Here is a 115,343-nt window from a genome sequence, read left to right as displayed (position 1 = left end):
CCATGCCGTGCCGAGCCGGAAACTAATCCTCGGCAGCATACCAATACGCACAAGTGCAGGCACCTGTATCGCCAGTTGCAATGCGCCGCCGACAAATACCGCAATCGCTAACGCATAGATGGGTTGATCCAGAAATGGTGCCAGAAACAGCGAGCCAGCAATCGAAGTCAGGTTATACAACACCGGTGTAAATGCCGGCACGCGGAATTCGCGCCAGGTATTCAGAATTCCACCGGCCAGCGCCACCATCGACATAAAGCCGATATAAGGGAACATGATGCGAGTCATGACCACGGTAGCGCTAAACACGTCTGTCTTCCCGACCAGACCATGTGCTGCAAAATATAAAATCAAAGGTGAGCCGACGATACCAAGCACGCACGTCAGTAACAGCGCCCAGGTCAGCAGAGTCGCGACATGGTCCACCAGATCTTTGGTCGCGGCGTCGCCCTGCCGGGTTTTATATTCGGCAAGGATAGGCACAAACGCCTGCGCGAATGCACCTTCGGCGAACAGGCGGCGTAGCAGATTGGGGATACGGAATGCAATGTTGAACGCATCTGTCAGCGCATTCGCGCCGAATTGACTGGCGATTAAAACATCACGGATCAAGCCCGTAATGCGGGACAACATCGTCATGCCACTCACGGCAGCAAGAGTCTTAAGTAAATTCATGGTGCGGCATTATATCTCGCACAGCAGCAATTATTCGTTGGCGTATATTCATCTATGCATTTTCCCGTCCAGCAAGTTGCATGAAAATACCGCTGACCGCTGTACGAAAGGCATGAAAAATCTTAGGACTTACGCAAAACTGCCCCAGCAGCGTTATGGCTCCTTATTGTACGAAGCTCTGTACAAGCACGTACTGCCTTCGTCGCCATGGTGTAGTCGGAAATTCAGACAACATGTTGTCTGCCTACGCAACGGACTCCCCTTGCAAGAGGAGTCTCCTGAGCACCAAATGCTGTTTTGCCTTGCCGGGACAATTTTGCGTAAGTCCTAAATCCGCACGATGCCCGATATTGCGCCGCCTTGATACAGGACTTTAGCGCCGGACTTGCATACAATAACGGCAGTCAATGTGCCTGCTTTTTATCTGGAGAAAATAATGCCCGGTTTTCGTCGCTTTACGCTCAGCCTCACACGCAGTCTGACATTCAGCCTCACACGCAATCTGATCCGCACCCTGAGCATGAGCCTGCTGCTGGCAAGCCAGCATGCCAGCGCTGTCTCGCTGCTGGAGCAAGCGGCTGCCAAGCTCGAAGCCAGTGGATTTCAAGGCGCAGCGATTGCAGCCAAAGGCGATAAAGTCTTACTGGAAAAATCCTTTGGTCAGTTTGGCGATACTAAACGCAGCTTCCGCTTTGCCTCGATTACCAAGCAGATGACCGCGATTCTGATTATGCAGGACGTTGAAGCAGGACGCTTGCAACTGGATCAACCTCTGGGCGCTTACTGGCCTGACTATCCCAATCAGCAAGCGAGAAATATTACCCTGCGCCAACTATTGACACACTATTCGGGCTTATACAATGAAAATGCGATTCCTGATTTTCATATGCTGCATGCCAACCGTGGCGACAATATGCAGACATTTGCCACAGAAATCTGCGCTGGCAAGATGAACAGCGCCCCTGGCAGCACGTTTGACTACAACAATTGCGATTACATGGTACTGGGCGCGTTACTGGAAAAACTACATCAGCAGCCATTTGCGCAGTTATTGCGAGAGCGCATTTTTAAACCTGCTGGCATGACTGCTTCCGGTCTGTATCACGCTGGCATGCAGGATCATCCTCAACATGTTCACGGTACGCTTGGCGGCAAACCAGAACCCGAAGTCAATTACGCCAGTTATGGCGCAGCTGGTTCGTCGTATGGTACCGCCAAGGATTTACTGGCGTTTGATCGTGCGTTCATCAAAGGTACTTATCTGTCGGAGAAAACACGCGCAGAAATGGTCAGGCCGAACAACGTGGGCGGTGCCATTGGTGTCTGGGCTTATCCGTTTAAAGGCGCGAATGAACAACAACCGACCATGATTGTTGAACGCCAGGGCTGGATTGCCGGTGTGCGCATCCTGAACCTGATTGATCTGCAATCAGAAAACGTGCTCATCCTGATCAGCACCAACGGCGATCTGGATTTATCCCAGACCTGGGCAAGTAAAGGGCCGGCCGCCGAGTTGCTGAAAGCCTTATTGCTGACTGGCAAGAAATAAAGATATCGGGTATTGGTCATCCGGCCATCCAGTCATCCCAGGCACGTTAAATGCAAAAAATATACTAGTGGGGAGTATTATTTCTACGCCTTTATTTACGTGGACAATAACTCGATAATGGCAGATACTCCCCTTTTTTATTCATAATACCCACTGAATACTCGTTAAATACTCGTTGAATATTCACTGAATCTTCATTGATTTGTAGTGATACAAACCCGAAGATTGCCAGTGGCAACTATCCCGATGTCCTTGTCGACGCTGATGCAGGCGTGGTGAGCGGCGCCAGAGCTGACGCTGATTCCTTCATTAACGACGTGGCAATCTGATGCGTATCCTTCAAGGTCTGCAACACTATATTCGAACGGATATCCAGTACGCCGGTCGTTTTATATAAACGCTCAAGCACAAAGCTGGAATAGTGTTTCAGGTTGCGGGCTCGCACACGCAGCAGATAATTGGCGTCGCCAGTGATGATGTAAGACCCAATCACTTCCGGCCATTGCTGCAAGGCCTGCGAAAAATTCTCATGCCATTGCTCCACATCGCGCCGCATCGTGACCTGCACAAAGGCATCCACCTCCAGCCCCACTTTTTCGGCATCAATCACCGCGCAGTAATGGTGAATAATGCCTGCCTCTTCCAGCATGCGCACTCGCCGCAGACAGGACGATGGCGACAAAAACACCTGATCAGCCAACTCCTGATTGCTGATGCGCCCATCGTTCTGTAGTTGTTGCAGAATTTTCAGATCCGTAGCATCGAGTTGCATAGGATGACTCCTTTTTAGCATGTTTGCGCAATACAAAATAAACATGACGCAATATATTTTAAAAATCGCATATTTATTCGAATTATATTCTACAAACCATGCTTTTTACGCTGCACTTTGCAAGGATTATTCAGGCAATCCGGCATAAAATCTCTTCCTATCAATCGCTGCCTATTCATCGCTGTCTATTCAAGGAAAGCACGCATGTCCACGTACAGAACCACATCCAGACAATTGTGGGATATCAGCCCTGCCATACAGCAGGGAATTCCGGTCTGGCCCGGTGATAGCGCCTATAGCGCAGAAACCACCTGGCAGATCGCCGATGGCTGTCCAGTCAAGGTCAGCAAGATCACCATGTCCACCCATACCGGCGCACATTGTGATGCACCGTCGCATTACGATGCTGACGGTAAAGCGATTGACGAAGTGGCGCTAGACACCTACATCGGCACCTGTCGCGTCATTCATTGCATCGGTGTAGCGCAAGTTCTGCCGGAACATATCAGCGCATTTCTGACAGACATACCGGCCAGAGTGTTGCTGCGCACTTACCAACAAGCACCGCAAATGCAATGGGATGAGGATTTTCCCAGCGTCGCAGTCGACACGATTACATTACTGGCGCAACACGGTGTCAGGCTGATCGGGATCGATAGTCCTTCGCTTGATCCGCAAGAATCAAAAACTCTCGATGCCCACCTGCAAATGAAAGCGCATCAAATGGCAATTCTGGAAGGCATTGTGCTCGACGAGGTGGTAGCGGGTGATTACGAACTCATTTGCCTGCCGCTGAAATTAAAAGGCCTTGATGCCAGCCCGGTACGCGCTATCTTGCGCGGCATCGACACCCCGTAACCGATACTCCGTAATCGATACCCCGCAACCGACACCCCTCATTCCCACATCACAACAGGAAACATTGAATGAACACACCAATTGACCGCGCTGCCTGTGAGCAGATGGATGCACTCGATTCTCTGGCCCATTTACGCGACGATTTTATCTTGCCGGAGGGCGTGATTTATCTGGATGGTAATTCGCTTGGTGCTCGCCCCAAAGCCTCATTAGAGCGCGCGCAGCAAGTGATCGCGCACGAGTGGGGTAACGACCTGATTACCAGCTGGAATACCGCCGGTTGGTTTGATCTGCCTTCGACTCTGGGTAACCAATTGGCTCCGTTGATCGGTGCGGCAAAGAATGAAGTTGTCGTCACGGATTCTACTTCCATCAATCTGTTCAAAGCGATTGCCGCTGCGCTGGAAATACAATCTGCCGATCCACAACGCAAGATCATCATTACCGAACGCAGCAACTTTCCTACCGACATTTACATGGCCGAGGGCATTACCCGCTGGCTGGATCACGGCTATCAGATTGTCCTGATCGATACACCAGAAGAGCTGGCCAGCGTCGTCAATGAACACACGGCGCTGGTGATGCTGACACATGTCAATTACCGTACTGGTTATCTGCACGATATGGCCGCAGTCACGCGCCTGATTCATGCGCACGGCGCACTCGCCTTATGGGATCTGGCGCATTCAGCGGGTGCAGTCCCGGTCGCGCTGAACGCAGCAGAGGCAGACTTTGCAGTGGGTTGCACGTATAAATATCTGAATGGCGGACCGGGTTCCCCGGCCTTTATCTGGGTACCAGAAAAACACCAGGCACATTTTCACCATCCACTGTCTGGCTGGTGGGGACATACCAGCCCGTTTGCGATGAATCCGGGTTTTACACCGACACCCGGAATACGCCGCGCACTGTGCGGGACCCAGCCGATGGTATCGCTGGCACTGGTCGGCTGTGGTCTGGACACCTTCGGGAAAACCGATATGCCAACCATCCGCCAAAAATCACTGGCGTTGACGGATTTATTCATCCAATTAGTAGAACAACGTTGCGCCAGCCATCCGCTGGAACTGGTGACGCCACGTGACCATGCGCAACGTGGTAGCCAGGTCAGCTTACGCCACCCGCATGCATATGCGGTCATACAAGCATTGATACGTCATGGCGTGATCGGCGATTACCGTGAACCCGCCATCATGCGCTTTGGTTTCACTCCGCTGTATGTCCGCTATACCGACGTCTGGGATGCAGTCGAGTCCTTGCGCACAATTCTCGATACTCAGGATTACGATGCCAACATGCAGCGTAATGCCGTGACCTGAGCGACCAGCATCTGCATGGGATAAGCGTTGAATCTGCGCTGATCACATGCAGAAAAATATCAACAATACTGGCAAACAATATCCAAGGAAGAACATGAGCAATCATCAAGACAATCAACACCATCAGAGCGGTCAAATCGATCAGAACACACAGGACAACAAGGGTAAATGCCCGATGTCGTGGCATGGTGCCAAAATGGATTTTTCGAACGACATGAGTTACGGCGATTATCTGGGCCTCGATCAGATTTTATCGGCACAACATCCGCGCTCGCCGAATCATAATGAAATGCTGTTCATCGTTCAGCACCAGACCAGTGAACTCTGGATCAAACTGATGCTGCATGAACTCCACGCGGTACGCACTCATATCCGACAACAGGATTTGCCACCGGCATTCAAGATGCTGTCGCGCGTAGCGCGTATCATGGATCAATTGGTCCATGCATGGGATGTTTTGTCCACCATGACACCAAGTGAATATACTGCGATCCGGCCCTATCTGGGCGCGTCATCCGGCTTTCAGTCGCATCAGTACCGCGAACTGGAATACCTGCTGGGCAATAAAAACGCCACCATGCTTGCCGTCCATGAGAGTAAGCCGGAAATCCATGCAACCTTGCACAGCGCCTTGTCTACACCGTCGATTTATGATGAAGCCATCATGCTGATGGCACGTCAGGGATTTGCCATTGATGCAGAACGTCTGCAACGCGACTGGACACAACCGACCAGCATCAATGAATCGGTCAAAGCCGCCTGGCTGCAAGTCTATCAGGCACCTGAACAACACTGGTCGCTGTACGAACTGGCTGAAAAACTGGTGGATATGGAAACCGCATTCCGCATCTGGCGATTCCGCCATGTCACCACTGTAGAACGCATCATCGGCTTTAAAACCGGCACCGGCGGTACTGCTGGCGTCAGTTATTTACGCAAAATGCTGGATGTCGTCTTGTTCCCGGAATTGTTTGCTCTGCGTACCGCACTATAAAAATGTAATTACATTGCAGACGGAGATGCTGGCTGCATGCGTTGCAATATCGCTTGCAGCGGCAACCAGCTCTCCGGATCAAGAATACCGTAGCTGCGCAACTGCTCGTTGTTTCTGACAGTGATCATCTGGGTGTTATTACTGCCGTTGCGTGAAAAACTGGCAAGCTCTCCTGTTCTGGCGGGTAACAACATCATCAGTTGCCCAACCAGTATTCCAAGGTGTACGTTATTCACGCAGACAATCAATACCTTGCAGTCATTATTGATCTGCGTTACCTGATTGTTTGTCAGCATACCAAGATCAAGCAACGGTAAGGTGCGTGAGTTCCAGATCAGCGTTCCAAGTTGCCCTGCATATCCTGCGCTGACGGCATCTATCTTCTCTGGCATGGCGATAATCGCTTGCAGCCAATGCAGGCCAATCGCCCAGACCTGCCCTGCTTGTACAACCACATGCGCATGACGGTGTCCGCGCTCTTTTTTACTGCTCACATCAGTCCGGCTCAATACACTCATGGGACAGGCATTGACCCAAACACTGCCATCGGCCAGAAATACTGAGCGCCCATCAGACAATTCCTGAGGCAGCTCCTGAACAGCACGCAAGATCGGATTCACTGGCAGCCCGGCAATGGCGGCCGTTTGGGCTGCAGACGTATCCAGTCGCATGACGGCATGTGCTGCATGCACCGGCAAACCAATACATCGCTCGTCATGCATCAGGATCACCAGCAGCAAGTCTGGAACTGGAGCTGAGTCCGTATCCGGTGCTTTGCGCGCTGTTTCGCCGGGTATATTGACCGGTAATAACGCGCCAGATAACTGTGCCAATCCCAGACTGACCATCGTATCCAGTACAGGAATATCACGCCCACGCCAATGCGTCATGCCCCGCCAACTCGCGTCGCTGCCAAGAACCTTCTGTACGTCTGGCATAGGAACCACACCCGCTACATACTGCGACTCGATACCGATGAGTTTGTCTGCAACGGCAAACAATGCATACGATCCATACAATCCATTCCGTGCAATTGTTGTTTGAGCAGATGCAGCTGGTATCCGCTCACCGTCGGCATCCATAGACTCCATCGCATCTGCCGCCCAGACCTGAGTCAGCTTTGCCAGTGCAGACACATCCAGCAAACCCACGCTGCTCTGCGCACCGTTTTGCTGCTGCAAGCGAATGGCACTATGAAATAATTCTTTTTCATCATCAGCCTGATGCAAGCGCTGTATCTGCGCGTCAGAAATCTTGTGCAGTCCATGAACAGCATCAATCACCATGCCAAATAACATGCCATTCTGCTTTAACACTAATACTTGCGCCGGCACGGCCTGCTGATCACCCGGCCACGGCAACCAACGACGTATATCCAGTAGCGGAAGCACCTGCCCGCGATACGGCAGAATACCCTCCATCGCGCTGTCGCGGCGCGGCATTTGCGTGATATCTGACGGCCGAAGAATTGCCTGCACCACATCCTCCAAAGGTACAGCAAACTGCAACTCATTCAACTGACACAAGATCACGTCAGACGGCAGGCAGCTTGTTGTAACGACAGCCGGAAAACTCATTTCAACTCCGTGGCCTGGTTCAATTGATTGAGCAACATTGCCACATGGCGCGTCGCTTCCGCTTGCTCTGAGGTAGCACTATGAATATTATTAATTGATTGCGTAGTATGTCCCATCGACTCAAGAATTCTGGCAAAAGAACTACCGACCTGCTCAGACAAACGCCCACCTTCATCCACTCTCGTCACGGTCTGCGTAATCAACTTGGCGATTTCGCGTGCGGCCAGGGTAGACTTTTCTGCCAACTTGCGAACCTCATCGGCTACCACAGAAAAACCCATTCCCTGCTCACCCGCACGCGCAGCCTCTATCGCAGCATTAAATGCCAGCAAATTCGTCTGACTCGCAATATCGGCAATGGTATTGATCATTTCGTTGATATCTTGCGAGGACTTCTGTATCGCATGAATGGATTCGCGCGAGCGTTGCAACACGTCATTTCCATCTGCAGCATAACGCTGTGTTTGATCTGCCAAATCACTGGAATGTTTGGAACTTTGAGAAATACTGACGATCGATGTCGATAACTCATCCAGCACGCGGGTAATAGATTCTACTTTCTCGCTGATCAATTGTTCTCGGAGTACCTGATCGCTGATGTCGAGCGCATATTTTACGATCTTGTAAGGCTTGCCATGCAAATCGAGGATAGGATTGTAAGTCGCTTGTATCCACACTTCTGAGTCATGTTTGCCAATACGTTTAAAGCGTCCATTTTTAAATTGTCCATCCGCCAGATCTGCCCAAAAATGACGATACTCTGCAGACTTGAGCAATGATGGCTCACAAAACATTTTATGATGCTGTCCAACGATTTCCTGATTGGTGTAACCCAGTGTACGCAAGAAATTATTATTAGCAGTCAACACATTACCTTGCAGATCAAATTCAATCACTGCCTGCGAACGCGACAACGCTGCCAGTTTCCCTTCAAATTCTGCCTGCTGTAATTTGGCGGCAGTGATGTCTGTGGCAAATTTGACGATACTTCGCGGATGACCATCTTCATCCATCACAGGGTTATACGAAGCCTGCAACCAGATATCTTTGCCGCCTTTGGCATAGCGATGGAATTCACCTGCATGCGTGTTACCCGCTGCCAGCAATCTCCAGAACTGGCTATATTCCATGCTGTCGACATCACTGTCAGCGCAAAATATCCGATGGTGCTGCCCAACGATTTCATCGAGTGCATATCCCATCACTGACAAAAATAACTCGTTGGCATGTAATACGCGTCCCTCCAGATCAAATTCAACCACTGCCTGAACACGGTTCAATGCATTGATCAGAGAGGATTGGAATGCGGCATTCTGTTGCGCTACCGGCTTTATCATTGCTGTTGATTGTTGTGCTGGCGTTCCCATGTTTACTGGCCTTCTTTTAAAATAGTCATCGTCTGGATAAGACGATATTATTAAATTAATACTATTTAACACAAGTTTATTACTCAGTTGAATAGACTTATTTGTTCATTTGCTGATCGATCTGTTTTTAATCTGCTTTCAATCGGTTTTTAACGCTGCATCAAATTTCTTGTCGGCACTCCGTCGGTTGGCTTATCAATTCTTTACATTCCAGTTTCAAAAGCAATTTATCCATTGGCATGCAAAACAGCCAGATGGGTCGTATTCATCGGATCCTGCGTGGCAACGGTATTTTCTATTTCGCTGTCAGTCATTTGACGTGGTACAACCGGTATGTCTGATGATGTTGACTGCAGCGATGCGGCAAATCCCTGCCGGAGTCGTTGCGTCGCGAGACGATTTTTCTGCGCTGTAATGTCCTGATGCACTCCAATGATGCGACGTAGATGTGATTGTTCATCCATGACAGGAATAATGATCGTATCCAGCCAATAGGCTTCTCCTGCAGGTGTGCGGTTGCAAAGCTCATGCCGCCAGGATTTTCCTCGGCGTAAGCTCTGCCACATACCTTCCCATAAGGCTTGGGGATATACGTCCGTACCGACAATGCTGTGCGGTTGACCTATCAACTCAGATTTACGATAACCACTGACGGCAACAAAGGCGTCGTTCACACGAATAATGGTGCCTGAGCTATCCGTTTCCGAAAGAATAGTGTGCTCGGTGAGGGCAGATATGACAGACAGTGTTTCACTCTTCGCGTCACGCTCACGGCGCAAGGCTTCGCGCTCAGCGCTGAGATCATGGATCGCCAACACGATACAAGGTTCTGTAACCATATCTTTGCCAGCTCGCGTCAAAGACACTTTGACGGGGAAAATTTTTCCCTGTTTATCATGCGCCAATAATTCACGTGTTTCAGGCAGTTTTGTCGATGTCATCAATACTCCGGGAACAGCAAACGCTTCATGATTGCCAGACTGGAATGCCTCAGAAAATTCTGACATCAGTATATTCACAGAACACCCGGTTAGCTCACTGCTCTCCCGGCTAAACATTCTCGCTGCTGCACGATTAGCAGAAACAATCACGTACTCCTGATTGAGTATGAACAAACCCTCTGAGCTACTCGACATCAGCAGCTTCATCCGCTCTTGCCCTTCATCAAAAATATGCGACATACGACGATACATCAGCGTGGCATGTGCCATGATGACCAACACGAACAACAGCAACGCACCGATCGCTGTTTCCAACGCAGTATGCAAAGATGCTGGCTGGTAATCCGCTTCCGCCACACCACTCAGCCGTATTGCTGATACTCCCAGATAATCATTACTGACAAACACCAACCCGGCCAACGCACCTGCTGTGACCTGGCGCCATACGTCATGCGATACTTCATGCGGGATAAGCTGAGAAAAAATTGCCGGCGGGGCATATTGCCGTCGCAATAGCCAGACACACGATGCCATAGTCACGATCAGGCAGATGCCCAGCCTCCAGCCATCGAATTGAAGTGTTGCCAGCATCTGCATGCTACTGGCAGCCATATATTGCATGGCTGCGATGCCAGCAGTTGCCAAAAGTCCTGCCAGCATTTCTGTTGGCAATAAGGCTGCCATCGCAACAGGTCTGACGAATTGGTCCATCATCAGCCAGGCGACACACACCGCCATCAACATGGAACCCGCCATCCAGCCTGCATCATATGTCACGCTGATTCCATAGTCGCTCGCCAACAACCCGAGAAATTGTCCACACCACAAACCACAACCAAGCACAAGCACACCACCTCCGTGCGCCACATCCTGATGCCACACATCAGTGACAGTGCGTGCCACCTTCACCAGATACACCACCAGCACGCCGCTGAGCATGGCGATCAGCAAGGACAGCACTACCACCATTGCATGCTGATGCGCAGCAAGCAGTGATATCTGTACATCAGGATGAACAATAAATTCGGTAGGCATAATTTGACGTGGCGATCATTATGTCGCTATTCTGATGGCGAATAATCCGCACGCCTTTGCCAGACCACCACGCGCCTTTGCTGGAAGGAAAAATCATCATTGCTGTTCGTGTTGAAGATCGGAATTACCTGGATAAAAAAATGCCAAATGAACAATTTCAATCAGATGTATTACGAGAACGACGGATTCTGATTGTCGATGATGACGAGGCTGCCCGAAAGTTGTTGGGATCGTACCTGCAACAACTGGGTTGTCGCATCTATCTGGCAAAGGATGGGCAGGACGCACTGCAAAAGGCGATACTCATCTTGCCGGACCTGATACTGATGGATGTCAGCATGCCCGTCTGCGATGGTTTGACTGCTTGCACGTTGCTTCAGCAAGAACCCCGTACGCAACATATCCCGCTGATTTTTCTGACCGCCGCTGTCATGCCCGAAGAACGGGTGCGGGGTTTGCTCGCCGGTGCGATTGATTACGTCAGCAAACCCTTTAATTTTGAAGAAATTCGCCTGCGGCTGACTGTCCATTTGCGGTTATTGCCTTCGACATTACCTCAGACATTGGCACCAATATCAGCCTCTATATCTGCCCCGATACTCAATACAAATAAACAGGCAGATAAAGAGGCGACCCCGATTACCAACAAAAGCCTTGCATCGAATCAATCGCATTTGCTTAATCGTTTGTTTCAAACTGCCAGTCATTACCTGTCAGAACATCTGTCAGATACTCCCGATCTGGAGCAATTGGCGCATCTGTCGGGAACGAATACGCGTCGACTGAACGAGGCATTCAAGCACTGCGTTGGCGTCACAGCATTTGAATATCTGCGTGAAGAACGAATGAAAGAAGCCTGCCGTTTGCTCAATACGACTCAGCAAGAAATCCAAACCATAGGACTGGAACTGGGTTTCACCAGCGGGGCCAATTTTGCGACCGCATTTAAAGAACGTTTTGGCATCTCGCCAACGCAGTTCCGACAAGGGCGCCAGAATGATCGCCTATAGTCGATACAGAAAAATGACTCCATCACTGACGTTCAGACGAGCCACTGCTTTTTTATCTGCTGTGTATTGGTCTTTATTATCGATTGTGCAGAGTTGCTTGCTACTGTTCACATTTTTGTTCGTACTTCTGCTCCCATTATCTGTCCATGCACAAACGCTGGAACTGCATCAGGATGATCAGCGACTGTCTCTGGCTGGTCAAATGGCGTTAGCGCAAACTACGATCAAAATGGGCGATGTTTCTGCAGATATCGCCAAACTATCGTTTCACATCATTCCAGAAAATCTGAATGCCGGTTTTGGGGACTCCGTGCTGTGGCTGAAATTCAGTCTGCATGTCCGCGAACGCGGCGCAGGAGGAACATGGTGGCTGGAGGTGCCTCCCAGCTATATTAATGAACTCAGTCTGTATCAACAAACTGCAACAGGCCTGCGGCTGCTAGGACAAGCAGGAACAGAAATAGCATTCAGCCAACGGCAAATTGCTTTCCGGAATGCCGTCTTTGCAATCGATCTTCCTGACCAGCCGGGTACACACTCTTTTGTATTAAAAATTGTCAGCCAAACCTCCCGCTCGGCCCAACCAGTGCTCTGGCGTCCGGCTGCATTTGTGTCCGCGGTGCAAGCAGATAATCTGGCGCAAGGCATATTTTTCGGTGGTATCGGAATTGTCGTTATTTCCAGTCTGTTTTTCAGTGTCTGGCTAAAAGAACGCAGCTATCTTCTATACGCTGTATATGCTGGCACATCAGGTATCTTGCAATTTTTTGCTCAGGGATTTGCCAAACAATGGTGGATACCGGAGCAGCTGAGCCTTCAGAATATTCTGATGGGCAGTCTGATGTGTATCGTCATCGGGCTAGGTGCAGAAACATTACGTTTCATTCGTATTGATGCGTATTTTCCTATTCTGACTCGCAGATATCGCTGGCTGGCATGGGCAATAAGCTTGCTACTACTACCATTCGCACTCGATGGGCAATACAGAGTCGTAGCCCCTTCAGCACAGCTCAGTTATATTTTCCAAGCGCTGATTTCAACCGGACTGGCTATCGCAGTATGGCGCAAAGGAGAACAAGCAGGAAAATATTATCTGATGGCGTTTATGTCGCATAACATCGCTGTTGTGATGTTTTTACCGAGAAATCTCGGCTGGTTGCCAGTCAATTTCTGGACAGTCAACAGCATGCAAATCAGTACCTTTATTCACATGGTACTCATGCATCTTGCAGTTGCACGCCACATCAGGGAAATGCGCAGTGTTGCAGAGGCACAAAAAACAGCAATGCTGAACGATATTCGGATATCGGCCGCGGAACTGGATAAAAAAGTCATTGAGCGTACCGCCGAAATGCATCAGGCAGTATTAAAAGCCGATGAAGCCAATCGGGCAAAATCAGAATTTCTGGCAAGAGTCAGCCATGATCTGCGTTCACCACTGACATCCATTTTAGGATATGCGCAATTACTGCAAAGTAACGGTGGAAAAACTGCATCACAGGCGAGAATCATCCGCCGCAGCGCCAGTCACATGCTGCATGTCATCAATGATCTGATCGAATATGCACGCGGGTATTCCAGTAACCAGCTAGAACCGGCTCCCGTTTATATTTATGGTGTACTCGATGCGATCGTACAGGAAGCAAAAATTCTCACAGAAAAAAATCATAATCGCTTCTTGCTGGATATCCGCAACGAATTACCAACGGTATTGATTATTGACAGTAAACGCCTGCGCCAGGTTCTGATCAATCTATTACAAAATTCAGCCAAATTTACCAAAAAAGGACTCATTGAATTACTGATTACCTGCCAAGAGGATTCGGCTCATCCACGGCAAATCATACTTAGTTTCAATGTACGGGATACTGGTTGTGGCATTTCAGAAGAAAATCACAAAAACGTTTTCACGCCTTTCTTCAGAGTAAATAAAACAACGCAGTCTGAAGGTACCGGACTAGGTCTGCCAATCGTAGAAACCTGGGTACACAGAATGGGGGGTGATATCACCTTACGCAGCAGCATCAATACTGGAACTGAAATTCAGATCCAGATCCCGGTTGCTGTAGGTTCAGAACATGATATGAGCCATCCACAAATCCTGGATATGAATGATTATCTGACAGAGCTTGATGCAGGCGGCCGGCGTATCTGGGTCATTGAGGACACTGAAGAAATTCGCGAATTGCTGATTGAGGTTTTACTCAGAATGGGGTTTGATGTCGAATCTGCGGCAGACGGATTGGAGTTCATTGACAAGATGAAGCACACCGAAACCGTACCTCCGAGCCTGGTACTGACTGATTATCTGATGCCGGGTGCGAATGGCGATGCGGTATTAAACGCAGTAAGGCAATATTGGCCCGGTGTACCCGTGGTTCTGTTATCTGCCACACAACGAACCATGGAATCAGAAAGCAGCCAAAACCAATTCACATCAGGATTTGATGCCAGCCTGATGAAACCCATCAATCTCTCCACGCTACGCCATACCCTGAACGATTTGTTGAATATCAGCACCAATGAAGTGGATGAGGCAATATTGGCGCCACCAATCAAGCTACCGCCCTCAACAGCAATCGATCAGATGCGTCAACTGCTGGCAATGGGGGCGTTGACTGATCTTGCAGAATGGGCAACACAGCTGACTGCAGAACATCCACAATGTGAAGCCTTCGCCAGACAATTGATCGAATTCGCTGAAGAGGGAGATCTGGATGCCATTCAGAACATGTGTGAAATAGCAGGCGTAGATGAGGTCCAAGGAAATAATTGATTTTTACACATCCCAATACACCTCAAACATGTGACTGTGACATATCAGACATTCATCACGTCGCTGCCCTGTTGCGAAAGAAGTGATATGGCTCAACTCTGTCACAACCCTATCAGTTAAAATACAGAAAACCGCAGCAGGCGATTGACGGAGACAGATGTTCAATAAAATTGATTATTCAATAATAAACACATCGCCTTTGCAATATGAGTTTGTATTCCGCTGATAGCTGGTATTGCTCACTGGCTATCTTCAACAGTATGTCTGACGAAGGAAACCTGTCATGTTCGATGCCAATTCTGTCCCCACATCTTATTCATCATCCACAAAAAATACTGTCGATGCCGCCCGTCTGGACACATTAACTGCCAGACACATTGACACAGGACTGGTTCTGCAAGCCACTCTGGGTACCAGCTGTGCCGTGGAATATCTGAACGGAAATGGCGTACCGCATCAGACTATCGTCCGGGTATTGTCTCAACCTGATCAACATCGGCCAATCGCCAATCCCATGTAAGCAGTATTCCCGATTTGTCCTGTCGGCCCAGATGGTAGTAGGTGAGCAGGTCATTCCTGTGCAGACCTCCCGCTGATGGGTATCACAGGATGAGGGACAAAAGCTCCGCGCCTTACAAACAGCGTAAGTCTTGTGAACGATACGATAATAATCGGAAATGCACGGCTCAGAACTGAACCGGTAATGTGGCTAAAGCTGGCTTGCAGCTATCTGACTGGTCCCGCCGGCGGGAATCGAACCCACATCTTACGCTTAGGAGGCATACGTTCTATCCATTGAACTACGGCGAGACACGGTGCGAAAAATGCAAAGCAGAAGCAAGGCTTTTCTCGACAAGCTCGCCATCTTACCTGAGCGGGACAGAACAATCAATTGAGTACAGTGGAGACTTGACTGGTCTGTCGTACAATACGGGTTTTCTCCAATTTTGTCCTGCCTCTTCCAGAAGCAAGGCTATCACAGGTATTTATGGCAGTTATCTCATTAAGCGATGCCCAGCTGGCATTCGGTCACGTTGCTCTGCTCGATCACGCAGAGTTTTCCCTTGAAACTGGCGAGCGCGTCGGTCTGATCGGCCGTAACGGCACTGGCAAATCTTCTTTACTGAAAATTATCGCCCGTACTTCAAAAATCGATGATGGTCTGCTGGTGCAACAACAAGGTCTGAAAATCGCGTATGTGGAACAAGAGCCGCAATTTGATCAGAGCATCAGCGTGTTTGACGCGGTGGCTTCCGGCCTCGGTGAATTACCTGCGCTGTTGCAAGAATATGAAAGCCTGACCGGCCAATTCGGTGGTGACAATGATGATGCGCTGATGGAGCGTATGCATGATATCCAGGTCAAGCTGGATGCCGCCGACGCCTGGAGCCTCGGCAATAAAGTGGAAACCACGCTGGATAAACTCAATCTCGGTAAAGACGCGATTATGGGTACATTGTCAGGCGGGATGAAAAAACGGGTGGCGCTGGCCTGCGCGCTGGTCAGTGCGCCGGATGTATTGTTGCTCGATGAGCCGACAAACCATCTGGATTTTTCCTCGATTCAATGGCTGGAAGGTTTGCTGAAAGATTTCAAAGGCAGCGTGCTGTTCATCACGCATGACCGTAGTTTCCTCGACAATGTGGCAACCCGCATCGTTGAACTCGATCGCGGCAAGCTGACTTCGTATCCCGGCAACTTCACCACTTATCAGACCCGCAAAGCAGAGCAACTGGAAAATGAAGAAGTCGAAAATGCCAAGTTTGATAAATTTTTAGCGCAGGAAGAAATCTGGATACGCAAAGGCGTGAAAGCCCGCCGCGTGCGCGATGAAGGCCGCGTCAAACGTCTGGAACAATTGCGTCTGGCGCGCAGTGCGCGACGTGAATTGCAAGGCCAGGTCAAGCTCGATGTCACCACGGGCGAGCGTTCCGGCAAGATCGTCGCCGAACTGGAAAACGTCAGCAAATCGTTTGGCGAGAAAGTCATCGTCAGAGATTTTTCCAGCATCATTATGCGTGGCGATAAGATCGGTCTGATCGGTCAGAACGGCGCAGGTAAAACCACCTTGCTGAAACTGATACTTGGTCAGGAAACACCGGATAGCGGCACCATCAAACAAGGCAGTAAATTACAGATCGCGTATTTCGATCAGATGCGGGCGCAGTTAAACGATGAAATGAGTCTGGCAGAAACGATTGCACCGGGCAGTGATTTTGTTGAAATCAACGGTCAGCGCAAACATGTGATGTCGTATCTGGGTGATTTCCTGTTTGCACCGGAACGCGCCCGTTCACCGGTCAAATCTTTGTCCGGCGGCGAACGCAATCGCCTGTTGCTGGCGCGTCTGTTTGCCAAACCAGCGAATGTGCTGGTGCTTGATGAACCGACCAATGACCTCGATATTGACACGCTGGAATTACTCGAAGAATTACTCGAAGAATATACCGGTACCGTGTTCCTGGTCAGCCATGACCGGACTTTCCTCGACAACGTCGTCACGCAGGTGATCGTCTCTGAAGGTGAAGGTCAGTGGCGCGAATATATCGGCGGTTACAGCGACTGGGAACGTTACAGCAATTCCGTCGCCAAATCTGCGGTGAAAGCCGACAACAAACCAGCCGCCAATGTGGCGAATGCAGCCACGACGGCGACTGCCCCAGCCGCTGCGAAAGCCAAAAAACTCAGCTACAAAGAGCAGCGTGAACTGGAAGAATTACCCAAGCTGATCGCGCAATTGGAAGCAGAGCAAGCCGCGATTACCGCGCAACTCGCCGATGCCGACTTGTACAAAAATGGACCGGATGAAGCGAATAAATTGAATACGCGCTTTGCCGAGATCGATGAGGAATTGCTGACAGCGCTGGATAAATGGGAAACCATCGAAGCAAAGTCAACAGTGTAAACACATCAAGCTTGTCCTCTGTCTGAGGAATCCAAAAGAACTCATTGCCGCCTCCGGTTTTTCGGATCGCAATGAGTTTTTTTATTCGCTGAGGATGAAGAAAAATTGTCTCGGTAAGGTATGAAAACGAAGATAGTCGCTGCATGTACCGGGTTTATATCCGGCCTGTACATAGCCTGTACATGGCTTGTACATGACTGGAACAACAAGGAGCAGCAATCCGTTCGGATAGTTTTGCGTCAGCCCTGTCAGTTTTTCAAAATGCTATTCAATAGCTCGCCGTTGATTTTTATTCTTTCGTTATTTTTGCTCGCAGCTACTTTCTACTACTTACTCTGACTTGTTCTTGCTTGTTCTTGCTCGCTATTGCTTGATACTGTCCGTTGTTATCTGTTGCTCGATTCTAAATGTGTTTGCTTTTTTGATTAATAAGCGCCGGAAGGCATCGAAGGCTTTTTGCATAACAACGGACTTATAAGGAAACAGCACAGGACAATCGGTTGCATGTACCCAGGCACCGCTATCAACCTCAAATATCAGTAACTGCCCATCACGGGTTTCTGCGCAATCAATCACCAGATATTCCAGACCAAATCGTCTGGCGATTTCTTGCAACGCTGGCAGATTTTTTTCTGATTCGCCAAGTGCCACGATCAGTACATCATGGTCTGGAATCACGTCTTGCAAGATAGAGTTTTCGGTGACGTACATGATATCGAGCCGGAGATCACTGTTTTCGATTAAAAAATCGACCGGCATATTGTCTGCCATTCCACCTTGACCAGCCATCATCAACAAACGAATAGCTTGGCTGCGGCGGATCGCAGAGACGATATACGCAACGCTGCATCAATGCCTTTTCCTGCATTTCTGCCGCCTGCTCATCTTGTCCCAGTGCAGACAAAATATAAAACAAACGCATCAGCATATTGGCACTATCCGTGTCTGCAACCGCCTCATGAAACAAGGCGGGAATCGCATCAATGTTGGCACGCCCTATAACGCTGGTTGGCGCAATCAATACCAACTCCGCCCCCCCTAACCAGGGAATCTGATCCGAGCTACGGGTAAGTTGCGCTGGGTATTCTTCAATATATGTCACAGACACGATGCTTGTTTGATCGCGATGTGGTCGATATGTGTCGCAATAGAGTCGCTAAATACACACTGTCGTCGTGTAGATGTCAGTACGTCTTTCTGCGGTATTACCCTGATACGCCAAGGAACTTTTTCGACTATGCTTACTCAGATTATATAAATCATTAGCATAAACTCGCTCAGTCAGATCCGATTATGAAAAAACAGCGCTTTAATCCCCTCTTTAATTCATATCTGATCTATATCGGTGTGGCGATTGCTTCTGGTGGTGTGGCGTTATACACGCCGCTGATCGTTTCTGAAACAGGGAAGAACTTTTCAGGTTTCTGGGCTGCCTCTATTTTATTTGGTCTTAATCTGGGACGCGTACTTGGTTCATATGCGGGTAGTCGCTACACAACGCTCGCCAATCATCCACTGGCGATTTCCGGCAATATTCTATTGGAAGGAATCGCACTGTACTGGATGGCGTATTTGCAACAGGCATGGGCGCTAGCAGTATTTGCGCTGCTGGCGGGGCTTGGTAGCGGTTTGTCTTTTCCCGGACTCAAAAATTATTTATTGAAACTCAAAAGTCTGGATCGTGCATCCCTGTTCAGCCGTCTTGCGTTCGCCATCCGTATGGGATTAGTGGGTGGCTATCTGATGGCAAGCTGGGTACCGCATCACAGTCTGAAAATTGTATTTCTGATCGTACTGATTACGTTCATTCTGTATGGTGTCTTCATGCTGATCGCCATGCGTGCGATTTCCCGATATGAAGTCAGGCAAATACAAAATGAAGCAACACAGCCTGACGCCCTCCACAACGATCAGGGTCTCACCGCCCAACATGTCGGCACAAACAACACTGCACCAGCCTCATTACCGTTTATGTTTTATCTGTCGAATGCGATTTTTTGGTGTTTTGCAGTACAGCCAATGATAGGCTTCAGTCTGCATATTCCTAAATACACGCCGGACATTCCTGTCTCGACACCATTCTGGCTGGCAGCGCTGGTCATTATTTTCTTCCAGATCCCGATTTCAAAACGCGCGATACGCACCCGCGACCACTTCCGTTTTTTACAAATCGGATATGGCTGCTTACTGGTCAGCTTTGCATTGATGGTTGTGCAAGGAAAGCATTCCTATGCCGTGATCGGTTCAGCCATCCTTCTCTCATTCGGACAAGTATTTTATGGCCCGTCACTGGACGTACTGACTGCCCGTTTTGCCGATAAAATGTCAGCCGATACCGGCAAACTGATGTCGCAGCAGATGCTGTATCAAAGTATGGGGAGTATGGTGGGCAGTATGGCAGGCGGCGTACTGTTCGATCTCGCGCAATACTGGCACAGGCCGGAGCTCAACTGGCTGTTACTAGCAGCTGCCAGCCTGTGGATGATGATACTGAGCAAAAACAAAATTCCTGATTTGTATCGCAGCGCAAGCGATACTTCAGCTAACTCTGCGGTCAATAAAGTCGGAAACATCAGCAGGTAAGTTTTCACTTTTCTGCTGTTTGATGCGACGTCGCTCACTGGTTCGAATTAGTTATCCAGAGGTTCCAGCGCGCAGCGTAAAAATGCGTGTTCACCATTGCGCATACGCTCAAATAAAGTGCGTATCGTCAGATCATCCAACGCATCGAAACTGAAACCAGACCGGGTATACAAGCCCTGTTCTGATTCTGACCAGACGTAACGAATGCGAAAAGGGACGATAGCCTGCGCGTTACCTGACGGATGATCGTCATCCAGAAAAGTGATTTCGTAATGTTGATCCTCCGGCTGCTCATTCATCGCAGTCAAAACCTGAATACCGGTTTCGCTCATGTTGACGACCAGACCAGCAAGTGTCTGCCCTGGCTTGTTAGAATTAAAAACCCAGACAGGAATAAACTCCTGCTCTTTGGGCAAACGGAAAAATTGCATGCGTTGATAATGGCGGTTTTCAGGCTGTGTCATATTGGTCAGAAGTGACGTCATTCAAGTGTTGTTCAAATTTTTTAAAAATTACTTAACATCAGGTAATGACAATTGGCGATATAAAATAAATCACGCTGACAATATTCGATTTATATGACCAGACCATGACGCCGGTATCACATACCGTCATCCTGCTGTAGAGAGAATCGTCGATCAACGGATCAGAAGGCACTTAATACAGCAACAAAAAAGACTACTGACAAAAACTGACACGACCAGGTTTTAAGATGATTTCCCCGACGCAATCAACAGGAGAATCAACATAATGGAACCGAACTTCATTCTTTTATATGTCAGCAACCCGCAAAGCAGCACACATTTTTATCGCCAGTTATTGCAACGTAGTCCGGTAGAATCTTCACCGACTTTTTCCATGTTCACCTTGCAATCAGGCGTCATGCTGGGGTTATGGGCAAAACACGCGGTATTACCTGTCAGTGAAGTACAAGGTGGTGCCAGCGAACTGGCAATTGCAGTCTCGAATCGTCAGGCGGTTGATGCGTGTTATGCGGACTGGATTAAGCTGAACATACCCATGCTACAGATTCCGACAGAACTGGATTTTGGATATACCTTTGTTGGAGTAGATCCTGACGGACATCGTTTGCGTATATTCGCACCACATTCCTGATATAGGCTGGCAGGACAGCGGATGCCGTCCTGTCCATTTCCCTCTCACGTATTCCCTGTGACCTGCAACATGCAACATGCATGCTACTTAACGAGGCAAGTAAGAAAAACACTGGTTTGTAAAACTGTAATACAGTAGCATCTTCGGTCTTTCAACTTATCACGGCTTCTTCTACCGCATGTTTCTGTCTCAGATTTTTTCAACACGACGCTCTCTGCTGAACACCACTGGTATAGCGACTCTGGGTATCGTGCTCTCGATGCTTCTAAGTTCTTGCAGCTCACCACCCAAAGCCACCTCCACGATTCCACCAGTGATTGGCAGTAGTGCAGTGAATCCTAATGCGCCACTTCCAGGGCAGCCAGTCAGCAAAGACACACCACCCTTACCACGTGAATTTCGTGCAGTCTGGGTTTCTACCGTGGCCAATATTGACTGGCCAAGCCGTCGTGAACTGAACTCAGATAAACAGAAAGCAGAAGCATTAGCGATTCTGGATAATGCGGTGCAAATGAAGCTCAATGCGATTATTTTGCAAGTACGTCCTGCTGCTGATGCGATCTATCCTTCAGAACTGGAACCGTGGTCTGAGTTTCTGACCGGCGAACAAGGCAAACCGCCAGTTCCCTATTACGATCCGCTGCAATTCTGGATAGAACAAGCGCATGCACGCGGACTGGAATTACACGCATGGTTCAATCCGTACCGCGCTAGAACAACCGCATCCCGTCATGGATTGGCACGCAACCATATCAGCAAAACCAACCCTGATGCCGTGCGTCAATATGGTGAACTACTATGGATGGACCCGGGAGAGCCTGCTGCCGTTCAACAAACCCTGAACGTGATCAGTGATGTGACTCGACGCTATGATATCGATGGTATTCATATTGATGATTATTTTTATCCTTATCCTGTCAAGTCAGTGCATGGCTCTGAACTTGAATTCCCGGATGATGCAGCATGGAATACATACCTGCAACGTGGCGGCAAACTGAGTCGTGCAGACTGGCGCAGAGATAATGTCAATCGTATGGTCGAAGCGCTTTATCAGCGTGTACACCAGGAAAAAAGCTGGGTGAAGTTTGGCATCAGCCCGTTTGGTATCGGTCGCCCTGATCGCCTGCCAGCGGGGATTACCGGATTCAGTCAATACGACAAATTGTATGCGGATGTTGAACTATGGCTGACGAATGGCTGGCTGGATTATCTGGCACCACAATTGTACTGGCCGATCAATCAGGCTCCACAAGCATTCAAGGTATTACAAAATTATTGGTTGGAACAAAACAAGGCTGGTCGCCATATCTGGCCTGGCTTATATACCAGTCGGATTGATCAGACTGAAAAATCATGGCAGGCAGATGAGATTTTGAATCAGGTCGATGCCGTTCGCGAACGCGGTGGTAGTGGGCATATCCACTTCAGCATGATACCGCTGACTCAGAACCGTAAAGATATACGCAAGCGTCTGGGAATCGAGAAATATACGTCGCAAGCACTGGTTCCGGCAACACCATGGCTAAGCAGCGGCAACCAGGCAGCGCCGCAATTAGAACTGGCAGAGGACAAAAAATCCCTGCGGGTAAGACTGGCCGATACTCCAAATACACGCCTGCTGGCCATCTGGAAACGTACGGATCAGCAATGGTTGTTTTCGGTACAACCTGCCAGCAAACTCACCATCGACCTCATCAACGATACACCCGCTAATACGGTGAATCAGATCGTGGTATACGCAATCAGTCGTACGGGGCAGGAGAGTGAAAAAGCCAGTTACACCTTACGCTGATCGCTGATCAGTACCGGATCAGTCAGCGCCTTATCAAGGTGCCAGGTTGTAACATCGTGGCAACCCGGCATCGTGTAACACCGTGTGAGCGAGAGGCGCAATCTGGTCCTTATCTGCCCTTTATATGCCCTTTATCTGCACATTAATGATCGATCAGTGAATCAGACTTTCACATATCAGACTCATGCATGCCTGCTGCCAATTGCCTGTATTTCCTGATGAATCGCGTTTCTTTCCAACATTGCTAAGGGCAAATTCACAAACGCGCTGACCCGCCCCATGATTTGACGGAATACTGAGTGGAATACCGCACGTTTTTCTTCATCAGTACCAGTCACGGCAGCAGGATCCTGAAATCCCCAATGCGCAGTCAACGGATGACCCGGCCAGATGGGGCAAACTTCACCAGCGGCATCATCACAGACTGTAATAATAAAGTCCATGACTGGGGCATCGTCAGCGGCAAATTCATCCCAACTTTTGCTGCGCAATAAATCCAGCGGATAATCAGTCGTCTGTACCTGCTCTATTGCCAGTGGATTGACCACGCCACCAGGAAAACTCCCGGCCGAAAATCCTCGGAAACGGCCATGCCCCATACTGGTGATTAACGCTTCCGCCATGATGCTGCGAGAAGAATTCGCTGTACACAGGAACAGTACGTTATAAATTTTGTCAGACATAAAAAAGCTTTCAATAGTTGAATAGTATGGCGAGGCCATTTAAAAGTACGAACACTTTTTCTGGAACAACGGAGTGACGTATCTTATGTCATCCAATTGCCCGATAACGTTATCGAATATCGAATCATCCCTCCGACAACAATAAACCTGAATCTGACAAGTTCAACAGTGACCTACATGATACGGATGTAATGCTGACGCACCAACTCTGGGTCCCCACAATTGAAGTGCCACCACTCACTGTGTATGCCGGCAAAGCCACCATGTAACATCGCTTCACGCAAGATTTTTCTGTGTGCAAGATGTTCCATTGTTAAGCGCCCCTGCTGCAACATTTCCGCTTCCAGCGCTGGATGAGATGTCTCATCGAATGCGTCAAAATCACTCCCCATATCGAGTAACTCACCATCTTCATCCAGCAAACTGACATCAATTGCCAGTCCAAATGAATGTATCGACCCACGTGCCGGGTCAGCCACATACATTTGCAGTGTTGTGCCAGCCAATTGCTGCCATAAGATCTCCTGTATCCGGTGAGGCCGTAATGCGTCCAGAACCGTCAGACGATAAGCAGGATAATGCAGATGCAACCAGCGTACGGCATTTTGCAGGGCATGCGCAGCTTCTTTATGTAACCAAGCACAATCAAGCTCACCATATAAATTCTGCCCGACAAAATTATTTTCTGTCGCATAACGTAAATCAATCACGATCCCGGTCACGCTATCGAGACGACGAAAATCCGGATGTGCCAGTAACTGCTCACATGGCAAATGTGTTTGCTTCTGCCTTGACTGTTCCGACTTAATTAGCATGTTGTTTATTGTCCGTCGCGATATCCAGATAACGCCAGTTCGTCATATCAACCGGATGACGCTGATAATTCAGTAACCAAGGATGCCGTACATCAGCAGACAAAGGATGTATGCGTGGTACCCATGGATTATAGGCATGCATCAGCCATGCCATTTTTTGATACAAGGCTTTGCGCTCTGGTGAATCAGGCAGTGCCAGCGATTGTTCATATAACTGATTAAAGGCAGGTAAATTGAAACGGGAGTAATTCGCACGTCCTGCGTTTTTCCCATACAACAGCTGATAAAAATTTTCACCATCCGGAAAATCAGCAATCCAGTTTGCCTCTGTCATCTGCACTTTACCCAAACGGGCAGCACGCAAAATTTCAGAATGTTTATCACTTTGAAAAACAATCCTGATACCGATGGCATCCATATTCTTACGCCAGACCTCCTCCCTTAAACGTCCCGTTGTACTGGCTAAACTATGCATGACTAACTGCAAGGGCGTACCATCCGGCAACTGCCTGAAATGGTCAGGGCCACGGCGATAGGAATAGCGATCCAGCAACGCATTTGCCAACGCCAAATCATGTCTGAGCGGGCTTTTGAAATCGGGATCATAGCCGAGGACATTCGGTGGCAAAGGCGTGACAGCAGGGATAGCCAGCCCTTTCTCCATAAGGCTGATGTCTTCCTGATTGTCATAGCTCAGCGCGATAGCGCGACGCAGAGCGATTTTATCAGGCGTATAGCCACCGATGACAGGATCTTCCATGTTCATCCAGACGTAATATGTCTGCAGCGGCGAGAAAAAAGAAAGCTGTATGCCTTGCTGTTCGAGTGTGGGTTTTAATTTGCCATGTTGCAGGAGCATATCCGACAGCGGTGGTGGTACTTGTTCCAGATAATCAAATTCCCGATTCAGAAATCCAAGCACTCTTGACTGCTGCTCTTCGACAATTTTAATCACCACACGAGAGACCAGAGGCAAAGTCTTTCCAGCCAGTTGACGGGCGATGCTCTGCGCTTCCGGCTGATTGCCGGGTTCTCCATCAAATACAACCCGACGGTATTGAGGATTCGCCACTAACTCCAGTCTGAAACTACGCTGCCACGCTCCCAGAACAAAGGGCCCGGTACCTACAGGATGATTACCTGCCTGTACACCATAAGCGTCCATCACCTGTCTGGCAACGGCTCCGGTCGCTGTTGTTGCCAGGATGAATAAGAAATTATTATCCGGTGCTGTCAAGCGTATACGCAGCGTATACCGATCCAGCGCCTGCAATCCCGCGACCGGTATCTGTACGTCAAATGCCTTATTTTGTGCCTGATCTGGCACATGATCAGGCTGGCGTAATTTGTCATCATCCAGTATTTTTCCTTCGAACATAAACAACCACGGTGACTTCAACGCTGGATCATACAAACGCTTGATACTGTAAATATAATCTTCGGCAATCAATTCCCTTGGCTGTCCTTTGAATGCTGGGTCTGGCGTAAAAAAAATACCGGGTTGCAATCGCAGCAGATACGTCTTTCCACCGTCGCTGATTTCTGGCATGGCTTTCAGTGTATTCGGTTTGAGTTTGAGCGGACGAGCAAGATAATCGTAGCGCAGCATGGGCTCAAAAATATTTTCATTCACCGCAACGGATGGAACATCAGATGCGACAGCTGGATCAAGGCTGCTCTCCGGTGTAGTCACCAGCACGTGTAATATTTTTTCTGCTGCCTCGGCATTAAGTAAACAAGGTAGCGTGCAAAACAGAGCCATGACGGTGGTGGTGACCATACGCCGCAATACGAGAGAGAAAACGCTGCAACAACGTCCGACAAACGCTCTCATGTTCACAACTGCGCTCCTGCCATTGCGACAGGCGCTGCGTCTTGCAAATGATAGCGAGTCACATAAAACCATTCTTCGTCAGCGCCTGCTGCTTCATCTGGAAAAATAATACGGCCATCCATCTGTGCCCTGACTTCAGTGCCATCATGCCGGATACCGACCAGATCGTTCTGATGCAATACATCAAAACTACGCCAGGCGCGGACAAATCGATCGTCAGCATGTAGCTTATCAACGACGTCGCATATGCGTAAATATTCAAGCCGTGATGTCGGTGCAGCCGTTCCATCAATCATGCCAAAGTGTTTCAGCGTGTTGATGATGGCCTGATATGCGACTTCCGGTGCATCTGCATCTTCATGACCGCCGCACTCCAGCGTCATGCCATATCCGCCGACAGTACGCATATATTCAGTGGTACCGACACCAAATAAAATTTGCGCATCTGCTCTCCGTTTGTTACTGGCCGTTGATGGCAACCTCGCCTGCCTGCGCTGCGCTCCGAGTGCGTAGGTGCTCAGCCATCCATCGACAATTCTATGAACGCCAAGAACCTGTGCCATTGCCAATTCCTGGTCGGCAAACTGAAACGGCTCCAGAGTTCCATCATTATTTTCGGGGCCGGTTAAGACAAAAGGCTCCCCCTCACCCCGGAAAGAATGTAAATCGAGAAGCACCTCATGCTTCGCCAGTAAAGGACAAAGCCAGTTTGCTACGTGATCCTCAAATTCTTGAGGTTGCGCTGTAGGCATCAGCCGACGGTTGAGATTACGTTCGCCGTGTCGACGCTGATGACGATATGCCAGAGGATTACACACAGGAACAAACGTCACGGAACCGGATAAAATTTCCAGCCGGCCTGCCTCAATATCTGCAATCACCCTATGTATTGCTTTGGTTCCGCAGGTTTCATTGCCATGCACCGCACCAGTGATGATTAACCGGGTACCAGAATGTATAGACGTATAACTATTACTATTGAAATGTATTGATGACATGCAGATTTCTTTTCTCTTCTTGGTCGTCCATCGCAATGATTTGTCTTGATTGCCTGTGCTTATTATCTGAGATTATGGCTTGTACTTACCGGTATGCTCTTATCAGTCTGTTTCGTCTGTTTCGTCTGTTTTTTTCCCAAAAGCAGGATCCACCTTAATCAGCGCAGTCACAATAAATGTCGGTATCGCCGCCACACAAATCCAGACAAAAAAGTGTGCATAACCAAGACTGGCTTGTAACCAGCCACTGAACATACCAGGCAGCATCATACTCAGCGCCATGAAACCGGTACAAATCGCATAATGTGCCGTCTTGTGTTCGCCGTCCGCAATCATGATCATATACAGTACATAAGCAGTAAAACCAAAACCGTAGCCCATCTGCTCAATCCCTACCGCAGCACTAATCAGATAAATGTTTTGTGGCTGTATAAATGCGAGATAAACGTAGACCAGATGCGGCAAATTAATCGCCAACGCCATTGGCCAAAGGCAGTCTTTCAGACCAGAACGGGCAATCAGTGCTCCGCCAAGTAATCCGCCTATCGTTAAGGTGATCATTCCCACCGTTCCATAGACGACACCGACAGCCTGGGTCGTCAGGCCAAGCCCGCCTTTATCCAGCGAATCCAGTAAAAATGGCGGGGCCATTTTGACCAGTTGCGCTTCGCCAAAGCGATATAGCAGCATAAATGCGATCCCGAGAACGATATCTTTTTTCTTGATAAACGCCGAAAAAATCTGAAAAAAAGTGGCCATCACATGAGCCGGATCACCCTGAGCATGATCGCTGTCGGGGCGTGGTAATGCCCAGCGATGGTACGCTGACAGGCCAATGAACATCACTGCCAATACCGCAAATACCACGCTCCAGCCAAATGCGACATTCCCCGTCAAATCTTTCAAGGTTCCAGCCAGATAAACCAGCGCCCCCTGCCCGGTTAACATCGAAATACGAAAAAACATGCTGCGCACACCTACAAACGCCGCCTGTTGATGCTGCTCTAACGCCAGCATATAAAAGCCATCAGTGCTGATATCATGCGTCGCAGCACTAAACGCCAAGAGCCAGAACACCAGCAGACTGGTCTGAAAAAAAGCAGGCAATGGCAACGTCAGCGCCACCAGTCCAAACAAAGCACCGATCACCAGTTCGCAGGTCACTATCCAGTAACGTTTTGTCTTTAACATATCGACAAAAGGTGACCAAAAGGGTTTGATTACAAAGGGCAGATATAGCCAGCTTGTATATAAAGCGATATCGGCATTCGACATGCCCATATTTTTGTACATGATGACCGACAAAGTCATCACCGCAACATAGGGAATACCCTGACCGAAATAGAGTGAAGGTATCCAGCGCCACACCGGATCGTGCGCGGTTTGCGCCTCAATAAGTCGGCTGTTTTTATCTACTGTCATGTCTCATCATATAGAGTGAAATTTCAAATATCTGTTTCGTGAATACAACGATAATAAGTGCATACACTACGAATAGATCAAAGCAGCTTGCTGTTAAAGCAAGATTCTGCCAGATAATGCGCGAGCAGCCCGCGAAGCGCTGTATGATAATCCAACACAGCTTTAGCATCGGTATTGATTGAGTACGATTGAGCCGCATTAATTTATGAATTTTCCCGCACAGTCTTCATCTTCCCCTCTTTATCGACCAACTTTGCCCTCGCTTGGGTTGGGAATTGATGCGGGTGGTACACAGACACGCTGGGCATTGGCAACGCATGATGAGCAAATTGTCGCCAGTGGTAATGCGGATGGATTAAGTGCCTTACAGGCGCGCAGCACCTCCGGCATTGAGTGTTTGCAGCATGTGTTTTCCAGTCTGGCAGCGATTGCCAGTTGTCATGGCGTCGTGCATCAAGTGTACGCAGGTATTACAGGCTTTGGCGGTGATCTGCTGACTTTACCTCATATGATGTCGCATCTGTTCCAGTTACCTGAATCCAATATCACAGTCAGCAATGATGTCGAAATCGCTTATCTTGATATTTTCCGGCCCGGTACTGGATATTTGTTATACGCAGGAACAGGCTCTATCGCCGCTTATATTGACGAAGATGGTCATTTTTTGCGTGCGGGTGGTCGCGGTTATCTGCTGGATGATGCCGGTGGTGGTTTTTGGATTGCCAAAGAAGCCATGCGTCATATCTGGCGCGCAGAAGATGAAAATCCCCATAGCTGGCATCACTCGACTATGGCAAAAAATATCTTTGCTAAAATTGGCGGCAGCGACTGGAATCATTCGCGTGATTACATCTACCATTGCTCCCGGGGTGAAATAGGAAAACTAGCGCTGGCTGTCGCGGCAGCGGCAGATAAAGATACTGTCGCAATGGACATCCTGAAAAATGCGGGCAAAGAATTGGCGCGCCTGGGAACGGCACTCTGCCATCGCTATGGTCCCAAACCCATGGCATTAAGTGGGCGTGTACAGGAATTACATCCTGTCATCACAGAAACACTGCGGGCACACCTTCCTCCAGAAGTCAGCCTCCGACGCAGCACGAGCCAGCCACACTTTTCCGCTGCCAGGTTAGCTGCAAGGCAGCTTGCCTTATCTGTTAATACTACCCAATCAGTCTTATGATCATGAAGAAACTTGTTGCGTTTGCTTTCATCGCATTGCTACTCAGTGGCTGTGCCACGACATCAAAAATCGATGCCAGTATCAGTGCCGTGAGCCAGGAAGACCGTATTCAGTTTATTATTTTGCACTACACGGCAATAGACCAGCCAACATCATTGAAAGTCCTGAGTCAGCAAGGTGTAAGCAGCCACTATCTGGTCGGCGATCAGAATCCCGTGCCTGTCTGGCAACTGGTCGATGAACAGCGTATGTCTTACCATGCGGGACTGAGTGAATGGAAAGGATATAGTCGTCTCAATGCCAGCTCCATCGGCATCGAAATCGTTAATCTCGGCTACAAGGACACAGCGACAGGCCGCGAGTATTTCCCATTTCCTCCGGCACAGATAGATCGTGTTATTGCGCTGGTCAAAGATATCTCGGCACGTCACCAGATACGTCCCGAATACATTCTTGGCCATTCTGACATTGCACCACAACGCAAATCTGATCCTGGCCCTTTATTCCCCTGGAAGCGACTGGCAGATGCCGGCTTGATTCCATGGCCGGTATCGGAAGAAGTTATCCAACGTATGAGTGTTTATGAGACTCAATTACCAGAGATTAAATGGTTTCAGGAAAAACTGATGCAATACGGCTATACCGTGCCACAAAACGGTCTGCTGGATACCGCAACCCGCAACGTTCTCATCGCATTTCAGAGTAAATACCGATCAGAAAAATTTGATGGACAGCCCGATGCGCAAACGGCGGCCATTCTGGAATCACTGCTGGGACAAATTAAACCGCGTTAAATTTTAGCTGGCTGTACTGACCGCTCCCGATTGCAAAAATCAGTTGGATATCAGCAGATAATATTAGCTCAATATCAGCCCGCTATCGGTCTGAGGTCAGAGCATTGTTAGCTGAATATCAGTATAAAAAATTTACAACACACCCACCTGTTCATCTTTCCAATTGTGACCTAAAGTAGAAGAGCACCGAGCAGGTGTGGAGGAAACAATCATGAAAATCGTTGAAAATATGGATGGTCTTGTCATTGCCAGCATTGCGCTGGTATTCATTGCCAGCCTGTTACAGCAGCTTTTGATGTAAAGCTTTATGCTGCATGATGAGTTTGAATATGAGCTTGGATTATTGTGTTGATTCTGTGCTGGCCGCTGGTACTGATGGCGTTGCTACTTTACCCATGACTATGGCTGCTGATGCTGCCATTACGCCTGCCAGGCATTGCTGACGATGGTGTTATTACGCTGTATTGCGCCGTCATCCTGCTGCCAGCACTATTATTAAAAATGGCTTTGATACAGTAACGACTGAATTTACCGGGATCGTCTTTATGAATAAGTCAGCTTATCAATCAATTGCAGGCCCGATGTGCCTTCAATTAACCTCATTGAGTTTAGTGTGCTTTATTGAGTAATTCGTGCAACTCTTCAAATAAATCCTCGATCTCATCTGTAGACAAACCCAGGAAATGGCTGGCCAGTAGGCCTCCCTTTTCCCATTCAGTCGAATACTCTTCTCCGTGATAACGAATAATTCCATATTCAGCCAATAACGACAGGGCAATCAGACTACGCACTCGTTCATCGGTGCCACTATCATCCAGAACCGCATAGTCATGATGCAGCAAAATTGCTGTTGTCACTTCTTCCTGCAAGCCCCATGTACGGGACAATAGCGAACCAATCGCCGTATGACTGGTCGCGTGGCGCTCTTGTTCCACGACAGTAAATTTATCAGTCAGACATTGATTTGCCATCTCCAGAGTCTGCGGATAATCAGGAAAACGCTCTAGCAGCAGGGGAATACCAATATCGCAAAACAATCCAAACGTGTGCGCCACGTCAACCGGACAAACCCTCAGACGGCGGGCAAATTGCGACATTGCCTGCGCTCGTTTGGCAGAAAAATCCCAGAATTTCACCAGAGAGATTTTTTCTATCTGTACAGTCTGACGCGCAATAATGCCGGTCAACAATACGCCACATTGTTTCAGTCCCAGTAAATTTACCGCATGATCAACTGACTTGGCTTTCAGACGCAATCCGAAAAATGGGGAATTTGCCAGCTTCAGTAATGATGCAGACATGGCAACATCATGCGCAATCACGCTCGCCAGTCGCTTGGGATCTGGATCATCAAGCGCCAGCTCAGCCTGCACATCGGCCAATAAACTCGGCCTTGGAGGAATACGGATCGTCTTGATCAGCGCGTCAACAGATTGGTCGGTAGCCAGCGGAGGATTGGTTGTTGTCATAATATAAATTATCGCATTTACTGCACGCAACATTGTAGCAAGTTCTTTCCTCATCAAACTGACAAAGATCGCTCAGGCATACAGTATCAGGTCTCGCGCTCCTGATGCAGCAAGCACAAGACCAGCAAACCAATCCTCAAAATCCCCTCACTTCATCGGAATTTGCGTTCCGTGCTCAACGGCAACCGCAGTAATACTGTTTTTGGGCGAACCATCAATCAGTTTGTCGGAATACGTCAGATACACAAGCGCATTACGTTTTTGGTCGACCATACGGACAATTCTGAGTTTTTTAAACAAGACAGACAAACTTTGATTAAAGACCTCCTCTTGTTGACGCAATGGTGCGGCAAAACTGATAGCGCCTACCTGACGGCAAGCAATGGATGCTTCCGCCTTATCTTCAGCCAACCCCAGTCCTCCCGTAATGCCACCGGTTTTGGCACGTGAGACATAACAAGTCACGCCAGCGACCTTGGGGTCATCGTAGGCTTCTACAACAACCTTATGATCTGGGCCTATCAGTTTAAAAGCGGTATCCACACTGCCTACGGTTTCTGCCTGCGCTGCACTGAGCAATAAGCAGGAAGCGAAGCACCATACGAACTTGAATTTCATCATTCACCTTTCTGTCACCACACACCTGGTTGTTTGATACGTTTTCTTACTCTCAGTTGCTCTGAGCCACTTATTTGGGATGCAAATGAGAATGACGCATGCTGTAAAAGAAATAAATCACGATTGAAATCGCCATCCAGATAAAAAATATTCTGAACGTGGCAGGAGATAAATCTTTCAAAATATACAGGCATGCGGCAATGCTCATTCCAGGTATCAGGTAAGGCCCGAATGGCACACGAAAACCTTCGTTATTCAGGCCTATTCCCTGTCTACGGATCACTGGTATTGCAACCGACACCACCATAAACGCCACCAGCGTTCCCATGCTGACCATATCCCAAAGAAAGGTAGCATCCACCAAACCAGCCACAATACCTACCAGCAGACAGACAATAATGGTGTTACTGACGGGAGTACGGGTGCGGACATGCACTTTTTGAAATGAAGCAGGAATCAAACCGTCTTTGCTGATGGCATATAAAATCCGGCTTTGCCCATAAATCGTCACCAGCGTAACGCTGAACACAGAAATGACGGCACCTGCTGACAGAATCAACGCAGGCCAGGTATGACCAGTCACATTTTGCAAAATCACAGACAATCCTGCTTCCTGTCCCTCAAACATACTGGCGGGTTGCGCACCGACTGCAGCTACGGCGACCAACATATAAAACACGGTCACGATCAGAAGCGCCGCCATGATACCCAACGGTACATTGCGCTTAGGATTTTTGACCTCAGAACCTGCGGTAGCAATAGTATCAAGACCAATGAACGAGAAAAACACGGTACCAGCCGCTGCTGTCACACCGGCCATCCCGCCTAAACCTTTACTGTTGTCCGGATTAAAGAAGGGAGTGAAATGTTCTGCATGAAAACCAGAAAATGCAATAACAGAAAAAAACACCAGAATAGCCAGTTTGATCATCACCATGATGGCATTAACCGTCGCGGACTCTTTCGCTCCGCGTAATAACAAAATACAACAGATCGCCACCAGTATCACCGGCGGCAAATTAAACTGACCCGGATGAAACTCCGTACCATGAGCGCCGGAGACGATCATGGGGTTACGCAGCATTTCAGGAATTTGCCAGTGAACCGCATTCATTAAAAAATTATTCAGATAGGCTGACCAGCCAATCGCTGTAGCACTCGCTGCAAGGCCATATTCCAGCAGTAAACAGGCGGCAACGATAAAAGCCGCAAATTCACCCACAGTAGCGTAGGCAAACGAATAAGAGGAGCCAGATGCCGGAATCCTGGAAGACAACTCCGAATAACATAAAGCAGTCAGACCGGCAGTAAAGGCAGCAATTAGAAACGACAAAATGACCGATGGACCAGCCTTCGGCACAGCTTCCACCATTGTAAAGAAAATGCCGGTGCCGATCGTGGCACCAACACCAATCATCGTGAGCGAAAAAACGCCCAAAGAGCGATGTAGCGCATGCGGATGATCGTCGATCACGATATCGTGAGCGTCAATGGACTTTGTCCTTGTCAATTGCTGAACGAGTGTTTGTTGACTCAAGATGATTCCTTATTTTTAACACCGTACCAATGTGAGGTCGGTTCAGATAAATTGTCATTCATATCAATATCGCTTTTTATGCGCGAATATTGGCATTAAAACGCTCATCATAGCCGCAATTAAGCATGCTTTGATCTGGTATAAACTTTATTTCAGCATGCGATATTCCGTTATTTCCACACATAGAACGATGCTACAATCCCGGCCATGCCATTGTTCAGACAATCCCGACGACATTTTCATCACCTGATACGTGCAGTATTGTGCCTATACATACTGACGCTGGGTGTTGCTATGGCATCGCCGATGTTCAAGTCTGAAGCCATGAACCTGATCTGTACCAGCACAGGCTACAAGCTGGTCAGCCAAACCGGGGAAATTGGCAATAAGCCTGGTAACGATAACGGTGATAGCAGCAAATCCATCACACATCTGCTGGATTGCTCACTCTGTTTAGCGACCGGTATTCCTCCTGCATTACCGCAACAAGATGCTTGCGAACCACCGCATGTCTTGTCATACGCATTACGTTCGATTCCTGCCGCCTGTCTGGCAGCGATCGTTGCAGCACCATTACCAGCACGCGGTCCGCCCTCAGTCTGAAATAACTCTCCTTTGCACTGAATTTTGACTGAATCACGCACCAGATCATTGCTGATGCGTTCAGTTCCTTTTGCATTTTTTTATTTCAGACTGAATGAATACTCTTTATCCTTCTGTGCGCCTGCGCGCACTGGTGACTGCTGTCGCCACAACACTGCCTGTTTTTTCCTCAATCGCGTCAGCTCATTCTGTGGCATCCGATGCGACTGATTCACAAGCACAGGTGATTATCAACGGTGGCCGTCCATCTTCATTGCCGATAGAAATTCCTACAACGATAGAAGGTATTAACGCCAAAACCATTGAGCAAACCATCAATGCGATTGATGCCGAAGACGCGCTCAAATATCTGCCCAGTCTGTTGGTTCGCAAACGCTATGTCGGTGACTATAACCACGCGGTACTGGCGACACGCGCATCAGGGACAGGCAACAGTGCCCGCTCGCTCATCTATGCTGATGGCGTATTGCTCTCAAATCTGCTGGGTAATGGAGCAAGCTTTACTCCTCGCTGGGGTATGGTCACGCCGGAAGAAATCGAGCGTGTTGATGTGCTGTATGGGCCATTTTCTGCCGCCTACCCGGGCAACTCGGCTGGCGCAGTCGTTGATTATGTGACCCGCATGCCACAGCAATTTGAAGCGCATGCCAAAATCACCGGTTTTTCTGAACAATTCCAACTCTATGGTACAGATCAAAGTTACAGCGGTAAGCAGCTAAGCGCCAGCCTTGGAAATAAACAAGGTAATCTGTCGTGGTGGGTGAATGTCAATCAGCTCGACAGCGATGGTCATCCGCTGTCATTTGCCAACAAATTATTATCAACCGGCGCCAGTAATGCTGGTGGCACTGTCGTCAGTGGTGCCATTCCGGGTAAAAATCCACAAGGCATGGATTGGTGGATACTCGGAGCAACCGGACAATACAATACCGTTCAAGATCACGCAAAAATCAAGCTGGCGTATGATTTCAGCCCAACACTGCGAGCCAGCTATACCTTGGGCTACTGGCGCAATCACATGCGCAGCAGCGCAGATAGTTATCTTCGCGATGCGGTGGGTAACGCCATATTCAGCGGCGATGTGAATATCGCAGGTAAAAAATATACGCTGGCGGCAACGGACATTGCCAATAGCATTAACCAGCTCGAACACATCACGCATGGCATCAATCTGAAAAGCAATACCCGGGGTGTTTTTGACTGGGAAATTGCCGCCAGCCTGTATGACTACAACAAGGATATCAGCCGGGCGCCAACAGTCGCCATTCCCGCAGCCAATAGCGGTGGTGCCGGCCGCATTACTGATGGCGCAGGAACAGGTTGGAACACCTTCGCAGTCAAAGGTATCTGGCGACCAGATGCAGCGCATACGACAGAATTTGGTTATCAGCGTGAAGCCTATCAGTTACGGAGCAAAGTATCCAATACCAGTGACTGGCAACAGGCAGATGCTGGCAGCCAGGTATCCGCCTTTCAGGGAAATACCCAGCTACAAAGTCTGTATGCACAAGATACATGGCGCATGACTGCGCAATGGAAAGCGACTGTCGGCATGCGCGTTGAGCAATGGGATGCCAACCATGGCATCATCGCCAGCGGCACGACGTCTGTCGGTTTGCCGGACCGACGTGAATCTTATGTATCACCGAAAGCAGCTATCGCTTATCGCGCCAATGAGGACTGGACATATAAAGTCTCAGTGGGTCGCGCAGTCCGTATGCCCACTGTGTCAGAGCTCTATCAGGGAACGGTATCAACGACCAGCATTGTCAATAACGATCCCAATCTGAAACCAGAAAAATCCTGGACAACTGAATGGAGTGCCGAGCGAATCCTCAATGAGGGACAAGGTTTACTCAGGGCAACCGTCTTTGCTGAACGTACCAAAGACGCCTTGTATTCGCAAACCAATACGCTGGTGACGCCCAATATCACCAACATCCAGAACGTCGATGAAATTCACACTCATGGAATAGAAATCGCCTATCAGGAAAGTGATGTATTCACCAAAGGATTGACATTGGCAGCCAGCCTGACGTACGCCGATTCCACGATCACAAAAAATGATCGGTTTGCCGCCAGCGTTGGCAAGAAACAGCCGCGTGTACCAGACTGGCGTGCCAATCTGGTGGTCAGCTATCAGCCTAACGACAGGTGGTCAACCAGTCTGGGCGTTCGCTATAGCGGCAAGCAATATGGCTCTCTGGATAACAGCGATAGCAATGCCTTTACCTACCTTGGCTTCTCCAGCTTTGTGGTCGCCGATGTTCGTGTACGTTATCAGTTAGCACGGCAATGGAGTGCCTCATTGGGCGTTGATAATATCAACAACAAAAAATACTGGGCATTTCATCCCTACACACAACGTAGCGTCGTTGCCGAGTTGAAGTGGGATTTTTGAGCTGAAAAAGAAATGGCCTTACGCTGAATAGCTGAATAGCTGAATGTGTCGAATAAACGGAACCGCTGCCCCTGATCACTCATCCTCCTGCCGGATCAGTCACGATCAGAGTCAGCGGCAATAAGCCATCATCAGCGTATGACTTCGTATAACTCCAGCGGCAAGCCGTCAGGATCAGCAAAAAAGACAAAGCGCCGGTTCGTATATTCATCGGTACGAACCGGTTCCACTGCCACACCTTTTGCCTCCAGCTGCGCCTTGCAGGCAAGAATATCACTGACCGCAAATGCCAGATGACGCAAGCCCTGTGCCTCTGGATACGAGGGGCGTGCCGGTGCGTCCGGAAATGAAAACAATTCGACTTGCGAACCGTCCGGCAATCCCAGATCCAGTTTATAAGACTGTCGCTCCGCACGGTAATGTTCAGCCAGAATCTGCAATCCTAGTATTTGCGTATAAAAGTCTCTGGAAACTGCATAATCAGAACAGATAATTGCTGCGTGATGAATGCCAAGTAATTGCATAATCCAGGTTGAATAATGTCGAATAATATCGAATAGCGTCAGATAATCCGTGCAAAGAAAATGTTCTCTCAGCGTTTAATCTGCGCAAAAGCTTCACCCTTGTTCCAGACTGGCAAACCCGCACTGTTAGCAACCTCCATACCAAGATTCAGAGTGAACTGTGCTTGCTGCACCATTCCACTCAAATCCCAGTTTGCATGGTACTTATCACGTTCAGTGTGATAATCGGCTTTAAATCCGGTCATCTGCTGCTTGAGTGTTTGTTGCGGTTCTCTGGCAAAATGAAAATGTCCGTCGCCGGAAAATACCGCTGACCCAACATTAAATGCCGGTACGCCCGCACGTGCGAAATTGAAATGATCGGCACGGAAATACGCACCACCCAGATCAGGGACTGACGGTGCCAACTGCAAACCCATTTTTTTTGCGACACGGGCAGCGCTCTGATACAAGCTACTACGCTCACTACCAGCCACGCCGATATCGCGCGTAGCTGCGACAAAATTCATACTATCGAGATTCAAATCCGCCGCCGTTTTTGCCAGAGGCCAGGGTGGATTACTGACATACGCAGCACTGCCCAATAAATACTGTTCTTCCGCACATGGCCATAAAAAAATCTGTGTCCGCTTTGCCGGATGCGCTACCGCTGCTTGCGCCATTGCCAGTAGTGCTGCCGAACCAGATGCATTGTCGACTGCACCATTCCAGATGTGCATGCTGCCATCGGCATGTCGCTCGGTTCCCAGATGATCCCAATGCGCCGAGTAAATCACGGCTTCAGATTGCAGTCTGGCATCAGTTCCCGGCACCATTCCCAGTACGTTAAACTGCTCGACCTGACGCACCTGATTATGCACATGCACGCTGGCATCGGCATTTAAAAAGACGGGTTTAAAATCACGACTCTCGGCCTGTGCGCGCAACTCATCCAGATTTTGCCCAGATGCAGCGAACAGCGCTTTTGCCACATCTTCCTGCAACCAGCCTTCCAGCCCATTACCGCTACCAGGAAGACTGAAACGCTCATGACTGAAGCTGGTCTGAGGCACATTCCAGCCATAGCTGGCGGACGGTGTTGTGTGTATCAGCAATACGCCCGCAGCCCCTTGTCGTACCGCTTCTTCGTACTTATAAGTCCAGCGACCATAATAAGTCAGCGCCTTACCACCAAAGCGCTCTGGCTCTGTCTGAGTTGGCTGGGGATCGTTGACCATCATGATCAGTAATTTGCCTTTCAGATCAACACCCTTAAAATCGTCCCAGCGTTCCTCTTCAGCGCGTATGCCATAACCAACAAAGACTACCGGCGCATCAAATGCCACATCGGCTCTGCCGCCAGAAGAGCCAAACACAATCTGCGAACCCCATTGCGGAACAATCTGCTGACCTTTGACATTAAAAATCACGCGGCTATCGGGCAAAGTCTGACTACCTGTGAGTCTGACGATCTGGCGATATCCCTCCACACCTTTAGCATTCAGGGTTTGCAAACCAATCAGCGCAGCCTGTGTTTCCAGATAGCGCACCGCAAGATCACCTCCACGCTGACCTGTCCCGCGCCCTTCCAACAAATCATCCGCCAGAAAAGCCAGATGGGAGCGCAATACCGGCTCGCGCACTTGTGCCTGCTGCGTTCTTTGTGTTTGTTTCTGTGCTTGTTGCTGTATTTGCTGCGCCATCACTTGTTCCGGGGCCAATCCGGCAGTCAGTACCAGGCTTGCGGCTACGCAGCTTGTCGTCAGAGTTTTCATCATCGTCAGGAAAGTTTGTTACGTCGTGAATTAAATCGGTTATTGAATCGATGATCGAATCGATTTTGCAGTCGCCTATGACCTTATCAACAAGGTCACGGCTTAAAACGGGAATGCAATGATCAAATCAGTTATCAACGAAGTTGCCAAAGGAGTTGCCAGTTCAAACATTAGGAGCACTCAAAACAAAAAAAGTTCCGGTCGATAACCAGGCAGTTAATCCATCGCACTCTGTATGAGCTTGTCATGGATTTGTCTGCACTTGTACAACAAGGGAACATCATGCCGCCAGGTCGGTTTTGTAACAATCCTGAATGACTCTGCTCTTGATATCGTTTTATGCCAATGGTGCATCTGTCGCCAGTCTGGAATAACACCGCAGATCGACGTAACGCTCGCCTTTGCGCTCACATTCACGCAAAATGCCCTCCAGCTGAAAACCCAGATTTTCCAACAATCGCCAGCTACCGCGATTATCCGGCTCAACCAGTGCCTGTATCCGGTGCAAGCCCAATTCATGAAAACAGCATTGCAATGCGGCCTGAAGCACTTCCTTCATCACCCCCTGTCGCCAATATTGCGGGAAAAGCCAAAATCCCATTTCAGCACAGTGGTCATCCTGTTCCCAATCACTGATACCGCAACATCCGAGCAATTGCTCAGGCGCAGCCAGATCAGCAATCGCCCACCAGATACCTGTCCGGGTATGATAGATCAGTTCAAACCAGTCCATTTGCGCCTGCGTCGACGACAAAGTCTCGTAGCTGAGGCCATAATATTCAATCACTTGCGGATCAGACATCCCTTTAAAAATGAAAGGCATATCCGCCGCCACAATCTGTCGCAGCAGATAGCGGGAAGTTGTTATTTGTGGAAAATCTTGCATATCTCTTTCACTATTGACGGCGGTATGGTGGCAATACCAAGACAGATAGCAACTCAGCCCTGCACATGAAGACGGTACTTCTCAGCACTGCAGAAACGCGTTCGGCTGTATCTCACAATGTGGCGTAGCGCAGCAAATTCAGCACTGCTTCAGAAAAATCTGCCGGGATTCTGTTGCATAATCGTGCATCTGTTTTTTTAAGGAATTGTTATGAATAATATTGCGCTGATCGTTTTTTTAAAAGCGCTGATCGTTGTCCCCATTACCTTGTTGCCCATTTTAAATCCGATTGCGATAGCGCCGATTTTTTTATCGATGACTGGCCCGCTTGAGACAACACTGGCCAGCAAACTGGCGAAACGTATCGCCTTGAATTGTTTTTTTCTGCTGATGGGTGCGGTGTTTGTCGGTTCTTATGTGTTGGATTTTTTTGGCATTTCACTGCCTATCGTCCGTGTCGCGGGTGGCATTGTGGTCGCGATGGCAGGTTGGAAATTATTGAACGATCAGGGCCAGGACAAATTACGCAATTCTGTTGCGGCATCACATGGCGGCAGTTGGAGCAGCGAAGAATTACGTCGCCGCAGTTTTTATCCTTTCAGTTTCCCATTGACAGTCGGGCCGGGGACGATTGCCGCCTCCATCACATTGGGCACGCAGATGCCACATAAGCCGGTTGACTGGATCATCACCAGTATTGCCTCGGCTCTGGGCGTGCTGCTGACTTCGCTAGTGATTTATCTGTGCTATCGCTTTGCCCGCAACATGGAGCGCTTTCTGGGTGATGTCGGCGCAACGGTACTCATGCGCTTGTCAGCATTCATTTTGCTGTGCATCGGCATCGAAATTGGCTGGGCAGGCATCTCAGCGTTGATTGAAGATCTGCGGTTCCATTAACTCTCTGACGCGGTGGTATGGCAGGCGCAGGCTTCACCATGTGCCGCCGCGACCAGCTCATGCAAGATGCCACATTCCTTGCCCGAATGTGGCTCATGACAACGGGCGCGCAATTGGGTGAGCTGTTTTTCTAACGCCTGCATACTGTTCAGACGTGCGCGGACCCGGGTAATTTGCTGATCAATCAGTTGATTGATATCGCCGCAATCGTCTGCTGGCTGATTGATGAAATCGCTCAAACGGCGAACATCCGCCAAAGAAATGTCCAACGCCCGACAGTGCCTGATAAACGACAAGCGCTCCAGATGATCTGCGGTATAGCTGCGGTAGCCATTCTCTTGTCTGGCAGGCGCTGGCAGCAGTGCCTGTTTTTCGTAATATCGTATGGTTTCTACATCAACGCCAGTCGCCCTGGCCAGTTCACTGATACGCATCGCCTGCTCCTGATGAAATATACTCCCTATGAGTATATATTTTACCCACTGTAAATACCTAGTCTGTAGACAGATTAAATGAAAATGGTAGGGGAGTATCAAAATATTGATGAAAAATAAGAGGCTCTTGTATTTTTCTTGACCCTGTAGCGACTTCAGAGTCTACACTGAGATCATTCTTTCAGCAGTGAGATCAACGAGATTCCAGATGACCGAGAAAATTCCTTGTTGCGGACACACACATCCGCAGCCCGACACCACTCCGCAACATGCGTCTCACGAGCACAGAGGGCAAAGCACGCATGATACGTCCGCTCATGAGCATCATGCACATCATGTACATGGCCACGCTGCGTCGCATACACATGCTCAGGTGGATACATCAGCGTCCCACAATCGTACCGAGCTTCCCGCCAAAGCCCAACATCTGCAATTGCATATCCATAATATGGATTGCCCAACCGAAGAAGCGCTGATACGTAAGGCATTTGCTTCCATCGATAATATCTTCCGTCTGGATTTCGATTTACTGAATCGAATATTGACCGTTCATCACGATGTCCGTGACACGCAGCACATTCACCAGGTACTCAGCAACATTGGTATGCCGGGGGTTGCTGTCACACCAAGCAACAACGAAGCGATCGCCACGCCAACAGCAATGAATAAGGGACAGATCCTGCGCATGGTGATTGGCGGAGTAGCGGCCTTCTCGGCAGAAGCCCTGGCGTGGACAAGCGGGCAAGACCGGTCATTGCCGATTGCTCTGCTGGCGTTGATCACGATCTTCATCAGTGGCATTCCCACATTAAAAAAGGGGTGGATCGCCCTACGCCATTTCACGCTGAATATCCATCTGCTGATGACTGCGGCTGTTCTGGGTGCTACCGCGATTGGACAATGGCCTGAAGCAGCGACGGTCATCTGGCTATTTGCACTGGCAGAAACGATAGAAAATGCAAGCCTGACCCGTGCACGTGACATTATCCGGGGCCTGAAAACCCAGGCGCCGGAAACAGCATTGGTACAACAACAAGACCAGCGCTGGCAGACGCAAGAAACGTCGTCTATACAGATAGGCCAACTGATCCAGATTCGTCCCGGTGACAGAATTGCACTGGATGGCAACGTTGAATATGGTCACTCCAGTGTGCATCAGGCCGCGATTACCGGCGAAAGTATTCCAGTCGAAAAACAGCCCGGTGATACCGTCTACGCAGGCAGCCTGAATCAGTCTGGCGTATTGCATATTCGTGCCACGGCAACCCAAAACACAACCATGCTGGCAAGGATTGCCCAGTCAGTGCAGGACGCGCATAGCCAGCGTGCGCCAACGCAAAGCTTTGTTGACCGCTTTGCCGCCCGCTACACACCCATCGTATTTGCCATCGCTCTGTTAATGGCGATACTTCCGCCACTATTGCTACAACACGGATGGCACGACAGCATTTACCGTGCGCTGGTTCTGCTGGTAATCGCCTGCCCATGCGCATTGGTCATCTCAACGCCGGTCACCGTCGTGAGCGGACTGGCTCTGGCAGCTCGCCGGGGGCTGGTTGTCAAAGGTGGGCTGTATCTTGAACAAGGAAAAACACTCTCTTGCATCGCATTCGATAAAACCGGAACCCTGACCGAAGGCAAACCCCAGCTTCAGCAGATTATCAGCCTGTCAGCTCTGGATGAACAGGAAGTGTTGCGACTGGCCGCAAGTCTGGACGCGCATTCGAATCATCCGCTGGCACATGCGCTGCTCAATGCATGTCAAACCAGCTTGCTGCCAGTTAAAGGACTGCAGCTATGGAATCAGGGTCGTGGGCGTGGAGTGAGCGCCACCATCGCAGGACAACAATATCACCTTGGCAATCGCGCTATGCTCGCTGCGTTACAAGGCGATGTCAGCCTGAGTTCTGCACTCGAATTGCAATTGCAAACATTGGAGCAACAAGGCAACACCGTGTCGTTATTGTGCCAAGAGAATCAGTTAATCGGTATGCTGGCCATCGCAGACCAATTGCGAGCACACAGCGCAGAAGCGATGTCGCAGCTACACGCGCTTGGCGTGCGAACGATCATGTTAACCGGTGACAACCGGCATACGGCACAGGCTATTGCCAGCCAGGCAGGCATCGACCATGTGCAAAGTCAACTATTACCGGATGAAAAACTGACATCGATACAAACGCTGAGCGAGCAAGGACTCGTCGGTATGTGTGGCGACGGCATCAACGACGCACCGGCATTAGCCAGAGCCGATATCGGCTTTGCGATGGCCACCGGTAGTGATACCGCATTGGATACGGCCGATGTCGCCTTGATGCAAAATGATTTGCGCAAGATACCTGAATTCATTCGTATCTCGCGCCAGACCTCAAGATTATTATGGCAAAACATTGCGTTTGCCTTATCCGTCAAAGCCCTGTTTTTTATACTCGCGCTCAGTGGACACGCCAGCTTATGGATGGCGGTATTTGCTGACACCGGCACCAGTTTGCTGGTCGTACTGAATGGCTTACGCCTGCTGCGTTATTCGCCAGTCGAGGAATGAGCTGCCAATGGCTCGTGTAACATCAGCGCGTGTTCGACCTGCGCTGACTCATCACCGATACGGCTTTGCCAGGCACGTAAAAAGTAGTTTTTTTCTGTAGGAGTCGGTGCGACGTACCAGATCACCATCAACGTGCCTTTGTGGTCATGAATTTTAGCGAGTTTGGTAATGCATTCTGCATTGCCATCCACATCTGCCAAAGCAATTGCATATCCATATACACGACTCAGACGCTCAATGCGGTCTGGTTCAGTTTCACTATTTGTGGCAGAAATTTTTGGATGATCCAGATACATAATGCGTTCTCCGTCGAATGTGGTGCCGACGATTCTATCCGATCGGCCTGCAGACGGCTATCGACATTTACAGATGTCCGATAGCAGCAACGTTGGCAGCGGCAAGAAGCGCTGTTTTAGCGGTGGCAATCATTCACAAGCACAGTGTCTAGGCCCTGCCGCGTTTTTCCCACTTGCACTCCTGCCGTTTGAGTACCTGCCCGTCCTGCCCTACGGTTTCCAGATAGACATCAAATCCCCACAAACGCGCCACATGTTTGAGCATTTCGTTGGTCTGTGCATTCAAGGGACGACGCAGATACTGACTATGACGGAGCGTGATCGCACGATCACCTTGCATATCGACTGACCAAACCTGAATATCCGGCTCTCGATTGCCCAGATTGTACTGACCGGCAAGCTGCTGTCGTATCGTTCGGTAGCCAGCATCATCATGTATTGCAGACACGAGCAATTTATCTTTACTATCATCGTCAAGAATCGCAAAAAAATGAAAATCCCGAATTACTTTGGGCGACAGATATTGCGCAATGAAGCTCTCATCCTTGAAGTTTCGCATGGCAAATTGCAAGGTTTTTTGCCAGTCGGTTCCAGCAATATCAGGAAACCATTCACGATCTTCTGGCGTCGGCTGTTCACACATGCGCCGGATATCACGCATCATCGCAAAGCCCAGCGCATAAGGATTAATGCCATTAAAATACTGGCTACTGACGGGTGGCTGATACACGACATTCGTATGGCTTTGTAAAAACTCCATCATGAAGCCATCCCCAACAACACCCTCCTCATACAACTGGTGCAAGATAGTGTAATGCCAGAATGTAGCCCATCCTTCATTCATGACCTGTGTTTGTCTCTGAGGATAAAAGTATTGCGAAATTTTCCTGATAATCCGCACAATTTCACGCTGCCACGGCTGCAACAACGGGGAATATTTTTCAATAAAGTACAGTAAATTTTCTTGGGGTTCTTGTGGAAAACGCTGTATTTCTATGCTTTCCGGCGCTTCAGCGCGGCGCGGCAAAGTTCGCCATAAATCATTGACCTGCGACTGCATATAGCGTTCACGATCTGCCTGCCGCTCACGCTCTTCCGCTAAAGAAATACGTGCTGGCCGCTTGTAACGATCCACTCCATAATTTTGCAATGCATGACAAGAATCAATCACCAGCTCTACCGCTTCTGCACCGTAACGTTGCTCGCAATCGGCAACATAATTTTTGGCGAATACCATGTAATCAATAATGGCATCAGCATCGGTCCAGGTGCGGAACAGATAGTTCCCTTTGAAAAAAGAATTATGTCCATATGCCGCATGGGCGATGACCAGTGCCTGCATCGTCAGACTGTTTTCTTCCATCAGATAAGAAATACAGGGATTGGAGTTAATGACGATTTCATACGCCAACCCCATCTGCCCACGCTTATAGCTTTTTTCTGTCGATAAAAAATGCTTACCAAAAGACCAGTGGTTATAGGAGACCGGCATACCAACTGACGCATAGGCATCCATCATCTGCTCTGCAGTGATAATTTCGAGCTGATTCGGATACGTATCGAGCCCAAAATTGCTGGCGACACGGCGTATTTCTTCATGCGCCTGTTCGATTAACTCAAAGGTCCATTCCGATTGTTCTGGCAGAGCATTCGGATGTTTTTTTCTGGGGCTGACATGGCTGGTATCCATGATGGTCCTCAATTCGTCTGTTTCTTAAACAACTCTCTGAAAACAGGATAAATATCTGAAGGCGTTTCTATCTTTTGTATCGCAAAATGCGGATGACGGGCAGCGACTTTTTCATATTCCAACCATAAATTCTGCGGCTGTCCTTCGGTGATTTCTACGTACGCGTAGTACTGCACCAGCGGCATGATCGTATTACTTAATATCTCACGGCAAGTAGCCGAATCGTTATCCCAGTTATCGCCATCAGAAGCCTGCGCAACGTAGACATTCCAATCGCCAGCACCATAGCGGTCGCGAATAATCTGCGTCAATAAATTCAGTGCCGACGAAACTATCGTTCCACCCGATTCACGCGAGTGAAAAAAAGCATCTTCATCCACCTCCATCGCAGTAGTATGGTGGCGAATAAATACAACTTCAATTTTTTCATAAGCGCGCGTCAGAAACAGATATAGCAAAATAAAAAACCGCTTCGCAATATCTTTTTTCTGCTCGTCCATCGACCCGGAAACATCCAGCAGACAGAACATCACACACTGACTGGCTGGCTTCGGCACTTTCACGCGGTTACTGTAACGCAGATCGAAAGGATCAAGAAAAGGAATCGCCAGCAAGCGGGTTCGCAAGTGGTGGATTTCATGACGTAATGCCTGCACGCGAGTATCCGTCTCTGGTACAGAATCAGCCATCAGCGCAGCCATTTCTGCCTCTGCCTCCTTGAGTCTGCGGGCTGATTTCCCACCGACCGCAATTCTGCGCCCCATAGCTCCGCGCAATGAACGAAGCACATGCAGGCTCGATGCAGTTCCTGAGGTCTTGTAACCTGCACGCTGACTTTTAAAATCTGTCGTGGAAGCCAGCTGTGTTTTGACCATATTCGGCAATTCCAGATCCTCGAAGAAGTAATTCATGAATTCTTCGCGGCTGAGTTGAAAAACAAAATCGTCTTCTGCCGGATCATCGCTATTACCGCCCTGCCCGCTGCCAGAGCCACCACCACCGCCTTTCGGACGTGAGACCTGATCACCTTTCTGATATTGTTCATTGCCAGGATGCACGCCTTCCCAGACACCGCCATGTGAATGCCCAAAGGTAGGTTCACTCACATCTTTTACCGGTATCGAAATACGCTCTCCACCTTCGATATCGGTAATGGAGCGACCTTTGACGGCGCGTGCAACAGCCTCTTTAATCTGTCCTTTATATCGCTTTAAAAAACGTTCACGATTTGGAGCAGATTTATTTTTACCTTGAATACGTCGGTCAATCAGATGAACCAAAATGCTCTCCCGTTTGCCCTCAATCTGCGCTGTCTTTCATACGGCAATATATCGTAACGTCAGGACGATTTTCTGACGCGCAAATACCATTCACACAGCAACCTGACTTGCTTTGCGGTATAACCTTTGGCAACCATACGTTCCACAAATTCCTGATGTTTATTCGAATCGTCAGCACTGGCTTTTGCATTGAAAGAAATCACTGGCAACAATTCTTCCGTATTCGAAAACATTTTTTTCTCAATGACCGTGCGCAATTTTTCATAACTGGTCCACGCTGGATTTTTCCCGGCATTCTGCGCTCTGGCTCTCAAGACAAAATTAACGATTTCATTACGGAAATCCTTAGGATTAGAAATACCTGCCGGTTTTTCTATTTTTTCCAGCTCATTATTGAGTGCATCTCTATCAAAACTTTCACCGGTATCAGGATCACGGAATTCCTGATCCTGTATCCAGAAATCAGCAAATGTGACATAACGATCAAAGATATTCTGACCATATTCAGAATAACTTTCCAGATAGGCGGTCTGAATTTCTTTGCCGATAAATTCGGCATACCGTTGAGCAAGATATTCTTTCAGATACGACACGTATTTCTGCTCTGTTTCTGGTGCAAATTGCTCACGTTCTATCTGCTGCTCCAATACATATAGTAAATGCACAGGATTCGCTGCAATCTCGGTGTTATCGAAATTAAATACCTTCGATAAAATCTTGAACGCAAACCGGGTGGATAAACCATTCATGCCCTCATCCACCCCCGCATAGTCGGCGTACTCCTGCCTCGATTTCGCTTTGGGATCAGTATCCTTCAGATTTTCTCCGTCATAGACCTGCATCTTGCTGTAGATACTGGAATTTTCAGGCTCTTTCAGGCGCGACAGGACAGCAAATTGCGCCATCATTTTCAAGGTTCCCGGTGCGCAAGGTGCATGTGCCAATGATGAAGTACGAACCAGTTTTTCATAAATCTTGATTTCGTCAGTCACCCTCAGGCAATAAGGTACTTTGACAATGTAAATACGATCCAGAAATGCTTCATTGTTTTTATTATTCCTGAAGGCTTTCCATTCTGATTCGTTTGAATGCGCCAGCACAATTCCTTCAAAGGGAATTGCACCAAAGCCTTCGGTTCCTTTAAAGTTTCCTTCCTGAGTTGCTGTCAGTAAGGGATGTAGCACTTTAATCGGTGCCTTGAACATTTCGACAAATTCCATCAACCCCTGATTCGACAGACACAGTCCCCCCGAATAACTGTAAGCATCAGGATCATCTTGCGCATAATCTTCGAGTTTTCGTATATCGACTTTACCTACCAGCGACGAAATATCCTGATTGTTTTCGTCACCTGGCTCTGTTTTCGATACAGCAACTTGTTTCAAGACCGAAGGATAGCGGCGAACGACACGAAACTGATTGATGTCGCCATTAAATTCATGCAGGCGTTTTACTGCCCAAGGGCTTGGAATGGTTTTCAGATAGCGACGAGGAATCCCAAAATCTTCTTCGAGAATCACACCATCTTCTTCCTCGTTAAACAAACCCAGTGGCGATTCATTCACAGGGGAACCCTTGATGCAATAAAAAGGCACCCGCTCCATCAGGGCTTTGAGTTTTTCAGCGATGGATGATTTGCCACCGCCAACAGGGCCAAGTAAATACAATATTTGCTTGCGCTCTTCCAGCCCTTGCGCTGCGTGGCGGAAATAAGAAACCACCTGTTCTATCGCTTCTTCCATTCCATAAAATTCCCGGAACGCAGGGTAAATTTTAATCACTTTATTGGAAAAAATTCGCGATAGGCGTGGGTCGTGTCGGGTATCCAGCAACTCAGGCTCACCGATGGCTGCCAACATTCTTTCCGCAGCAGACGCATAGAGCAGATGATCTTTTTTGCACAATTCCAGATACTCTTGCATTGAGTATTCTTCTTCGCGGGTACGTTCGTAACGCGCGGCGTAGTTGTCGAAGATATTCATCCTGACCTCCTTGGAAAGCAGTGAACTTGCAATACCGAACCGGGCTGAATAAGCGCTAAAAACCTTCGCTGCTCAGCACACTACGACTTTAGTGTAGTTGAAATTTTCAAACTGTGGTGAGAAAAATGTTTCATTTTTCCAACTCATTTTTAACACAAATATTCAAGGTGAAAAATGGTTTACGGCAAGCTTGAATACGGTAAGATAAGAAGATGCCGTGCAAATACAGTATGAAGAAAACGAGTCTGGAATTGTATTGGCGATTTCACGAGTCATCACGATTGTCGGGCGATGAAGGAATTTTATTGAAACGCGCTGTCGGCCTGCGGTGTTGCTACTGCATAGTTGAGCAATTGCGTCGCGGCGATAATGTTATGCCATTGTTATTGTGTTGATGAGTCAGCATGCTCATCGGTATGAAACAGTAATTGTTCCACTGCATCTGGTTCTATTGGCCGATAGTAATAATAGCCCTGAAAATACTCGCAACCAACGTCTTGCAAAAAGGCTTCTTGGCTTTCATTTTCCACACCTTCGGCGACCGTAGTGCAGGAAAGAATATTTGCCAACGACACGATCGCTTTGATAATCATCTCGCTCTTCTGGTTGTAACCAATCTGTGCCACAAATGAACGATCAATCTTGACGCTATGCGCCGGAAAATGACTGAGTTTAGATAACGATGAATAGCCGGTGCCGAAATCATCAATTGCAATGCCAAATCCACGTGCCTTGAGCACATCGAGATGCTCTATCGACAAACTTTCATTGGCAGTGAGGCCTGTTTCAGTGATTTCAAACTCCAGAAAATGAGGCGCGATCTGATAACGCTGGCAATTCCGTTCTATGAGTTGAAGCAAATCTGTTCTCGCAATATCGCTGGCAGACAAATTGATAGCAATCGTCGGGCAGCGACCAAATTGATCAAGCCAGCGCCGAATTTGCGCGCACGTCTGCTCCAGAACAAAATCGCTGATATGCCTGATCAGGCCGGCTCGCTCAGCAATAGGAATGAATTCACTCGGAGGGACATGACCGAGACTGGCCGATTTCCAGCGCAATAAAGCTTCCATGCCTGCGATATCGCCGCAATAATTCACTTTGGGCTGATATAGCAAACGAAATTCATTTTGCTTTAAACCATTCACGATACCGACTTCAATTTCCACACTGCGCCGGATCTGCAATGCATCATCTTCATCAAATAAGGTTACGCTCTGATCGCTGGAACGACGGGCAGTATCAAGCGCTACCTCGCTGCGGCGAATTAAATCATCTGCCAACAAATCCTCTGGTCGGATCAACGCGATACCAGCAGAAAAATGGACCAGGACACTTTCGCCATTAATTTCAATTTCTTTCGGTAATGCCAAACGTATTCTTTCTACCAGTTTGATAATTTCACCTGGTGTACGCGCATGATCGACGACAAATGAAAAAACGATACTACGCAGTCTCGCGCAAAAACAATTTCCTGGTAAGGCGCGCTTCAGTTCTTCTGCAAAACGACGCAACAATACATCACCCATGTAGGTGCCGAACTGCTGATTCGCATGTCGTATACTGTTTAAGCGAAAGGAAACCAGTGCAGTGAGTTTATTATTATCAGGGTCGGAGAGAATGCTTTCCAAATGGGCGCGTAACATGTCGCGGTTGGGTAAATTGGTCAGCGGATCATGACTGCTGAGATAACCTTCGCGCTCAAGACTCAGTTGCAATGCATTGTGCATGGAGTGCAAACCCGATACATCACGTAAAGCAACAATATAATGATCGTTCGACGTCTGGGAAATATTTTCGACCGCCACCATTTTTCCGTCACGATTGCGGTAGGCGGACATGCGCATACTGGCCGATTCGTCAGCGCCACTGGGTTTCAGGCGCACACTATTATCGAGTGACAGCCATTCGAATAAAGTGTGATCATCGTCCGGATTTTTATCTCGCCCCAACAAAATATCTGCCAGATGATTTGCCTGCAAAATCTTACCGGCAGCATCTGTCAACAGAATTGCACTACCGGCATTCTGAAATATCTCCTGATACTGACCATGGCTGATTTCCAGCGCCTGATTTGCCTGCCTGATACGCAGTGCCGCTTTATCAAATGCAGAAAAAACCCAGAACATGGTCAAAGGAACACAGATATTAAAAAACAGGAACATCAGCGTCTGGAGATACAAAGGCTCTGTTACAGAATCAGTGACCATTGCCTGAGGGTGCCACTGGGATTTGCCCGTCAGCAACAATATAAAAAGAATGATATTCAATGAGATCAGTGCAAATGCTGACCGCATCCCCCAGAACAGTCTCGCTATGACAGGGGCAATACCAATGAAGAGAAAACCGAATCTTGCGCTATGGTCTTGAGCGGATAACTGATCAACAGACCAGGCAGCCATATACACACAGAGAATCAGGGTTGCAGCGCTAAAACGCGATTTGACAGAAGAATAATAGACACCTGTCAGCAACAAGGAGCACAACAGAGACATCACCGCTAACACAGGGTAAGCGTTCACTGACCACGCTAATGCTGTGCTATGCAAAGCAATCACCATTTCGAGAAAAAATCCCGACAACAACATGACGCGTAACACATTCAACTTACTATCGGAATGTTCGTCTGCGAAAAAAGCACTTTCTTTTAAAAAAGACCAGCGGCCCATGTCATATGTAAAAAACAATAAATAAATGAAACGACATAGTATCTCTAGTCGGAAATGCTGATTTTCTCATAATTCAGACGCCCTCAACAGTAATTGTTACAAGAATGTTACATTGGGACGATGGGCACTCAGATTGATCCATTTTTAAAAATACTCTTGTTTTCTAGACGACCGGTCTAATATAATCAAACAATGAACAAGACAGAATTAACCAACACATGCCATCAGGATACGCGCGAACGCATACTGGCGATCGGGCAGCAACTGATATTGAGCCGGGGTTTCAGCGCTATTGGACTCAGCGAAATCCTGACTGCGGCGGAAGTGCCAAAAGGATCGTTTTACCATTACTTCCAGTCGAAGGAAGGTTTTGGCGTGGCAATGTTAGAGCGTTATTTCAGTCTGTATTGTGAGCAATCGAAATCGCTGTTTGAACATGATGCATTGTCTGCACGTGAGCGCCTACTGACATATTTTCGACAATGGCAGAAAGCTGCTGCACATAGCAACTGCTACGGAACCTGTCTGGCGGTGAAGTTAGCAGCTGAAGTCGCCGATCTGTCTGAGCCGATGCGCCTTGCTCTTTCTCACGGAATGAGCAGGATTACGTTACAGATAGCCGACTTAATACGACAAGGACAGCAAGAACAAAGCATTGCTACCACCATTGAGCCGCAAACTTTGGCGGAGTCCCTGTACGGCATGTGGGTTGGTGCGTCCTTACTGTCCAAGGTGAATCGCGATTTGCGATCTATGGATCTGGCTTATCGACAGACCGAAATGATGTTACTCATCTGAGTTTGTCAGGACTTACGTGAGCGGCTCGTCATGATCTGCCGCCACGAAATCGATAATCGAAATAAGTAGTTGAATTGAAAATCATTATTTCAACAAAAGAATACAGTAAAGCAGCAATAGCAATAGCAATAGCAATAGCAATAGCAATAGCAATAGCAATCATGCTGACGCTATACAGGAAAACAAGACATGGGCTGCCGCCCATTTTTTTGAAACAAAGACTAGACGACCGGTCTAATTTAATTGAAAGAAACACATGCTGAAACATCTCTTATCCCCTGTTCAAGCCGGCAGCATCAGCCTGAAAAATCGTGTTGTCATGGCACCTTTGACACGTTCCCGCGCTGGCCAACCCGGTGACATTCCACGTGCACTGAACGTTGAATATTATTCTCAACGCGCCAGCGCCGGGTTGATTGTCACAGAAGCCAGCCAGATTTCTCGCCAGGGACAAGGTTATGCCTGGACTCCTGGCATCTACACTGATGCACAGGAAGCAGGATGGAAAAATGTCGTTGATGCAGTACATGAAAAAGGGGGGCGGATCGCCATTCAGCTATGGCATGTCGGCCGCATTTCTCATACTTTATTGCAAGAAAATGGTGCCGCGCCTGTTTCTGCTTCCGCGATCACCGCTGCCAACAGCCAATGTTTTGTCGTGCAGGAAGATGGCACTCCAGCCAATGTACAGACATCTGAACCGCGCGCCTTGTCCATCGAAGAATTACCCGGAATCGTAGAGCAATACCGTCAGGCGACACGTCGTGCAAAACGTGCTGGCTTTGATCTGGTCGAAGTCCATGCCGCCAACGGCTACCTGTTGCAACAATTTATGTCGACCAATAGCAATGTGCGTACTGATGCCTACGGTGGCAGCCTCGAAAACCGTGCCCGTCTGACGATAGAAGTAGTCGATGCTGCGATTGCTGAAATCGGCGCGGATCGCGTTGGTGTGCGCCTGTCACCTAATTTTGTGGCGCATGGTATTGCCGATACTGAGGCCGATGCGATGGCACTGTATCTGGCGAAAGCATTCAATGAACGCGGTATCGCTTACATTCACATCGCAGAACCAGACTGGGCAGGCGGCCCGGAACTGACGCAAGCGTTCCGTGAACAATTGCGCGCGACATTCAAAGGCACGCTGATTTGCTGTGGCGGCTATTCTGCAGCCGAAGCAGAAGAGCTGATTGCCAGTGGTTTGTCTGATAGCGTCGCATTTGGTCGCTCTTATATTGCAAATCCCGATCTGGTGGAGCGCTTTGCAGCAGGCGCGAGTCTGAATAAGGCTGATCGCAACACCTTCTACGGCGGCGAAGAAAAAGGCTATACCGATTATCCGTTCATGTAATTCGTCAATACCGGAAATGCAGACTTGAAACGCCCACGCCACGCTTGGCGTTTATGTGCAATCTATCCGGCAAGTTGATTAGTGATCATGACTACTCATCATGATCACTAATGACTACTATCAAGCCAGCCGGTCTGCCGCGTGGCATACCGCTGGTGCTCCTGACTCCACCTCCTGACCTAATGCTTGAATAATCGGACACTGCACCTGTGTCGATGCCGATTCACAGGCATGAATCAAATGCGACAACATACTCTCCATACGGTGTAAATCCACCAGTTTAGAACGCACCTGCGTCAGACGTTCCTGCGCTACATGCCGTATCGCCTTGCGATCATCACTGTCTTCCAGCAGCAACAGATTGCCAATTTCTTCCAACGTAAATCCCAGTTCCTGCGCCCGTTTGATAAAGCGTATCCGTTCCGTCAGGGCTGCCGGATAGGTACGAAAACCGCTGCTCACCTTCGGCACCGGCAATAATTCGCGTCGTTGGTAGTAGCGTATCGTTTCAATGCCGACACCAGCCGCTTTCGCCAGTTGGCCGATGGTATATTGCCTGTCTTCAGACATGATAAAAATCCTTGACTCTGTTCTTGGGTACAGGGTCTATGATACATAAAACATTACCGTCATCCTTCACCCAGGGAGATTTTCATGACACACGAGCACACAGGTAGTTGCTGTTCAGCGACATCGCAAGCGACTCCTTCGTCGATACCGACAGCCAATAGCGACAAATATAGCGAAAAAAAATACACCGATCCGGTGTGCGGCATGCAGGTGAGCAAGAATGATGAAAAAACTGCGCGCTTTCAGGGTGTGGCATATTATTTTTGCAGCCAGTCCTGCGTGACCAAATTCAATCTTGCGCCACAAAACTATGTACGGGCCAAACCAGTCATCGGCATAGGAAGCATCGCGACAACATCCCAAACCCCGACAGCATCGTCGATAGCCGCAACCACAGCAGCACCGGTGACAACAGCGGTCAAGGAAATCCACCGTAAGCCAACATCACCAGCAGCATCCTGTTGTGGCGGACATGCCGAAACCAGTGCGATGCTGCACGATCCGGCGGGTCAGCATCTGGATCCGGTCTGTGGCATGACCGTCAACGAGACGACACCGCACCAGCATCTGCACAACGGTACACGCTATTATTTCTGCTCTGCCCATTGCGTCAAAAAATTCAGTGCCGATCCCGCTATCTATCTGGAACCAGACAAGCGCCCTGCGCCGCCGCCCGCGGCCAAAGATGCGATCTATACCTGCCCGATGGATCCGCAAATTGAGCAAGTCGGCCCCGGCATTTGCCCGATCTGCGGCATGGCGCTGGAACCAAAAGAAGCATCGATGCATGAAGACAGCAGCGAACTCGATGATATGCTGCGGCGCTTCAAAATCAGCATCGTGCTGAGTCTGCCTTTGTTGCTGATGACCATGGGCGATATGCTGCCAGGTGTATCGCTCCACAATATGCTGGGAATGACAGCGTTTAACTGGTTACAGTTTCTACTGGCAACGCCGGTGGTGTTATGGCTGGGAAGGCCATTTTTCGACCGCGCACTGGCTTCTTTTAAAAGCGGTAATCTGAATATGTTCAGTCTGATCGGCGTCGGCACCGCAGCCGCCTATCTGTTCAGTCTGGTCGCTTTACTGATACCGGACAGCCTTCCGGATGCCTTCAAGATGCACGGCATGGCGCCGCTGTATTTCGAAGCGGCAGCAGTCATCATCAGTCTGGTGCTGCTGGGACAAGTGCTGGAACTGCGCGCGCGCTCCCAAACTAACACCGCAATCAAAGCCCTGCTGTCGCTGACGCCGGCAACGGCAATACGTGTGGCGATTGATGGCGTCGAGCAGGAGGTCGCGCTGGCAAGCGTACAAATGGGCGACATGTTGCGGGTGAAGCCGGGTGCACATATTCCGGTCGATGGGGTATTGGAAGTTGGTAACTCTTATGTCGATGAATCCATGATTACCGGCGAGCCTGTGCCAGTTGCCAAGCAACCGGGTGACCAACTCAGTGCCGGCACCATGAATCAGCAAGGCAGTTTCACCATGCGCGCCGAGCGGATCGGCAGCGATACGCTGCTGGCCAGAATCATCTCGTTGGTGAATCAGGCTAGCCGTTCGCGGGCACCGATTCAGAAACTCGCGGACAAAGTCTCCGGTTGGTTTGTACCCACCGTCATTGGCATCGCCTTTCTTGCCTTTGCGGTCTGGGCGTTGTGGGGACCCACACCGGGACTGGCGAACGGTCTGATGGCAGCAGTATCTGTACTCATCATCGCCTGCCCCTGCGCACTCGGCTTGGCAACACCGATCTCGGTCACCGTCGGTATTGGTCGCGGCGCCCGCGAAGGCGTGCTGATCAAGGACGCAGAAGCATTGGAGCGTTTAGAAAAAATTGATACGCTGGTCATCGATAAAACCGGCACACTGACTGAAGGTAAGCCATCGCTGCAGGAAATGATTCCTGCCGGCGGTGAAGATCGCCTAGCGTTACTCGGACTGGCACTGGCACTGGAACAAAACAGCGAACACCCATTAGCACAGGCAATCGTCAACTATGCACGGCAGCAACAGGCCGTGACAGCCAGCATCAGCAACTTTATCGCCGTCACCGGTAAAGGTGTCTCGGCGCTGAGCCAACAAGGTGAAATTCTGCTACTTGGCAAACCCGGCTTCCTCAGTGAACAAGGCATTGCGCTGACCGAATTTCAGCCTCAGATTCAAGCTCTTCAGCAACGTGGTCATACAGTGATGTTGATGGCTGTCGGACACAAGGCAGTTGCCCTGTTCAGTGTCGCCGACAGCATCAAGGCAGGCACCCAGCAAGCCATACAGCAATTACAGCAGCAAGGCATACGTGTGATCGTCATGACTGGCGACAATGCACAAACTGCTCAGGCGATCGCCAGCCAGCTCGGTGTCGATGAAGTACATGCCGACGTGATGCCTGAAGATAAATTCCGCTTTGTGCAGCAATTGCAAGAACAGGGTCATCAAGTAGCAATGGCTGGCGACGGCATTAACGATGCACCAGCACTGGCGCAAGCGAGTGTCGGTATCGCCATGGGCACAGGTACTGATGTCGCCATGAACAGTGCTCACTTGGTATTGGTCAAGGGCGATTTGCGCGGCATCGCCAAAGCGCGCAGTCTGAGCCAGAATACGATGAAAAATATTCGCCAGAATCTGTTTTTTGCGTTTGTCTATAACTTCATCGGCGTCCCCATCGCCGCTGGTATTCTGTTCCCCTGGTTTGGTATTTTGCTGAGTCCGATGATCGCCAGCGCAGCGATGAGTCTCAGCTCAGTGTCCGTCATCAGTAATGCACTACGGCTGCGCCATACTCAGCTGTAACTCAGTATAAGCGCAGGCATCTGGTCAACAGCTCAACAGCAGGAAGCGTGCAACGCGCTTCCTGCGATGCACTCGACAATAAAGAAGCAGATTCAAGATCTAGTAGTCTTCCTCACATTATCCATCACTGGCACATACGCTCCGCCCTTGTCACATTAACGTCATCTGCCGCTGCTAGCATCACCGGCTAGCATTCGTCTGCCCTACGCTTTGCTCTGATTTTTGTCCTGCTGTTTACCGTGAATATCTTGCTACATTGACGGTTCATTGTGGGCATCTTTGATGACACGGAATTGTTGACAGCTTTTTTACGACATTCATCTTAAGCTGGGGCGATAGCCGCTCCACGCTCTCTCATTCAACCATATCTGACCCATGATGAAAAAAATCCCCCTGTCAGCGCTTATACTCAGCGCTTTGTACGCCCACGGTAGCTATGCCCAGACTGCCACCACCACGCCGATTGAGCATGTGATTGTATTGGTAGGTGAGAACCGGACGTTTGACAATCTGTACGGCGTGTATCAGCCAAAAAAGAAGCAGACCATCTCCAATCTTTGGTCTAAAGGCATCGTCAAGGTCGATGGTTCGCCAGGGCCAAACTACCATCTGGCAGCGCAAAAGACAGCAGAAAATGTCACCGCCTATACCCCGACACCAACTGTCAAAGCCCCTTATGCCAGCCTGCCCCAGCCGTATGCTGCCGGCGCTTTCGGCCAGCGTCATGATGTACCGGATGCGCGTTTTCCGGCAGACATGCCCAATGGGCCCTATCAGATTACCAAGCACGTCAGCTACGGCGCACATACCGGCGATCCGGTGCATCGCTTTTTCCAGATGTGGCAACAGGTTAACGGCGGGAATAATGACCTGTTTGTCTGGGTCGCAGAAATGACGGGGGTTGGCCCAAGCAACGCCCCCATTCCTTTCGCCCCAGGTCGCACCTATCAGGGTGGCATTGCGATGGGCTTTTACAATATGTCCACCGGCGATGCACCGACCTTCAAAAAACTGGCTGATAACTACGCGATTGCCGATAACTATCACCAGCCGATCATGGGCGGCACCACCGTTAACTATTTGGCGCTGGCAACAGGTGACGTGACCTTCTATACCGATCAGGGTAAGCCTGCGGTGCCTCCTGCGAAGATGATCGAGAACCCTGATCCACAGCCGAATACCAATAACTGGTACACCGAAGACGGCTACCGTGGCGGCACCTACATTCAGTGCGCCGATCTGTCGCAACCTGGCGCTGCCGGTATACACGCCTTTCTGAAAAAACTGCCGTATCAGGCATTCAATCAGGGCAATTGCGCGCCGGACACCTACTACATGGTGAATAACATGGACCCGGCCTTCTCGCCGCTGGGCGAACCGCTGGCATTGGGCGCAGATAAATTTTTGCTGCCGCCACAAACCATTCCCCACATCGGCGATGCGCTGACTGCTGCCGGTATTTCCTGGAAATGGTATAGCGGTGGTCGCAATGACGGTAAGAATGTGGACAAAGAGTATTGCGCCATGTGCGATACGCCGTCGTTCTTCACATCAACCATGACCGGGCCGGATAAAAACAAATTACAGGATATGCATCAGTTTTATGTCGATGTGAAAAAAGACGAAAAATCCTTCCCTGCAGTTTCTTACATCGCACCGTATGACAGTCTGTCCGGCCATCCGGGTTATGCCTCGGAATCCAGTTTTGACGAGCTGGCGGCTGACGTGATCGCCCGCGTTAAAGCGAATCCTGAACTATGGAAAAAAACCGCGATCCTGATCACCTTCGATGAAGGCGGTGGCTATTACGATTCCGGTTATGTGCAATTGATTGATTTCTTCGGTGACGGCACGCGTATCCCACTGGTTGCAGTGTCACCGTATGCGAAAAAAGGGCATGTCGATCATACCTATTACGATCACGCATCAATACTGAAATTCATCCAGCGCAACTGGAAGCTGGCACCACTGTCGAAACGCAGCCGCGACAATCTGCCGAACCCCGTCGTGGATAAGAAAAATCCGTATGTGCCGCTGAATCGACCTGCATTGGGCGATCTGATGGGTATGTTTGACTTCAAACAAAAGCCGTAAGTACCACTATCTGCATCGGGCGAATAACAACGCGGACATACGGCAAACGCTGTATGTCCGCTTTTTTTCGATGAAATAATTTTCAGTCAAAAAATAATCTGCAATTTCTCTTTCATTTAACCCTGAACAATATGTCGTCGTGATGACGATATACACATTTTTGTTGCGGAAATGTATCGAGCATATCGTCGGCTCCTGATTCACTTTCCTGTCATATTGGCTGGCTACACTTCGCCGCGTTGACGTTCGGAAACTTCTGCTTTTCATCGCATTAAAAGCACATTGCTTCCGCGTTTCTTCAGAGACGTAATCAGGCTAACTGATAGCACTTCTGCGGATTCGCCCGAAGGCACACAACATCTTCTCATTATTTATACTCGACTCAGGAACCAACTCATGGCACTCACACTCCGTCGCTCACCGCTATATCTGATCTTATTACAGGCTTTTGCTGCTCCCGCATTTGCGGAAGATGCCCCAGCAGACGTTGTCAGCGTCGTTGTTTTCGGCCAAGGCAATACACGTCAGGTACAGGACATTTCCAAAAAAGATCTGGCGCTGGCCTTACCCGGCAGCAGCCCACTGAAAGTCCTAGACAAACTGCCTGGCGTCAGCTTCCAGTCAGCGGATCCGTTCGGTGCCTATGAATGGTCTACCCGTTTCAGCGCACGTGGTTTCAATCAGAGTCAAATGGGCTTCACGCTGGACAATGTACCGCTCGGCGACATGAGCTACGGTAACAACAATGGTCTGCATATCAGCCGTGCGATTTCCTCTGAAAATATTGGTCGTGTGACCTTGTCCCAAGGTGCTGGCGCGGTCGGTACTGCATCGACCAGTAATCTGGGTGGCACAGTACAGTTTTTCTCTTCCGCTCCTACGGATGAATTCGGCGTAACAGGCTCACAGACTTTTGGCAGCGACAAAACGTATCGCACCTTCGCGCGTGTTGATACTGGTTTGCTGTCTTCCGGCACCAAGGCTTATCTGAGCGTGACTCGTCAACGTGCAGAAAAATGGAAAGGTACAGGCGCACAAGATCAGGATATTTTTAACTCCAAGCTGGTGCAAAACCTGGGCAATAGTAAACTGACCGCGTTCTTTAATTATTCAGACCGTAAAGAAGTTGACTATCAGGATTTGTCAATCGAAATGGCTAACCGCCTCGGATACGACTGGGATAACTATGCACCTGACTGGCAGCGCGCAGTGAATGCCGCTAAAGGTAACTACACTGGCAAAGTAAATAGTCTGGATGACGCGTACTACCAAGGCAGCGGCTTGCGTAAAGACAGTCTGCTCGGCGCCACACTGGACAACCGTTTTGGTGACGACGTATTTTTGAAAACAACGGCCTACCATCATAGCAATGAAGGTCAGGGTCACTGGTACACGCCATACACGGCGTCGACGAATGGTCTGCCAATCGCAATCCGTACGACAGAATATTCGATCAGCCGCAACGGTGTGATTGCCGACCTGACAGCAGAATTCGGAAAACACACATTCAATGGCGGCTTCTGGGCAGAGAGCAGCCTGCACACGCTGACACGTAATTTTTATGATGCCACTGGCGGTCAGGATACTAATTATTTCCTGACAAACCCAACCTCAACTGGTTTCAAACAAAACTTCACGACCACTACCACTCAGTTTTATGCACAAGATACCGTGTCCCTGATGGCAGATCGGCTGAAGCTGAATGTTGGTTTCAAATCGCCGAACGTTAAAATCAATGCTGTCAACGTAATCGGTACTCGCGCTGCCGGTGATCTGACTGCGTCGAAGAGTTTTCTGCCACAACTGGGTCTGAACTACGCTTTGACCAAATCGGATGAGTTGTTCCTGAGTTTTTCGGAAAATATGCGCGCCTATCAACCAGGCGTGAGCGGACCATTCTCCCAGACACAAACGGCATTTAACCTGAGCGCTGGTACTATCAAGCCAGAAACCTCCAAAACTGTCGACGCCGGGTATCGCTTCAAGACTAATAATCTGGTGGGTTCTGTTGCCGCTTACTTCACACGCTTTGATGACCGTCTGATGGCGGTAGCAACTTGCGCTGGTATCGTTGGCTGCCCAAGCACATTTGTGAACGTTGGCCAGGTTGAGACAAAAGGCATCGAAACAGCGGCGATGTGGACATTGGCCAAAGACTGGTCATTGTTTAATTCTCTGACCTATAACGATTCTCAGTATAAATCCAACTATAAAGATGGAAATACGCTGGTTGCTATTTCTGGAAAACAGGTTGTAGACTCACCAAAACTGATGTTCAAGACCGAATTATCATATGAAACAGCAGAGTGGTTTGGCCGCGTCGGTGCGAAATACACAGACAAGCGTTTCTACACTTACACCAATGACGCCAGTGTGCCTGCATACTGGGTAATGAACCTGTCAACTGGTTATAAACAGAAAAATCTGGCTGGTATCAAAGATTTCTCCGTTCAGCTCAACGTAGAAAATCTGCTCAATAAGCAATATTTCAGCACCATCGGCTCTAATGGCTTCCAAACATCTGACCCGACTGGCACTGCTCAAACACTGCTGACTGGCGCACCACGCCAGTTCTTCGTGACATTCAGCGGCAAGATCTGATGCTGGCTTAGCGCTGCTTTTTCTGCTGTAACGCAGAATTCGCTACAAAACACCTCTTATCCCGCAAATTGGTAAGAGGTGTTTTTTTGTGCCTATCGACCGCACTTCGCAGCAGCGCACAGCAGTAAGGATTGAACAGGTAAAATACGCGCTTTATCCTTTTCACTACCGCTGGCCGGTGTCCGGAATTACCTATGCGTTTGCCCCGTTTGTCCTGTTTGTCCCGTTTGTCCTGTTTGTCCCGTTTGTCATTTTCACTGCTGTTGCCACTTGCGTTGTCGTCTGTTATCGCTCATGCAGCAAACCCGACTCCTGGATCAAAAAAAGGAAATCAAAAAAACTCCGTCCGCGCCAGCATCACCATCTATGCAGCTGGGGATATTGCAGACTGCAAGAAAAAACCTGCTGCAGAGAGTATGGCAGCACGTACATCTGACTTGATTTTGAGTCAATTAGCGAATGAGCCGAATGCGCTCGTGATCACATTAGGTGACCACACTTACCCTATAGGCAAGCCCGAAGAATTCAGCAACTGTTACGAACCGACCTGGGGACGCTTTAAAAATAAAACATTGCCTGCTCCTGGCAATCATGAATACGGGATGCCTAAAGCGTTGGGTTATTTTAATTATTTCTCTGACATTGCCGGACCAGAGCGACGCGGTTATTACGCCACTCAGGCAGGCCGCTGGAAAATCATTTCACTCAATAGCAATCTGGATCCGCAATCCATGCAAAAACAGATGGAATGGCTACAGCAGGAACTGGCAGAAAAAAAATCCCGCTGCACGCTGGCGTTCTGGCATCACCCTGTATTCAGTTCTGGTGGACACGGCAACAATCAGCAGATGCAGGTAGCGTGGAAAATGCTGGTAGCAGCAAAAGCCGATCTGGTGTTGGCGGCGCATGATCACGATTACGAACGTTTTGTACCTTTGGATGAAAACGGTGAGCGCGATGACAGAAATGGCATACGCAGTTTCGTGGTAGGAACTGGTGGTGCCAGATTGACACCGATGTTTTTGCCGCGCATGTCGACAGAAATCCGCGACAACTCAACGCACGGTGTACTGAAACTACGGCTGCATGAGCAATCCTACGACTGGGAATTTCTTCCCATTCCGGGACAGCATTTTACAGACAAAGGCAAGGGCACTTGCCATTGACTGACAATGGAACCGGTCGTCATCGTCGAACATTATCGAATCACTGTCGAATCATTACTGAACTTAGTTTGGCAGAGGGTATCCCGCAATTAAGGCATACCCTCTCTCCGGATCAGTTCTACTCCAGCTCGGCCAGTGCTTTGATATGTGCCACCACGCTACGACCCAGCGCTGACAGGTTGTAGCCACCTTCAAGGCAACTGACAATCCGCCCGTGAGCATATTCTTTCGCAATGTCCATCATCTGCCGCGTTATCCAGGCGTAGTCAGCTTCTACCAGTCCCATTTGTCCCATATCGTCTTCACGATGCGCATCAAATCCTGCTGAAATAAAGATCATTTCAGGCTGAAATGCGCGTAAGGCGGGTAACCATTGTTTGGTCACAATCTCGCGTATCACATCCCCAGCGCTATGTGCCGGAACAGGTACGTTGACCATATTCGTTGCTGGCAACTCTGTTCCGCTGTAAGGATAATATGGATGTTGAAAAAAACTCACCATGCATACCCTTGGATCATTCCGGAACGCTTCTTCGGTGCCATTGCCATGATGAACATCAAAATCCACAATCGCCACACGCTTCAATCCACGAACCTCCAGTGCATGCTTAACGGCAATTGCGACATTATTAAACATACAAAATCCCATGGACTCTTTTGGTGTCGCATGATGACCCGGTGGGCGAATGGCGCAAAAAGCGTTTTCCACTTCACCATCAATCACGGCATCTGTTGCTGCAATCGCTGCACCAGCGGCACGCAAAGATGCGCGCCATGTATAAGCATTCAGGGAAGTATCCGCATCCAGAGGAAAATGGCTGTACTCAGAGCGTTCAGAAGGACAGTTTTCACGAATCCGGTAAATGGCATCTGCCGTATGCACTCTGGCAAGGTCTTGTTCCTGCGCCTGCGGCGCTTCACGATGGTCCAGCAAGGGGCTGATTCGGCTGGCAATCAGTTGATCTTCAATTGCCTGTAGGCGCTGCGGTGATTCAGGGTGCCATGATCCCATTTCATGGCGCTTGCAATCTGCATGGGTGTAATACGCGGTAGTCATGTGCGGTCTTTTTTTAGTCTGAACTCCAGTTTCGTCTTATTTGACCAAATTTGCAAATCGCTGACTTCGATTGCCAGCATCTGTTGCCTCTGTTAAATGCAGCGCAACATTATTTGATATTTCCGTTTACACTGGGTGTTGGATTTTTTTTGAGAAGAAACATGTTTTCCAAACTGCACAAAGCCGCTCAGCAAGTCAATCGGATCATCATTGGCAAAGAACTTCAAATACGTCAGGCACTATCCTGCCTGTTGGCCGGTGGTCACTTGCTGATCGAAGACTTGCCTGGCGTAGGGAAAACAACGTTGGCACACGCATTGGCAATTTCCTTAGGATTACGCTTTAATCGCCTGCAATTTACCAGCGATCTGTTACCCGCAGATGTGGTGGGGATTTCTATTTTTGATCGTGAAAAAAATCAGTTTATTTTTCATCCCGGCCCTGTTTTTTCTCAGGTTTTACTGGCAGATGAAATCAATCGTGCCACGCCTAAAACACAATCGTCCCTGCTCGAAGCGATGGAAGAACGACAGGTATCCGTCGAAGGACAAACTCGCAGCCTGCCTGCGCCATTTTTTGTCATCGCGACGCAAAATCCTGCTCATCAGGTAGGTACATTTGCCCTGCCAGAATCACAACTCGATCGCTTTTTGATGTGTTTGTCGCTTGGTTATCCAGATGCCAGTGCGGAGCGTGCATTACTGATGGGTGAGGACCGGCGCAGTCTGTTGACACATTTGCCTGCTGTCATGAAGGCCGAAGAGTTACTGATCGCTCAACAGGCATTGAAACAGATTCATGCATCAAGCTCACTGATTGATTATGTGCAGGCTCTGGCTCAGGCAACACGTCAGGGTGACTTGTTTGCCGAGGGGATGAGTCCACGCGCATCTATTGCCCTGCTGCAAGCCGCACGCGCCTGGGCGGCACTGGAAGGGCGTGATCATGTTTTGCCTGAAGACGTACAGGCCGTTTTGATTCCCGTCGTCAGTCATCGTTTGCGTCCACTAAAGTCATTGGGCGGAAAAGCAGGTGCCAGCGCCGAATTGCTGACACAACTGATGAAACAGGTTCGTGTCTGAACTGATAACGGCATTCACTTATGTTGAAGTCTTTACATACAAAATGGCGCAAGCTGGTTTTTCTTGAACACAAACCGGAAAACGGTGAAGTCTTTCTCAAGCAGCGGCGTGTGTTTACCCTGCCCAGCAAAGCTGGCTGGATGTTCGTATTGTTGTTGATCATCCTGTTTTTATCATCAACGAACTATAGTCTCAGTCTTGGCTTCGCGCTGACGTTTGTATTGACTGCAATTGCCGTGGTGAACGCATTTCTGGGCTTTCGTAATCTGGCCTATCTGCATTTACTGGCAGGCCCGGCTCAGTCTGTGTTTGCAGGTGAAGATACGCAGTACACGCTATTTCTGATTAACCGTAGAGCCCACCAGCGCTATGCCATCTGGATCAGCTTTACTGACAAAGGTGCTGTCAGCAAATCTCTGGATATCGCTCCCATGAGTCAGACATCGGTTCAACTCAGTTATCCGACCAGCAAACGCGGAATGCAAGCGATACCTCGTGTGAAGATAGAAACCTGGTTTCCACTGGGATTATTAAGAGCATGGAGCACGTGGCTACCGGATTCTCAAGCGCTGATTTATCCCAGACCAGAGGAAAACGCTCCTCCTCTGCCGGTCTCCGGAATAGCAAGCAATGACGTACAAGGTCATGCGGGAGACGAAGATTTTGCCGGCGTCCGTGCATATCAGGCTGGCGACCAACTTAAGCATCTGGCATGGAAACAAATTGCCCGTATTGACTTATTAGCAGGTGGGCAACTGGTCACTAAACAATTTGCAGGTGGTTCTGGCAGTGACGTGGTGCTGGATTTTTCAGCGCTGCCCAAATATATGGATCAGGAAGATAAATTATCCCGTATGACAAGCTGGATTATCGAAGCCGAAAGGCTAGCCATTCCTTATGGCTTTCGCCTCGGCGCCACAGAATATGCCCCCTCACAAGGTCCTGCACATCAAGATGCCTGCCTGCGCGCGCTCGCACTCTTTGAAGGTGGATCACGATGAAGCGATTGATATCTCCGGTACTTTCCCGCGACAAAGCCGATACCTTACTGCTATTGACAGCCTGTCTGCTGGTATTGATACCGCATGCAGGACATGTCAGCTGGTGGGTCAATATCGGCTGTGCGATGTTATTGGTATGGCGCGGCTGGCTGACACTGAACGGCAAACGACTACCGCCGTCATGGATTCTTTTACCAGTTTCGACCATCATGATGGGTGGCGTTTATCTGACGCATAAGACCTTTTTTGGCAAAGAAGCAGGCGTCACGATGCTCGTGTTACTGCTGACTTGCAAATTGCTGGAGATGCATGCAAAACGTGATTTATTTGTCGTCATTTTTCTGAGTTTTTTCTTATTGCTGACGAGTTTCTTTTATCAGCAAACCATTGGTGCTGCGATGATGACGCTGCTGGCACTTAGTTTGTTGTTAACTGCGCAGCTCTCATTTCAATACACAAATCTGGTACCCAGTCTGGCACAAAGACTAAAACTCGGCGCGTCCATTTTGGCAATGGCAATTCCGCTGACCATCGTTTCTTTTTTTCTGTTCCCTCGCATACAAGGTCCGCTGTGGGGGCTGCCCGGCGATGCTCAAACCGGACGTACCGGGCTGTCCGACTCAATGACGCCAGGGATGATCGGTGAACTCGCATTATCCGAAGACATTGCTTTTCGGGTCAAGTTTGATCAGCAGACACCTGATAAATCGCAGATGTACTGGCGTGGGCTGATCATGAACCAGTTCGATGGCAGAACATGGACACGAGGCAAACCATCTTCAGCAGCAAAGTCTGATAGTGCCGAATTTACCGGAACTCAATTTCATCAGGAAATCATTCTTGAACCCACTCGACAACGCTGGTTATTTGCGCTCGATCTTGCCACTGCACCACCACTACTCGACAGCAACGGCAAAGCCAGCCTGAATACGCAAATGGAATTGCGCAATACGGAGGTCGTGGATCAACGTCTGCGATATCAGGTCAATTCGGCCCCCGTATATCGCCTGGAGCAACACTTAAGCCTGATGGATGTCAGCGACTCACTGGACATTCCACCCGGCTACAATCCACGCACATTAACGATGGCCGCCGAGCTAAGGCAGCGCTTCCGTGATGATCAGGAACTGATTAATCAGGTATTACAATTTTTCCGCCGTGAGCAGTTCACATACACATTGGAACCACCCGTCCTGGGAGTCAACAGTGTTGATGATTTTCTGTTCCAGTCGCGTGCCGGATTTTGTGAGCATTATGCCAGTGCCTTTGTGATTTTGATGCGCGCAGCAGACATCCCCGCACGCGTTGTCACTGGCTATCAAGGTGGAACTAAAAATACCGTCGACAATCAATGGGAAATACGTCAGTCAGATGCACATGCCTGGGCAGAAGTATGGCTTAAAGGAAAAGGCTGGATCAGAGTCGACCCAACGGCTGCCGTCGCCCCCGAACGTGTTATGCAAAATATTGGAACAGCAATACCAAAACGAGGAATTGCAGGTCTGATGCAACTGGCATTGGGTGAAAATACATGGCTAAAAGCAATACACATGCAATGGAGTGCCATCAATAATCACTGGAACCAGTGGGTGTTGAATTACAACCAGAAAACGCAAAAGAGCCTGCTCGGCTCACTTGGTATACAAGACATCGACTGGGCAAAAATCAGCTTACTGTTTTTTATCTGTGGAGCTACTGTACTCAGCTTGATTGCACTACCTTTAATGCGTAACAAGTTGACGTTTTCACCATTGGATAGAGTATACTTTTCGTTCTGCAAGAAAATGGCAAAACACACCGCAGCCAGAGCCATTGATGAAGGGCCGCATGCGTATATGCAACGCTTAAAAGCGGTCCTACCGGCACATGAATACATAGCGGCACAACAGTTTCTCAGCTTGTACAGTGCGGCGCGTTACGGAAAAACTACAGTCCCGGAAAGTATGCTGGTCCGGCGTTTAAAAACCTTGCTGGCTCAATGCCGCTAATTCTTTTACGTATTTTGATCTCATTGTCACGCCCCCTGCTGTCAGCCATTTGCGCGGCCACATTACTCTCTGCCATCTCGTATCCTGTACATGCTGCCACGCATGTGAAAAAAAAGAAAACACCGATCGTCACAGAACAAAAAAAACAGGATGCTGCGCATTTTAATGAGCGACAAGATGTGCAGGATTTCATTGCACAGATGAGTGTTAAACATGGATTTGACTCCTCAAAACTGAGCCTGCTGTTTGAACAGGTACGATATACAGAGTCAGCCCGTCAATTGATCAAACCTGCACCTCCTGGACGCCCCAAAAATTGGAAAGCCTACCGTGCACGTTTTGTAGAACCATACCGTATCGACGCTGGTCTGGCATTCTGGGATAAATACGCCACCACTCTGGCTCGTGCGGAGCAAACGTATGGCGTGCCTGCGGAGATTATTGTTGGACTGATCGGCGTAGAAACAATTTTTGGTAAAAATACCGGAAATTATCGTGTCATGGATGCACTCACGACGCTCGCTTTTGATTATCCAGAAACGCCAACCAGAGTGGCAAGAATGGATTTTTTCAAAACTGAACTGGAAAATATGTTGCTGATGGCACGGGAATCGAAAGTGGATCCATTTGCATTCAAAGGTTCATATGCCGGTGCAATCGGCTGGCCGCAATTCATGCCCAGCAGCATACGGCAATACGCTGTCGATTTTGATGGTGACGGCGTGATCAACCTGACGGATTCCGCTATTGATGCGATTGGTAGCGTAGCAAACTATCTGGCAGTGCATGGTTGGAAAAAAAATCTTCCCATCGCTTTCCCTGCTACCTTGGTTGCAACGAATGACCAACTTGCGACACTGAATACTGCACTTGGACAAGGTCTGCATGCCACTTATTCTTTGCAAGATATCAGTGCACTGGCAAGTACCGCCAATAGTGAAGCGCCAAACAATATCCTATATGGACTGGCAGATTTGCAAAATGGAAACGACCCCACAGAATACTGGCTGGTGACAGACAATTTTTTTGCGATCACTTACTACAATCGTAGCTATTTTTACGCCATGTCAGTTGTTGATCTTGGCCGGACAATCAGCGCAGCCAGAGGAAAATAAGGAATAGGTGAGCCAGTAAATGTTGCGTTTTGGCTGGTAACACGTGGGGAATGAAGTGATCGTTGCGAATCGAAAAATCTTCGATATCAGCACTATTAACAGTTACATATTGCTAATTATTTTAATTTCAACTAAATTACAGTTGCTATTAAAACATTTACAAAACCTCAAAAATGTTTCAATACATTTAACAATGTTTTGCTATTTTTCTGTCAAGAAACTTATATTTTAACGATACAATATTACCGTTTGATTAATTTTTATTGAAAAAGCTAAATTTAGCAGCAATAAACTAAACAGCGAGGTAATTATGGCAAATCTGACCCAGCTTGAATCTGATGAAATCGACTACGATCCAAACAATCTGTTAGATACTCTGATCAAGCAATTGCATTTAAAAAATGATGCTGCACTTTCCAGAGCACTGGAAGTTGCACCACCAGTTATTAGTAAAATCAGGCATCGTCGCCTGCCAGTTGGCGCATCTTTGTTGATCCGTATGCACGAAATCAGCGATGTCAGCATCAAAGAATTACGCGAGCTGATGGGTGACCGTCGCGCGAAATTCCGTATCAGTGATAAGCAATTCAAACCGAAAGATGCAGCATAATTAATAGACGCTGGAAAACTCGCCAGTTTTTATTAATAGCTTGCATAAAAAATACCGAAGCAGCGTTTTTAACGCCGTTTCGGTATTTTTTTACACTTGGAATACAGACGCAGACATTAAGCCGGAAATACTCCGGTAGATAAATAACGATCACCACGATCGCAAACGATAAAGACGATCGTTGCATTTTCTAGTGTCTGGGAAAGTCTTAATGCAACTTCGCATGCGCCTGCTGCAGAAATACCGCAGAAAATCCCTTCTTCTATCGCCAAGCGACGCGCCATTTGTTCCGCAGAAGACTGGCTGACTGATTCGATTTGATCGACTTTTGCTTTATCGTAAATTTTAGGCAGATAAGCTTCTGGCCATTTACGAATTCCTGGAATCTGAGACCCTTCCTCCGGTTGCGCACCAACGATCACAATCCCAGAATTTTGCTGTTTCAGATAGGCAGATACCCCCATGATCGTGCCGGTAGTTCCCATTGCGCTGACGAAATGAGTGATTTTTCCATCCGTGTCACGCCAGATTTCTGGACCGGTTCCTTCATAGTGAGCAAGCGGATTATCTGAATTGGCAAACTGATCCAGAATCACACCTTTACCTTCTTTCTGCATTTGCTCTGCCAGATCACGCGCATACTCCATACCACCATTTTTGGGCGTCAACATAATCTGCGCCCCATAGGCTGCCATACTCTGGCGGCGCTCTACACTCAGATTTTCGGGCATCAGCAAGACCATTTTATAGCCACGCATAGCGGCAGCCATTGCCAGTGCAATGCCGGTGTTACCGCTAGTTGCCTCAATCAAGGTATCGCCGGGACGAATGGTACCGCGCTCCTCAGCACGCTTGATCATGGACAATGCTGGCCTGTCTTTCACCGAGCCAGCAGGATTATTACCTTCCAGCTTGCCAAGAATAATATTATTACGAAGCTGATTCTCCGCACCTGGAATGCGCTGCAATCTGACGAGAGGAGTATTGCCAATAGTGTCTTCGATGGTGAGATAAGCCATATTCATGAGTGTAATTAATGCAAAGCCATATTCTAAACGCTGTTGGACTTAGTCGCTTGACGCATATACACATGGCACTTGACGCATGAGAAGAAAAAGAAAAAGCCCCGGGTGTTTGCCAGGGGCTTACTCACATGAATTATTGCATTACCACATCACGCTACGAGAGCATGAATAAATGTGATTACATATGATTACTTTGTTTTTACTTCTTTCGTACTTGCTGCTTTGGCTGCAGATGCTGGTGCTTGTTCTGCCGCTGCTGGCGCTTCAGGCTTGCCCGCTTTGACTTTAGCTGACGCTTTTTCCGCTACGGCCAGTTTGGCTGCTGCACCCGGCTTTGCCTGACCATTAACAGTCAAGCCTGCTTCCGACATCTTAGTCGAATTTTTTTCGCCGATACCTTTGACACGCTTTTCAAAATCAGACCAGTCTTTGAAACTACCATTTTTTGTTCGTTCTTCAATAATTGCTTTAGATTTTGCAGGACCAATTCCCTTAATGCCATCTAATGCTGCCTGATCACCTTTATTGACATCAACATCGGCAAATGCAAAACCCATCGTTGCAACCAAAGTAGCAATAGCCAACAATAATTTTTTGAACATGTGACACTCCCAAAATAGTGAATTTATCCTGCCAGAAGAACGCTGATATATCGTCCTGTAGAGAATAACGATAAGAGATGACAAGCAGTTGACAAGTTTCAATATAAATATCGACAATTTCAGCCCGATATTCGTTACCCGGCAACTGCGCATATCTGCTACGTAAATAATTCCTCTTTGGTCACCGTTGCCGTTCCCAGCTTGCCAACAACAATACCCCCAGCACGATTAGCAATAAGTACCGCCTCTTGCATGGACATACCGTTTGCCATCATGGCAGCCATCGTGGCAATAACGGTATCTCCAGCACCGGACACGTCAAACACTTCACGTGCAACGGCAGGGACATGCGTCACCTGATCCTCCGTATACAGCGTCATTCCCTCCTCAGAGCGCGTGAGTAACAGACCCTGCAAACGCAATTCACGGCGCAGTGACTGTGCCTTTTCAGTCAAATCCGACTCGCCAGACCAATCCCCAATAATCTGTTTTAACTCTGATTTATTGGGGGTCAATAAAGTTGCGCCCGCATAGCGTACAAAGTCATGCCCTTTCGGATCAACCAAAACCAGTTTATTGGCCGCATTCGCCGCAGCAATCATGTCGGATACGTTATTGAGGCTACCCTTCGCATAATCCGACAACACAACCACGTCGTAGCCACTCAATAACGCATTAAAACGGTTCAACTTATCACGCAGAACATTTTCCGTAGGACGCTCTTCAAAATCTATACGTAACAGTTGCTGCTGGCGCCCGATCACCCTTAGCTTAATGATGGTAGAAATTTGTGGGTCACGGCTCAGGTAGCTATAAATGCCAGATTCACGCAATAATGCTTCAACACTATTTCCAGCCTCATCCTGTCCGATCACCCCCATCAGACCTGCCTGCATTCCCAACGCTACGGCATTACGCGCTACGTTGGCGGCACCGCCGAGGCGCTCCTCCCGTTTCTGCACTCTGACAATCGGAACCGGTGCTTCTGGTGAAATACGATTGACTTCGCCAAACCAATATCGATCCAGCATCACATCGCCAGCGACCAATATTCGCTTACTCTCGGAATTATTCACTGACAGACTCATTTTTTTGTCAACACCGAGCGGCCAATGCCATGATATTCAATACCCAATTCAGTCATGACTGAAGGCTCAAACAAATTCCGCCCATCAAAAATAATTGCCTGCTTCAGTCGCGATTTAACCTGATCAAAATCCGGACTGCGGAAAGCCTTCCATTCCGTCACAATCGCCAATGCATCGGCCTGATCCAGCGCATCCATCGGCTTCGTCGCATAACGGATTGATGCTAACAATTCTGGCGCATCATAGAAATCAAGTTCTAAAACACGTTTTGCCTCATCCATAGATACAGGATCATAAACGGCGACGGTCGCGCCATTTCGTAACAACTCTCCCAGCAAGACTCTGGAAGATGCGGCACGCATATCATCGGTATTTGGTTTGAACGCAAGCCCCCAGACAGCGAAATGCCTGCCTCTGAGATCAGTACCAAAGCGTTGCATGATTTTATTACCCAAAACTTGCTTCTGACGGGCATTAACGGCTTCTACTGCCTGCAAAATCAACAAATTCAAACCATAATCCTGTGCAGTTCTTTCCAGTGCCTGTACATCCTTCGGAAAACAGGAACCTCCGTAACCACATCCGGCATATAAAAAGCTATGTCCGATACGTGGATCAGAACCGATGCCATGGCGCACGGCTTCAATATCTGCTCCAACATGGTCAGCCAGATTCGCCAGTTCATTCATGAAAGAAATTCGTGTTGCCAGCATGGCGTTGGCCGCATATTTGGTGAATTCGGCAGAACGGACATCCATCCAATAAGTGCGCTCATGATTACGATTGAAAGGCGCATACAGCTTTTTCATCATGCTACGAGCTTTGTCACCCTGGGTTGAGTGATCACAACCGATGACGATACGATCCGGACGCATGAAATCTTCTACTGCCGCACCTTCCTTCAAAAACTCAGGATTAGACACAACAGAAAATTCGACCGGCAATCTGCGCGCTTGTAATTCGTCTTTTACTGCGGCAGACACGCGATCTGCGGTACCGACTGGAACTGTGGATTTATCCACAATGACTTTAAAGCCAGTCATATACTTACCGATGTTGCGAGCGGCTGCCAGCACATATTGCAAATCGGCGGAGCCATCTTCATCAGGTGGCGTACCAACGGCAATAAATTGCACATCGCCGTGGGCAACGCTGGCCTCGACGTCTGTAGAAAAATGAATACGCCCCGCCGCGCGATTACGGGCAACAATTTCTTCCAGGCCAGGTTCGTGAATAGGAATACCACCGCCATTCAGGATATCGATTTTACGTTGATCGACGTCAAGGCAAAACACGTCGTTACCCAGTTCCGCGAGACAAGCGCCTGTAACCAGACCTACATAGCCCGTGCCGATAATAGTAATTTTCATATTGTGATCACAATCTCAAAAATAGAGTTCCACTCATTAATGCTGTTGATGAGCTATCTCTTGATGATTTATATCTGTGTATCGGAGGTCAACGCTATTACGCTGCCAGAGACACGGAATCAGCGCATCAGTTCATCACATTTAACTCTTCTGTACGTCTTGGAGGATAGGTTTCCCAGCGACTGCAACCAGGGCAATGCCAGTAAAATTGGCGCGCCTTGAATCCACAATGGGAACATTGGTAGCGCGCCAGTTTTTGTGCATAACCATGTACGAGGCTTTTCACCATTGACAGTTCGGGGCGCAATTCAGGCGGCGCCTCCATCAACCGTGCATCGAGTAATTTATCCAAACCCAGCAAGGTAGGAGTGCGGCGCAATTCATTGCTGACCAATTGATTTGCGGCCTGGACAGTATCAAGTTCCAGCGTTGCCTTGAACACGACTTCCAGCAAATCAATGGAAGGGGCTTCTGCCAGATAGTTTTTCAGAAGATTCAGCCCTTCGTTTGGCCGCTCCAACTTTCTATAACCATCCATCAGGCGCTGCGCAACTAAGGCAACATGCGGCACGCTTTGCTGCTCAACACGTCTCCAGGTCAGCACCGCTTTTTCGGTATCGCCGTTCGCCTGATGTACATCACCAGTCAGTATCGTCGCCCGTACATTATTACGATCCGCTGACAGCGCTTTATCAAGCATCACCAACGCGGCATCAGGATGAGTATGCACCAGCTCATCCTGTGCAATTTCACAGTAAAACTGGGCAATTTCTTTTTGCCGTCCACCGGCACCGCAGGCTTGCAACGCATTGGCGGCATCAATTGCGCGCGCCCACTCTTTTTCACGTTGATAAATTTCCAGCAAGGCACGACGTGCCTGAGCCTCGTATTGCCCCGTAGCGGCAAGCTGATTAAAGGTCTCTTCGGCTCGATCCAAAAGTCCGGCTTTCAGATAATCCTGCCCCAATTCAAACATCGCCTGCGTTTTTTGCTCCTGAGGCAAATCAGGACGCGCCAACAAGTTCTGATGCACGCGTATCGCTCTTTCTGTTTCACCACGACGGCGGAACAAATTACCCAAAGCAAAATGCAAATCGACAGCTTCTGGGTCAAGCCGGACGATATCAATAAAAGCATCAATTGCTTTGTCTGGCTGATCATTCAGGAGAAAATTCAAGCCTTTGAAATACCCGCGAGGCAAGCTTCTTGACTCTGACAATAATTGCCGGATATCAACCCGTGCAGCAATCCAGCCCAATGTAAAAAACAAGGGAATGCCCAACAACCACCAGATTTCAAATTCCATTTTTATTATGTTCGATTAGGATGTTCAGGTATTACGAATGCTATCAGGTTGTGGTGCCTGAGTACTTGCGCGCTGCGCAGCTTCACGTTCTTTTTCTATCTCAGCTAGTGTTTTCTTGTGTTTAGACAAATCCCTATGATGACGGAAAACAATAGGAACCATCGCCAGAACGCCGAGTGCTGCGCCTGCAACAAAAAAAATCAACAACATAATGACCAAAGGAGCGGATTGCTGGTAACCAAAAAAATATTGCAGTGTCACTATCTGATCATTTTTTAACGCAAAGCCGAAAAAAAGGATAAATAAAACGGCTGCCAGTAATCTGGAAATATATTTCATGTATGCATCCTTATCGATAGCGGTTATTTCGATCAGCCAATTCAGCGCAGCCTGTAAAAGTTTTACGCATTTATCATGACATCAATCGCTATGCCCAGCATAGAAAACGACATTTAAACGACTATTGTACTGAAAAAAAACGGCACACCGGAAAAACCGATATGCCGTCTTTATTTTTTACCTACTCACGGAAACCGATGACTCGTCTAATCATCGCGTATCGGTTGCCCTACCATGGCATCGACACGTTCGCGTAGCTCTTTACCAGGTTTAAAATGTGGTACCCGTTTTTCGGGAACCATCACCTTATCACCTGACTTCGGATTACGACCTATCCGTGGTGGACGACTGTTTAGGGCAAAACTGCCAAAACCCCGGATTTCTATCCTTTGCCCTGTTGCCAGGGAATCAGACATAGCATCCAGTATGGTTTTGACCGCGATATCCACATCTTTTGCAACTAATTGTGGATACCGCTCTGCCAGACGAGCTATCAGCTCCGACTTCGTCATACTAATAAAACCTTATGACTGAGATTGAGCTTAGTTTTTGTTGTCGAATTTAGCTTTCAACAACGCACCCAGGCTAGTTGTACCGGAAGCTGCATTCGCATCTACTGTTGTAGACAATTTTTGCATTGCTTCTTGAGTTTCAGCGGAGTCTTTTGCTTTAACAGACAACTGGATACCACGTGCTTTGCGGTCGATATTCAATACCAACGCTTCAACTGTGTCGCCAACTTTCAGGTGTGTACCAGCATCTTCCACGCGGTCGCGGGAGATTTCGGATGCACGCAGGTAGCCTTCAACGTCGTCAGCCAGTTGGATCACTGCGCCTTTTGGCTCAACAGATTTCACTGTACCAGTAACGATTGCACCTTTATCGTTCATTGCGCAGTAGTTATTGAATGGGTCACCTTCCAGTTGCTTAACGCCCAGGGAAACGCGCTCACGCTCAACGTCGATTGCCAGAACGATGGCTTCCAGTTCGTCACCTTTCTTGAAGCGACGAACAGCTTCTTCGCCTGTTTCGTTCCAGGACAGATCAGACAAATGTACCAGACCGTCGATGTTGCCAGACAAACCGATAAATACGCCGAAATCAGTGATGGACTTGATCGCGCCGCGAACTTTGTCACCTTTCTTGTGGTTGATCGCGAAATCATCCCAAGGATTGGCTTTGCACTGTTTCATGCCCAGGCTGATACGACGACGTTCTTCGTCGATTTCCAGAACCATGACTTCAACTTCGTCGCCCAATTGAACAACTTTGTTTGGAGCAACGTTTTTGTTAGTCCAGTCCATTTCGGAAACGTGAACCAGACCTTCGATACCTTGCTCGACTTCAACGAACGCGCCGTAGTCGGTCAGGTTCGTTACTTTACCGAACAGACGTGTGTTCGCTGGGTAACGACGGGACAAACCTGTCCATGGGTCGTCGCCCAGTTGTTTTACGCCCAGGGAAACACGGTTTTTCTCTTGGTCGAATTTCAATACTTTTGCAGTGATTTCCTGACCAACTGTCAACACCTCGGAAGGGTGACGTACACGACGCCATGCCAAATCGGTGATGTGCAACAAACCATCGATGCCACCCAGATCAACGAACGCGCCGTAGTCAGTGATATTTTTAACAATACCAGTAACCACTGTGCCTTCTTTCAGGGTTTCCATCAGTTTTTGACGCTCTTCGCCCATGGACGCTTCAACAACAGCGCGGCGGGACAGCACAACGTTGTTACGCTTGCGGTCGAGCTTGATGACTTTGAATTCCATGGTTTTGCCTTCGTAAGGAGTAGTATCCTTAACTGGGCGTGTATCAACCAAAGAACCTGGCAAGAAAGCGCGGATGCCGTTCGTCAGAACAGTCAAACCACCTTTGACTTTGCCATTTACTGTACCAGTAACGATTTCGCCGGATTCCAGTGCTTTTTCCAACGCCAGCCAGGAAGCCAGACGTTTCGCTTTGTCGCGGGACAGGATAGTGTCGCCGAAACCGTTTTCCAGCGAATCAATCGCTACGGAAACGAAATCGCCGATATTAACTTCCAGGTCGCCCTGGTCGTTTTTGAATTCTTCAACAGGGATGAAGGCTTCAGACTTCAAGCCTGCGTTCACGATCACGAAGTTGTGGTCGATACGAACGACTTCAGCAGAAATCACTTCACCGGAACGCATATCCTGACGTGACAGGGACTCTTCGAACAAAGCTGCGAAGCTGTCTGCACCGGTTGCGAAATCTTGGGACATGAATACAGTAGACATAATATTTACGAGTTAGCCGGAACAGTACAAAGGCGCTGTTTACCGGGTTAGGTTGAACAACCCCTGAATAAACTTGCTTTACTCAAGGGACTTACATGCACAAAAAGCAAATCAAAACCAATTATTTTGATAACTAAACGCAAATGAACCAGTCATTTACAAATAAATACTTATCAGGCTTTTTGTCCATTTGCATACCATTCCAGTACTTGCTGCACCGCTTGATCTGCGGTCATGTCAGAAGTATCCAGAATTTGTGCGTCTGGCGCAGGTTTGAGTGGAGCGGTTGCACGAGCACTATCTCTTGCATCACGTTCCATCAAATCTTTTACCAAGTCTTCCATAGTAGCAGGAATTCCCTTTTCAATCAATTGCTTATATCGCCGCCCCGCCCTTGCCTCTGCACTGGCTGTCAGAAATATTTTTAAATTGGCGTCGGGAAAGATCACGGTACCCATATCACGCCCGTCAGCAACCAACCCAGGACTCTGGCGGAATGAAATTTGCAGGTCAGTCAGTGACTGACGCACAGCGGGCAACACTGCAATACGCGACGCGGCAACACCAATGGCCTCCGCCCGCACGGCATCGGTCACATCTTGCCCATCCAGCAACACATGGCCGTGTTGAAAACGGCACGGCAAGCTTCTTGCGAGTGCAGCAACGGCAGACTCGTCTTCCAGATCGGCTTCTCGCCAAATCGCCAGCAAGGCAGTCAGGCGGTACAGTGCTCCGGAATCCAGGTACTGAAAACCCAGATGCTTTGCCACCCGATGCGCAACCGTCCCCTTGCCGGACGCTGTGGGGCCATCAATCGTAATGACTATAGGATTTTGGTTCATTTCAGGGAGTATCCTCAAAATTGCGGCTCTCGCCTATATAAATAAAGGGCTGCAAAATATACTGGGAGGAGTATTAAAACAAGTCACGATGATCAATTTGGGCAAATACGTCAAAATAATCCGGGAAAGTTTTCGCCACGCACTGAGGATCATTGATCCGCATTACGGCCCCACGTCGTGCTTTGCCATCCAGACTCGCGAGCGAAAAGCACATTGCCATACGATGATCATCATAGGTGGCAATGCTTGCAGGCAAAATCTGCTCCGGTGGTGTGACGATCATATAATCCGCCCCCTCCTCCACTGTAGCACCCACTTTGCGCAACTCGGTTGCCATCGCCGACAAACGGTCGGTTTCCTTCACGCGCCAGCTGGCAATATTACGCAGCGTGGTCGGACCGTTGGCGTACAAAGCTGCGACGGCAATCGTCATTGCCGCATCTGGAATATGGTTGAAATCCATGTCGATGGCCTGTAACACACCGTCGGAACGGGCTTCGATCCAGTTATCGCCACGGGTAATGATCGCCCCCATTTTTTCCAGCGCCTCGGCAAAGCGGACATCGCCCTGAATGCTGTCGCGCCCGACGCCCTCCACCCGCACCGGCCCGCCAGCAATCGCGCCGGCCGCCAGGAAATACGATGCCGACGAGGCATCTCCCTCCACATGAATCACGCCCGGCGACACATAATGCTGACCAGCTTTAATGGTGAATGCCTGCCAACCATCGCGCTCCACCGTGACACCAAAGCGCGCCATCAGATTCAGTGTGATTTCAATATATGGCTTGGAAATCAGCTCGCCAATCACCTGAATGCGAACATCATGCGTGACAGCCATCAATGGTGCCGCCATCAATAAAGCGGTCAGGAACTGGCTGGAGACATTGCCCTTGACCTGCAATTCCTGCGCATGTAGGTGACCACGGTGAATATGCAGCGGTGGATACCCGGGATTACCCGTGTAGTCGATCTGCGCACCCGCAGCGTTCAGGGCATCCACCAGATCACCGATCGGACGCTCATGCATGCGCGGCACGCCATGTACCGTGTAATCGCCGCCCAGCACGGCCAGCGCAGCAACCAACGGGCGAATAGCAGTGCCCGCGTTACCCATAAACAGATCGGCATGCTGTTGCGGAAAATGACCTTTCACCCCATGCACACGATAATTCTGCGTATCCCCTTCCTGCTCCCAATGCACACCGAGTTTTTGCAGGGCATTGAGCATCACCAATGTATCGTCAGAAGCCAGTAACTCCTTGACGTCGGTGATGCCCTCAGACAAAGCCGCCAGCAACAAAATGCGATTTGAAATACTTTTAGAACCGGGCAGACGCACCGTTCCCTGCACTTGCATGACCGGTTGCAGATCGAGGTAATGAGGGTAATGTTTGCTGTGTTTTGTCATGGTCATCTGATCTTGAATTGAACGCGGAGTCTGGTGTTACTTCTGGTGTTACTTCTGGTGTTTCTTCTGGTCGCACATCTGAAATTGCGTCTGATATTACATATGATATTAGGGTTGATGCTAAGTTGAATATTGCGTCTGATGGAAGTCAAATCACGAGAGCGAGAGCGTTGCTGAATCAGCAGTAAAGTCTGGTACCGCACTCATCCAACCGCAGACACCAGAAAAGACGAGACCCGATGAGACGCAACGGCGCAGCATGATATTCAGTCACCGCCTTCGCGCTGCTGTTTTTCAGCCGCTTCAATCGCACTGATCCAGTTATGGCGGGCTTTCTGTGCATTGGCATAAATACCTTCAATACCTGCACCATCAGCAGTCAGCAGACATACGCGCAATACCTGTAAACGCGCGGTGTAGGAGTCGAGTTCCTGCAGCATCGCCTGCCGGTTCGCCAGCGTGATATCGCGCCACATTTCGGGTGACGACCCGGCAATCCGCGTAAAGTCACGAAAACCACTGGCGGCATACTGAAACAGCAAGTCGGCATGCGGTTTGCGGGTAATATCATCGACCAGCGCATACGCCAGCAAATGCGGCAAATGGCTGACGGCCGCAAACACCGCGTCGTGCCGCTCCGGTTCCAGATAATGAATGATGGCACCACATTGCTGCCACGCCCAAGCGACGCGCGCCACATCGGCATCGCTGTTTTCTGGCAAACGGGTAATGACCGTTTTTTTCCCTGCGTACAAATCGGCCAGCGCTGCGTCCGGCCCATTCAGCTCACGTCCTGCAATCGGATGCGCAGGCACGAACTGAGCAAGCTTGATATCAAGTGCAGCACGGGCAGCGAGCACCACATCCGACTTGGTACTACCGGCATCAGTAACGATCGTTGCAGGTTGCAAATAAGGCTGTATGGCGCTTAGTATCGCCTGCGTCTGCGCGACTGGCGCGGCAATCAATACCAGATCCGCATCCTTGACTGCAGCTTCTGCAGAGACCGCGATACTGTCAATGATACCGAGTTGCAAAGCACGTTCCAGCGAGGCCTGACTGCGCCCGACACCAACGATATGCTCTACCGCCCCAGCCTTTTTCAATGCCAGCGCAAACGAACCACCAATCAGACCTACGCCAAAAATCGCAACACGCTTAAAAACATTCGACACGTTCGACATCACGATCTCACAGAGTGCAAGGATAAGAGCCCAGGACTTTAAAGAAAGCCGCTTTCGCATCGAGTTCAGACATCGCGGCAGCTACTTTTTCATCCATGACGTGTCCTTCGACATCGACATAGAAATAATATTCCCAGTTACCGGTGCGCGCCGGACGCGACTCAAAACGGGTCATTGAGACACCATGCCTGGACAAAGGTGCCAGTAAGTCGTACACAGCGCCCGCTTTGTTCGGCGTCGCCAGCACGATGGAAGTCTGGTCTTTGCCGCTCGGCGTGGTGTGCAAGCGACCAATCACCGCAAAGCGCGTACGGTTGTGTGGATCATCCTGAATGTGGGCGCTGACAATACCGAGGTTATATTGTGTGCCGGCGATTTCACTGGCGATCGCGGCAACCGTGTAGTCACCGCTGGCCATACGCGCAGCTTCGGCATTGGATGCAACAGCTTGTCGCTCAATATGTGGAAAATGCTGATTCAGCCAGGCCTGACACTGCGCCAGTGCTTGCGAATGCGCACAAATGCGGCTCACGCCTTCCATGTTGCCGGATTTGCTCATCAGGCTGTGCTGTACCGGAATCGCCAGCTCGCCACTGATCGCCAGGCTGGTTTGCAGCAATAAATCGAGTGTGCGATTAATCGCGCCTTCGGAAGAATTCTCGATAGGCACAACGCCAAAATCCGCCGTCCCCGCCTCTGTCGCACGGAACACTTCGTCAATTGAAACGCAAGGCAAAGCCTGAATCGCATGGCCAAACTGCTTGTACACCGCTTGTTCACTGAAGGTGCCGACCGGACCGAGAAAAGCCACGACTACGCGTCGCTCCAATGCGCGGCAGGCAGACATGATTTCGCGGAAAATCAGCTGAATATCTTCGTTCAGCAAAGGACCGGGATTGCGCTCTGCAACCCCGCGCAATACCTGCGCCTCGCGCTCAGGGCGAAACACGGGTGCATTGGTCTCTGCTTTGACGTGGCCGACTTCTTCAGCCACGCGCGCGCGCTGGTTCAGTAAATCGAGAATCTGCGCATCAATCGTATCAATCTTGATGCGCAAGGGAAGTAATTTATTGTCGCTCATACCTTACCTAAAAACCGTGTTTAATTGGATCGGATCCGACGCTGCAAGCGCAGACAAACAGATGTCAAACGACCGCAACGCCCAAACCATCAACTGCTGCATGCTCTCTGTCGGGCTTGTGATCCGACCCGTCAGCGCCACGGTTTCCAGGTGATGGTGTTGTGCCATGCTCAGAAAGGGCTGACGGAGAAGCGAGCAAAAATCAGGAATGCTGGTGCGCAAATTCCTGCATAAAACTGACTAGCGCCTGTACACCTTCAATGGGCATGGCGTTATAAATCGAAGCACGCATGCCGCCGACCGATTTGTGCCCTTTTAACTGCAACAAACCGTTGGCTTTGGCTTGTGCCAGAAAGGCCGCGTTCAGACTTTCGTCTTTCAGGAAAAACGGCACATTCATCCGTGAACGGCTATTTTTCTCTACCCGGTTTTCATAGAAATCCGTGGAGTCGAGATAATCGTAAAGCAGCGCTGATTTGGCGATATTTTTCTGCTCCATCGCGGCAACACCGCCCTGACGCTTCAGCCATTGAAACACCAGACCGGCGATATAGATCGCATACGTCGGTGGCGTGTTGTACATAGAACCATTGTCGGCGATGATTTTCCAGTCAAAAGCAGACGGACAAACCGGCAAGCTGTGACCCAGCAAATCCTCGCGCACGATCACGATCGTCAATCCTGCGGGGCCGATATTCTTTTGCGCACCACCGAAAATGACGTCGTATTTCGACACATCAATCTGACGCGACAGGATGTGTGACGACATATCCACCACCAGCGGCGCACCGTTTGTGTCTGCGGCAATCTCGGGCACAAATTGAAATTCGACACCATCAATGGTTTCATTGGTGCAGATATGCACATATGCCGCATCCGGCGTGAGCTTCCAGCTATCACGCGGCGGGATCGTCGTAAATCCGCTGGCAGCAGCAGACGCAGCTACATGCACCTTGCCGTATTTCTGTGCTTCCTTGATCGACTTGCCGCTCCACGAGCCGGTGTGAATGAAATCAATCACCGCTTCCGGGCGCTTACCCATCAGGTTCATCGGCACAATCGCGTTTTCACCTAAGCCACCACCCTGCAAAAACAGGATTTGATAGTTTGCCGGAATCGCCAGAAGTTCACGCAAATCACTTTGAGCCGCTTCCATGATGGACATGAATTCTGCGCCGCGGTGACTCATTTCCATCACCGACATGCCGCTGTCGTGCCAGTCCAGCATTTCAGTTGCGGCCTGTTGTAACACCTCTTTTGGCAATACCGCCGGACCTGCAGAAAAATTATAAATCGTCGTCATTACTCTACTCCGTTGCATTGGTTCCCGGTACGCCCGAATCCTCTTCCGCGCTACTCGCATCACCAGTTTCAGCATTGTCAGGGTCGGCATCGGTTTCAACGATACGCTGCAAGCCAGACAACTTGGTGCCATCTTCCACGGCAATCAGCGTCACGCCTTGTGTTGCGCGACCCATTTCACGAATCTCGGAAACACGGGTACGGATCAACACACCACCGGTGGTAATCAGCATGATTTCATCGCTGGTTTCCACCAGTGTCGCGGCAACTACCTTGCCATTACGCTCGGAGGTCTGAATCGCGATCATGCCTTTGGTGCCGCGACCATGACGGGTATATTCCGTGATCGGCGTACGTTTCCCAAAGCCATTTTCGGTGGCGGTCAGTACCGATTGTTGTTCGTTTTCAGCCACCAGCAATGCAATAACCTGCTGTCCATCATCCAGATTCATACCACGCACGCCGCGGGCTGTACGTCCCATAGGACGGACATCGTTTTCATCGAAACGCACTGCTTTACCGGCATCAGAGAACAACATTACATCGTGCTGACCGTCGGTGAGTGCCGCACCGATCAGGAAATCGCCGTCATCCAGATCGACAGCAATAATGCCCGCCTTACGTGGATTGCTGAAATCAGTCAGCGGTGTTTTCTTGACCGTACCGAGGCTGGTCGCCATGAACACATAGTGGTCTTCCGGGAAACTACGGTTATCACCAGACAAAGGCAGAATCACGGTGATTTTCTCGCCGTCCTGCAATGGGAACATATTCACAATCGGTTTGCCGCGCGAGGTACGGGAACCTTGTGGCACTTCCCACACTTTCAACCAATACAGACGACCGCGATTACTGAAACACAGAATGTAATCGTGCGTATTCGCAACGAACAGTTGTTCGATCCAATCATCTTCTTTGGTCGCCGTTGCCTGCTTGCCACGACCGCCACGTTTTTGCGCACGGTATTCGGACAAAGGCTGCGACTTCATATAACCGGTATGCGACAAAGTGACAACCATGTCTTGCGGCGTGATCAGGTCTTCAGTTTCCAGATCGGTCGCGTTGTGCGTGATCTCGGAACGACGAACGTCTTTGTTGCCTTCACCATATTCATTACGTGCCAGTGTCAACTCATCGGTGATGATGACGGTAACACGCTCTGGTTTAGCCAGAATATCGAGCAGATCAGCGATTTCCGCCATCACGTCTTTGTATTCGTTGACGATCTTGTCCTGCTCCAGACCGGTCAGACGTTGCAAGCGCATTTGCAAAATTTCCTGCGCCTGATCGTCGGACAATTTATACATGCCATCAGCCTGAATACCGTAATGCTTAGGCAGGTTTTCAGGGCGGAACGCTTCGATGCCGCCCGGGTTATCGGCGGCAGTGCGCGTCAGCATTTCGCGCACCATTGAGCTATCCCAGGCGCGCGTCATCAACTCTTGTTTCGCAATCGGCGGCGTCGGCGCGGCTTTGATGATCGCAATAAAATCGTCGATATTCGCCAACGCAACCGCCAGACCTTCGAGCACGTGGCCGCGTTCGCGCGCTTTACGCAATTCGAACACGGTACGACGCGTAACCACTTCGCGACGATGCGACAGGAAGCAGGACAACATTTCCTTCAGGTTCAGCAGTTTTGGCTGGCCGTTAACCAACGCCACCATGTTCATACCGAAGGTGTCTTGCAATTGCGTCTGTTTATACAGATTGTTCAACACCACGTCAGGCACTTCGCCGCGCTTGAGTTCGATTACCACGCGCATGCCGGATTTATCGGACTCGTCGCGGATGTCGGAAATGCCGTCGAGTTTTTTATCCCGCACCAGTTCGGCGATCCGTTCGAGCAGCGATTTTTTATTTACCTGATACGGCAATTCGTCGACGATCAGGGCCGTACGATTGTCTTTGCCAAATTCTTCGAAATGCGTTTTCGCGCGCATGACCACACGACCACGACCGGTGCGATAGCCATCGCGCACGCCGGAGACGCCGTAAATAATACCGCCGGTAGGAAAATCCGGAGCAGGAATGATGTCGATCAACTCGTCTATCGTGCAATCGGCGTTGCGCAATACGTGCAGCGCGCCATTGATGATTTCAGTGATATTGTGCGGCGGGATATTGGTCGCCATACCGACCGCGATACCGGAAGCGCCGTTGATCAGCAAATTAGGAATGCGGGTCGGCAACACCGACGGTTCTTTTTCCTTGCCATCGTAGTTCGGTACGAAATCGACAGTTTCTTTTTCGATATCCGCCAGAATTTCATTGGCAATTTTATCGAGGCGACATTCGGTATAACGCATCGCCGCAGCGCTATCGCCATCCACAGAGCCAAAATTACCCTGTCCATCCACCAAGGTATAACGCAGAGAGAAATCTTGCGCCATACGTACGAGTGTGTCGTAAATCGACGCATCGCCATGAGGATGGTATTTACCCATCGTCTCACCAACCACGCGCGCGCATTTGACGAACGGGCGGTTATAGACATTGTTCATTTCATGCATGGCGAACAAAACGCGGCGATGTACGGGCTTCAAGCCATCACGTACATCCGGTAAGGCACGACCAACAATCACGCTCATGGCGTAATCGAGGTAGCTCTTGCGCATTTCTTCTTCAAGGGAAATCGGGAGTGTTTCTTTTGCGAATTGATCCATTGGCAGGCCGGCGAATTAGAGCTTGGTTAAATGATAACGTCAGTGATAAATATTGACGTTTAACTCTTGATTTTAACATGCATCAGAGCGTCGCTGACCTTGAAATCACAACAAATCCCATTTCAACACAAAGGTAAAACAGAATAAAACCAGCATTACGACAGCAATCAACCACCTTGGGCAACTGTCATTCAAATGACAGCAAGTGTCAGATTTTTTATGATTTAATCAGTTCATAACAAAACCAAATCAAGTCACAATTTGATAATTACGGAGACATTTATGATCAAAAAAATCTTCGCTGCCAGCATCATGACAGCCATAGTCGCACCTGTTTTCGCACAGGTTGCCGACATCAAAGCCAATACGCCGTACAGCGCCTACGTGCAAGATAGCCGGGGTGTGGTTGTGCGTAATAGCACCGGATTATGCTGGCGAACAAACTACTGGACACCTGCCGATGCAGTTGCAGGTTGCGATGCCGCGCTGACATCAACACCAGCGGCAGCGCCAGCCGCAGCCGTAGTAACGAAAGCACCAAAAGTCGAACCCAAAGCTGCTGCACCAAAACGTTGCGATTTCTCGGTAACACTGCAAAACGATGAAACATTTGATTTTAATCAGTCCACATTAAAACCCGTCGCGAAACAACACATCGACAATGAAGTCATGAGCAAAATCAACGCCTGCTCAACAGTGAATGTCGTGGTAGTGACAGGACACACTGATTTAATAGGATCACATCAACACAACCAGAAACTCTCTGAAAAGCGCGCCAGCGCAGTAGCGGACTATCTGACCGCCAAAGGTGTCAGCGCACAGATAGAAACCATGGGCATGGGGAAGACTCAGCAAATCAAGGCCTGCGATGATAAATTGGCTCATGCCAAACTGGTCGAATGCCTGGCACCGAATCGCAGAGTCGTCGTTGAGGTACAGGGCACTGCTAAATAAAATAAAGACGCAATCCAATCACAAAAAAAATCTCTCCGAAAAATAACTGCGCATAGGACATGCACCAAAACAGACGGGATAGGCACAAGACATTTATCACAACAGCAACATAGTTGCCAAAATGCGACAAATTTAACTAAACGTAACTTTGCTGATTTAACAATTATCGTCGCAATCTTGCCAATTATGGCAAAATATGAATATCTAAAAGTAAGTGTTTGATGAAATAGTAATGTCATCAAGCCCGTGTTACTATCAGGTTTTATGCAGTCATTTGCGCAGTTTATCTGCGGTAATAAATCTCACCCGAGAGGAGAAATATGAAAAATTTAGTCAAGCTCGTTATCGCAGCGTCCGCAGTAGCTTCCTTTTCTGCTTCCGCACAACAAGACATCAACGCCAACAAGCCACATAGTGGCTATGTGCAAGATGGCCGCGGCGTAATCGCTCGTGATCCATTTGGTCTGTGCTGGCGTACAGGTTACTGGACACCTGCTGATGCAGTTCCAGGTTGCGATGCACCTTTGGTTCAACCAGCAGCTCCAGCACCAGTTGCGGCACCAGTTGCGGCACCAGCTCCAGCACCTGCTCCCGCTGCTGCTCCAGCACCTACCTCTGAAAAAGTTACTTTCGCTGCTGATGCATTCTTTGATTTCGACAAAGCTGTGTTGAAACCAGAAGCAAAAGTAAAATTGGATGACATGGCATCCAAGCTGAAAGCAATCAATCTGGAAGTAGTTATCGCTGTTGGTCATACTGACTCCGTTGGTACTGATGCATACAACCAAAAATTGTCTATCCGTCGTGCTGAAGCAGTAAAAGCATATCTGGTAAGCAAAGGTATCGAAGCTAACCGTGTTTACACTGAAGGCAAAGGCGAAAAACAACCAGTTGCAGATAACAAAACAGCTGCTGGCCGCGCTAAAAACCGTCGCGTTGAAATCGAAGTTGTTGGTACTCGCAATCTGAAGTAATCTTCATTACGGTTTTGATCAAAAAAAACCCGCTACGGCGGGTTTTTTTATTGCTGTTTATTTGAGGTTTGACAGACTACAACAAAGACTGTACGCAGCAGCTCCACGCCTAATCACATACAATACAGCTTTGTGATCCACTCCTACTTTTCGAGCATGAGCAATCCACCTATCTCCAATCTGAACGCAGACCCTTCTGAAATTCAAAAGTTTAGTGATTTGGCTCACCGCTGGTGGGATCCGTCATCTGAATTTCGACCATTGCATGAAATTAACCCTCTGAGGCTTGAGTGGATTAATAATCAGGTAGCGCTTGCAGGAAAAACTGTGATTGATATCGGCTGCGGAGGCGGAATTCTGGCGGAATCAATGGCAAAAAAAGGCGCTAAAGTCACAGGTATTGATTTATCTGACAAAGCACTGAAAGTCGCTGACTTACATGGATTAGAGTCAGGCATTCAGGTTCGCTACAAAAAAATTGCCGCCGAGTTAATGGCAGAAGAAGAGCCAGAGCAATATGACGTCGTCACTTGCATGGAAATGCTGGAACATGTGCCCGACCCCGCGTCCATTATCAAAGCCTGCGCTACGCTGGTAAAACCAGGTGGCCATGTATTTTTTTCTACACTGAATCGCAATCCAAAATCCTATTTGTTTGCCGTCATTGGGGCTGAGTATCTGTTGCAACTGCTCCCTAAGGGCACACATGATTATGCTAAATTCATTACGCCAGCAGAATTATCACAAGATATCCGTAATGCCGGTTTGCATGTTCATGGCATGAAAGGGCTGGGATATAACCCGCTCACCAAAATCTATTCCATTAATAACGATACCAGTGTCAACTATATGGTAGCCTGCATCCGGCCAGTCTGAGTACATACGCCATCCACGCTCCTCACGCAATTTACGAATAATTTCACATGCAATCACCACAAGCAATTTTGTTTGACCTCGACGGAACCCTGGCAGACACGGCTCCCGATCTGGCGGCAGCAATCAATAGTATGCGGCTGAAGCGCCAACTCCCTCCTGTCCAATACAACAGCCTGCGCCCATTCGCGTCAGCAGGAGCACGAGGTTTAATTGGTGCTGGTTTCAACATCACGCCAGAACAACCAGAATATGAAGCAATGCGCGTTGAATTTCTGAACCAATATGAATCAGCGATCGCTGTACATAGCAACCTGTTCAGACATGTACCAGATTTGTTGCGCGGACTTGACGTAATGGAAATTCCCTGGGGAATCGTTACCAATAAAGCAATGCGCTTCACCAAACCGTTAATTCCCTTATTAGACTTACAGGAATCACGCTGCGTCATCTCCGGCGATACCACAGCACATGCAAAACCACACCCAGCTCCTCTACTGGAAGCCGCAAGACAACTGGGCATACGCGCAGAAAACTGCTGGTATATTGGTGACGACCTACGCGATATTCAGGCTGCCGAAGCAGCAGGCATGACTAGTATTGCCGCCGCCTGGGGATATTGTGGCGCCACCGAACCCAAGCACTGGAAAGCCGATGCCATCATCGACAGCCCGCTGGAATTGCTGGAACTGGTCCGAGCCAAACATTTACAGACCGCAGGCTCTTGAAACTCTCGCCATTGGCCACATATGAGATATACTAGCAAAGCTTAGGGGTCGACCAGGTTTCGACAGGGGTTGCAAAGCAGCGCAGGGCATACCGAGGCCAGACTACCTCGTAAATACAATCTGAACTATATAACTGCAAACGATAATTCGTACGCATTAGCCGCTTAATACCGGCTAACCTTACACCACTTCGTCCATAGGGTGGGCTGGCAACAGCAGTAAGGACATTCATATGGAATCGTCTTGAATCGGGTTACTTGGTTCTTGATTAAATAATAGGTAACTCGTCTTGCCGCAGCGTGTGCGTCCGCGTCGTCAAGATTAAATCAAATGGCAGCACTAAGTATGTAGAACTGTCTGTAGAGTGCTTCTGGACGCGGGTTCGATTCCCGCCGACTCCACCAATATTAATAAAATCAATGACTTATGATTTTACAACTGTCATTAAATGAGGTTATTTGGGATGATTTGAACCCTGGAATGACAATAAAATGACAACACGAAAAAGCCCGGATATCCGGGCTTTTTCGTCCGTGCGGAAAGCGCAAAACAATCAGTCTCAACACTTATCCAGACATCACATTAAGGCTTGCAAGGCAAAAACCGATACTGTAAGTCGCAGGTAACGATGGCTCTGGTCATCTCCGCAAAGAAACGAAAGTAATACAGCAAACCTCAAATTGCAGGAGAAAAGCGCGAGGCTTCGTGGTATTCGCGCTTACTGCGTTTGCACACGCTGCTCTTCAATGGCTAGAAGGCCAAAATCATACATGGGCAGATAGCCATGCAAGCATGGACGCCTTACGATATTAAAAAAGAAAAATCTTAACCAAAATGCCCGCAAGCGAAATGTTATCGATAGCCTCATATTCGATCAGCGTGATTTTGGAAGTCGCAATGCATCGACAACAAGCGAAAGCGCTGACGAAGAGCGACGACTGGCATAGTAAAGATGATATCCCGGAAAGGTAATCTCCCAATCATTGAGCGTTGTCAGTAGCCGCCCTGCGTCAATGTGTTCACGCACCATGTCAACCGGCAGCCAGGCAAGTCCATTGCCTGCAACAGCGGCATCGGCCATCAGGTCGCTACGGTTAAACACGAGGCGGCCCTCAACGTGAATGGACGAGATTCGCTCACCATGCTTGAATTCCCAGGGCAGCAAACCGCCATAGGTTGGCAGACGTAATCCAATGCAGTCGTGTTCGCTCAGATCCGCTGGTGTTTGTGGAGGTGGATTACGTTCGAAATAAGCGGGACTTCCCACGACCACCATGCGCATGTCTGGTGCAATGCGTAATGCAATCATATTTTTGGCAACATCGCCGCCCAGACGAATGCCGATATCGAAACGCTCTGCCACGATGTCAACAAAGCGGTTGTCACTGCTGATCTCGATCTTGATTTCCGGATAGTTGGGTAGCCACGGCAAAAGTCGTGGCCAAATGATCGACCGTACCGCATGTTCGGTCGCTGTGATTCGAACGGTGCCAACCGGCCTGCCACGCAGGTTACCAAGAACCGTCAGCTCGGCTTCGATCTCCTGCAGCCTTGGTTCGACTGTCCGGAACAGCTGCTCGCCCGCTTCCGTTGGAGCAACGCTGCGCGTGGTGCGGTTGAGCAGCTTCAGATCAAGTCTCTGTTCCAATGATCGGACTGTTTGGCTGAGAGCCGATTGTGAAACGCCAATCTGTGCTGCTGCACGCGTAAAGCTCTTTGCTCTTACCACCGCCGCAAAGGCGGCAAGATCATCGAAAACTGCCATTGATTAGTTCTCCTAATATGTGAATGTCGTTTTAGCAGTCTAGTCATTGAATGTCAATTGGCCTAACCTACACGACATCAATAACCAACAGGAACAAGATCATGAAAACACGTCAGCTAGGTCGTAGTGGCCTTACCGTTTCCGAACTCGGTCTGGGCTGTATGGGTCTGAGCTACGGCTATGGACCTGCCACCGATACGACGCAAGCCATCAAACTGATTCGTGCCGGTGTTGAGCTCGGCATTACGTTCTTCGATACGGCGGAAGCCTATGGCCCGTTTATCAACGAGAGCGTAGTTGGCGAAGCGCTGGCGCCTGTGCGTGATCAGGTCGTGATCGCCACCAAATTCGGTTTCAGGGATGGCGACGTGAGCAAAGGGCTGGACAGTCGGCCTGAACGCATTCGTCAAGTTGCTGAAGAAGCGCTGAAACGCTTGCGTACCGACCGCATTGATTTGTTTTACCAGCACCGCGTTGACCCGAATGTCCCTATCGAAGATGTGGCTGGGACCGTCAAAGAGCTGATTCAGGAAGGCAAAGTGAAGCATTTCGGACTATCCGAAGCAGGGGTAGAAAGCATTCGTCGTGCGCACGCAATCCAGCCCGTCGCCGCTCTGCAAAGCGAGTATTCATTGTGGTGGCGTGAACCAGAAAAAGAAATTCTTCCAGTGCTTGAGGAGCTTGGTATCGGCTTTGTGCCATTCAGCCCTTTAGGCAAAGGATTTCTGACAGGTGCCATTGATGCCAATTCAGCGTTTGGCGCAACAGACTTCCGCAATACCGTGCCACGCTTTGCACCGGAGGCGCGTCAGGCAAATCGCGCGCTGGTGGACGTACTGGCAGACATCGCCGCTCGTCAACAAGTCACGCCAGCTCAGCTTGCGCTGGCCTGGCTGCTCGCTCAGAAACCTTGGATCGTTCCGATTCCCGGCACGACCAAGCTGCATCGACTTGAAGAAAACCTTGGTGCTGTGGATGTCGTGCTGTCACCAGAAGAACTGAGCGAAATTGAAGCCGTCGTTTCCAGCGTTCCAATTCAGGGAGCACGCTATTCTGCAGATCGGCAAAAACTGGTCGGCAAGTGAAGATGCACTGCTAACCAACATCATTTACACGGAAGGAATGACTATGAAGAATGTGATTGTTGTTATCGGCACTGGTTCCATCGGCCAGGCTATCGCACGCCGCGTCGGTGCCGGTAAACATGTGTTGCTCGCTGACCTGAAACAGGAAAACGCGGATGCCGCTGCGAAGATTTTTGCTGATGCAGGCTTTGAGGTAACAACGGCTGTCGTGGATGTGTCGTCACGCGCGTCGGTTCATGCGCTCGTACAAACCGCTACCGCAATAGGCAGCGTCATGGGTTTGATCCATGCCGCAGGTGTCTCCCCGTCGCAAGCTGCTCCGGCAACTATTCTTAAAGTGGATTTATACGGCACCGCCCTTGTTCTGGAAGAATTCGGTAACGTGATAGCAGAGGGCGGTGCTGGCGTCGTGATTGCTTCGCAATCGGGGCATCGCTTGCCCGCTCTGAGCAACGACCAAAACACCGCGCTCGCGATTACGCCGACGGAAGACTTGCTAGCGCTGCCTATGCTTCAGCCTGATCAGGTCAAAGACTCGCTACATGCCTATCAACTTGCAAAACGCGGAAACTCTCTGCGCGTCATGGCAGAAGCTGTACGCTGGGGAAAACATGGCGCGCGCGTCAACACGATCAGTCCCGGCATTATCTTCACACCTCTCGCCAGGGATGAGCTTAATGGTCCGCGCGGCGAAGGGTATCGCCGCATGATTCATCTGTCACCCGCCAAACGCGGCGGCACACCGGACGAAGTCGGAACTGTCGGCGCATTACTCATGGGTACGGAGGGAGGCTTTATTACAGGCAGCGATTTCCTGATGGATGGCGGTGTGACGGCATCTTATTGGTACGGAGAACTCGCTCCGAAGTAAGCGGCAGGTATGGCGACAAGTATAGCGGCAGGTATAGCGACGTTATGCGTCGCACTACAAAACTGAAACCAGCTATTAATCTCTAAAGCAATCTCTAAAGCTATCCCTGGTAATTAATCTCAAGGACACCAATTATGCAACTCAAACGCCCAGGTTCACAGCCTTCAGTCAAAGGCCCCGAGGAATACTTCATCGGGAACGTACGCATCGACATGCTCAACATTGCGCCCGCTCCCTCACGCGTCTCCTGCGCCAGCGTCACGTTCGAACCCGGCGCCCGTTCTGCATGGCACACGCATCCACTGGGGCAGACGCTGATTGTCACGTCTGGCTGCGGGTGGACTCAGTGCGAAGGCGAACCTATCACTGAGATCAGAGCCGGGGACGTCATCTGGTGTCCTCCCGGTCATCAGCACTGGCACGGCGCCACACCCACCACCGCCATGACGCATATCGCCATACAGGAGGCGCTTGATGGAACGAACGTCATCTGGCTGGAGAAGGTCACCGATGAGGAATACCTCGCTGGAATACAATGAACTACCAATTCCCGCTCCAAAAGAATGCGAATACTGTGCTGTAGACGTAATCAAAACAGACTACCGCATTTTGAACAGAGCGCTTGATGAGGCAGAAATAAGCACAGGCGGTGAGCGTGCAAATTGAGATACTTTCTTGCTGCTGCCAGCGCACAAGAATGAGTGTTTGGGTACGTGGCAAGAAGGCATGCACAATCTATTTCTTTGGTGTTTCACCTTGCTTACGCATCCCATTTGATGCGTAAGCAAGTAATCTCTGTGTCTGCTATTGGGACTAATTACTCAAAGCTATTAACTGGTAACGCTGGTCGCCGTGCGTTTTTTTGCTTCTTCGTCGTACAACTCTTTTTTCGACAATTTACCCACAGGGGTCTTCGGTAAGTCAGCGCGAATTTCCATTTCTTGTGGCATTTCGTGCTTGCCGAGTTTATCTTTGAGGAAGAGTTTTAACGCATCAAAAGTCAGCTCACCCTGCCCTGCTTTCAGTTTGATGAAGGCTTTTGCGGCTTGTCCGCGATATTCGTCGGCAATGCCGATCACACTGACTTCCGCAACCGCCGGATGCTGATAAATCGCTTCTTCGATATTGCGTGGATAGACGTTGTAGCCACCAGACAAAATCATGTCTTTGGTGCGATCTACGATGTAGATGAAGCCATCCTCATCCATGTAACCGACATCGCCAGTGCGGAAATAACCGTCCGCAGTGAACGCATCACGATTGGCATCGGGCTTGTTCCAGTAACCCTTCATGATGTTGGCGCCCGCAACACAGATTTCGCCACGTTCACCGCGCGGAACATAAGTCCGGGGATCATCGATGCTGGCAAACTTAAAGCTGATGCCAGGTGTTGGCAACCCGCAGGAACCGGGCTTACGTACACCGGAAGTCGGCGTGAATGTCCCAGTCGGTGAGGTTTCTGTCATTCCCCAGCCTTCCAGCAACGTGCAGCCGGTGATTGCCTGAAATTTTTGCAGCACTTCGGCAGGTAATGGCGCACCACCAGAATTACAGAATTTGAGTGCGCTCAGATCAAAATTTTTGATATCGGGATAATGAATGATCGCTGTGTACATGGTCGGTACGCCCGGAAATACGGTGATTTTTTTCCCTGCCAGATCCTTGACAACGGCATCGACGTCGAAGCGGGTATGAAGCACGATTTCGGCACCGAGGCGAATGCCGAACAGCATATCAACCGTCAACGCATAGATGTGAAACAAGGGTAATACGGCAAGCAGGCGTTCCTGCCCTTCTTCAAGAATGCGTGGCTCTGTATGGGTTGTTTCTATGATCTGACTACAGGCGGCTGTTAAATTGGCATGCGTGAGCATGGCGCCTTTTGGCAAACCAGTGGTACCGCCGGTGTATTGCAGTACGGCGATGGTTTGCTTAGGATCAATCGCTGGAATGGCTTGGTAGGCGCCATCATTATCGATTAACTGTGCGAATAAGCGATGTTCGTCGTTGGTGGGAATCGCAGACAATTGCCCGGCTTTTTCCAGGTTGGCGCGAACTGTATCAGGATACGGCGACATTTCAGCGATGTTACCAATGACTAATTTCTTTAAGCGGGTATGCGTGAGCATGTTAGCCATTTGCGGATAGAGCATGATCATATCAAGCGTCACCAGAATGTCGGTCTGGCTGTCCTCGATTTTATGTTCCAGAACTTTTTCCGCATCTAGCGGCGAGTAATTCACCACCGCCCCACCTGCTTGTAACACAGCAAAAAAGCTGATGACATAATGTGGCGTGTTCGGCAGAAACAGGCCAACATGCACGCCGGGTTTGACACCCAGTTGCTGAAAACCTTTTGTGGCTTGATTGACGAGATGCTGCAACTCGCGATAACTGGTTTTCTTACCCATGAATTCCAGTGCAGTCTGATCTGGCCAACGCGCTACCGCATCATGCAATAACTGGGGAACAGGACTGGTCGCCAGAGCGGCATCCCAATGCACGCCGGCGGGATAGGATTTGATCCAAGGGGTATCACTCATGATTGTCTCTCTCTTTTCTGAAAAATAGAAAACCCGGTTTGGCTGTCACAAAATGCCTAAAAATACTCCTACTGAGTATATTTTTCTTATGCTTTATTGATCATGTGCAGGGGCTATATTTTTCAATATACTCCCCTGAATATCTTCTTTTACCACTTCAGACTGACTTGCCCCACGATACGGAAAACGCCCCCGAGTCCTTTGAAACGGCATCGACCGCTTCACGGACTCAGGGGCTTTTACTGCAAGGATGAAGAGCATGCGCTGACTCATCATGCATCGTCACTAATACCACTGACATGAGCAACTTGATCTACGTCACCGGCATCAGCATCAGCGGCTATCGTCAAGCATCGTCATCCACCATGAATGACGATGCATTGATAGTGACATTCATCCTTATTTTGCGGGCATATATTTCTTCAGCTCCATCTTGCCGATCTGATTACGATGAACTTCATCCGGGCCATCCGCCAGACGCAGCGTGCGTGCCTGCGCATAGGCATAAGCAACACCAAAGTCATCCGATACACCACCACCACCGTGCGCCTGGATTGCCCAGTCGATCACCTGACAAGCCATGTTAGGCGCGGCAACTTTAATCATCGCAATTTCTTTCGCTGCGGCCTTGTTGCCTACGGTATCCATCATCTGTGCGGCGTTCAGCACCAAAAAGCGAGCCTGATCAATCAGGATGCGGGCATTCGCAATACGCTCCAGCGTCACGCCTTGTTCTGCAACACGCTTACCAAAGGCAACGCGACTCAAAGAGCGTTTGCACATGTCTTCCAAAGCGCGTTCTGCAAGGCCGATCAGACGCATGCAATGGTGAATACGGCCAGGGCCAAGACGCCCTTGTGCAATTTCAAAACCACGCCCTTCACCGAGCAACATATTGGATGCCGGAACACGCACATTCTCGAACAGCACCTCGCCGTGACCATGTGGTGCATCATCGTAGCCAAATACGGGCAAAGAGCGCAGGATAGTGACGCCTGGTGTATCACGTGGCACGATAATCATGGATTGCTGCTTGTGGCGATTTTCGTTCGACGGATCGCTTTTGCCCATGAAAATAAACACTTTGCAGCGCGGATCGTTCGCGCCGGATGACCACCACTTGCGTCCATTGACAATGTACTCATCGCCATCACGCACGATGGATGACTCGATGTTCGTCGCATCCGAGGAAGCAACTGCCGGCTCGGTCATTGCAAAACAGGAACGAATTTCACCGCGTAATAAAGGCTTCAGCCATTGTTCTTGCTGCTCTGGCGTACCGTAACGCGATAACACTTCCATATTGCCTGTGTCCGGTGCGGAGCAATTAAATACCTCAGCAGACCACAGGGAGCGACCCATGATTTCGCACAAAGGCGCATATTCCAGATTCGTCAGTCCTGCGCCCAGCGCCGATTCAGGCAGAAATAAATTCCATAATCCGGCATCGCGTGCCTTTGCCTTCAGTTGTTCAACGATCTTGGTTGGAATCCATGCATCACCGGCCTTGCGATTGGCGGCGATTTCACCAAAGAACAAAGCTTCATTTGGGTAGATATGTTCGTCCATAAAAGCAGTAAGGCGAGCCTGTAATTCTTTTACTTTTGCGCTGTATTGAAAATCCATGATCCATCATCCTTTTCCGTTATATCGCTATATCAGGTACAAACCTGCACCTGATGCTTGCCAAATTGATTCAGTGCAAACACTGAATACCGGCATCTTTGTCAACACTGTTGTAATTGATTTATCTGCAGCGGAGGGTCAGTTCACCAGATAGCCACCGTCCACATTGATACAAGCGCCCGTGGTATAGCTGGCAGCATCAGACGCCAGATAAAGCACGGTGCCAGCCATCTCATCCGGCTCCGCAATCCGCTTCATCGGAATGCGCGTGAGTGCCTTTTCCAGGATCACAGGATTGTGGAACAAGGCGGATGCAAATTTGGTATCCGTCGCGCCAGGCAACAAGGCATTGACTCGCACCCCCATTGCCGCGCATTCGAGTGCAAACGATTTTGTCATGGCAATCACCGCCGCCTTGGTGATGGAGTAAATGCCTTGCAACGCACCAGGAATCACACCGTTCACCGATGCCACATTGACGATACTGCCGCCACCATTTTTTGCCATCAGTTTGACACCGGCAGAGGACATGAAGAAATAACCACGAATATTGACATCGACTGTCTTCTGAAACGCATTGACATCGGTATCGGTAATATGTCCGAAATGCGGATTTGTGGCAGCATTGTTGACCAAAATATCCAGACGACCATGCGTTGCCTCAATATCGGCAAACAGTTGATCAATCTGCGCCATATCACCGATATGACATGCACGCGCTTCTGCTTTACCACCCGCAGCGACAATGGCCGCCACCACGGCTTCGCATGCTTCTGCCTTACGGCTAGAGACAATCACGTGAGCACCGTATGCCGCCAGCGTTTTGGCCACGCTTTCCCCGATACCACGACTTGCACCAGTTACCAGAGCCACTCTGCCGCTTAAATCAAACAAATCATTCATCGCTGTTTCCTATACGTAAGTAATGCATTTGGGATTATTCAGTTGCTCCAGATGAGCAAAATTATTCAGATAGGCCAGTGCCAGACGCACTGGCTTTTCTGGTGTGGCAGGCTGTACATGCAAGCGCGTCACGGCGCTATTGACTAATGACCAGTTCAACTCAGAAAACTTAGGATCGGGAAAAGCAAGCACATGCTGACACAGTGCAGAAATAGTGCCACCCGAGGTAAAGATCACGAGGTTTTTCACCTCAGACATGTCTTGCAGTTGCTTGTGCAGGGCATCGACACAACGTTGACGAAAGGCATGCCAGGTTTCAGTGTATTCCGCATCAAACTGTCCGGACATCCAGCGAGTGATCGCCTGTGCAAAAATATCCTGAAACGCTTGCTTGCCATTCGGCGTATTCAGCAGAAAATGTTTCACGGCAGCCGGATCATCAAAAGCAGGCACGTGACGCGCCAGAACTTCATGATGGTTGTATTCATTAAAGCCAGCATCGGTGTGCCATGCAGAGGTATCGAGCGTATCGGCTGATTGCGATAACATTTCCGCTATACATGCTTGGGCAGTTTGTTGATGGCGCTTCAAGGCACCCGTCACAACACGCGACATGTTGATATCCCGCGCCGCCCACCAACGCCCCAAATGCTGCGCCTGCTGAACGCCAAGTTCAGACAACTGATCATAATTCTGGTTACCAAACGATGCCTGACCGTGTCTTACCAGATAAATCTGTGCCATGAATTCCTCAATGAGTTGAATTGAATGAACTCATCATATCCGGCACGCTATAATTGATCAAATGAATAGTTATTATCTAACTCTATTAATCTCATGCATATATCAAGAGTCGACCTGAATTTATTTAGTGTATTTGAGGCAATCTATACTGAAGGTAGTGTGACCAGGGCCAGTCAGCAGCTTAATCTGACACAACCGGCGATCAGCCACGCGCTAAACCGCTTGCGGCAACTATTCGATGACCCTTTATTTGTCCGCCAGGGCCATTCTATGGTGTCAACACCGCTGGCACGCAGCATCATCGAACCCGTCAGGCAAGCGTTACGGGGACTGGAAGTGACGTTGGCAGATACGGGGAAATTCGACCCAGCACAAGCCAGCAAACAATTTAATCTGGCACTGCGCGACGTACTGGAATCCACCATACTGCCGCCATTAATGGAAAGCATTACCCAGCAGGCGCCACAAATCAATCTGGCGGCAATACAAGTGGAACGGAGGGAATTAGTCAGTGAACTGGGAGCAGGCACGCTGGATGTGGCAATTGATATGCTGCTGCCACTGCCCAACGAGATACGTCGACAAAAGATTTTGCAAGACAATACGGTGATTCTGGTACGCCGTGATCACCCATTGATACAAGGAAGCATCGATCTCGACACGTATCTGAGAGCAGAACATATACTTGCCAGCTCCAGAAGGAAAGGTATGGGATTGGAAGATTTTGAACTTAGCCGACTAGGCCTTCAACGGCGGATACGCCTGCGTTGTCAGCATTACTTTGCGGCATGCAGGGTAGTCAGTCAGACAGATTTGTTACTGACGATGCCGGAAGCCTATGCAAAAATCGCCAATCAGCAATTTGATAATCAGATTTTGCCGCTCCCACTCAGCATGCCATCCTGGGACGTTTATCTGTATTGGCATCAGAACGTAGAAAATGATCCGTCCAACAGATGGCTAAGGCAGCAAATCATGATGTCATTTACATAAATCTGCATTGATCACGCCAAGGTGAAATGCAAGCTGTCTGTCTGCATCAAGATCATCTGTGATAAATGATGTAACTACGACTGATTACTTGGGTGTCTTTGGCTCATCCGGCAGCAGGCAGGCATCGATGATTTGCAAGTCATTGTCTTTGGCAAAACTCACAACGAAATGATATGCCAACGGCTCTATTTCCCTGATCGCTTCGTTCACAACGACGGAACGTACACCATTCAAAAGAATAGGACGCACATACGGCGAATACTGTAAATGAGCATTTCTGCCACCATCGGGACGGAAACAAGACATTGCGCCGCAGAGACGTTCAGCCCAATCACTGGGACGGAATTGCCTTCCATCGCTGGTTGTGCCCTGAATGAAAAATTCGCGGACTGTAGGAGAATGAGATTTTTTGGAATCGGCCATGTGCTCGGCTCGCTGTGACAGCAAAATTGAGGAAAACTGCATGCCATTATGTGACACCAAGCTTTCAGAATACTTCCATATTATATCTTATAGAAGACCTAATTCGAGATCTGCTCTTGAGATAAATACCGCCCCTCTGTTGAGCTAGCGTCCTTATCTCATTTCGCCCATTTATAGAGCAAAATAATGAAAAAATGACATGTTCTCAATCAAAAAATATCTTATTGATCAGTATTTATTGCAAGAACTGTACGAGATGTTTTTCTTTTAGCAGATGGAAGCAAGCATCGCGCCAGAAATGGAATTCTCACCACCATCGCTTGTAGCAATAATGGCAATAACAGACCGAAAAACAGTGACACAAATGCTTTCAGATCATCATTTTGCATATATTTACTGCACAAAGAAAAAATCTTCCACTCAATCCAGGAGTGAAAAATCAAGATAAACAAAGTACTCCCTCCAATATAGGCGAGTATTCTGGCGGCGGTATGACAACGCTGCAATAAAAACGACAAAGAAAGCGTCAAATAGATACCTAGTATTGCCTGCGCACTCACAATCCAGAACTGACCGTAATGCCGCATATGTAAATCCATAGTTTCATCAAACAGGATATGCAAAATGACAAAACAGAATAATGCAGCCAGAAAATAAATCCGGTGGAAACAAAAGTGAACGATATGCTCCTTGAGAGCATATCCGGCCAGAATAAAAGCGGCACTGACGCCAATCAGATCCGCACTCCAAGGCAAACCGGGGAAGTAATCCTGAGAATCATTCAACAAACGATTCCAGTATTGTAAAGTTTCAGAAGAGAACGGCCACTCTGTATGCATGACAAGCACGCCCGCACCCAGCATCGCCAATGATAAATAAAGAAGTGAGTTATTGCCGCATTGAAAGCTACCCGTTATCCGCAGCAACACAAATACGAATAGCAGACTCAAAAAGAGATGCGGCAGGTACCATAAAGGCACCCATTCAATGGTGTTGCCGGTAGCATATATAACGCCCGACAAATAAGCTGACCACGAAACGCCGGAAAGCAATATCCGCAATAGCCCCCAGCAAAGAAGCACGACAATATATGGCTTTAATATCGCATCAGCTTTGGTGAAAGCGAAGTCACTCAGCCGTCGGCTCTCTTTGAGGAAAACACCGGATAAAAAGAAAAACAGCGGCATATGAAACGAAAATATGACACGAAACAACTCTCCGTGCTCATGCGCCACCATCCAGTTATGACCTAACACAACCAGAAAAATACCCAGCCCCTTTGCAATATCAATCGTCTGATGACGACTGAAAATAGCACCACTGTGGTTGCCATCAGCATCAACAGTATCAGCAGACATGGAGCAATATCACCTTTGATATTGATTTGCAATTGTATAAGGCAGCATTACGCGCAAACTGGCGTGCCATCAGACCCAGACAGCAAACGACAGTAACAATAGCAACAGCATCCAGAGCAGCAACGCGCGCCACACAAGGCCGACTGCACTCTGCAATGCACGAGGCGAAGCCTCAGCGCCTGGCTGACTTTCGAGTTCCAGACTATCAACATCTACCGCAGAGGCATCCGCCTGCAAAATCATGGCCTTTTCCTCAGGCTCACCAAGGCGCACACCGAGAGCACCACCGCCAGCAGACAGAATAATTCCAACGACTTCGTCATTCCAGCGATCCGCATAATTACGCCAGGAATACACGGCATCTTCAAAATTACCGACAACAGCAAACGCCACTGCGGTCAATCTGGCGGGTATCCAATCTATCCAATAAAATACTTTTGCAGCGTACAAACCAAAAGCTTCATTTTTCATATGCTCAGGTTCAGTCCACGCTCTGGCAAGATACTCTGCCACCCGATACATCACCGCGCATGCGGGGCCCACTGGCATCAGGAACCAGAAAAAAACACCGAACACATTGCGATGTGTTGCAATCAAAGATTGCTCTACGGCGAGCCGGGAAATTTCAGAAACATCCATTCCTGTTGTATCAAGATGCGTCCACTCACTAAGGAAGCGACGCGCAGCATCCTCATCGCCACTGCTCAAGGCCAGCTGAATAGAGGTGAAATAATGGCTGTAACGACGGAATCCAAGAGTCAGGTAGACGATGATGATATTCCATGCCAGTGCAGCAAATGGACTCAGTCTCAGACATAGCCAATAAATCAAGGCTGTCGGTACGGTCAGTAAGCCGACAACAATCCACCATCCCAATCGACCATGTTTTTCTTTGCCAGCATTAAATGATGCTTCTATTTTTTTGGCAAAAATCTGTATCTGCGTATAGATAGGATTATCCGCTCGCAAAGGTTTCAGCTGTTCAATGAGCAATGCGCAGAGGATGGAGATGAATGTCATAGTCGATGAGGGTCTGGAGCTGAAAGTCAGCGCTCAAAATATTTGCAAGTACGGCAAGTGTAAACCGATTTACCTACTTTATGAAGCTTTGTCATAGAGTTACGGCAACAAGCCTACGCTCGTATCATGTGAAACAAATTTCGTAACATGCCAGCAGTTGCGCCCCAGATAAAATGTTTTTGATAGGGCATTGCATAAAAAACACGCTCGCCAGATCCATCGGGCAAAGCGTATGCGCGCCGCTGATGATTTTTACCATCCATCAGAAACGCTAATGGCACTTCGAAAATTGAAGCCACTTCACCTGGATCGGCCTTCAAATGAAACGGAGGTTGTACCAGTGAAACCACTGGCGTTACCTGATAGCCAGTACCTGTTTTATAGTCTGGCAAAGTACCAAGTATGCTTACGTGCTGTCGCTCAAGCCCGACTTCTTCTTCGGCTTCGCGTAAGGCAGTCTCCACTGGATTACTATCCAACTTCTCAACTCTCCCACCAGGAAAACTGATCTGACCTGCATGATGATTCAGATTAGCTGCTCTTTGGGTTAACAAGATAGTCAAACCATGATCACGGATAACAATGGGAATCAGTACCGATGCTGGACGAAAATCAAGGTTATTTGCCAATACATGCTCATCGGTCGATTCCGGTGTCCAGATACGCTGCCGCGCAAAACGCTGACGCAACCATTCCGGGGACAGATGTTCGGGATTGACAGCAGGTTCGTTTGCAAACGAATGGATCAGCAAATGTTCAGGATTAAAAATAAGTTGGCTCACGACATATCCATGTTCAAACAAAAAAAGGATGCCGAAGGCATCCTTTTTTGATACGGCATCAACAGATATATTACTCTGCTTTTGCTGCTGCAACTTTACGAGCTGGCAATTTCTCTTTGATACGTGCAGATTTACCAGAACGCTCACGCAAGTAGTACAACTTAGCACGACGTACATCACCGCGACGTTTCACTTCAATCGAAGCGATCAGTGGAGAATACAACTGGAATGTACGCTCAACGCCTTCACCGGAAGAAATTTTACGAACGATGAAGTTGGAATTCAAACCACGGTTACGACGGGAAATAACAACACCTTCGTAAGCCTGTGCACGTTTACGTGTACCTTCAACAACGTTAACGCTGACTACGACTGTATCACCTGGCGCAAAGTCAGGGATATTTTTACCGAGGCGAGCAATTTCTTCTTGCTCTAATTTTTGGATCAGATCCATTTTCATACTCCAATAACCATCTTGCCGACGCTGCAGATGAGTATCTGACTCATGCCCGGTAGAGGATGGGGGTTAACATGTGCACCGAAAGGTGCACGCTTATAGCCTTGTTTTCACAAGGAAACTGACAAACTACTTAAAAACTTTTCATCTGAACGGCTTAACAAACCTGCTTGTCGTGCCGCTAAAATCAAGTCCGGACGCTTCAGAGCACTCGCTTCGAGCGCACGCTGACGACGCCACTTCTCGATTTCAGCATGATTGCCGCTTATCAATACTGCAGGAACAGGTTTGTCTTCGAAGATTTCTGGTCTGGTGTAATGTGGACAATCCAGCAAACCGTTAACAAAACTGTCTTCAACAGCAGATGCACCGTCATGCAAAACACCAGGAATCTGTCTGATCACCGAATCCATTAACGCCATTGCCGGCAATTCTCCGCCAGACAGTACGAAATCTCCGAGACTGATCTCTTCATCAACGCAACTATCAAGCAAACGCTGATCAACAGCTTCATAGCGCCCACAAAGGAGAACCATGCCAGACAAATCAGCCATACTCATTACACGCTGATGAGTCAACGATTTACCTTGCGGAGACAAATAAATGACTTTAGGAACAGTGCGACCGAGCGCCTGCTGTCGTTCTTTTGCCGCCGAGATCGCTGCCTGCAGAGGCTTAGCCAGCATCACCATACCAGGGCCACCACCATAAGGACGATCATCAACACTACGATGGCGATCCGAAGTGAAATCCCGGGGATTCCACAGCTGCAGATGACATTTTTTTTGCTCGAACGCACGTCTTGTGACACCAGACTGCGTAATAGCAACAAACATTTCCGGAAACAGCGTGATGACATCAAACTGCATACAAATGCCTACTGAATCCATCGTGTTAATAGTCACTACCCCAATCAACCTGAATTTTGCCAGCCGATTGATTTACTTCTTTAACGAAGTTATCAACAAACGGGATCAGTTTTTCGTGCTTATGCAACTCAGCCTCTGGAATATCAGCCGCAGCAACCCGAAGAATAGGATGAGCTCCGTTATCCATCAAGTCTCTGACGATACCCAGATGATCGCCTTGCAAGTTTTCAACTTGTAAGCCAATCAGGTCCAACCAGTAAAATTCACCATCAGTCAATGGCGGAAAATGCTTACGAGAAATTTTGACTGTCGAGCCTTTCAGCGCCTCAGCCGCATTTCTGTCAGCAACACCAATGAGCTTTGCAACAACATCTTCACCATGAATTTTTGCATCCAGGCGTTCGACATCGTGCAAATCCGGCTTGTCTATCCACCATGTTTTAGCAGACAGCATTGCATCAGCATTAGAAGAGTAAGGACGAATCTTTACCCAACCATGAATACCAAATGCTCCCGAGATATAGCCAACCAAGACCAGATCTTCAGGAACATGAATTGCCGCAGGCATCGAAAGCAAACTATTACGCTGCTTTTTTACCAGACTGAGCAACCAGACGAGCAACTGCTGGAGACAGTTGTGCGCCTACGCCTTGCCAGTAAGCCAGGCGATCTGCTGCAACGCGAACTTCTTCAGCGTTGCCAGTCGCTACTGGATTATAAAAACCGATACGCTCGATAAAGCGACCATCACGACGATTACGGGAATCAGTCGCAACGATGTTGTAAAAAGGACGCTTTTTTGCGCCACCACGAGCTAAACGAATAACGACCATAATATTTCCAAAAAATGTTCTAAACGCGGAAAAAGCTGTAGATTATAGCCCGCTTCAAATAAAACAAGCAAGGACTATCCAGCACAGGAATCTGAAACGTGAGGATTTCGACACATAGTATGTGTATGAACTACAATCGAAGCTCTCCTTTTCAGGCTTTTACCAATGACCAACTCACATAAAAATAAAACATTGACGACATTACTGGCGGCAGTTGTCGGCAGTGTGGGACTGCATCGCTTCTATCTTTCTGGCTTCCATGACAAATGGGCTTGGCTGCATTTCATCTCGTTACCACTGTCATTGATACTAAACCATGTTTTTTTTGGCCTGCCCGGACTACTGACCTACGGCCCATTACTGCTTTCTTTTTTGGTTGCCTTATTAGAAGCGCTGGTTCTCGGTTTAATGTCTGACGAAAAATGGGATGCACATTACAACCAAAACTCAGGACAACACAGTGATTCATCGTGGCCATTGGCATTGATATTAGTACTAACCGTTGGCATCGGAGCAACTGCGCTCATTGCCACCATTGCAAGAGCATTTGACCTGCTCTATACAGGTGGCGCCTACGGCTAAATACCAGCAACACTAAAGACGACAATAGGAGTAATGTCTATCAGTAAAAATGGTCTGGTATAACAGACCAGACCATTTTTACTATCATCAGGCAATCGCCATCAGAACTGATCGTCAGACAATGCCAACACACCAGCACTGCCGTCAACGATCGATGAACGAAGACCTTGAGCCGCAGATAAAATATGATCCGCAAAAAACCGTGCTGTCGCAATTTTGGCTTTATAAAAGCTGCTATCGCTATCGCCTGATTGCAACTTCTGCTGCGCAATCAATGCGGCACGTGCCATCTGCCAACCGCCCAGCACAATACCCGCCAATTTCAGATACGGCACGCTACCTGCAAATACGCCCTTGATGTCTTGCTTGAAATTCGCAACCACATAAGCCACTACATCTTCCAGCGCAGCAGAACCAGCCGCCAATTGCTTCTGGATAGCCAGTAATTCAGGCTGATTTGTTGCCACCAGTGCCGCTTCCGTTTCACGGATATACGCAATCAATGCTCTTGCCGTCGCGCCGCCATCACGTGCTGTTTTACGTCCAACCAGATCGTTGGCCTGAATTGCTGTCGTGCCTTCGTAAATCGTCAGAATTTTGGCATCACGGTAATGCTGTGCCGCACCAGTTTCTTCGATGAAGCCCATGCCGCCATGCACTTGTACACCTGTTGATGTCACATCCAGCGACATTTCAGTAGACCAGCCCTTGACGATAGGAACCAGGTATTCATACACAGCCTGATTGGCTTTGCGAGTCGCTTCGTCTGCATGGTGGTGCGCAATATCGCTCAGCCCAGCTGCCACATACGCCAACGCACGCGCACCTTCTGTCTGTGCACGCATGGACATCAGCATGCGACGTACGTCAGGATGGTTGATGATCGCCACAGGACCAGCGGAGCCAGCCAGATCGCGTGACTGGATACGGTCTTTAGCGTACTGCACTGCTTTTTGATAAGCACGTTCCGCCACACCGATACCCTGCATGCCCACGCCGAAACGTGCCGCATTCATCATGATGAACATGTATTCCAGGCCACGGTTTTCTTCACCGACCAGCGTACCAATCGCACCGCCGTTGTCACCGAATTGCAGCACCGCAGTCGGACTGGCTTTAATACCCAGCTTATGCTCAATTGAGACACAGTGTGCGTCATTGCGAGCACCCAGACTGCCATCAGCATTGACCAGGAATTTTGGAACGATAAACAGAGAAATACCCTTCACGCCTTCCGGTGCATCTGGCGTACGCGCCAGCACCAGATGCACGATATTTTCTGCCATATCGTGCTCACCATAAGTGATGAAAATCTTGGTGCCAAAAATGTTGTATGTGCCATCGCCTTGAGGAACAGCACGGCTGCGCACCATCGCCAGATCGGAACCCGCCTGTGGCTCGGTCAGGTTCATGGTGCCGGTCCATTTACCAGAAATCAGATTTTCCAGATAAATTGCTTTCTGCTCATCACTACCCGCTGTCAGCAAAGCCTCAATGGCACCGTCTGTAAGCAATGGGCACAGTGCAAACGAAATGCTCGCTGAGTTCAGCATTTCAATACACGGTGTTGCTACCAGCTTCGGCAAGCCCTGCCCGCCAAACTCCTGCGGATGCTGCACACCCTGCCAGCCAGCCCCCCCAAACATCTTGAACGCTTCTTTGAAACCTTTGGTAGTAAAAACCTGCCCATCCTGCCAGTAACTAGGGGCTTTATCGCCTTCCCAATTCAACGGCGCAACGACCTCGCTCGCAAATTTTGCGTTTTCTTCCAAAACGGCCTCTACAGTTTCAGACGTAGCGTCTTCACAACCGGGTAAAGCATTCACTTCCGACAAACCGGCGAGTTCATTGATCGCGAACAGCATGTCTTTGACAGGTGCGACATAAGTCATGGCATTTCCTAAAAATAGAAAAGAAAAAGGACAGAATCAGCAATGTGTCACAACAACAAAAACATTGCTGTCAATGGCGCGACAAACCACTCATTCTGTCCAGTCTGGGCTAATTGACGGCCCGGAAATTCATTAAATCAGCCTAATTCAGCAACTAGTTGTGGCACGATTTCAAACAGATCGCCAACGATACCGTAATCAGCGACAGAGAAAATCGGTGCTTCCGGATCTTTATTGATCGCGACAATCGTTTTGGAATCCTTCATACCTGCCAGATGCTGGATCGCGCCAGAAATACCAACGGCGATATACAGTTGAGGCGCAACAATTTTACCGGTCTGACCAACCTGCCAATCGTTAGGAACGAAGCCCGCATCAACCGCTGCACGGGATGCACCCATCGCTGCGCCGAGTTTGTCTGCCAATGGTTCCAGCACTTTGAATGCATCTGCAGAACCCATACCACGACCGCCGGAAACGATGATTTTTGCCGCTGTCAACTCTGGACGATCAGACTTGGCAACTTCACGCGAAACAAACGCTGATTTTCCAGAATCAGCAACCGCAGCAATTGTCTCAACAGTAGCTGAACCACCGGTGGCAACAGCAGCATCAAAGCCCGTTGTACGGACAGTAATCACTTTAACTGCATCTGTAGATTGCACGGTCGCAATCGCATTACCGGCATAAATCGGACGTTCGAAAGTGTCCGGGGAGTCGATTTTAGTGATTTCAGAAATCTGAGAAACGTCGAGTTTAGCGGCGACGCGTGGCAGGATATTTTTACCGTAGGCAGTAGCCGGCGCCAGAATATGGCTGTAACCAGCAGCAACAGCCAATACCTGTTCAGCGATGTTCTCAGCCAGACCATCAGCAAAATGCGCTGCATCAGCATGTAATACCTTGCTGACACCTGCGATCTGTGCAGCCGCAGCGGCAGCTGCGCCAGCATTCGAGCCGGCAACCAGTACGTGCACATCACCGCCGCATTGAGTAGCGGCAGTAACGGTATTTAAAGTGCTGCCCTTGAGGCCAGCGTTGTCGTGTTCAGCGATGACGAGTGTAGTCATGATGTTTTCCACTTAATAAATCACCAGTATGCAATCTGGCGAAAAAATTCGTAAATAAGAATTAATAAAGCAACTAATCAATTAGCTATCAACAGCTGATTAACCAATCACTTTTGCTTCGTTCTTCAGCTTGGAAACCAGCGTCGCCACGTCAGGAACCATGATACCTGCGCTGCGTTTTGCTGGTTCAGCAACCTTTAGTGTTTTGACGCGGGAAGCAACGTCCACACCCAGATCGGCAGGTTTGACGTTATCCAGCTGCTTCTTTTTCGCTTTCATGATGTTAGGCAGAGTCACATAGCGTGGCTCATTCAAACGCAAATCAGTAGTCACGATCGCTGGCAAAGTCAGCGCAACGGATTCCAGACCGCCATCCACTTCACGCGTGACGGTTGCTTTGCCGTCAGCGACAGTTACTTTGGACGCGAAAGTTGCTTGTGGCCAGCCCAGTAATGCTGCCAGCATCTGGCCTGTCTGATTGCAGTCGTCATCAATGGCTTGCTTACCCAGAATGATCAGCTGCGGCTGTTCTTTGTCTGCCAGCGCCTTGAGCAGTTTTGCGACTGCCAGCGGTTGCAGTTCAGCATCAGTTTCGACCAAAATGCCACGATCTGCGCCGATTGCCATTGCTGTACGTAATGTTTCCTGACATTGCGCCACGCCGCAAGACACGGCGACGACTTCAGTCACGACACCAGCTTCTTTCAGGCGCGTTGCTTCTTCAACAGCGATTTCATCGAAAGGATTCATCGACATTTTGACGTTAGCGATATCCACGCCTGTGCCATCGGTTTTAACACGTACTTTGACGTTGTAATCGACTACTCGTTTAACTGGTACCAGGACTTTCATAGTTCTGCCTTTATGAGCTAATTTTTAAATACTAAGGGTATAACGGATTCCATCTGAAACTGCACAATTATCGTCAACAACGCCACTTGTGCCTATTTATACAGAATCTACAGAGGTAATATCTATAACAAGCAACGACTTGACGTATACGTCAACTGCGACAATTATAAAACAAAACATCAGAATTATACATAATTTAGCACGATCGTTCTTTTTAAGTCTATTTTCTCGTTAGAGTTTTCCCCCTAACAGATACATTCTAATACCGCTATTTAACGTATTTTCTATGGCTGGAAAATAAAAAAGCCTGCAAAAATTTGCAGGCTTTTTTGACTGTTGCGGCGAGTATCAGTAAAGACTACTTACGTTTAATGAAATACTCGAACTCTTTACTGTTTTCCAAATGCGACAACAGCTCGTTACCTGTCTGCTTAGAAAACGCTTTAAAGTCGCGCACTGATCCTGGATCGGTCGCTAATACGTGCAACACTTCACCAGCGACCATTTCGGCGAGCGCCTTTTTGGTCTTTAAAATTGGAAGAGGACAATTCAGTCCGCGCGCATCCAGTTCTTTATTGAATTGCATGATACTCCCTGTAGCGGCAGACTGAGTTTTCTCGGCTGCCAAACAATTGATGCACTAATTCTACCGGAATTTTCATCTTGATGGTGCGATGCAGCACACTAACAACAACATGCAAAATTTCATCTGAAATTTACGCACAAAAATGGTGAATCACCGAGTTTTATTCGTATAAAACATAATAAATTTGCCGTGAGGCAAATGACTATGCCGATGGCCACTCCATGAACTGAGGATCCAATCCTCGTGAACGCATCCAGTCAGCCATCGCATATCCGGTTCCTGCATTCCAAGGACGCAATTTTTCAGGTGCGATCAGACGAAACTCCAACAACTCTTCTGAGAGAACGATCTGACCGGATGCCTTAACGTGATAAGCAATAATGACTTCATTCTTTTTCATAAACTCATAGACACCAATCAAAGAAATCTGCTCTGCATCTAGATTCGTTTCTTCTTTCAGTTCTCTTGCAATTCCCTGCTCCGGCGTTTCACCGCGCTCCATGAAACCGGTAATCAGAGCAAACGTTTTTTCTGGCCACGCAGCATTTCGGGCCAGCAAGATATGTCCTTCGACTTCCACCAACGCCGCGAGCACAGGGAGTGGATTATCCCAATGCGTCCAATGTCCATCTGGACAAGAAAGGCGCAATTTATCTGCATCCTGCTCATCCTGGCGATGAATTAATGAGGCAGCACAAACAGGGCAAAAACGAATATCCATCACTATTCTCCTACGGAGTTCCAATGCTGTCGTGAGGTGCCAGACCGCAATCTGCCGCAACAAGTACGCCAAACAGGCTCAATGCGACACTCAACAACAATCTCTTTTTGCTTCAGGTAATAACTGCAATCATTACGGCTATCTCAACAATCTCAGCAGTCAAATAACGTCACATCGTCGTTTGATGGGCTACCAGAAAACCGAACCACACGGGTACAACGTTGTTTGGATATAAAAAAGGCTACTGACAAAGCGAATTTACCAGTAGCCCAATTTCAAACAGATTAAAACTAATAACGTGGGAGATCAGATACGGCCATTAATCCATTCAGCAACACCTGAAAGTGCATTTGCCAAGCCAGAAGGATCAGTACCACCCGCTTGCGCCATGTCTGGACGACCACCACCTTTGCCGCCGACTTGCTGCGCAACAAAGTTAACCAGATCACCAGCTTTGACTTTGGATGTGCTATCGGCTGTCACACCAGCGATCAGACTGACCTTGCCGTCGTTCACAGCGGCCAGCACGATAGCGGCGGTTTTCAATTTATCTTTCAGCTTGTCCATGGTTTCACGCAGGGCAGTGACGTCAGCCCCCTCCAGCGTCGCTGCCAACACCTTGATACCTTTAACCTCAACCGCTTTGCTGACCAGATCATCGCCCTGGCTGGATGCCATTTTTGATTTCAGCGTTGCCAGTTCTTTTTCCAAGGCCTTGACGTGATCCTGTACTTGTACGATACGAAGCGTCAGCTCTTCTGGCTGTGCCTTCAAGGTAGCGGCAGCTTCATTGATACGACTATTGAGGTTTTGCACCAGCGTCAGTGCAACTTCGCCCGCCACTGCTTCGACGCGACGGATGCCTGCCGCAACACCACCCTCAGCCACGATCTTGAATAAGCCGATATCACCAGTGCGTGAAACATGTGTACCACCGCACAGTTCACGGGAAGAACCGATATCAAGTACGCGGACTTCATCGCCGTATTTTTCACCAAACAATGCCATAGCGCCGTGTTTGACTGCATCATCAAAAGCCATCAACTGCGCGTTGGTGGCAGCATTCGCCAAAATTTCACGGTTGACGATGGTTTCTACCTGACGGATTTCATCCGCAGTCATCGGGCCGTTATGACTGAAGTCAAAGCGGGTTTTTTCTACGTCAACCAACGAACCTTTTTGCGCCACATGACTACCCAACACTTCACGCAAGGCTTTGTGCATCAAGTGCGTGGCTGAGTGATTGCGCATGGTTTGTGCACGAATTTCCGCATTCACTTCAGCCTTGACGTTTTGTACGATAGTCAGGCTACCTGATTTCAATGCACCGTGATGACCGAACACATCAGCCTGAATTTTTTGAGTGTCTGCAACTTCAAACACTGCGCCGTCCAATCCTATCAGTACGCCTGAGTCACCGCACTGACCGCCGGATTCAGCATAGAAAGGGGTCGTGTCGAGCACAACGATCGCTTGTTGACCTGCCTTGATTTCATTAACGGCACTGCCATCAACATACAACGCAACAACCTTCGCTTCGTGTTGCAACTGATCGTAGCCAACGAATTTGGTCTTATCGCCGCTGTATTCAATGGCAGTCGCCATTTTGAATTTACCGGCAGCGCGCGCAGTCTGTCTTTGTCTTTCCATCGCAGCATTGAAACCAGCCTCATCCAGCACGACATTACGCTCACGACAGATATCTGCGGTCAGATCGAGTGGGAAACCATAAGTGTCATACAAGGTGAACGCAGTTTCTCCGTCGAGGTTTTTACCGTCTTTGACGAGTGCTGCTTCCAGAATTTTCATACCGTGTTCCAGCGTCTCACCGAAACGTTCTTCTTCCGTTTTCAAAACTTGTGCAACGCGGTCAGCAACCTCGGCCAGCTCGGGATAAGCACCACCCATTTCCTTGACCAGATCTGCCACCAGCTTGTAGAAAAACGGCTGGCTTTGGCCCAATTTATGGCCATGACGCAAAGCACGGCGGGTAATGCGGCGCAACACATAGCCACGGCCTTCATTGCCCGGGATAATGCCATCAACGATCAGGAAACCAGCGCAACGGATATGATCGGCAATCACGCGCAGGGAATTGTTTTCCAGATCGGTACAACCAGTTTCACGTGCAGCCGCCTTGATCAGGTTTTGGAAAGTATCGATTTCATAGTTGGAGTGTACGTGCTGCAACACCGCTGACAAACGTTCCAGACCCATGCCCGTATCCACGCATGGTTTAGGCAATGGATGCAAAACACCGGCTTCATCCTTGTTGAACTGCATGAACACCAGATTCCAGATTTCAATGAAACGGTCACCATCTTCATCTGGTGATCCTGGAGGACCGCCCCAGATTTCAGGGCCGTGGTCATAGAAAATCTCAGTACACGGGCCGCACGGACCAGTATCCGCCATCTGCCAGAAGTTATCAGATGCGTAGCGCGCACCTTTGTTGTCACCGATACGAATAATGCGCTCTACCGGTACGCCGATCTCGTTTTTCCAGATTTCGTAAGCTTCGTCGTCTTCCTGATAAACAGTGAC

The 115,343-nt window shown here is 49.0% G+C and carries 98 protein-coding genes, 1 tRNA gene and 1 other RNA gene (2 of these 100 cut by a window edge); 38 read left to right on the top strand and 62 right to left on the bottom strand.

From position 1 onward, the window contains the following. Nucleotides 1-675, bottom strand: partial view of a murein biosynthesis integral membrane protein MurJ gene (gene murJ / locus ACO0LB_RS02260; protein WP_423046041.1) — the 5' end (the start) only. 879 nt of this gene lie to the left of the window's left edge; 675 of the gene's 1,554 nt are visible here — the first part of the coding sequence; the start codon lies at nt 673-675; its stop codon lies beyond the left edge, outside the window. A 436-nt stretch (nt 676-1,111) separates the two neighbouring features. On the opposite strand from murJ, the gene ACO0LB_RS02255 reads away from it, so the two are divergent. Next, nucleotides 1,112-2,224, top strand: a complete 1,113-nt coding sequence (locus tag ACO0LB_RS02255) for a serine hydrolase domain-containing protein (RefSeq protein ID WP_423046039.1) — start codon at nt 1,112-1,114, stop codon at nt 2,222-2,224. A gap of 238 nt (nt 2,225-2,462) precedes the next feature. On the opposite strand, the gene ACO0LB_RS02250 is transcribed toward ACO0LB_RS02255, so the two are convergent. Continuing rightward, on the bottom strand, nt 2,463-2,996 hold the full coding sequence (locus tag ACO0LB_RS02250) for an Lrp/AsnC family transcriptional regulator (RefSeq protein WP_423046037.1): 534 nt from the start codon (nt 2,994-2,996) through the stop codon (nt 2,463-2,465). A gap of 204 nt (nt 2,997-3,200) precedes the next feature. Here ACO0LB_RS02250 and kynB point away from each other — a divergent pair, with 204 nt between their 5' ends. The 3 genes from kynB to kynA all read left to right on the top strand — a co-directional run bounded on the left by kynB (nt 3,201) and on the right by kynA (nt 6,167). Further along, nucleotides 3,201-3,854, top strand: a complete 654-nt coding sequence (gene kynB, locus ACO0LB_RS02245; protein ID WP_423046035.1) for an arylformamidase — start codon at nt 3,201-3,203, stop codon at nt 3,852-3,854. Between the two features lie 68 nt (nt 3,855-3,922). Beyond that, nucleotides 3,923-5,173, top strand: a complete 1,251-nt coding sequence (gene kynU / locus ACO0LB_RS02240) for a kynureninase (protein WP_423046033.1) — start codon at nt 3,923-3,925, stop codon at nt 5,171-5,173. Between the two features lie 175 nt (nt 5,174-5,348). After that, nucleotides 5,349-6,167, top strand: a complete 819-nt coding sequence (gene kynA, locus ACO0LB_RS02235; RefSeq protein ID WP_423046138.1) for a tryptophan 2,3-dioxygenase — start codon at nt 5,349-5,351, stop codon at nt 6,165-6,167. Nucleotides 6,168-6,175: 8 nt separating this feature from the next. Here kynA and ACO0LB_RS02230 read toward each other — a convergent pair whose 3' ends face one another. The 3 genes from ACO0LB_RS02230 to ACO0LB_RS02220 form a co-directional block, all read right to left on the bottom strand. After that, the gene (locus ACO0LB_RS02230) at nt 6,176-7,744 is read right to left on the bottom strand and encodes a chemotaxis protein CheW (RefSeq protein ID WP_423046031.1); all 1,569 of its coding nucleotides are present in this window, start codon (nt 7,742-7,744) and stop codon (nt 6,176-6,178) included. Then, nucleotides 7,741-9,111, bottom strand: a complete 1,371-nt coding sequence (locus ACO0LB_RS02225; protein ID WP_423046029.1) for a methyl-accepting chemotaxis protein — start codon at nt 9,109-9,111, stop codon at nt 7,741-7,743. The genes ACO0LB_RS02230 and ACO0LB_RS02225 overlap by 4 nt, the downstream gene beginning before the upstream one ends. A 227-nt stretch (nt 9,112-9,338) precedes the next feature. Further along, entirely contained in the window at nt 9,339-11,087 is a 1,749-nt protein-coding gene (locus ACO0LB_RS02220; RefSeq protein WP_423046027.1) for a PAS domain S-box protein, read from the bottom strand. Between the two features lie 56 nt (nt 11,088-11,143). Here ACO0LB_RS02220 and ACO0LB_RS02215 point away from each other — a divergent pair, with 56 nt between their 5' ends. From ACO0LB_RS02215 to ACO0LB_RS02205, 3 genes are all read left to right on the top strand, one after another. Next, nucleotides 11,144-12,097 (top strand): response regulator, encoded by a 954-nt coding sequence (locus ACO0LB_RS02215; protein WP_423046025.1) that lies wholly within the window; start codon nt 11,144-11,146, stop codon nt 12,095-12,097. 13 nt (nt 12,098-12,110) lie between these two features. Next, a complete protein-coding gene (locus tag ACO0LB_RS02210) occupies nt 12,111-14,873 on the top strand; it encodes a hybrid sensor histidine kinase/response regulator (protein WP_423046023.1) in 2,763 nt (920 codons plus the stop codon). Nucleotides 14,874-15,156: 283 nt separating this feature from the next. Further along, nucleotides 15,157-15,393 (top strand): hypothetical protein, encoded by a 237-nt coding sequence (locus tag ACO0LB_RS02205; RefSeq protein ID WP_423046021.1) that lies wholly within the window; start codon nt 15,157-15,159, stop codon nt 15,391-15,393. A 215-nt stretch (nt 15,394-15,608) separates the two neighbouring features. On the opposite strand, the gene ACO0LB_RS02200 is transcribed toward ACO0LB_RS02205, so the two are convergent. Next, nucleotides 15,609-15,683: transfer RNA gene (locus ACO0LB_RS02200), tRNA-Arg, on the bottom strand. Nucleotides 15,684-15,861: 178 nt separating this feature from the next. On the opposite strand from ACO0LB_RS02200, the gene ACO0LB_RS02195 reads away from it, so the two are divergent. Further along, nucleotides 15,862-17,778, top strand: a complete 1,917-nt coding sequence (locus ACO0LB_RS02195) for an ATP-binding cassette domain-containing protein (RefSeq protein WP_423046019.1) — start codon at nt 15,862-15,864, stop codon at nt 17,776-17,778. A 363-nt stretch (nt 17,779-18,141) separates the two neighbouring features. Here ACO0LB_RS02195 and ACO0LB_RS02190 read toward each other — a convergent pair whose 3' ends face one another. Both ACO0LB_RS02190 and ACO0LB_RS02185 read right to left on the bottom strand, forming a co-directional pair. Beyond that, complete coding sequence (locus ACO0LB_RS02190; protein WP_423046017.1) at nt 18,142-18,537, bottom strand: hypothetical protein; 396 nt, start codon at nt 18,535-18,537, stop codon at nt 18,142-18,144. Beyond that, nucleotides 18,506-18,880: a hypothetical protein gene (locus tag ACO0LB_RS02185; RefSeq protein ID WP_423046015.1), complete on the bottom strand. Its 375-nt coding sequence runs from the start codon at nt 18,878-18,880 to the stop codon at nt 18,506-18,508. Before ACO0LB_RS02185 ends, ACO0LB_RS02190 begins: the two co-directional genes overlap by 32 nt. Nucleotides 18,881-19,071: 191 nt before the next feature. Between ACO0LB_RS02185 and ACO0LB_RS02180 the strand changes: the two genes are divergently transcribed. Then, nucleotides 19,072-20,361: an MFS transporter gene (locus ACO0LB_RS02180; protein ID WP_423046013.1), complete on the top strand. Its 1,290-nt coding sequence runs from the start codon at nt 19,072-19,074 to the stop codon at nt 20,359-20,361. Nucleotides 20,362-20,408: 47 nt separating this feature from the next. Here the strand turns inward: ACO0LB_RS02180 and ACO0LB_RS02175 are convergent, their stop codons facing one another. Next, complete coding sequence (locus ACO0LB_RS02175; RefSeq protein WP_423046011.1) at nt 20,409-20,846, bottom strand: PilZ domain-containing protein; 438 nt, start codon at nt 20,844-20,846, stop codon at nt 20,409-20,411. Between the two features lie 265 nt (nt 20,847-21,111). Here ACO0LB_RS02175 and ACO0LB_RS02170 point away from each other — a divergent pair, with 265 nt between their 5' ends. Together ACO0LB_RS02170 and ACO0LB_RS02165 are read left to right on the top strand one after the other, a co-directional pair. Next, on the top strand, nt 21,112-21,477 hold the full coding sequence (locus ACO0LB_RS02170) for a VOC family protein (RefSeq protein WP_423046010.1): 366 nt from the start codon (nt 21,112-21,114) through the stop codon (nt 21,475-21,477). A 178-nt stretch (nt 21,478-21,655) separates the two neighbouring features. Further along, nucleotides 21,656-23,269 carry a glycoside hydrolase family 10 protein gene (locus ACO0LB_RS02165; protein WP_423046008.1) on the top strand — a complete coding sequence of 538 codons (1,614 nt, stop codon included), beginning with the start codon at nt 21,656-21,658 and terminating at the stop codon, nt 23,267-23,269. 182 nt (nt 23,270-23,451) lie between these two features. Here the strand turns inward: ACO0LB_RS02165 and ACO0LB_RS02160 are convergent, their stop codons facing one another. The 5 genes from ACO0LB_RS02160 to ACO0LB_RS02140 all read right to left on the bottom strand — a co-directional run bounded on the left by ACO0LB_RS02160 (nt 23,452) and on the right by ACO0LB_RS02140 (nt 29,021). Continuing rightward, entirely contained in the window at nt 23,452-23,952 is a 501-nt protein-coding gene (locus tag ACO0LB_RS02160; protein WP_423046006.1) for an arsenate reductase ArsC, read from the bottom strand. A gap of 173 nt (nt 23,953-24,125) precedes the next feature. After that, nucleotides 24,126-24,767 carry a M15 family metallopeptidase gene (locus tag ACO0LB_RS02155; RefSeq protein WP_423046004.1) on the bottom strand — a complete coding sequence of 214 codons (642 nt, stop codon included), beginning with the start codon at nt 24,765-24,767 and terminating at the stop codon, nt 24,126-24,128. Next, nucleotides 24,757-26,601 (bottom strand): ABC transporter substrate-binding protein, encoded by a 1,845-nt coding sequence (locus ACO0LB_RS02150; protein ID WP_423046002.1) that lies wholly within the window; start codon nt 26,599-26,601, stop codon nt 24,757-24,759. Before ACO0LB_RS02150 ends, ACO0LB_RS02155 begins: the two co-directional genes overlap by 11 nt. Nucleotides 26,602-26,603: 2 nt before the next feature. Next, nucleotides 26,604-27,599 (bottom strand): succinylglutamate desuccinylase/aspartoacylase family protein, encoded by a 996-nt coding sequence (locus tag ACO0LB_RS02145; RefSeq protein WP_423046000.1) that lies wholly within the window; start codon nt 27,597-27,599, stop codon nt 26,604-26,606. Nucleotides 27,600-27,701: 102 nt separating this feature from the next. Continuing rightward, a complete protein-coding gene (locus tag ACO0LB_RS02140) occupies nt 27,702-29,021 on the bottom strand; it encodes an AmpG family muropeptide MFS transporter (RefSeq protein WP_423045998.1) in 1,320 nt (439 codons plus the stop codon). Between the two features lie 205 nt (nt 29,022-29,226). On the opposite strand from ACO0LB_RS02140, the gene ACO0LB_RS02135 reads away from it, so the two are divergent. Then, nucleotides 29,227-30,204 (top strand): N-acetylglucosamine kinase, encoded by a 978-nt coding sequence (locus tag ACO0LB_RS02135; RefSeq protein WP_423045996.1) that lies wholly within the window; start codon nt 29,227-29,229, stop codon nt 30,202-30,204. 2 nt (nt 30,205-30,206) lie between these two features. Continuing rightward, entirely contained in the window at nt 30,207-30,998 is a 792-nt protein-coding gene (locus tag ACO0LB_RS02130) for an N-acetylmuramoyl-L-alanine amidase (RefSeq protein WP_423045994.1), read from the top strand. 608 nt (nt 30,999-31,606) lie between these two features. Here ACO0LB_RS02130 and ACO0LB_RS02125 read toward each other — a convergent pair. The 3 genes from ACO0LB_RS02125 to ACO0LB_RS02115 all read right to left on the bottom strand — a co-directional run bounded on the left by ACO0LB_RS02125 (nt 31,607) and on the right by ACO0LB_RS02115 (nt 34,622). Beyond that, nucleotides 31,607-32,467, bottom strand: a complete 861-nt coding sequence (locus tag ACO0LB_RS02125; RefSeq protein WP_423045992.1) for an HDOD domain-containing protein — start codon at nt 32,465-32,467, stop codon at nt 31,607-31,609. Between the two features lie 147 nt (nt 32,468-32,614). Next, on the bottom strand, nt 32,615-33,088 hold the full coding sequence (locus ACO0LB_RS02120) for a CreA family protein (RefSeq protein WP_423045990.1): 474 nt from the start codon (nt 33,086-33,088) through the stop codon (nt 32,615-32,617). Nucleotides 33,089-33,155: 67 nt separating this feature from the next. Next, entirely contained in the window at nt 33,156-34,622 is a 1,467-nt protein-coding gene (locus ACO0LB_RS02115; protein ID WP_423045989.1) for an APC family permease, read from the bottom strand. Between the two features lie 207 nt (nt 34,623-34,829). Between ACO0LB_RS02115 and ACO0LB_RS02110 the strand changes: the two genes are divergently transcribed. Together ACO0LB_RS02110 and ACO0LB_RS02105 are read left to right on the top strand one after the other, a co-directional pair. Next, on the top strand, nt 34,830-35,225 hold the full coding sequence (locus tag ACO0LB_RS02110) for a DUF2946 domain-containing protein (protein ID WP_423045987.1): 396 nt from the start codon (nt 34,830-34,832) through the stop codon (nt 35,223-35,225). A gap of 94 nt (nt 35,226-35,319) precedes the next feature. Beyond that, on the top strand, nt 35,320-37,626 hold the full coding sequence (locus tag ACO0LB_RS02105) for a TonB-dependent receptor (RefSeq protein ID WP_423045985.1): 2,307 nt from the start codon (nt 35,320-35,322) through the stop codon (nt 37,624-37,626). 131 nt (nt 37,627-37,757) lie between these two features. On the opposite strand, the gene ACO0LB_RS02100 is transcribed toward ACO0LB_RS02105, so the two are convergent. From ACO0LB_RS02100 to ACO0LB_RS02090, 3 genes are all read right to left on the bottom strand, one after another. Beyond that, nucleotides 37,758-38,150: a VOC family protein gene (locus ACO0LB_RS02100; RefSeq protein ID WP_423045983.1), complete on the bottom strand. Its 393-nt coding sequence runs from the start codon at nt 38,148-38,150 to the stop codon at nt 37,758-37,760. Nucleotides 38,151-38,218: 68 nt separating this feature from the next. After that, entirely contained in the window at nt 38,219-39,904 is a 1,686-nt protein-coding gene (locus ACO0LB_RS02095) for a M28 family peptidase (protein WP_423046136.1), read from the bottom strand. 337 nt (nt 39,905-40,241) lie between these two features. Then, nucleotides 40,242-40,790 carry a GNAT family N-acetyltransferase gene (locus ACO0LB_RS02090; protein WP_423045981.1) on the bottom strand — a complete coding sequence of 183 codons (549 nt, stop codon included), beginning with the start codon at nt 40,788-40,790 and terminating at the stop codon, nt 40,242-40,244. A gap of 210 nt (nt 40,791-41,000) precedes the next feature. On the opposite strand from ACO0LB_RS02090, the gene ACO0LB_RS02085 reads away from it, so the two are divergent. Then, nucleotides 41,001-41,687: a MarC family protein gene (locus tag ACO0LB_RS02085; RefSeq protein ID WP_423045979.1), complete on the top strand. Its 687-nt coding sequence runs from the start codon at nt 41,001-41,003 to the stop codon at nt 41,685-41,687. On the opposite strand, the gene cadR is transcribed toward ACO0LB_RS02085, so the two are convergent. Beyond that, complete coding sequence (cadR, locus tag ACO0LB_RS02080) at nt 41,684-42,121, bottom strand: Cd(II)/Pb(II)-responsive transcriptional regulator (RefSeq protein ID WP_423045977.1); 438 nt, start codon at nt 42,119-42,121, stop codon at nt 41,684-41,686. The two genes, ACO0LB_RS02085 and cadR, sit on opposite strands and share 4 nt — an antisense overlap. Nucleotides 42,122-42,329: 208 nt before the next feature. Here cadR and ACO0LB_RS02075 point away from each other — a divergent pair, with 208 nt between their 5' ends. After that, nucleotides 42,330-44,666 (top strand): heavy metal translocating P-type ATPase, encoded by a 2,337-nt coding sequence (locus ACO0LB_RS02075; RefSeq protein WP_423045975.1) that lies wholly within the window; start codon nt 42,330-42,332, stop codon nt 44,664-44,666. On the opposite strand, the gene ACO0LB_RS02070 is transcribed toward ACO0LB_RS02075, so the two are convergent. The 5 genes from ACO0LB_RS02070 to ACO0LB_RS02050 form a co-directional block, all read right to left on the bottom strand. Then, nucleotides 44,645-44,962, bottom strand: coding sequence for a hypothetical protein (locus tag ACO0LB_RS02070; RefSeq protein ID WP_423045974.1), 318 nt, complete (start codon nt 44,960-44,962; stop codon nt 44,645-44,647). The two genes, ACO0LB_RS02075 and ACO0LB_RS02070, sit on opposite strands and share 22 nt — an antisense overlap. Nucleotides 44,963-45,110: 148 nt before the next feature. Further along, nucleotides 45,111-46,652, bottom strand: a complete 1,542-nt coding sequence (locus ACO0LB_RS02065; RefSeq protein ID WP_423045972.1) for a SpoVR family protein — start codon at nt 46,650-46,652, stop codon at nt 45,111-45,113. Between the two features lie 8 nt (nt 46,653-46,660). Further along, nucleotides 46,661-47,932, bottom strand: a complete 1,272-nt coding sequence (locus ACO0LB_RS02060) for a YeaH/YhbH family protein (RefSeq protein WP_423045970.1) — start codon at nt 47,930-47,932, stop codon at nt 46,661-46,663. Between the two features lie 59 nt (nt 47,933-47,991). Then, nucleotides 47,992-49,914, bottom strand: coding sequence for a PrkA family serine protein kinase (locus ACO0LB_RS02055; protein ID WP_423045968.1), 1,923 nt, complete (start codon nt 49,912-49,914; stop codon nt 47,992-47,994). A gap of 383 nt (nt 49,915-50,297) precedes the next feature. Continuing rightward, on the bottom strand, nt 50,298-52,583 hold the full coding sequence (locus ACO0LB_RS02050; protein ID WP_423045966.1) for a putative bifunctional diguanylate cyclase/phosphodiesterase: 2,286 nt from the start codon (nt 52,581-52,583) through the stop codon (nt 50,298-50,300). 192 nt (nt 52,584-52,775) lie between these two features. On the opposite strand from ACO0LB_RS02050, the gene ACO0LB_RS02045 reads away from it, so the two are divergent. Beyond that, nucleotides 52,776-53,381, top strand: a complete 606-nt coding sequence (locus tag ACO0LB_RS02045; protein ID WP_423045964.1) for a TetR/AcrR family transcriptional regulator — start codon at nt 52,776-52,778, stop codon at nt 53,379-53,381. 28 nt (nt 53,382-53,409) lie between these two features. Here the strand turns inward: ACO0LB_RS02045 and ACO0LB_RS02040 are convergent, their stop codons facing one another. Further along, nucleotides 53,410-53,544: a hypothetical protein gene (locus ACO0LB_RS02040; RefSeq protein WP_423045962.1), complete on the bottom strand. Its 135-nt coding sequence runs from the start codon at nt 53,542-53,544 to the stop codon at nt 53,410-53,412. 93 nt (nt 53,545-53,637) lie between these two features. Here ACO0LB_RS02040 and ACO0LB_RS02035 point away from each other — a divergent pair, with 93 nt between their 5' ends. Next, nucleotides 53,638-54,732, top strand: coding sequence for an alkene reductase (locus ACO0LB_RS02035; protein WP_423045960.1), 1,095 nt, complete (start codon nt 53,638-53,640; stop codon nt 54,730-54,732). 120 nt (nt 54,733-54,852) lie between these two features. Here the strand turns inward: ACO0LB_RS02035 and ACO0LB_RS02030 are convergent, their stop codons facing one another. Then, a complete protein-coding gene (locus tag ACO0LB_RS02030) occupies nt 54,853-55,302 on the bottom strand; it encodes a MerR family transcriptional regulator (protein WP_423045958.1) in 450 nt (149 codons plus the stop codon). 84 nt (nt 55,303-55,386) lie between these two features. Between ACO0LB_RS02030 and ACO0LB_RS02025 the strand changes: the two genes are divergently transcribed. The 4 genes from ACO0LB_RS02025 to ACO0LB_RS02010 all read left to right on the top strand — a co-directional run bounded on the left by ACO0LB_RS02025 (nt 55,387) and on the right by ACO0LB_RS02010 (nt 63,962). Beyond that, nucleotides 55,387-58,101, top strand: a complete 2,715-nt coding sequence (locus ACO0LB_RS02025) for a heavy metal translocating P-type ATPase (protein WP_423045956.1) — start codon at nt 55,387-55,389, stop codon at nt 58,099-58,101. A gap of 375 nt (nt 58,102-58,476) precedes the next feature. After that, a complete protein-coding gene (locus ACO0LB_RS02020; protein ID WP_423045955.1) occupies nt 58,477-60,195 on the top strand; it encodes an alkaline phosphatase family protein in 1,719 nt (572 codons plus the stop codon). 396 nt (nt 60,196-60,591) lie between these two features. Further along, the gene (locus ACO0LB_RS02015; RefSeq protein ID WP_423045953.1) at nt 60,592-62,796 is read left to right on the top strand and encodes a TonB-dependent receptor family protein; all 2,205 of its coding nucleotides are present in this window, start codon (nt 60,592-60,594) and stop codon (nt 62,794-62,796) included. A gap of 194 nt (nt 62,797-62,990) precedes the next feature. Next, the gene (locus ACO0LB_RS02010) at nt 62,991-63,962 is read left to right on the top strand and encodes a metallophosphoesterase family protein (RefSeq protein WP_423045951.1); all 972 of its coding nucleotides are present in this window, start codon (nt 62,991-62,993) and stop codon (nt 63,960-63,962) included. 118 nt (nt 63,963-64,080) lie between these two features. Here ACO0LB_RS02010 and ACO0LB_RS02005 read toward each other — a convergent pair whose 3' ends face one another. Continuing rightward, the gene (locus tag ACO0LB_RS02005; RefSeq protein ID WP_423045949.1) at nt 64,081-65,019 is read right to left on the bottom strand and encodes a histone deacetylase family protein; all 939 of its coding nucleotides are present in this window, start codon (nt 65,017-65,019) and stop codon (nt 64,081-64,083) included. Nucleotides 65,020-65,180: 161 nt separating this feature from the next. Between ACO0LB_RS02005 and ACO0LB_RS02000 the strand changes: the two genes are divergently transcribed. The 5 genes from ACO0LB_RS02000 (at nt 65,181) to ACO0LB_RS01980 (ending at nt 70,815) form a co-directional block, all read left to right on the top strand. Beyond that, complete coding sequence (locus ACO0LB_RS02000; protein WP_423045947.1) at nt 65,181-66,101, top strand: AAA family ATPase; 921 nt, start codon at nt 65,181-65,183, stop codon at nt 66,099-66,101. A gap of 20 nt (nt 66,102-66,121) precedes the next feature. Then, nucleotides 66,122-67,102 (top strand): DUF58 domain-containing protein, encoded by a 981-nt coding sequence (locus ACO0LB_RS01995; protein ID WP_423045945.1) that lies wholly within the window; start codon nt 66,122-66,124, stop codon nt 67,100-67,102. Further along, nucleotides 67,099-69,090, top strand: a complete 1,992-nt coding sequence (locus ACO0LB_RS01990) for a transglutaminase TgpA family protein (RefSeq protein WP_423045943.1) — start codon at nt 67,099-67,101, stop codon at nt 69,088-69,090. Before ACO0LB_RS01995 ends, ACO0LB_RS01990 begins: the two co-directional genes overlap by 4 nt. Further along, on the top strand, nt 69,081-70,205 hold the full coding sequence (gene mltB / locus ACO0LB_RS01985; protein ID WP_423045941.1) for a lytic murein transglycosylase B: 1,125 nt from the start codon (nt 69,081-69,083) through the stop codon (nt 70,203-70,205). Before ACO0LB_RS01990 ends, mltB begins: the two co-directional genes overlap by 10 nt. A 310-nt stretch (nt 70,206-70,515) precedes the next feature. Then, nucleotides 70,516-70,815, top strand: coding sequence for a hypothetical protein (locus tag ACO0LB_RS01980; protein ID WP_110257001.1), 300 nt, complete (start codon nt 70,516-70,518; stop codon nt 70,813-70,815). Nucleotides 70,816-70,931: 116 nt separating this feature from the next. On the opposite strand, the gene cysM is transcribed toward ACO0LB_RS01980, so the two are convergent. The 14 genes from cysM to gyrA form a co-directional block, all read right to left on the bottom strand. Then, a complete protein-coding gene (cysM, locus tag ACO0LB_RS01975; protein WP_423045939.1) occupies nt 70,932-71,834 on the bottom strand; it encodes a cysteine synthase CysM in 903 nt (300 codons plus the stop codon). Between the two features lie 194 nt (nt 71,835-72,028). Further along, nucleotides 72,029-72,442 carry a ComEA family DNA-binding protein gene (locus ACO0LB_RS01970; protein WP_423045937.1) on the bottom strand — a complete coding sequence of 138 codons (414 nt, stop codon included), beginning with the start codon at nt 72,440-72,442 and terminating at the stop codon, nt 72,029-72,031. A 158-nt stretch (nt 72,443-72,600) separates the two neighbouring features. Further along, a complete protein-coding gene (gene rfaE1, locus ACO0LB_RS01965; protein ID WP_423045936.1) occupies nt 72,601-73,530 on the bottom strand; it encodes a D-glycero-beta-D-manno-heptose-7-phosphate kinase in 930 nt (309 codons plus the stop codon). Further along, a complete protein-coding gene (locus tag ACO0LB_RS01960) occupies nt 73,527-74,900 on the bottom strand; it encodes a UDP-glucose dehydrogenase family protein (protein ID WP_423045934.1) in 1,374 nt (457 codons plus the stop codon). Before ACO0LB_RS01960 ends, rfaE1 begins: the two co-directional genes overlap by 4 nt. Nucleotides 74,901-75,027: 127 nt before the next feature. Further along, nucleotides 75,028-76,206, bottom strand: coding sequence for a lipopolysaccharide assembly protein LapB (gene lapB / locus ACO0LB_RS01955; protein WP_423045932.1), 1,179 nt, complete (start codon nt 76,204-76,206; stop codon nt 75,028-75,030). A 24-nt stretch (nt 76,207-76,230) separates the two neighbouring features. After that, entirely contained in the window at nt 76,231-76,545 is a 315-nt protein-coding gene (locus ACO0LB_RS01950) for a LapA family protein (RefSeq protein ID WP_423045930.1), read from the bottom strand. A gap of 206 nt (nt 76,546-76,751) precedes the next feature. Next, nucleotides 76,752-77,057 (bottom strand): integration host factor subunit beta, encoded by a 306-nt coding sequence (locus tag ACO0LB_RS01945; RefSeq protein WP_423045928.1) that lies wholly within the window; start codon nt 77,055-77,057, stop codon nt 76,752-76,754. 30 nt (nt 77,058-77,087) lie between these two features. Beyond that, nucleotides 77,088-78,794, bottom strand: coding sequence for a 30S ribosomal protein S1 (gene rpsA, locus ACO0LB_RS01940; RefSeq protein ID WP_423045926.1), 1,707 nt, complete (start codon nt 78,792-78,794; stop codon nt 77,088-77,090). A gap of 188 nt (nt 78,795-78,982) precedes the next feature. Further along, nucleotides 78,983-79,651, bottom strand: coding sequence for a (d)CMP kinase (gene cmk / locus ACO0LB_RS01935; protein ID WP_423045924.1), 669 nt, complete (start codon nt 79,649-79,651; stop codon nt 78,983-78,985). 73 nt (nt 79,652-79,724) lie between these two features. Continuing rightward, on the bottom strand, nt 79,725-81,062 hold the full coding sequence (gene aroA / locus ACO0LB_RS01930) for a 3-phosphoshikimate 1-carboxyvinyltransferase (RefSeq protein ID WP_423045922.1): 1,338 nt from the start codon (nt 81,060-81,062) through the stop codon (nt 79,725-79,727). A gap of 266 nt (nt 81,063-81,328) precedes the next feature. Beyond that, entirely contained in the window at nt 81,329-82,246 is a 918-nt protein-coding gene (locus ACO0LB_RS01925) for a prephenate dehydrogenase (protein WP_423045921.1), read from the bottom strand. A 7-nt stretch (nt 82,247-82,253) separates the two neighbouring features. Then, complete coding sequence (gene pheA, locus ACO0LB_RS01920; protein ID WP_423045919.1) at nt 82,254-83,327, bottom strand: prephenate dehydratase; 1,074 nt, start codon at nt 83,325-83,327, stop codon at nt 82,254-82,256. 202 nt (nt 83,328-83,529) lie between these two features. Continuing rightward, nucleotides 83,530-84,630, bottom strand: coding sequence for a 3-phosphoserine/phosphohydroxythreonine transaminase (gene serC, locus ACO0LB_RS01915; protein ID WP_423045917.1), 1,101 nt, complete (start codon nt 84,628-84,630; stop codon nt 83,530-83,532). Between the two features lie 4 nt (nt 84,631-84,634). Continuing rightward, nucleotides 84,635-87,295: a DNA gyrase subunit A gene (gene gyrA / locus ACO0LB_RS01910; protein WP_423045915.1), complete on the bottom strand. Its 2,661-nt coding sequence runs from the start codon at nt 87,293-87,295 to the stop codon at nt 84,635-84,637. 282 nt (nt 87,296-87,577) lie between these two features. On the opposite strand from gyrA, the gene ACO0LB_RS01905 reads away from it, so the two are divergent. The 5 genes from ACO0LB_RS01905 to ssrA all read left to right on the top strand — a co-directional run bounded on the left by ACO0LB_RS01905 (nt 87,578) and on the right by ssrA (nt 91,228). Next, nucleotides 87,578-88,249, top strand: a complete 672-nt coding sequence (locus ACO0LB_RS01905) for an OmpA family protein (RefSeq protein ID WP_423045913.1) — start codon at nt 87,578-87,580, stop codon at nt 88,247-88,249. 320 nt (nt 88,250-88,569) lie between these two features. Further along, nucleotides 88,570-89,223: an outer membrane protein OmpA gene (gene ompA, locus ACO0LB_RS01900; RefSeq protein ID WP_423045911.1), complete on the top strand. Its 654-nt coding sequence runs from the start codon at nt 88,570-88,572 to the stop codon at nt 89,221-89,223. Between the two features lie 156 nt (nt 89,224-89,379). After that, nucleotides 89,380-90,099, top strand: coding sequence for a bifunctional 2-polyprenyl-6-hydroxyphenol methylase/3-demethylubiquinol 3-O-methyltransferase UbiG (gene ubiG / locus ACO0LB_RS01895; protein WP_423045909.1), 720 nt, complete (start codon nt 89,380-89,382; stop codon nt 90,097-90,099). Nucleotides 90,100-90,146: 47 nt separating this feature from the next. Beyond that, a complete protein-coding gene (locus tag ACO0LB_RS01890; protein ID WP_423045907.1) occupies nt 90,147-90,824 on the top strand; it encodes an HAD family hydrolase in 678 nt (225 codons plus the stop codon). A 44-nt stretch (nt 90,825-90,868) separates the two neighbouring features. Beyond that, nucleotides 90,869-91,228, top strand: a transfer-messenger RNA (tmRNA) gene (gene ssrA, locus ACO0LB_RS01885). Nucleotides 91,229-91,698: 470 nt separating this feature from the next. Here the strand turns inward: ssrA and ACO0LB_RS01880 are convergent. Next, a complete protein-coding gene (locus ACO0LB_RS01880; protein WP_423045905.1) occupies nt 91,699-92,589 on the bottom strand; it encodes a LysR family transcriptional regulator in 891 nt (296 codons plus the stop codon). 101 nt (nt 92,590-92,690) lie between these two features. Between ACO0LB_RS01880 and ACO0LB_RS01875 the strand changes: the two genes are divergently transcribed. The 3 genes from ACO0LB_RS01875 to ACO0LB_RS01865 all read left to right on the top strand — a co-directional run bounded on the left by ACO0LB_RS01875 (nt 92,691) and on the right by ACO0LB_RS01865 (nt 95,084). Beyond that, a complete protein-coding gene (locus tag ACO0LB_RS01875) occupies nt 92,691-93,674 on the top strand; it encodes an aldo/keto reductase (protein ID WP_423045903.1) in 984 nt (327 codons plus the stop codon). 43 nt (nt 93,675-93,717) lie between these two features. Beyond that, the gene (locus ACO0LB_RS01870) at nt 93,718-94,545 is read left to right on the top strand and encodes an SDR family oxidoreductase (protein WP_423045901.1); all 828 of its coding nucleotides are present in this window, start codon (nt 93,718-93,720) and stop codon (nt 94,543-94,545) included. Between the two features lie 134 nt (nt 94,546-94,679). After that, the gene (locus tag ACO0LB_RS01865; protein ID WP_423045899.1) at nt 94,680-95,084 is read left to right on the top strand and encodes a (R)-mandelonitrile lyase; all 405 of its coding nucleotides are present in this window, start codon (nt 94,680-94,682) and stop codon (nt 95,082-95,084) included. A 291-nt stretch (nt 95,085-95,375) separates the two neighbouring features. On the opposite strand, the gene ACO0LB_RS01860 is transcribed toward ACO0LB_RS01865, so the two are convergent. The 4 genes from ACO0LB_RS01860 to ACO0LB_RS01845 all read right to left on the bottom strand — a co-directional run bounded on the left by ACO0LB_RS01860 (nt 95,376) and on the right by ACO0LB_RS01845 (nt 100,361). Continuing rightward, complete coding sequence (locus ACO0LB_RS01860; RefSeq protein ID WP_423045897.1) at nt 95,376-97,088, bottom strand: long-chain-fatty-acid--CoA ligase; 1,713 nt, start codon at nt 97,086-97,088, stop codon at nt 95,376-95,378. A gap of 399 nt (nt 97,089-97,487) precedes the next feature. Beyond that, nucleotides 97,488-98,714 carry an acyl-CoA dehydrogenase family protein gene (locus ACO0LB_RS01855; protein ID WP_423045895.1) on the bottom strand — a complete coding sequence of 409 codons (1,227 nt, stop codon included), beginning with the start codon at nt 98,712-98,714 and terminating at the stop codon, nt 97,488-97,490. A gap of 138 nt (nt 98,715-98,852) precedes the next feature. Then, the gene (locus tag ACO0LB_RS01850) at nt 98,853-99,617 is read right to left on the bottom strand and encodes an SDR family oxidoreductase (protein ID WP_423045893.1); all 765 of its coding nucleotides are present in this window, start codon (nt 99,615-99,617) and stop codon (nt 98,853-98,855) included. A gap of 9 nt (nt 99,618-99,626) precedes the next feature. After that, complete coding sequence (locus tag ACO0LB_RS01845; protein ID WP_423045891.1) at nt 99,627-100,361, bottom strand: histidine phosphatase family protein; 735 nt, start codon at nt 100,359-100,361, stop codon at nt 99,627-99,629. Between the two features lie 93 nt (nt 100,362-100,454). Between ACO0LB_RS01845 and ACO0LB_RS01840 the strand changes: the two genes are divergently transcribed. Beyond that, entirely contained in the window at nt 100,455-101,354 is a 900-nt protein-coding gene (locus ACO0LB_RS01840) for a LysR family transcriptional regulator (RefSeq protein WP_423045889.1), read from the top strand. 84 nt (nt 101,355-101,438) lie between these two features. On the opposite strand, the gene ACO0LB_RS01835 is transcribed toward ACO0LB_RS01840, so the two are convergent. The 8 genes from ACO0LB_RS01835 to rpsP all read right to left on the bottom strand — a co-directional run bounded on the left by ACO0LB_RS01835 (nt 101,439) and on the right by rpsP (nt 107,096). Next, nucleotides 101,439-101,777: a DUF3579 domain-containing protein gene (locus ACO0LB_RS01835; RefSeq protein WP_423045887.1), complete on the bottom strand. Its 339-nt coding sequence runs from the start codon at nt 101,775-101,777 to the stop codon at nt 101,439-101,441. Between the two features lie 221 nt (nt 101,778-101,998). Beyond that, nucleotides 101,999-103,135 carry an acyltransferase family protein gene (locus tag ACO0LB_RS01830; RefSeq protein WP_423045885.1) on the bottom strand — a complete coding sequence of 379 codons (1,137 nt, stop codon included), beginning with the start codon at nt 103,133-103,135 and terminating at the stop codon, nt 101,999-102,001. 69 nt (nt 103,136-103,204) lie between these two features. Beyond that, nucleotides 103,205-104,155 (bottom strand): CobD/CbiB family protein, encoded by a 951-nt coding sequence (locus tag ACO0LB_RS01825; protein ID WP_423045883.1) that lies wholly within the window; start codon nt 104,153-104,155, stop codon nt 103,205-103,207. Nucleotides 104,156-104,268: 113 nt separating this feature from the next. Continuing rightward, on the bottom strand, nt 104,269-104,937 hold the full coding sequence (locus ACO0LB_RS01820; RefSeq protein ID WP_423045881.1) for a CoA pyrophosphatase: 669 nt from the start codon (nt 104,935-104,937) through the stop codon (nt 104,269-104,271). 70 nt (nt 104,938-105,007) lie between these two features. Then, a complete protein-coding gene (rplS, locus tag ACO0LB_RS01815) occupies nt 105,008-105,391 on the bottom strand; it encodes a 50S ribosomal protein L19 (protein ID WP_423045879.1) in 384 nt (127 codons plus the stop codon). A 113-nt stretch (nt 105,392-105,504) separates the two neighbouring features. Further along, nucleotides 105,505-106,263 carry a tRNA (guanosine(37)-N1)-methyltransferase TrmD gene (gene trmD / locus ACO0LB_RS01810; RefSeq protein WP_423045877.1) on the bottom strand — a complete coding sequence of 253 codons (759 nt, stop codon included), beginning with the start codon at nt 106,261-106,263 and terminating at the stop codon, nt 105,505-105,507. Nucleotides 106,264-106,288: 25 nt separating this feature from the next. Then, complete coding sequence (gene rimM, locus ACO0LB_RS01805) at nt 106,289-106,831, bottom strand: ribosome maturation factor RimM (RefSeq protein WP_423046134.1); 543 nt, start codon at nt 106,829-106,831, stop codon at nt 106,289-106,291. A gap of 13 nt (nt 106,832-106,844) precedes the next feature. Further along, nucleotides 106,845-107,096, bottom strand: a complete 252-nt coding sequence (gene rpsP, locus ACO0LB_RS01800) for a 30S ribosomal protein S16 (protein ID WP_423045876.1) — start codon at nt 107,094-107,096, stop codon at nt 106,845-106,847. Nucleotides 107,097-107,261: 165 nt separating this feature from the next. Here rpsP and ACO0LB_RS01795 point away from each other — a divergent pair, with 165 nt between their 5' ends. Further along, the gene (locus tag ACO0LB_RS01795; RefSeq protein ID WP_423045874.1) at nt 107,262-107,678 is read left to right on the top strand and encodes a hypothetical protein; all 417 of its coding nucleotides are present in this window, start codon (nt 107,262-107,264) and stop codon (nt 107,676-107,678) included. A 101-nt stretch (nt 107,679-107,779) separates the two neighbouring features. Here the strand turns inward: ACO0LB_RS01795 and ACO0LB_RS01790 are convergent, their stop codons facing one another. The 6 genes from ACO0LB_RS01790 to alaS all read right to left on the bottom strand — a co-directional run. Further along, nucleotides 107,780-109,570 carry an acyl-CoA dehydrogenase gene (locus tag ACO0LB_RS01790; protein ID WP_423045872.1) on the bottom strand — a complete coding sequence of 597 codons (1,791 nt, stop codon included), beginning with the start codon at nt 109,568-109,570 and terminating at the stop codon, nt 107,780-107,782. 137 nt (nt 109,571-109,707) lie between these two features. Then, the gene (locus ACO0LB_RS01785) at nt 109,708-110,640 is read right to left on the bottom strand and encodes an electron transfer flavoprotein subunit alpha/FixB family protein (protein WP_423045870.1); all 933 of its coding nucleotides are present in this window, start codon (nt 110,638-110,640) and stop codon (nt 109,708-109,710) included. Nucleotides 110,641-110,739: 99 nt separating this feature from the next. Then, nucleotides 110,740-111,492: an electron transfer flavoprotein subunit beta/FixA family protein gene (locus tag ACO0LB_RS01780; RefSeq protein WP_423045868.1), complete on the bottom strand. Its 753-nt coding sequence runs from the start codon at nt 111,490-111,492 to the stop codon at nt 110,740-110,742. A gap of 358 nt (nt 111,493-111,850) precedes the next feature. Then, nucleotides 111,851-112,078: a sulfurtransferase TusA family protein gene (locus ACO0LB_RS01775; protein WP_423045866.1), complete on the bottom strand. Its 228-nt coding sequence runs from the start codon at nt 112,076-112,078 to the stop codon at nt 111,851-111,853. A 202-nt stretch (nt 112,079-112,280) separates the two neighbouring features. Then, nucleotides 112,281-112,799 (bottom strand): NUDIX domain-containing protein, encoded by a 519-nt coding sequence (locus tag ACO0LB_RS01770; protein WP_423045864.1) that lies wholly within the window; start codon nt 112,797-112,799, stop codon nt 112,281-112,283. Between the two features lie 306 nt (nt 112,800-113,105). After that, nucleotides 113,106-115,343, bottom strand: partial view of an alanine--tRNA ligase gene (gene alaS / locus ACO0LB_RS01765; protein ID WP_423045862.1) — the 3' portion only. 375 nt of this gene lie beyond the right edge of the window; the window shows 2,238 of its 2,613 coding nt (coding positions 376-2,613); its start codon lies beyond the right edge, outside the window; the stop codon is at nt 113,106-113,108.

The organism is Undibacterium sp. SXout7W, from assembly GCF_049339385.1.
In the GTDB taxonomy this organism is placed as follows: domain Bacteria; phylum Pseudomonadota; class Gammaproteobacteria; order Burkholderiales; family Burkholderiaceae_D; genus Undibacterium.
Note: the sequence above shows the minus strand (reverse complement) of the source record. Positions and strands in the feature narration are given on the sequence as shown.

Excerpts from the sequence above, each read along its gene's own strand:
- ACO0LB_RS02255 (WP_423046039.1), top strand. The coding sequence starts at position 1,112 with ATGCCCGGTTTTCGTCGCTTTACGCTCAGCCTCACACGCAGTCTGACA.
- ACO0LB_RS02250 (WP_423046037.1), bottom strand. The coding sequence starts at position 2,996 with ATGCAACTCGATGCTACGGATCTGAAAATTCTGCAACAACTACAGAAC.
- kynB (WP_423046035.1), top strand. The coding sequence starts at position 3,201 with ATGTCCACGTACAGAACCACATCCAGACAATTGTGGGATATCAGCCCT.
- kynU (WP_423046033.1), top strand. The coding sequence starts at position 3,923 with ATGAACACACCAATTGACCGCGCTGCCTGTGAGCAGATGGATGCACTC.
- kynA (WP_423046138.1), top strand. The coding sequence starts at position 5,349 with ATGTCGTGGCATGGTGCCAAAATGGATTTTTCGAACGACATGAGTTAC.
- ACO0LB_RS02230 (WP_423046031.1), bottom strand. The coding sequence starts at position 7,744 with ATGAGTTTTCCGGCTGTCGTTACAACAAGCTGCCTGCCGTCTGACGTG.
- ACO0LB_RS02225 (WP_423046029.1), bottom strand. The coding sequence starts at position 9,111 with ATGGGAACGCCAGCACAACAATCAACAGCAATGATAAAGCCGGTAGCG.
- ACO0LB_RS02220 (WP_423046027.1), bottom strand. The coding sequence starts at position 11,087 with ATGCCTACCGAATTTATTGTTCATCCTGATGTACAGATATCACTGCTT.
- ACO0LB_RS02210 (WP_423046023.1), top strand. The coding sequence starts at position 12,111 with ATGACTCCATCACTGACGTTCAGACGAGCCACTGCTTTTTTATCTGCT.
- ACO0LB_RS02205 (WP_423046021.1), top strand. The coding sequence starts at position 15,157 with ATGTTCGATGCCAATTCTGTCCCCACATCTTATTCATCATCCACAAAA.
- ACO0LB_RS02195 (WP_423046019.1), top strand. The coding sequence starts at position 15,862 with ATGGCAGTTATCTCATTAAGCGATGCCCAGCTGGCATTCGGTCACGTT.
- ACO0LB_RS02190 (WP_423046017.1), bottom strand. The coding sequence starts at position 18,537 with ATGCCGGTCGATTTTTTAATCGAAAACAGTGATCTCCGGCTCGATATC.
- ACO0LB_RS02180 (WP_423046013.1), top strand. The coding sequence starts at position 19,072 with ATGAAAAAACAGCGCTTTAATCCCCTCTTTAATTCATATCTGATCTAT.
- ACO0LB_RS02175 (WP_423046011.1), bottom strand. The coding sequence starts at position 20,846 with ATGACGTCACTTCTGACCAATATGACACAGCCTGAAAACCGCCATTAT.
- ACO0LB_RS02170 (WP_423046010.1), top strand. The coding sequence starts at position 21,112 with ATGGAACCGAACTTCATTCTTTTATATGTCAGCAACCCGCAAAGCAGC.
- ACO0LB_RS02165 (WP_423046008.1), top strand. The coding sequence starts at position 21,656 with ATGTTTCTGTCTCAGATTTTTTCAACACGACGCTCTCTGCTGAACACC.
- ACO0LB_RS02160 (WP_423046006.1), bottom strand. The coding sequence starts at position 23,952 with ATGTCTGACAAAATTTATAACGTACTGTTCCTGTGTACAGCGAATTCT.
- ACO0LB_RS02155 (WP_423046004.1), bottom strand. The coding sequence starts at position 24,767 with ATGCTAATTAAGTCGGAACAGTCAAGGCAGAAGCAAACACATTTGCCA.
- ACO0LB_RS02150 (WP_423046002.1), bottom strand. The coding sequence starts at position 26,601 with ATGAGAGCGTTTGTCGGACGTTGTTGCAGCGTTTTCTCTCTCGTATTG.
- ACO0LB_RS02145 (WP_423046000.1), bottom strand. The coding sequence starts at position 27,599 with ATGTCATCAATACATTTCAATAGTAATAGTTATACGTCTATACATTCT.
- ACO0LB_RS02140 (WP_423045998.1), bottom strand. The coding sequence starts at position 29,021 with ATGACAGTAGATAAAAACAGCCGACTTATTGAGGCGCAAACCGCGCAC.
- ACO0LB_RS02135 (WP_423045996.1), top strand. The coding sequence starts at position 29,227 with ATGAATTTTCCCGCACAGTCTTCATCTTCCCCTCTTTATCGACCAACT.
- ACO0LB_RS02130 (WP_423045994.1), top strand. The coding sequence starts at position 30,207 with ATGAAGAAACTTGTTGCGTTTGCTTTCATCGCATTGCTACTCAGTGGC.
- ACO0LB_RS02125 (WP_423045992.1), bottom strand. The coding sequence starts at position 32,467 with ATGACAACAACCAATCCTCCGCTGGCTACCGACCAATCTGTTGACGCG.
- ACO0LB_RS02120 (WP_423045990.1), bottom strand. The coding sequence starts at position 33,088 with ATGATGAAATTCAAGTTCGTATGGTGCTTCGCTTCCTGCTTATTGCTC.
- ACO0LB_RS02110 (WP_423045987.1), top strand. The coding sequence starts at position 34,830 with ATGCCATTGTTCAGACAATCCCGACGACATTTTCATCACCTGATACGT.
- ACO0LB_RS02105 (WP_423045985.1), top strand. The coding sequence starts at position 35,320 with ATGAATACTCTTTATCCTTCTGTGCGCCTGCGCGCACTGGTGACTGCT.
- ACO0LB_RS02100 (WP_423045983.1), bottom strand. The coding sequence starts at position 38,150 with ATGCAATTACTTGGCATTCATCACGCAGCAATTATCTGTTCTGATTAT.
- ACO0LB_RS02095 (WP_423046136.1), bottom strand. The coding sequence starts at position 39,904 with ATGAAAACTCTGACGACAAGCTGCGTAGCCGCAAGCCTGGTACTGACT.
- ACO0LB_RS02090 (WP_423045981.1), bottom strand. The coding sequence starts at position 40,790 with ATGCAAGATTTTCCACAAATAACAACTTCCCGCTATCTGCTGCGACAG.
- ACO0LB_RS02085 (WP_423045979.1), top strand. The coding sequence starts at position 41,001 with ATGAATAATATTGCGCTGATCGTTTTTTTAAAAGCGCTGATCGTTGTC.
- cadR (WP_423045977.1), bottom strand. The coding sequence starts at position 42,121 with ATGCGTATCAGTGAACTGGCCAGGGCGACTGGCGTTGATGTAGAAACC.
- ACO0LB_RS02075 (WP_423045975.1), top strand. The coding sequence starts at position 42,330 with ATGACCGAGAAAATTCCTTGTTGCGGACACACACATCCGCAGCCCGAC.
- ACO0LB_RS02070 (WP_423045974.1), bottom strand. The coding sequence starts at position 44,962 with ATGTATCTGGATCATCCAAAAATTTCTGCCACAAATAGTGAAACTGAA.
- ACO0LB_RS02065 (WP_423045972.1), bottom strand. The coding sequence starts at position 46,652 with ATGGATACCAGCCATGTCAGCCCCAGAAAAAAACATCCGAATGCTCTG.
- ACO0LB_RS02055 (WP_423045968.1), bottom strand. The coding sequence starts at position 49,914 with ATGAATATCTTCGACAACTACGCCGCGCGTTACGAACGTACCCGCGAA.
- ACO0LB_RS02050 (WP_423045966.1), bottom strand. The coding sequence starts at position 52,583 with ATGGGCCGCTGGTCTTTTTTAAAAGAAAGTGCTTTTTTCGCAGACGAA.
- ACO0LB_RS02045 (WP_423045964.1), top strand. The coding sequence starts at position 52,776 with ATGAACAAGACAGAATTAACCAACACATGCCATCAGGATACGCGCGAA.
- ACO0LB_RS02040 (WP_423045962.1), bottom strand. The coding sequence starts at position 53,544 with ATGATTGCTATTGCTATTGCTATTGCTATTGCTATTGCTATTGCTATT.
- ACO0LB_RS02035 (WP_423045960.1), top strand. The coding sequence starts at position 53,638 with ATGCTGAAACATCTCTTATCCCCTGTTCAAGCCGGCAGCATCAGCCTG.
- ACO0LB_RS02030 (WP_423045958.1), bottom strand. The coding sequence starts at position 55,302 with ATGTCTGAAGACAGGCAATATACCATCGGCCAACTGGCGAAAGCGGCT.
- ACO0LB_RS02025 (WP_423045956.1), top strand. The coding sequence starts at position 55,387 with ATGACACACGAGCACACAGGTAGTTGCTGTTCAGCGACATCGCAAGCG.
- ACO0LB_RS02020 (WP_423045955.1), top strand. The coding sequence starts at position 58,477 with ATGATGAAAAAAATCCCCCTGTCAGCGCTTATACTCAGCGCTTTGTAC.
- ACO0LB_RS02015 (WP_423045953.1), top strand. The coding sequence starts at position 60,592 with ATGGCACTCACACTCCGTCGCTCACCGCTATATCTGATCTTATTACAG.
- ACO0LB_RS02010 (WP_423045951.1), top strand. The coding sequence starts at position 62,991 with ATGCGTTTGCCCCGTTTGTCCTGTTTGTCCCGTTTGTCCTGTTTGTCC.
- ACO0LB_RS02005 (WP_423045949.1), bottom strand. The coding sequence starts at position 65,019 with ATGACTACCGCGTATTACACCCATGCAGATTGCAAGCGCCATGAAATG.
- ACO0LB_RS02000 (WP_423045947.1), top strand. The coding sequence starts at position 65,181 with ATGTTTTCCAAACTGCACAAAGCCGCTCAGCAAGTCAATCGGATCATC.
- ACO0LB_RS01995 (WP_423045945.1), top strand. The coding sequence starts at position 66,122 with ATGTTGAAGTCTTTACATACAAAATGGCGCAAGCTGGTTTTTCTTGAA.
- ACO0LB_RS01990 (WP_423045943.1), top strand. The coding sequence starts at position 67,099 with ATGAAGCGATTGATATCTCCGGTACTTTCCCGCGACAAAGCCGATACC.
- mltB (WP_423045941.1), top strand. The coding sequence starts at position 69,081 with ATGCCGCTAATTCTTTTACGTATTTTGATCTCATTGTCACGCCCCCTG.
- ACO0LB_RS01980 (WP_110257001.1), top strand. The coding sequence starts at position 70,516 with ATGGCAAATCTGACCCAGCTTGAATCTGATGAAATCGACTACGATCCA.
- cysM (WP_423045939.1), bottom strand. The coding sequence starts at position 71,834 with ATGGCTTATCTCACCATCGAAGACACTATTGGCAATACTCCTCTCGTC.
- ACO0LB_RS01970 (WP_423045937.1), bottom strand. The coding sequence starts at position 72,442 with ATGTTCAAAAAATTATTGTTGGCTATTGCTACTTTGGTTGCAACGATG.
- rfaE1 (WP_423045936.1), bottom strand. The coding sequence starts at position 73,530 with ATGAGTCTGTCAGTGAATAATTCCGAGAGTAAGCGAATATTGGTCGCT.
- ACO0LB_RS01960 (WP_423045934.1), bottom strand. The coding sequence starts at position 74,900 with ATGAAAATTACTATTATCGGCACGGGCTATGTAGGTCTGGTTACAGGC.
- lapB (WP_423045932.1), bottom strand. The coding sequence starts at position 76,206 with ATGGAATTTGAAATCTGGTGGTTGTTGGGCATTCCCTTGTTTTTTACA.
- ACO0LB_RS01950 (WP_423045930.1), bottom strand. The coding sequence starts at position 76,545 with ATGAAATATATTTCCAGATTACTGGCAGCCGTTTTATTTATCCTTTTT.
- ACO0LB_RS01945 (WP_423045928.1), bottom strand. The coding sequence starts at position 77,057 with ATGACGAAGTCGGAGCTGATAGCTCGTCTGGCAGAGCGGTATCCACAA.
- rpsA (WP_423045926.1), bottom strand. The coding sequence starts at position 78,794 with ATGTCCCAAGATTTCGCAACCGGTGCAGACAGCTTCGCAGCTTTGTTC.
- cmk (WP_423045924.1), bottom strand. The coding sequence starts at position 79,651 with ATGAACCAAAATCCTATAGTCATTACGATTGATGGCCCCACAGCGTCC.
- aroA (WP_423045922.1), bottom strand. The coding sequence starts at position 81,062 with ATGACAAAACACAGCAAACATTACCCTCATTACCTCGATCTGCAACCG.
- ACO0LB_RS01925 (WP_423045921.1), bottom strand. The coding sequence starts at position 82,246 with ATGTCGAACGTGTCGAATGTTTTTAAGCGTGTTGCGATTTTTGGCGTA.
- pheA (WP_423045919.1), bottom strand. The coding sequence starts at position 83,327 with ATGAGCGACAATAAATTACTTCCCTTGCGCATCAAGATTGATACGATT.
- serC (WP_423045917.1), bottom strand. The coding sequence starts at position 84,630 with ATGACGACGATTTATAATTTTTCTGCAGGTCCGGCGGTATTGCCAAAA.
- gyrA (WP_423045915.1), bottom strand. The coding sequence starts at position 87,295 with ATGGATCAATTCGCAAAAGAAACACTCCCGATTTCCCTTGAAGAAGAA.
- ACO0LB_RS01905 (WP_423045913.1), top strand. The coding sequence starts at position 87,578 with ATGATCAAAAAAATCTTCGCTGCCAGCATCATGACAGCCATAGTCGCA.
- ompA (WP_423045911.1), top strand. The coding sequence starts at position 88,570 with ATGAAAAATTTAGTCAAGCTCGTTATCGCAGCGTCCGCAGTAGCTTCC.
- ubiG (WP_423045909.1), top strand. The coding sequence starts at position 89,380 with ATGAGCAATCCACCTATCTCCAATCTGAACGCAGACCCTTCTGAAATT.
- ACO0LB_RS01890 (WP_423045907.1), top strand. The coding sequence starts at position 90,147 with ATGCAATCACCACAAGCAATTTTGTTTGACCTCGACGGAACCCTGGCA.
- ACO0LB_RS01880 (WP_423045905.1), bottom strand. The coding sequence starts at position 92,589 with ATGGCAGTTTTCGATGATCTTGCCGCCTTTGCGGCGGTGGTAAGAGCA.
- ACO0LB_RS01875 (WP_423045903.1), top strand. The coding sequence starts at position 92,691 with ATGAAAACACGTCAGCTAGGTCGTAGTGGCCTTACCGTTTCCGAACTC.
- ACO0LB_RS01870 (WP_423045901.1), top strand. The coding sequence starts at position 93,718 with ATGAAGAATGTGATTGTTGTTATCGGCACTGGTTCCATCGGCCAGGCT.
- ACO0LB_RS01865 (WP_423045899.1), top strand. The coding sequence starts at position 94,680 with ATGCAACTCAAACGCCCAGGTTCACAGCCTTCAGTCAAAGGCCCCGAG.
- ACO0LB_RS01860 (WP_423045897.1), bottom strand. The coding sequence starts at position 97,088 with ATGAGTGATACCCCTTGGATCAAATCCTATCCCGCCGGCGTGCATTGG.
- ACO0LB_RS01855 (WP_423045895.1), bottom strand. The coding sequence starts at position 98,714 with ATGGATTTTCAATACAGCGCAAAAGTAAAAGAATTACAGGCTCGCCTT.
- ACO0LB_RS01850 (WP_423045893.1), bottom strand. The coding sequence starts at position 99,617 with ATGAATGATTTGTTTGATTTAAGCGGCAGAGTGGCTCTGGTAACTGGT.
- ACO0LB_RS01845 (WP_423045891.1), bottom strand. The coding sequence starts at position 100,361 with ATGGCACAGATTTATCTGGTAAGACACGGTCAGGCATCGTTTGGTAAC.
- ACO0LB_RS01840 (WP_423045889.1), top strand. The coding sequence starts at position 100,455 with ATGCATATATCAAGAGTCGACCTGAATTTATTTAGTGTATTTGAGGCA.
- ACO0LB_RS01835 (WP_423045887.1), bottom strand. The coding sequence starts at position 101,777 with ATGGCCGATTCCAAAAAATCTCATTCTCCTACAGTCCGCGAATTTTTC.
- ACO0LB_RS01830 (WP_423045885.1), bottom strand. The coding sequence starts at position 103,135 with ATGTCTGCTGATACTGTTGATGCTGATGGCAACCACAGTGGTGCTATT.
- ACO0LB_RS01825 (WP_423045883.1), bottom strand. The coding sequence starts at position 104,155 with ATGACATTCATCTCCATCCTCTGCGCATTGCTCATTGAACAGCTGAAA.
- rplS (WP_423045879.1), bottom strand. The coding sequence starts at position 105,391 with ATGGATCTGATCCAAAAATTAGAGCAAGAAGAAATTGCTCGCCTCGGT.
- trmD (WP_423045877.1), bottom strand. The coding sequence starts at position 106,263 with ATGCAGTTTGATGTCATCACGCTGTTTCCGGAAATGTTTGTTGCTATT.
- rimM (WP_423046134.1), bottom strand. The coding sequence starts at position 106,831 with ATGCCTGCGGCAATTCATGTTCCTGAAGATCTGGTCTTGGTTGGCTAT.
- rpsP (WP_423045876.1), bottom strand. The coding sequence starts at position 107,096 with ATGGTCGTTATTCGTTTAGCTCGTGGTGGCGCAAAAAAGCGTCCTTTT.
- ACO0LB_RS01795 (WP_423045874.1), top strand. The coding sequence starts at position 107,262 with ATGACCAACTCACATAAAAATAAAACATTGACGACATTACTGGCGGCA.
- ACO0LB_RS01790 (WP_423045872.1), bottom strand. The coding sequence starts at position 109,570 with ATGACTTATGTCGCACCTGTCAAAGACATGCTGTTCGCGATCAATGAA.
- ACO0LB_RS01785 (WP_423045870.1), bottom strand. The coding sequence starts at position 110,640 with ATGACTACACTCGTCATCGCTGAACACGACAACGCTGGCCTCAAGGGC.
- ACO0LB_RS01780 (WP_423045868.1), bottom strand. The coding sequence starts at position 111,492 with ATGAAAGTCCTGGTACCAGTTAAACGAGTAGTCGATTACAACGTCAAA.
- ACO0LB_RS01775 (WP_423045866.1), bottom strand. The coding sequence starts at position 112,078 with ATGCAATTCAATAAAGAACTGGATGCGCGCGGACTGAATTGTCCTCTT.
- ACO0LB_RS01770 (WP_423045864.1), bottom strand. The coding sequence starts at position 112,799 with ATGGATATTCGTTTTTGCCCTGTTTGTGCTGCCTCATTAATTCATCGC.